Genomic DNA, 115,343 nt, shown 5'->3' with positions numbered 1-115,343 from the left:
TCCGGCTGCCGGACCGGGCCGGGAGGGGGGACCAGCGGGGACGGTGGAGGATGTGGTCCGCGGTGGACGTGGCCAGGAGGCGGGCGGGGTGGCCGAGGAGGGCGTGGCGGGTGATCTTGCCCGAGGCGGTACGGGGGATGCGGTCGACCGCGTGGAACTCGTGCGGGGCCTTGAAGTACGAGAGGTGGGTCCGGCAGGCGGCGAGGAGCTCGGCGGGGGCGGGCAGGCCGCCGGGGCCGGGGACGAGGAAGGCCACCGGGACTTCGCCGAGGACGGTGTCCGGCTTTCCGGTGACGGCGGCGTCCGCGACGCCGGGCACGGCGCGCAGGACGTCCTCGACCTCGGTGGGGTGGATGTTCTCGCCGCCGCGGATGATGAGTTCCTTCAGACGGCCGCTGATGGTGAAGTGGCCCGACGGGGCGCGGCGGGCCAGGTCGCCGGTCCGGTACCAGCCGCCGGTGAGGACTTCGGCGGTGGCCTCGGGCCGGTTGTGGTAACCGGCCATCACGTTGGGGCCCTTGACCCAGATCTCGCCCTCGGCGCCCGGTGCGCTGTCCCGTCCGGTGTCGGGGTCGACGAGTCGTACGTCGAGGCCGGGGACGGCCAGGCCGCAGGAACCCTCGACGCGGGGGCCGGTGGCGGTGTTCATGGTGATGGCGCCGCAGGCCTCGGTGCTGCCGTAGAGGTTGAGCAGCGGTACGCCGTACGCGGTTTCGAAGGCCGTCTGGAGGGCGGCGGTCGTGATGGCGCCGGCGACCAGGCAGGTGCGCAGGCCGGTGCCGTTGAGGGACTGTCCGTCGGCGGCGTCGACGAGGTGCTGGTAGAGGGCGGGGACGCCGGCGAGGAAGGTGGCGGACTCCTCGCGTACGGCGGCCGCGACGTCCTCGGCCGAGAAGCCGTCGAGGATGCGGGCGGTGGCGCCGACCGCGGTCACGCCGACGACGCACGCGATGTGGGAGAAGCTGTGGAAGAGCGGGAGCGGCCAGACGACCCGGGCCTCGGCGGAGAGTCCCGCGATCGGCGCGTACGAGGCGGCGACGGACCACAGGGCGCTGCGCTGGGTGGACAGCACGCCCTTGGGTCTGCCGGTGGTTCCGGAGGTGTACAGCTGCCAGGTGATGTCGTCCAGGCCGAGGGAGTCCCGGGCAGGGGCGACGGGTTCGGTGGTGGCGAGCGTCTCGTAGCAGACGGTGCCGGGTCCAACGGCACCGTCCGGAAGGCCGGTGTCCGGGACTACGACGAGGACGGGTTCCCGGTCTCCGGCGCTCCGGGCACGCCGGGCGCGCCGGACCTGGGCGACGTGTGCGGGGTCGGTGATGACGGCGCGGGCGCCGCTGTCGGCGAGGATGTGCGCGAGCTCGGTGTCGGCGGAGTGCGGGTTGACGGGGACGCCCACGGCCGCGGCGCGGATCGCCGCGAGATAGCTCTCGACGGTCTCGACGCGGTTGCCGAGCAGGATCACGACGCGGTCCCCGGGTTCCAGCCCGAGAGCCGCCAGATGTCCGGCGATCCGGCCGGTGCGCTGCTCCAGGCCGGCGTACGTGACGGCCCTGCGCGCGTCGCGGAATGCCGTTTTCCCGCCGGACCGTTCGGCGTGCCCCTGGAGAATTTCAGGGAATGGGCGGATCAGCTCGGCACGCAGCATGTCACCATATCCGTCTCTCGATTCGGCCCCTCTTGGCCCTCGTACACCGAGCGGCGGACTCCGGCCCGGAGTGTTGCGGACAGTGTGATCCGCCCGGATTCGGGGCTGAACCCCTGTCACCCCCTGTGCGGCCCCTGCGGGTGCAGTCCGAGGACATCGATGCGCAGGTCCGCGGGGAATCCGGCGTCCGGTCCGCCCACCCTGCGGGCGAACTCGGTGAGGGCGGCGAGCTGTCGTGGACCGAAATCGAAGTCGAGTCCGTTCAGGTAATAGTCCTTCAGCGTCTCCGAGGTGAACGTCTCCCATTCGGCGGCCTGTTCGCAGATCAGGTCGATCTCCTGGAGGGAGAGATCCCGCGCGACCCTGAGGTCTTCGTGGACGCGGTGGACCATTTCGGGTTCGCGGGCCAGGAATTCCCGTCGGACGGCCATGACGGCGAACACGAAGGGCAGTCCCGTCCAGTCCCGCCACATGCCGCCGAGGTCGTGCACCTGCAGGCCGAGCCGGGGAGCCTCGTACAGGGCGGCGCGCAGCGCGACATCGCCGATGAGCACGCCGGCCTGGGCGTCGCGCATCATCACGCCGAGGTCGGGCTCGGTGACCTCGTACCGGGGGTTCACCCCGATCTGCTCGCCGAGCAGCAGCTGGGCGAGGCGGACGGAGGTGCGGCTGGCCGAGCCGAGGGCGACCTTCGCGCCGTCGAGTTCGTCGAGCGGCACCTTGCTGAAGATCAGGCAGGACTGGACGTCGCCGTCGCTGCCGATCGCGATGTCCGGCAGGACGACCAGGTCCTCGGCGTGCTTGAGGTACTCGAAGACACTGATCGGGCCCATGTCCAGCCGGCCCTCGGCCAGGGCGGCGCTGAGGATCTCGGGGCTCGCCCTGGTGACGTCGAGGTCGAGCAGGCTGCCGGTCTTCGCGAGGCCCCAGTACAGGGGCAGGCAGTTCAGGAACGAGATGTGGCCGACACGGGGGCGACTCCGCTTGAACGCCGCCGCCCGCCCGAATTCACCGAACTCCATTCCGGTGAATGTTCCATCCGTGTACTCCAGTGATCCGGAGATCTGCGAAGGTTCTATTTCCGTCGTCTGTGCGCTCAAGGTCATCAACGCTTCCGATTGCTCGAATTATGAATCCTTGACCGTGGCCGACAGGCTGCCGGAACTTATTTTTGGCGCAATTATCGGCCGCCGCCAAAGAGCTGTGATCGCAGCCACCGTAGCGCGGCCCGCAGAGCGAACTCCGGCTTCCGATGTGGCACCAAGTGTCCTTGCAGCAAGTGTCCTTTAACGGTAGGGGTGACACCCCTACCGATAAGGGTTGCCCACGTTTCGGGGCGCTCGTAGCCTGCTCGAAAAGCACTTGGCATTCGCTCACGACATCTCGACAACGAATGGAGACTTATGTCTTCCCATACGGAGGTGGCAAGCATCGTCGACCCGGTCTTGCACCTGGACGATGCGGAGAAAGCCGAACTCACCGCCCTGGCCGAGGACCTGTCCGGTACGGCTCCCCACCTGATCGACGACCCCCACTGGATCGCCGCCGCCCGTTCACTGTCGAGCGAGCTGCCGCCCAGGCTGCGGGCCCGGCTGCGGCAGTTCACCTGGGACCCGGGGACCGACGCGATGCTGCTGCTGCGCAACCTGCCGCAGCACGCGCCCGGCGGGACGCCGGCCACGCCGTCCGTCGCCGGCTCGGTGCAGCGCACCGTCACGGTGCCGGCTGCGGCCCTCGCCCTCATCGGCATGGCACTGGGCGAGGTGGTCGCCTTCGACAAGGAGAAGTCCGGCGCCCTGGTGCAGGACGTGGTCCCGGTGCCCGGCATGGAGAGCTTCCAGGGCAACGCGGGCTCCACCAAGCTGAACATGCACACGGAGAACGCCTTCCACCCGCTGCGCCCGGACTTCGTCGGCCTGATGTGCGTACGCAACGACCACGCGAACGTGGCGAAGCTGCGGATAGCGTCGGTCCGCCGCATCGTGCCGCTGCTCCCGGAGCCGGTCCGGGCGATTCTGCACGAGCCGCGCTTCACGATCGCCGCGCCGGCGTCGTTCGCCATGCCGCCCGGCAGCGAGGAGCCGCGCGGCATCCTGACCGGCAGCGGCGACGACCCGGATCTGACGGTCGACTTCAGCAGCACGACGGCGCTGGACGACACCGCGGCCGACGCGCTGCTCCTGCTGGAGAAGGCGGTCGATCACAGCTACCAGGAACTCCTGCTGGCGCCGGGCGACCTCGCACTGGTCGACAACCGGATGGCGTTGCACGGCCGGAACGCGTTCCAGCCGCGCTACGACGGCGCTGACCGCTGGCTCCAGCGGATTTTCGTACACATCGACCACCGGAGGTCGCGCGCGTCGCGGCCGGACGGCGGCCAGGTGCTGCAGAGCGCCGCGCCCGACCCGCTGAACACCCCGACCAGCTGAACACTCCGGACCCGCTGAACGCCAAGGAGAGGTAGCACACCATGCCCATCGGGGCGGACCCCACCATCTACAGTCGGCCGGTCTCCCCCATGGAGGCCTGGTTCCTGGTCTATCCGGACTCGGTGCCCGGTGTCATGCATCTGTTCGTGCAGGGCACCGGGCTCGTCAGCCGGCCCGAGCTGGCCGCCGCCGTCGAGCGGGCGGCGCTCTCCTGCCCCGGCACCCGGCTCACCCGCACGGGCATGACCTGGACGGACAGCGGTGCGGCACCGGCCGTGCGGGAGCTGCCCGAGGGCAGCCTGGACCCGGCCGCCGACGCACCGGACCTGCACCGCCCGCTGATGGGCGACGGCGGTCCCACCTGTGAGGTGCTGCTGTCGGGGCACCCCGGTGGTACGCACATCGTCTTCCGTGCCTTCCACGGCGCGCTCGACGGCAAGGGCCTGATGTTCTGGGCCGAAGAGGTGTTCCGGGCGCTGCGCGGCGAGCCGCTGTTCGGGGCGCCGGACGCGGTGAGCGAGGCGCAGCTGCTCGACCGGCTCGACGCGGCGGGCGTGAAGTCCTCCCCCGGTATCCAGGCGGATCTGGACTGGCCGTCCGCGCTGGGCCGCCGGGCCACCGGCGGCGAGAACCGGGGCTTCTTCTGGCGCCGTCGCACCATCGACGGTTCGCACCCCGGTGCGGTCGCCAAGGTGGCGCTCGCCATCGCACGGGCCCGCGGTGTGCGGACCGGGCGTTTCATGGTTCCGGTGGACCTGCGCCGGTACGCGCCCGAGCTGCGCTCGACGGGCAACCTCACCCACAATCCGCTGTTCGAGGTGGACGCCGACGCGGGGTGGGAGGAGGCGCATGAGCGGATGCTGACACTGCTGGCCGAGGGGCACGACCTGGCGGCCCGCGCCGACACCGTCATGACGACCGTGCCGCTGGACATCCTGCGCCGTCAGATCTCCGAACTCGACGCGTACTCGGCCGCACAGAACAAGTACTCCGCCCTCGCGACGCTCTCCAGCATGGGGAAGATCAGCCCGGACGCGCTGAGCACCTCCGCGTTCCGGGCCACCGATGTGTTCGCCCTGCCGAACTCCGGTCCGGTCGGTCCGCCGGAGGTCGACCTGCTGGAGTTCGACGGCCGTACGGAGATCACCATCGGCTGGCACGACGGTCCCGGTACCGCCCAGCGGGCGGAGGCGCTTCTCGACGCGATCGAGGAGGAGTTGTCGCCCGCTCACCGTAGGGAGTGGGCGGGCAACGCCCCGGCCCTGCCGCTGACCCGGACCGGGACGGTGGTGGAGCAGTTCGAGACGCAGGCGGCCCGCACCCCGGACGCCATCGCGCTGAACGGGCCGGAGGGGCCGGTCAGTTACGCGGAGCTGAGCCGCAAGGCGGACGCCATCGCGGCGGAGCTGCGGGACCGGGGGCTGGGCCGCGGTTCGGTCGTGGGGCTGGCGGCGGGGCGGACCGTCGCGGCGATGGCGGGCATCTGGGGCGTCCTGAAGGCCGGAGCGGCGTATCTGCCGCTGGACCCGGCCCATCCCGACCAGCGCCTGTCCGGTCTGCTGCGGGACGCCCGAGCGAGCGTCTGCCTGGTCGACCGGGCGCTCGCCAAGCGCGACCTGGTGCCGGTGGGCTGCGAGGCCGCGGTCCTGGAGGATCTCGCCGACCGCGGGGGCCGCCCGGCCGCCGGCGACGACGTACGGCCCGGCGATCTCGCGTACATCATCTACACGTCCGGTTCGACGGGCCGCCCCAAGGGTGTGGAGATCGAGCACGCCGAGCTGACGGTGTTCGCCGACTGGGCGATCCGCACCTACGGCGTGGACGACACGACCTGCTACCCGCTCTTCACCTCGCTGGCGTTCGACCTGTCCAACACGGCGCTGTTCCTGCCGCTGCTGGCCGGTGGTTCCATCACCCTGGTCCCGGACGACCTCGACCATGTGGTGCTGCGGGAGATGCTGACCTCCTCGGGGGCCAACGCGCTCAAGCTCACCCCGACCCACCTCGACCTGATCAGCCGGCTGGGGCTGCGCCCCACGGGCTTCCGTGCGGTCGTCGCGGGGGGCGAGCTGCTGCGCGGCTCGGTCGCCGCGCGGGCCCAGGAGATCTTCGGCCCGCAGTGCCGGATCTTCAACGAGTACGGTCCGACGGAGACGACGATCGGCTGCATGTCCCGGGAGTTCGACCCGGCGCGCGATGCCGAGCTGCCGTCGGTCCCGATCGGCCTGCCGACCCCCGGCACCCACATCCATCTGCTGGACGCGCGCGGCTGCTTCGTGGAGCCGGGCGAGGTCGGCGAGATGTTCCTGGCCGGGGACCAGCTCGCCCGCGGCTACCGGGGCCGCCCGGATCTGAACGCGGAGCGTTTCCTGCGCCTCGCCGACGGCACCCGTGTCTACCGCAGCGGTGACCTGGCCCGGCTGCTGCCCTCCGGCGAGCTGGAGTCGGCGGGCCGTACCGACGAGCAGGTCAAGGTGCACGGCCACCGGGTGGAGCCGGCGGAGATCGCCCACACCCTGGAGGAGCACCCGGCGGTGGCCAGTGCCTTCGTCGCGGGCCTGCCGCGCCCGGGGACGACCGACAAGGCGCTGTACGCGTGGGTCGTGCTCGACGGGGAGGTGCCGACCGACGCGCTCGCCGCGTACGTGGCCGAGCGGCTGCCGCGCTACATGGTCCCCGGCACGACACTGGTCATCCCGGAGCTGCCGCTCACGCCGAACGGCAAGGTCGACGTCTCCGCGCTGCCCACACCGTTCGAGACGTCCGGGGAACCGCCGGCGGCATCGGCGGAGACGGCCGGGGAGCGTGCGGGCGTCGAGGCGGCCGTGGCGGAGATCTGGTCCGACACGCTGGGCCTGCCCGCGGCCCGGCTGGGCCAGGAGCCGGACTTCCACGCGCTGGGCGGCGACTCGGTGACCCTGCTGACGATGCTGGCGCGGGTGGCCTCGCAACTGGTGCCCCCGGAGCGGGAGAAGGAGTTCATGTCCCACCTGGCACGCTTCATCGCCCGCCCGACCCTCCGGCACGTCGCGGAGGTCGCGGAGAGCCTGCGCTGACGCACGCCCGGGGCGGGCGAGCACGGGGCCGAGACGCTTCGGTCCGAACGCCGCGTCGAGGCGGCAGTCAGCATGCCTGCTGCGGGAAGAGCGCCACGACCAGGAGGGCCACTACCGCCACCAGCCCGGTCACGTACCAGTCTGTCCTGCGTCGGGGCCGGGCCGGTGAGTACGTACGCCAGCCTTTCGGCTGCCCGGAGCGCTCCCGCAGCCGCCGCTCCACCTCACGGGCGCGCGCCGACGGCTCCACAGGAGCCCCGGCCGCACCCGTCACCGATTCACGGAGGAACCGCTCCCACTCCTCTTCGGACACGGACGACCCGTCCTGCCCCCGGCCCCGCTCACACCGCACTCCCGTTCTCGCTCGATTGCTCGATGCCCAAGGGCTCGATGGCTCGATCGCTCGACCCTCTGACCAGTTGACCGTGCAAACGGTCCATCGAAAGCCGCCCGTATGATCGCACGAGCAAGCCCCCGGCCTGCCGGGGCGATGGGTGAAGCGTCAGATCGCCCGCGCCGTCCGCTGGTTCGGGCGTGGGCGTGGCATTTGACGACAGAACCTGGGCCCGCCTCTACCTCGCCGGACAACGAACCGACGTACTCTTCGCGATACTCCGCGACGGCACCTTCTGCGGCCCCCACCCCGCCCCCGGCAACCCCCCGCATGCAGCGGGGAAGAGCTCCATGCCTCATGGGCCGCTTCAGTCGGTTCCCTCGGGGCGGACCGCCTGACGCCAGATCGTGGCGTCGAAAGTGAGGTAGGAGCTGGCGGCGTTGGGGTCGGGCAGCGCACGGATCTCGATGAGTCCGACATTGGCCTTGTTGACAACGCAGAGTTGGGTTCCCGGTGTCAGCTCGGCGACCTCGAGCCGACTGGCATAGCGGGTGTCGGAGGTGCAGACGTCCAGCGAGCCCTTCTGGCCCGGATCCAGCCGTACCACTGTGCCTCCGGTCGAGTTGATCTCGCCGTCCCCGAGGGCGAAGAAGTTGAAGTCTCCCTCCCCTTCACGGGGTTTGACGGGATCCAGGGAGAAAGACAGGTAGTACCGGATGGTCATGTGGATGTTCTTCGTATGTATCGGTTCGACGGGGCCCGCCGGAGATGCGGCGTCGGTCGGCTCCGCTACCGACCCACCGCTCGCGGGCAGAGGCGGCGCGGTAACGGTGACAGTGACGGCCGGCCGGGCAACCCTGGCGGTGGGAGAGTTCACGACCGTGGGCAGGCCGAAGAATCCCAGCAGGAGTCCGAGAACCGCGGCCACTGCGGAAATCAGCGCCGCCCATTCGGAAATGCGGCGACTCGGCGGCCCCGGTCGCGGATCCCCGCCGGGCCCGCCGGGATCGGGAGACGGTGTCGGCGGGCGGCCCGGGGGAAGAGGGGCCGCGGGCGGCACTCCGGATCCCGACGGGGTCGGGGACGGTTCGCTCATCGACTGCTCCCTCTGCTTCATGACGAATATGCGCGCAATACCCGGGCGGGCTCGTTGCGTTCGCAGGAATGATGAGGCCATCCAATCGCATGTCCCATGAAGGCGTAGGCGTTCTGCCGCCACAACCAGAAGTACCGGCCTTCGCCCTCGTTGAGTCCAGGTGCCGGCCGCCGTGCGGTGGGTCAGGCGGGCGGTGAAGGGCAGACCGTCCGGGCCCGGCTGCCGGGGGGCTGTCCTGCCTTCCATGCCTCGGTGAACAGCTCTTCCTCCGTGGCAACAGACAGCTGAAGCGGACCCTCTTCCTCCGCGTTCACCGCCACCGGTGTCCGCCCCGCCCACTGCCGCCCCACCGGCATCACCAACTCGCCGGCCTCGGGCCGTTGGCCCGTTCGGCCAAGTAGGTGCTCAGCTTCGTGGCGCCCTTTGACGCCTACGGTGTTGCCGTGAACCCTGCCGCGACCTGGATGATGCTCACCGCGCGGCGGGGGTGCTCACCGAAATGGCGCTCTTGAAATCGGTGAGCGTGGCGCGCCCTATGCGTGTGCTACGCGTCGATGGCCGTGTGCCCGAGCCCGCACAGGTGCTGCACCCGCTCACTGGCTGGTCCGGCCGGCGCAGCGGCCCGCAGCGGACGCGGACCGTGCTGGACCGGAGCCGGGAGCGGGCCACCAGGCCCGCGGCCCGGCCCGACCGTCCTTGGCCGTGCCGGACGCCTCGCGGCAGGCGGGATCGTCAGGGACCGTCTACAGGCCCCGGTCGTTCAGCCACTCCTGGATGCGCTTGGCGACGTCCTCCGAATGGTCGCCCAGCATGGTGAAGTGGTCGCCGGGGACATCGACCACGTCGTGTTCGTACGGCCACTGGGCGCGCCAGTCGGCGTCCTCGGGGATGGTGCCGAGCGGGTCGGCGGCGCGGACCAGGAGGGTGGGTACGTCGAGCGGCTGGGCCTTCCAGTCGAAGAAGAACTGGAGGTACGCCGCCCACGCCGTGGTCCGGTAGTCGTCCATCGGCGTGTACGCGCTGTCCCGTTCGACCATTCCGTCGAGCATCTGCGGGATCCAGTTGACGAGCACCTCGCTGTCGACGGGGTAGCTGTCCATGAGGACCACGGCGTCGGGGGCGCGGCCCTGCCTGGCCAGTTCCAGCGAGAGGACGTTGGCGACCATGGCGCCGCCGGAATGCCCGGTGAGGACGAACGGGCGGTCGCCGACGGTCCGCAGGACCGTGTCCGCGTGGGTCCGCAGCAGTGTGTCGCGGCTCGCGGGCAGGTCCTGGCCGGCCCCGAACCCGGGGTGCGGGAGGGCATAGACGTCCCGCACCCCGCGGAAGCCCGCCGCCAGGCGTGCGTACTCGTGGGCGCCGGACAGCATCGACATGGTGCAGCAGCTGATCAGCGCCGGGCGCTCCCGCTCCCCGTCGGACCGGCCCAGCGGGACCGCGCGGTGCGGTGTCTCCAGGCTCGCGTGGTCCTCGTAGGTCGGGCGGAAGGAGGCCAGGTTGATCAGCAGTTCCGTGTATTCCACGGGCCTGCCGATGTCCCGGCTGTGCCGGAAGAGCTGTCCGAGCAGGCCGTTGGCACCGGTCTGCGGAGTCTCGTCCGCGTCCTCGCCGCCCTCGGCCCCGGCCTCGGCGCCGAGCAGCCGCTCGGCCAGGTGGCGGGAGAGCCGGACCGGGGTGGCGTGGTCGAACAGCAGGGTCGGCGACAGGGTGACGCCGAGGACCTGCTGGAGGTTGTTGCGCATCCTGAGCGCGGTCAGGGAGTCGAAGCCCTGCTCCAGGAAGTTGGTGTCCTTCTCGATGGCCTCGGCCGAGTCGTGGCCCAGGACGGCGGCGGCGTGCTGCGTCACCAGACCGACGAGCAGCCAGTGCCTTTCGGCGGCCGGTGCGTCCCTCAGCCGCGCGGCGAACTCCCCGCTCGCCCGGGACACTTCTTCCTCGTCGAGCGCATCGGCCGGCTCGCCCGAGGGCGCGGGGGCCGAGAAGAAGGTGCCGGGCGCGGGCGGGGCCGGCCAGTAGTGGGTGCGCTGGAAGGCGTAGGTGGGGAGGGCGACGCGGGTGGCGCCGGTGTTCGCGAAGACGGCCGTCCAGTCGACGGTCGTGCCGTGGCAGTGGGCCTCGGCCAGCGAGGTCAGGAACCGGTCATGGCCGCCTTCCTGGCGGCGCAGGGTGCCGAGGACCGCGGCATCGGCGCCGACGTTCTCGACGGTGCCCTGGAGGCCGATCGCGAGGACCGGGTGGGGGCTGACCTCGATGAACACGGAGTGCCCGTCGGCCAGGGCGGCCCGGGTGGCCTGCTCGAACTCGACGGTCTCGCGGAGGTTGTCGTACCAGTACCCCGAGCCCATCTCCGTACCGCTCAGGACGGCTCCGGTGAGGGACGAGTACAGGGCCACATCGCCCGCGCCGGGCTCAACACCCGCCAGAAGTCGGGCGAGTTCGGTCTCGATCTCCTCGACGTGGGCGGAGTGGGAGGCGTAGTCCACATCAATCTTGCGGGCGCGGATCTCGTTGGTCCGGCAGTCGGTGACCAGCTCGTCCAGGGCCTCCGGGTCGCCGGAGACGACGACGGAGGAGGGCCCGTTGACGGCGGCGATGGAGATACGGCCGTCCCAGAGCGCGATCTTCTGCCGCACCCACGCTGCGGGCTGGGCCACCGACACCATGCCGCCCCGGCCCGCGAGCGCGATGATCGCCCGGCTGCGCAGCGCCACCACCTTCGCCGCGTCGCCCAGCGACAGAATGCCCGCGACCGCCGCAGCCGCGATCTCGCCCTGCGAGTGACCGATCACGGCGGCCGGCTCGACACCGTACGAACGCCATACCTCGGCGAGGGACACCATCACGGCCCAGAGCACGGGCTGGACCACATCCACCCGGTCCAGGCCGGGCGTGCCCTCCGTACCGCGTACGACATCGAGCAACGACCAGTCGGTGTACGGCTCAAGCGCCGCCGCGCACTCGGCCATCCGTGCCGCGAACGCGGGTGAGGCGTCCAGCAGCCCCACTGCCATGCCGACCCACTGCGCCCCCTGCCCCGGGAACACGAAGACCGGGCGGGATCCCCGGCCGGCCACGCCGGACACGGCCGCGGCTGCCGGTGTGCCCTCGGCGAGGGACTTCAGTGCGGCGAGGAAGTCCGCGCGTTCACCGGCGACCACGGCCGCCCGGTGGTTGAAGGCCGTGCGGGTCAGGGCGAGGGAGTAGCCGATGTCCGTGAGGGAGGTCCCGGTGTCCTCACGTACGCGGTCGAGCAGGCGCTCGGCCTGGGCGCGCAGAGCCTGCTCGGTCTTGGCCGACAGCACCCAGGGGACGACGGCGAGGCCGTCCTCGGCGGTTGCCTTCTCCGGCTCCGGCGTCGCCGGGTCCTCCTCCGGCGCCTGCTCCACGATGAGGTGGACGTTCGTACCGCTCATGCCGAACGAGGAGACGCCCGCTCGGCGTGCCCGGCCGGTCTCGGGCCACGGCTGCTGCTCACTGAGCAGCCGGACCGCGCCCGCCGACCACTTGACGTGGGTCGAGGGCTCGTCGGCGTGCAGCGTGCGCGGCAGTACGCCGTTACGGATGGCCATGACCATCTTGATGACGCCCGCGACACCGGCGGTGGCCTGCGGGTGGCCCATGTTGGACTTCAGGGAGCCCAGCCACAGCGGCCGGTCCTCGGGGCGGCCCTGCCCGTAGGTGGCGAGCAGTGCCTGCGCCTCGATCGGGTCGCCCAGGGTGGTGCCGGTGCCGTGCGCCTCGACGACGTCCACATCGGCCGTGGTGAGGCGGGCGTCGGCGAGGGCCTGCCGGATGACCCGGCGCTGCGCCGGGCCGCTGGGGGCCGTGAGGCCGTTGCTCGCGCCGTCCTGGTTGACGGCGGAGCCGCGGATGACGGCCAGTACCTCGTGCCCGTTGCGGCGGGCTTCCGAGAGCCGCTCCAGGAGCAGCATGCCGGTGCCCTCGGCCCAGCCGGTGCCGTCCGCGTCGTCGGAGAAGGCCTTGCAGCGGCCGTCGGCGGCCAGCCCGCCCTGCTTGCTGAACTCGGCGAAGACGCCGGGAGTGGCGATGACGGCGGCGCCGCCCGCGACGGCGAGCGTGCATTCGCCCTTGCGCAGCGACTGGACGGCCAGGTGGAGCGCCACGGACGACGACGAGCACGCCGTGTCCACGGTGACGGCGGGGCCCTCCAGGCCGAAGGCGTAGGAGATGCGGCCGGAGAGCACACCGCCCGCGGTGCCGGTGAGCAGGTACGACTCGCTCCCCTGCGCGTCGCCGTACATGGTCGCGCTGTACCCGGAGGCCGAGCAGCCGACGAAGACGCCGGTGGGTGTCCCCTTCAGCGCGGTCGGGTCGAAGCCGCCGCGTTCGAGGGCCTCCCAGGTGGCCTCCAGCAGGAGCCGCTGCTGCGGGTCCATGGCCAGGGCCTCGTGCGGGCTGATCCCGAACGGTGCCGGGTCGAAGCACGGGGCGTCGTGGACGAAGCCGCCCTCCAACGAGAGCGGTGCGTCCGCCGGTTCGTCGGGGCCGCGCAGCCACGCCGGGTCCCAGCCCCGGTCGGTGGGCACGGCCGAGACGGCGTCCCTGCCGTCGAGCACGAGCTGCCACAGCGCCTCCGGGGAGTCGGCGCCGCCGGGCAGCCGGCAGCTCATCCCGACGATGGCGATGGGCTCGGTCGACGCGTCGGCCAACCGCTGGTTCTGCAGTTTCAGCCGCTCGTTGTCCACGAGGGCGGAGCGGAGCGCCTCGACGATCTGGTCGGCACCTGAATCCATCAGCTGTTCCCCCTGTACGTTCGCGCCCTCATGCGCTCTTCGTCTCCATTGCCATGCGGATCAGCTCCTGGACGTCCATGGCCTTGATCTCGTCGCTGCGATCGGTGCGATCACCGTCGACGCGGTCGCCGTCGGCCAGTTCGGCGGCCGGGATGCCGTCCGGGTCGTCCGTCGCGACGGCCGTCTCCGGCAGCAGTTCGTGGCGGATGCGCTCGGCGAGCGTCTCGGGCGACGGCTCGTCGAAGACGATCGTCGAGTCGAGGTCGAGCCCGGTCGCCTCGTTGAGGCGGTTGCGCAGTTCGATGCCCATCACCGAGTCGAATCCGAGGTCGCGGAAGGCCCGGTCCGGTTCGATCGCATGCGCGGACGCGTAGCCGAGCACCTGGGCGGCCTCGGCCCGCACCAGCTCCTGAAGGATGCGCCGCTGTTCGTCGGCGGGTGCGGGGACCAGCCGCGCGTGCAGGGCCGCGGAGGCTTCCTGTGCCCCCTCCGGAGCCTGGTCGGTGTCCGCCGTGGCCCGGCCGCCGGGTCGCGGATCGTACAGCTCGCTCAGCAGCCGGCTGGGGCGCAGGGCGGTGAACGAGGGCGCGAACTTCTCCCAGGCCACGTCGGCCACGGTGACGCACGCCTCATTCAGGGCGAGTGCCCGGCCCATGGCCGCGATGGCGGTGTCCGGATCCATCAGGGTCAGGCCCCGGCGCTCCAGTTGTTCCACGGCCTCGCCCTGGGCGAGGCCGCCGCCGGCCCAGGGGCCCCAGGCGAGAGAGGTGGCGGCCCGGCCACGGGCGCGGCGTTCCTCGGCGAGTCCGTCGAGGTAGGCGTTGGCCGCGGCGTAGCCGCCCTGCCAGCCGCTGCCCCAGGTGGCCGAGATGGAGGAGAAGAGGACGAACGCGTCCAGCTCGGCGTCCGCGAAGACGGCGTCGAGGTTGGCCGCGCCGGTCACCTTGGCGTCCAGGACCCCGGCCAGTTCCTCCGGGGTGATGGCGGCGAGGGCGGTGGCCTGTCCGACTCCCGCGGTGTGGACCACGGAGCGGACCGGTGTGCCCTCGGCCTCCAGCGAGCGGGCCAGCTCGGTGAGTGCGGTCCGGTCGGTCGCGTCGCAGGCGACGACGGTGGCGCGGGCACCCAACTCCTCTATCTGCGCGCACAGTTCGGCGGCGCCCGGGGCGTCCTTGCCGCGCCGGCCGGTGAGGACGACGCGGTCGGCGCCGCCTGCGGCGGCCCAGCGGGCCACCCTGGCACCGAGTCCGCCGGTACCGCCGGTGATCAGCACGGTGCCGCGTACGGTCCAGCCGGCGTCGGGGCCGGTCCGGCCGCGCACGACGCGGCGTACGAAGGCCCCTTCGGCGCGGACCGCGGCCTGGTCCTCGCCGTCGGAACCGGCGAGGAGGGCGGCGGCGCGGTCCCAGGCGGCGGGGTCGAGGGTCTCGGGCAGGTCGATCAGACCGCCCCAGCACTTCGGGTGCTCCAGGGCGACCACCCGGCCCAGGCCCCAGACCTGGGTCTGGGCGGGGCTGCGCAGCGGGTCGGCCGGTCCCGTGGAGACGGCTCCTCGGGTGAAGGCCCACAGCGGCGCCTGGACACCGGCCTCGCCGAGCCGCTGGACGAGGGCGAGCGTGTCGGCCAGGCCGGGGGCCACGCCCCGGTCGAGGGCCGTGTCGTCGAGCCCCAGCAGGGAGAGGACGCCGACGGCGTCGGTGTGCGCGGAGAAGTCGGTGGCACCGGCCTCCAGCCGGACGACCTCGGCGCCGGCCGACTTCAGGCCCTGTTCCGCCCACTCGGCGAGCTCGGTGGTGGCGAGGGACGCGGGGACGGCCAGCAGCCAGCGGCCGGAGAGCGCGGTGCCGGACGTGGGGGCGGCGAAGGGCTGCCAGACCGCCTCGTAGCGCCAGTTGTCCACGATGTCCTGTCGGCGCCGTCGGTGGCGCCAGGTGGACAGGGCGGGGAGGGCGTCCTTGAGCGGGACGTCACCGGTCAGGCCGATTCCGGCCAGGAGGGCCGAGAGGTCGCCGGAGTCGATGGCTTCCCACAGGGCCGTGTCGACCGCGTGCTCGGCGGGCGCGGCGGCCGGAGCGGGCAGCACCGGCTGCTCGGGGGCCTGCGGCCAGTACCGCTGGCGGTCGAAGGCGTAGGTGGGCAGGTCGACGCGCCGGGCACCGGTTCCGGCGTAGAAGCGGCTCCAGTCCAGGGCCGCGCCGTGCACATGGGCGTCGGCGAGCGCGCCGATGACACTGCGCGGCTCGTCGAGAGCCTTGCGCAGGGCGGGGATCAGCACCTTCTTACGGGGTTCGACGAGGCAGTCCTGGCCTATCGCGGCGAGCGCGCCACCGGGGCCGAGTTCCAGGTACGTCGTGACGCCCTGGGACTCCAGGTGGCGCATGCCGTCGAGGAAGCGGACGGCCTGGCGGACGTGGTCCACCCAGTAGTCGGCCGACAGCAGTTCCTCGCCCGCGAGTTCACCGGTGAGGTTGGAGACGATGGGGATCTGTGGGGCGTGGAAGGTCAGGCCCTCGGCGACCGCCCTGAACTCGGCCAGCATCGGTTCCATGCGCGGTGAGTGGAAGGCGTGACTGACGCGCAGGCGCTTCGTCTTGGCGAAGCCGGACGCGATGGCCAGTACGGCGTCCTCGCCGCCCGAGACGACCACGGAATTCGGGCCGTTGATCGCGGCGATCGAAACGTCCTCCGTGAGGAGCGGCAGGATCTCGGCCTCGGCGGCCTGGACCGCGACCATGGCACCGCCGGTGGGCAGTGCCTGCATCAGCCGGCCCCGGGCGGCGACCAGTGCCGCCGCGTCCTCCAGGGACCAGACGCCCGCCGCATGTGCGGCGGCCAGCTCACCGATCGAGTGGCCGAGGAGGTAGTCCGGGGTCACACCCCAGTGCTCCAGCAGCCGGAACAACGCGACCTCGATCGCGAACAGGCCCGCCTGGGTGTAGACGGTCTGGTCGATCAACTCCGACCCACCGAACACCACCTCCCTCACCGGCCGATCGAGATGACGGTCCAGCTCCGCACACACCGCGTCGAACGCGTCCGCGAACACCGGATACGCCTCGTACAGCTCACGCCCCATCCCCGACCGCTGCGAACCCTGACCCGAGAACAGGAACGCCGAACGACCGGCAGCCGCCTGGCCCTTCACCACTCCCGCGGCCGTCGCTCCGGCGGCCAGGACCTCCAGGCCGCGCAGGAGTTCGGCGCGGTCCGCCGCCACCACGGCGGCGCGGCGCTCCAGTTGGGCCCGGTGCGTGGCCAGCGAGTGGCCGATGTCGACGAGCGAGGATCCGCCGTCCTCACGGATCCGGGCGAGAAGCCGCTCGGCCTGACCGGCCAGGGCCTGGTCCGACCTGGCCGACAGCACCAACGGGACCAGCGGTGGCAGCGCCCCGGACGTCGGGTCCGGATCGGCGGCCTGCTCCGGCCCGGCCGGTGCCTGCGCGAGGATGACGTGCGCGTTGGTGCCGCTGATGCCGAAGGAGGAGACGGCGGAGCGACGCGGACGGTCGCCCGTCTCGGGCCAGTCCCGGTTCCCGGTGAGCAGCTCGACCGCGCCGGCCTCCCAGTCCACCTGGGTGGAGGGCTGGTCGACGTGCAGGGTCTTCGGGAGTACGCCGTGGCGCATGGCCATGACCATCTTGATGACGCCCGCGACACCGGCCGCGGCCTGGGTGTGACCGATGTTCGACTTGATCGAGCCGAGCAGCAGGGGTTCCCCGCCCTCGGCGCGCTCACGGCCGTACGTGGCGAGCAGCGCCTGTGCCTCGATCGGGTCGCCCAGCGTCGTCCCCGTACCGTGTGCCTCGACCGCGTCGACCTCGCCGCCGGACAGCCCGGCGTTGGCCAGGGCCTGGCGGATGACACGCTGCTGGGACGGGCCGTTGGGGGCGGTCAGGCCGTTGGAGGCGCCGTCCTGGTTGACGGCGGAACCGGCTACGACGGCGAGGACCTGGTGGCCGTTACGACGGGCGGTGGACAGTCGCTCGACGAGCAGGACGCCCACGCCCTCGCCCCAGCCGGTGCCGTCGGCGGAGTCCGCGAAGGCCTTCACCCGTCCGTCGGCGGCGAGTACGCCCTGCTGGCTGAACTCCAGGAACACGCCCGGGGTGGACATGACGGTGACGCCGCCCGCGACGGCGAGTTCGCATTCGCCGGTCCGCAGTGCCTGGACGGCCCAGTGCAGCGCGACGAGTGAGGAGGAACAGGCCGTGTCGACGGAGACCGCGGGGCCCTCGAAACCAAGGGTGTAGGCGATGCGTCCGGAGAGCACGCTGGCGGAGCTGCCGGTGGCCACGTAGCCCTGGACGCCCTCGGTGGAGCCGATCAGCAGGTTGGCGTAGTCCTGGCCGTTGGTGCCGACGAACACGCCGGTACGGCTGCCCTTGAGCGAGGTCGGGTCGATGCCGGCGCGTTCGAAGGCGTCCCAGGCGGTCTCCAGCAGAAGCCGCTGCTGCGGGTCCATGGCGAGGGCCTCGCGCGGCGAGATCCCGAAGAAGGCGGGGTCGAACTCGCTGATGGCATCGATGAATCCGCCTTCGCGGACGTGCGAGGCGCCGGGCTTGTTCGGGTCGGCGTCGTAGTACTGCTCCAGGCTCCAGCCGCGGTCGCCGGGGAGCGGCGAGATCGCGTCGGTGCCTGCGGCGAGCAGGTCCCACAGCTGCTCGGGCGAGCTCACACCGGCCGGGAAGCGGCAGCCCATGCCCACGATCACCACGGGGTCGTCGGCGTCGGCCGGGAGGGCCGGGGCGGCGACGGTCCCGGCGGCGGCGCTTGCGGTGGGCGCCAGTTCCGCGTGCAGGAAGGCGGCCAGTTCGTTGGGGGTCGGGTAGTCGAAGACCAGGGTGGCCGGCAGACGGAGCCCCGTGGTGGCGGCGAGCAGGTTGCGCAGTTCGACGGCGGTCAGGGAGTCGAAGCCGAGCTCCCGGAACGCCTTGCCCGGTTGCACGTCGTCGTCGGACCTGTGACCGAGTACCGCGGCGGCCTGGCCGCGCACCAGGTCCAGCAGCATCCGGGTGCCGTCGGCTGGCGAGAGTTCGGCCAGCCGGGCGGCGAGGACACCGGTGCCGCCGGTGTCGGCGGCGGGGGCGGCCGGGGTGGTGAACGCGGCGGCGGCGCGGCGTACGTCGTCGATGTCACCGATGAGCGCGGCCCGGCCGGTGGCCAGCCGGCCCGGCGCGAGCACGGCCCAGTCGACGTCGGCGATGGCGGCACAGGCCTCGCCTGCCGCGACGGACTTGACCATGACGGCGACCGCGACCTCGGGGTCCATGGCGGGCATGCCGCCGCGCTCCATGCGCTGGGCGATGAGCGGGTCGGTGGCGAGGCCACCGCCGCCCCAGGCACCCCAGGCGATGGAGGTGGCCGGGAGGCCGAGGGAGACGCGGTGGTGGGCGAGTGCGTCGAGCAGTGCGTTGGCGGAGGCGTAGTTGGCCTGGCCCGCGTTGCCGAACGTCCCGGCCAGCGAGGAGAACAGGACGAACGCGTCGAGGTCGAGGTCCTGGGTCAGCTCGTGCAGGTGGGCCGCGGCGGTCGCCTTGGAATCGAGAACCTGCGCGAAGCGGGCGGGGCTCATCGAGGGCAGGACGCCGTCGTCGAGCACACCCGCCGTGTGGACGACGGCGGTCAGCGGGTACTCGGCGGGAATCCGTGCGAGTACGGAGACCAGCGCGTCGCGGTCGGCGACGTCGCAGGCCGCGATGGTGACCGAGGTGCCCAACGCGGTGAGTTCGTCGCGCAGTTCGGCCGCGCCGGGGGCGTCGAGGCCGCGGCGGCTGGTCAGTACGAGGTGTTCGGCGCCGTTACGGGCCAGCCAGCGGGCGACGTGCCCGCCGAGGGCCCCGGTGCCGCCGGTGATCAGGACGGTGCCGCGCGGCGACCACTCGTCCGCTTCGGCGGCGAGCGGTGCGCGGGTCAGACGGCGGGCCAGCACGCCTGCGGTGCGTACGGCGAACGCGTCCTCGGTGCCGTCGCGTCCGGCGAGGAGCCCCACCAGCCGGTCGGCGGCACGCTCGTCCACGACGACGGGCAGGTCGACCAGGCCGCCCCAGGTGGCGGGCTGCTCGATGGCCGCGACCTGGCCGAGCCCCCAGACGGCGGCACAGGCGGGGTTGAGCAGAGGGTCGGCGCCGCTGGTGGCCACCGCGCCGTGCGTGGCGCACCACAGAGGTGCCTCGACTCCGGCGTCGTTCAGTGCCTGGACGAGGGTGAGCTCGGCGGCCAGCCCCGCGGGCACGCCCGGGTGATCGTCGTGCGTGCCGACGGCCAGGGAGAGCAGGGAGAGCACACCGGCCAGGTTCCAGTCGCCCGCGAGCAGGCCGGCGAGCTCCTCGCGGTCGGGAGCGCCGCCGGAGACGGTGATGCGGGCGGTCTGGGCGCCGTGCCGGGCCAGGCCCGCGGCGACGGTCTCGACGATCAGGGTGTCGTCGGCGGAGAGGTTCGCGGGTACGGCGATCAGCCAACGGCCCGTCAGCGAGGCTTCGAGGGCGCTCGGGAGTGGCTTCCAGGTGATCTGGTAACGCCAGGAACCGGAGGCCGAACGCTCGCGGCGGTGGCGGCGCCAGGCAGCCAGGACGGGCAGCACGGTTTCGAGCGAGGCCGCGGTGGGCTCGTCGACACGTCCGAGGGTCTGGGCGAGCGCGTCCAGGTCCTGGTGCTCGATGGCCTCCCAGAAGGCGGCGTCGTCCGGGTCGATGGCCTCGACAAGTGCCGCGGCGGGCGAGTCCGGCCAGTAGTGGGTGCGTTGGAAGGCGTAAGTGGGGAGGGCGACGCGCTGGGCGCCGGTGTCGGCGAAGACGGTTGTCCAGTCGACGGTGGTGCCGTGGACGTGGGCCTCGGTGAGGGAGGTCAGGAAGCGGTCGAGTCCGCCTTCGTCGCGGCGCAGGGTGCCGAGGACCGCTGCGTCGGTGGCGGTGTCCTCGATGGTGCCCTGGAGACCGAGGGAGAGGACCGGGTGGGGGCTGACCTCGATGAAGACGGTGTGGCCGTCGGCAAGGGCAGTACGGGTGGCCTGCTCGAACTCGACGGTCTCGCGGAGGTTGTTGTACCAGTACCCGGAACCCATCTCCGTACCGTTGAGCAATCCACCGGTGAGGGAGGAGTACAGGGGCACATCGCCTGCGCTCGGCGCAATGCCCGCGAGCAGCTTCGCCAGCTCCGCCTCGATCTCCTCCACGTGGGCGGAGTGCGAGGCGTAGTCCACATCCACCTTGCGCGCGCGGATCTCGTGGGCCCGGCAGTCGATGACCAGCTCGTCCAGGGCCTCCGGATCGCCCGAAACGACCACGGACGAAGGCCCGTTGACGGCGGCGATGGAGATCCGACCGTCCCAGGCCGCAATCTTCTCCCGCACCCACACGGCGGGCTGCGCCACCGACACCATGCCACCACGACCCGCAAGCGCGACGATCGCCTGACTGCGCAGGGCCACCACCTCCGCCGCATCCCCCAGCGACAGAATGCCCGCCACAGCGGCTGCCGCGATCTCACCCTGCGAGTGACCGATCACCGCAGCCGGCTCGACACCGTACGAACGCCACACCTCCGCCAGGGACACCATCACGGCCCACAACACCGGCTGAACCACATCCACCCGGTCCAGACCCGGCGCGCCACGCACGACGTCCAGCAACGACCAGTCGACGTACGGCTCCAGCGCAGCCGCACACTCCGCCATCCGCGCCGCGAACACCGGCGAGGACTCCAGCAAACCCACCGCCATCCCGGCCCACTGCGCCCCCTGCCCCGGGAACACGAACACCGGACGCACCTCGGCATCCGCCGCAACCCCACGCACCACACCCGGAACCGGCCCACCAGAAGCAATCGCCTCCAGCGCGGCAACGAACTCCGCACGCTCACCGGCCACCACACCGGCCCGATACTCGAAACGGGACCGGGTCAACGCCAACGAATAACCCAGATCGACCACCGAAACCCCGGCATCACCACGGACCCGCGCCAGCAGACGACCCGCCTGATCCGCCAGAGCCTGCGGCGACTTCGCCGACAGCACCCACGGGACAGCCGGCAACCCGACCACCGGGCGCACGTCTCCCGCAGCCTCCGGGGCCTCCGGGGCCTGTTCCAGGATCACGTGGGCGTTCGTCCCGCTGACGCCGAACGCCGAGACGCCCGCCCGGCGCGGGGCGCCGGTCTCGGGCCAGTCGCGGCGCTCGTCCAGAAGCCGTACGTCGCCCTCGGACCAGTCCACGTGGGTCGAGGGCCTGTCGATGTGCAGGGTCTGCGGCAGGACGCCGTTCTGCAGGGCCAGGACCATCTTCATGACCCCGGCGACGCCCGCGGCGGCCTGGGTGTGGCCGATGTTGGACTTCAGCGAGCCGAGCCACAGCGGGCGGTCCTCGGGCCGGTTCTGGCCGTAGGTGGCCAGCAGGGCCTGGGCCTCGATCGGGTCGCCCAGCGTCGTGCCCGTGCCGTGCGCCTCGATCACGTCGATGTCGTCGGTCGCCATACCGGCGTTGTCGAGGGCCTTGAGGATGACGCGCTTCTGCGACGGTCCGTTGGGGGCGGTGAGGCCGTTGGAGGCGCCGTCCTGGTTGACCGCGGAGCCCCGTACGACGGCGAGGACCTTGTGGCCGTTGCGCTGGGCGTCCGAGAGCCGCTCCACGAGGAGCATGCCGACGCCCTCGGAGAAGCCGGTGCCGTCGGCGGCATCCGCGAAGGCCTTGCAGCGGCCGTTCGTGGCGAGGCCGCGCTGGCGGCTGAAGTCGATGAACATGCCCGGGGTCGCCATGAGGGTCACCCCGCCGGCCAGGGCCATGGAGCATTCGCCGTTGCGCAGCGACTGGGCGGCCAGGTGCAGGGCGACCAGCGACGACGAGCAGGCCGTGTCGACGGTCACCGCGGGGCCTTCCAGGCCCATCGTGTACGAGATGCGGCCGGAGACGACGGCCGCCGCGCTGCCGGTGCCGAGGTAGCCCTCCAGGCCCGCCTGGTTGCCGACGAGGAGGAGCGGGTAGTCCTGGCCGTTCGTTCCGGCGAACACGCCGACCTGGCTGCCCCGCACGGTCTCGGGGTCGATGCCCGCGTGCTCGAAGGCCTCCCAGGAGGTCTCCAGCAGGAGCCGCTGCTGCGGGTCCATCGCGAGGGCCTCGCGGGGCGAGATCCCGAAGAACCCCGGGTCGAACTCGGCGACTCCTTCGAGGAACCCTCCGTCGGCGACGTAGGAGGTCCCCGACTGGTCGGAGTCGGTGTCGATGATCGACCCGAGGTCCCAGCCCCGGTCGGTCGGGAAGGGCGCCATGGCGTCGGTGCCGTCGAACACGAGCCGCCACAGATCCGCGGGGGTGCGTACACCCCCGGGGAACCTGCAGCTCATGCCGACGATCGCGATCGGCTCCGTGTCACGGGCCTCCCGCTCGCGCAGGCGCTCCTGCGCCGCGTCGAGATCGGTGCTGACCCGCTTGAGGAAGTAGCGGAGCTTTTCTTCGTTCGCCACCCTGACGTCCTTTCTTGACGTGTCCTTGCCGCGCTGGGCAGCGGTTACGAAATGCCGAACTTCTTGCCGAGCAGTTGGAACATCTCGTCGTCCGAGGCGGAGTCGATCTCCGCCGCTGCCGAGGCCGGCACGTCACCGCGCGGTTCCTCCTGCCAGCTGGCGACAAGCGCCTTCATGCGCAGGAGGACGCGGGTACGGCCGACGTTGTCGGCACCGACTGTCGCCATCGCGGCCTCGATCCGGTCGAGTTCCTCAAGGGCGGCGGTCGCCGCGGCCTCACCGTCCTGGAGTAGCTGTTCGCGCATGAACGCGGCCAGAGTCTTGGACGTGGGGTAGTCGAATGCCGTGGTGACCGGCAGTTTCAGACCGGTGCGCAGGGACAGCCTGTTGCGCAGTTCCACTGCGGTGACCGAGTCGAATCCCATCTCGCGGAAGGCCTTCTTGACCGGCACGGCCTCGTTCCCGGAGAAGCCGAGGACCGCGGACACGCACTCGCGGATCAGCTCGACGAGGGCGTTCTCCTGCTCCTGCTCGGTCAGGCCGGCCAGGCGCTGGACGAGTTCGGAGGGCTCGGCTCCGCTGCCCGCCTCGGCCATGGCCCGTGCGATGTCCCGGACCTCGGGGACGTCCTCCAGCAGGGGGCTGCTGCGGATCGCGGTGAAGGCGGTGTAGAAGCGTTCCCAGTCGATGTCGGCGATGAGCAGGCTGCTCTCGTTCTGCTCCAGCGCCTGCTGGAGGGCGCCGGTGGCGAGGTCGGGCCGCATCTCACGCAGACCGTGGCGGTTGAGCGTGTCGCCGAAGTCTCCGTCGGCCATGCCGCCGCCGCCCCAGGCGCCCCAGGCGACGGAGGTGGCGGGCAGCCCCTGTCCGCGGCGGTGCAGGGCGAGTGCGTCGAGTACGGCGTTGCCGGGGGCGTAGTTGCCCTGGCCGGGGGTTCCGACGGTGCCGCCGAAGGAGGAGAACAGGACGAACGCCTTGAGGTCCAGGTCCCTGGTCAGCTCGTGGAGATTGACCGCCGCACGGGCCTTGGCGTGCAGGGCCCGGTCGATCTGGTCCAGGCTCAGCGAGTCGATGACGCTGTCGTCGAGGACCGCGGCGGTGTGCACGACCGCGGTGAGCGGCTGGTGTGCGGGCAGGGAGCCGAGCAGGGCGGCCAGGGCGTCCCGGTCGCCGGTGTCGCAGGCGGCGATGGTCACCTGGGCGCCGAGGCCGGTGAGTTCGGCGTGCAGCTCGTCGGCGCCGGGGGCGTCGGCGCCGCGGCGGCTGACGAGCAGCAGGTGCTCGGCGCCGCTGCCGGCCAGCCAGCAGGCGACCTGGCCGCCGAGGGCGCCGGTGCCGCCGGTGATCAGTACGGTGCCCTGGGTGCGCCAGGAGCTGTCGCCGGTGGCCGCCTTGAGGGGGAGGCGGCGCAGGCGGCGGACGAAGGTGCCGGCCGGGCGGACGGCGAGCTGGTCCTCGGGGCCCGAGTCGCCGAGGGCCCCGGCGAAGAGCGCGGTGGTGCGCTCGTCGAAGGTGGCCGGCAGGTCGATCAGGCCGCCCCAGCGGTCGGGGTGTTCGAGCGCGGCGACGCGGCCCAGACCCCAGACGGCGGCCTGGTACGGGGCGTCGAGCAGGTCGGCGATGTTGACCGAGACGGCGCCGCGGGTGGCGGTCCACAGGGGGGCGCGGACCCCGGCCCGGCCCAGTGCCTGGAGCAGGGTGACGGAGGCGGCGTAACCGCGCGGGACGGCCGGGCCGTCGGGGTGCGGGGTGCCGTCGAGGGCCAGCAGGGACAGGACGCCGGTGGGGGGCGAGAGGTGCTCCGGCGCGAGGGTGGCTTCGATCCGGTCGGCCAGCGACTCGGGGTCGGTGGTCCCGGTCTCGTCGACGACCAGGACGACCGGTTCGGCGCCCTGGGCCGTGAGGGCGTTCAGGACGTCGGCGGTGTACGGGTCGTCGGCGAGGCTCGCGGGGACGGGGACCAGCCAGGTGCCGGCGAGGCGGCCGGCCGAGGGCTGGGAGTGGACGCGCCAGGAGACTTCGTAGCGCCAGTCGTCCGTGGCGGACTTGTCGCGCAGCCGCTTCCGCCAGGAGGACAGCAGCGGAACCAGCGTGCCGAGGGTCTGCTCGGCGTCGTCGCCGTCCACCCGGAGCGTCTCGGCGAGGCCCTGGAGGTCGGACCGTTCGACGGCCTCCCAGAAGGCGGTGTCGGTGGCGTCGGCCTCGTTCGCGGCGGCGCCCGCGAGGAGCGGGGCGATCTCGTCGGCGATCCAGTAGCGGGCGCCCTGGAAGGCGTAGGTGGGCAGGGCCACGCGCCGGGCGCCGGTGCCCTCGAAGACCGCCTCCCAGTCGACGGCCGCGCCGTGGACGTGGGCCTCGGCCAGGGAGGCCAGGAACCGGTCGAGGCCGCCTTCGTCGCGGCGCAGGGTGCCGAGGGTCGCCGCTTCGGCTTCGGCGTCGTCGATGGTGCCCTGGAGGCCGATCGCGAGGACGGAGTGGGGGCTGACCTCGATGAAGACGCTGTGCCCGTCGGCGAGGGCGGCGCGGGTGGCCTGCTCGAACTCGACGGTCTCGCGGAGGTTGTTGTACCAGTAGCCAGCACCCATCTCCGTACCGTCGAGCAGGGCGCCGGTGAGGGACGAGTACAGGGTCGTACCGCCGGTCTGCGGGGCGATACCCGCGAGGAGCTTCGCCAGCTCGGCCTCGATCTCCTCGACGTGCGCGGAGTGCGAGGCGTAGTCCACATCGACCTTGCGGGCCCGGACCTTGTCGTTCCGGCAGTCGGCCAGCAGCTCGTCCAGGGCCTCCGGATCACCGGAGACGACGACGGACGAAGGCCCGTTGACGGCGGCGATGGAGATCCGGCCGTCCCAGGCCGCGACCTTCTCCCGCGCCCAGAAAGCCGCCTGGGCCACCGACACCATGCCACCACGACCCGCAAGCGCGACGATCGCCCGGCTGCGCAGGGCCACCACCTTCGCCGCATCCCCCAGCGACAGAATGCCCGCCACAGCGGCTGCCGCGATCTCGCCCTGCGAGTGACCGATCACCGCAGCCGGCTCGACACCGTAGGACCGCCACACCTCCGCGAGGGACACCATCACGGCCCACAACACCGGCTGGACGACATCCACCCGGTCGAAGCCGGGTGCGCCCGAGACGCCGCGGACCACGTCGAGCAGCGACCAGTCGACGTGCGGCTCCAGCGCGGCGGCGCACTCGGTCATCCGCGCCGCGAACACCGGCGAGGACTCCAGCAGTCCGACGGCCATGCCCGCCCACTGGGCGCCCTGGCCGGGGAAGACGAACACCGGCTTGGTGGCGCGCGCGGCGGATCCGGTGGCCACGCCGGAGGCGGGCTCACCGGCGGCGACGGTCTCCAGCGCGGTGACGAACTCCTCCCGCGTGCCGCCCACGATCGCGGCCCGGTGTTCGAAGCGGGACCGGGTCAGCGCGAGGGAGTAGCCGATGTCCGTGGGGGACGTCTCCGGGTCCTCGCGGATCTGCGCCAGCAGCTTCGCCGCCTGGTCGCGCAGCGCCGTCCGGGACTTGGCGGAGAGGATCCAGGGGACGGCCGGCAGTCGGGTGGGCGGGCTCTGGACCGGGTCGGCAGCCTGCTCGGGAGCGGGCGGGGCCTGCTCGATGATGACGTGGGAGTTGGTGCCGCTGACGCCGAACGAGGAGACGCCGGCGCGGCGCGGGGCGCCGGTCTCGGGCCACGGGGTGGGTTCGGAGACGAGGGCGAGCTCGCCCGCGTTCCAGTCGACGTGCTCCGAGGGCGTGTCGATGTGGAGCGTGGGCGGCAGCACGCCGTGCCGCATCGCCATGACGGTCTTGATCAGCCCGGCGGCGCCCGCGGCGGCCTGCGTGTGGCCGATGTTCGACTTCACCGAGCCGAGCATCAGGGGGCGGCCCTCGGGGCGGCTCTTGCCGTACGCGGCGAGCAGCGCCTGTGCCTCGATGGGGTCGCCCAGGGTGGTGCCGGTGCCGTGTGCCTCGACGAGGTCGATCTGCGCGGGCGAGAGGCCCGCGTCGTCGAGGGCCGCGCGGATGACGCGGGCCTGGGCGGGGCCGTTGGGGGCGGTGAGGCCGTTGGAGGCGCCGTCCTGGTTGATGCCGGAGCCGCGGATGACGGCCAGCACCTGGCGTCCGGCGGCCTGGGCGTCGGAGAGCCGCTCAACGAGGAACATGCCGATGCCCTCGCCCCAGCCGGTGCCGTCGGCCTCGGCGGAGAACGCCTTGCAGCGACCGCTGGTGGACAGGCCGCGCTGGCGGCTGAACTCGGTGAACGCTCCGGCGTTGGCCATGATGGTCACACCGCCGACGAGGGCCATGGAGCACTCGTTCTTGCGCAGCGACTGGGCGGCCATGTGCAGGGCGACCAGCGACGACGAGCAGGCGGTGTCGACGGTGACGGCCGGGCCGTTGAGGCCGAAGGTGTAGGCGACGCGGCCGGAGGCCACGCTGATGGTGGTGCCGATGCCGAGGTAGAGCTCGGTGCCCTCCGGCGGGTTCTCGATGGAGGCGCCGTAGCCCTGGAAGCTGGTGCCGATGAACACACCGGTCTTGGTGGAGCGGAGCGAGGCCATGTCGATTCCGGCCCGCTCGACGACCTCCCAGGCGGTCTCCAGGACGATGCGCTGCTGCGGGTCCATCGCGAGGGCCTCGCGGGGCGAGATCCCGAAGAACTCGGCGTCGAACTTGGGTACGTCGTAGACGAATCCGCCTTCGAGCGAATACGACTGGTCGGGCTCGTTGGGGTCCTTGAAGAAGAGGCCCTCGAAGTCCCAGCCACGGTCCTCGGGGAAGGCGGACAGGGCGTCGGTGCCGGAGTGGACGACCTGCCACAGGTCCTCGGGGGAACGGACGTTGCCGGGGAAGCGGCAGCTCATGGCCGTGATGGCGATGGGCTCGTGGTCCTTGGCCTCGGCGGCCTGGAGTTTGCCGCGGGTCTCCTGGAGGTCCGCCGTAACCCGCTTGAGGAAGTAGCGAAGCTTCTGCTCGTCGGTCTTCGATTCGTCAGTCATGGTGGGGTCGCTCCTCGAAGCGGGTCTGGGTCGGTGAGGTCCGGCGGTGTCGGCTGGCCCTGGTCATGAGATGCCGAACTCCCGGCCGAGGAGGTCGAAGATCTCGTCGTCGCTGGCCTCGTCGAGACCACCCGCGGTGTCCTCGCCCGCGGCGGTGTGCGCGGGGGCCCACTGTGCGAGCAGGCCCTTGAGCCGGTCGGTGATCTGGGTACGGGCGTCCGCGTCCCCGATGCCCGCCAGGAGTGCCGCGAGCCGGTCGACCTCGACGAGGACGGGGGTGGCGGCGTTGCCGGCGGTGTCGGGGATCACCTCGCCGCGCACATGGGCGGCGAGTTCCACGGGGGTCGGGTAGTCGAAGACGAGCGTGGCGGGCAGCCGCAGCCCGGTCACGGTGTTCAGCCGGTTGCGCAGGTCGATGGCGATGAGGGAGTCGAAGCCCAGCTTCTTGAACGCCCCCTGCGGGTCGATGGCGTCGGGGGTGGCGTGGCCGAGTACGGCGGCGGCGTGGGTACGGATCAGGTCGAGGACGACCCGGTCGCGCTCCTCCTCGGACAGGCCCGCCAGCCGCTGCGCGAGCGGGACGACCGGCGCGCCGCCCGTGTCGCCCGCCCGCTTGACCTGGGCGCGGACGAGCTTGCGCATGATCGGCGGGAGGCCGCCCGTGGCGGCGCGGGCCCGCAGGGCCGCGAAGTCCAGCCGGATGGGCAGGACCAGTGCGTCGGCCTGCGCGGTGGCCCGGTCGAAGAGGTCGAGGCCCTGCTCGTTGCTGAGGCCGGTGACACCGGCGCCGCTCATGCGGCGTACGTCGGCGTCGCCGAGGTGCCCGGTCATGCTGCTCGCCTGGGCCCAGAAGCCCCAGGCGAGAGCGGTGGCGGGCAGGCCGTGGGCGCGGCGGTGCTGGGCGAGCGCGTCGAGGAAGGCGTTGCCCGCCGCGTAGTTGCCCTGTCCGGAGCTGCCGAGGGTTCCGGCGGCGGAGGAGAAGAGCACGAACGCGGCGAGGTTCCGGTCCTTGGTGAGCTCGTGGAGGTGGACGGCCGCGTCGATCTTGGGCCGCTGCACGACGGCCAGTCGCTCGGGGGTGAGGGAGGTGATGACCCCGTCGTCGAGGGTGCCCGCCGTGTGGACGACCGCGGTCAGCGGGTGCGCGTCGGGGACGGCGTCGAGTACGTGGGCGAGGGCGTCGCGGTCGGCGACGTCGCAGGCCACGATCGTCGCCTCGGCCCCGGCGGCGGCCAGTTCCTCGACGAGTTCGGCCGCGCCGGGGGCGTCGCCGCCCCGCCGGCTGAGCAGCAGGAGCCTTCGTACGCCCTTCTCGGCCGCCAGGTGGCGGGCGAGGTGGCCGCCGAGGACTCCGTTGCCGCCGGTGATCAGGACGGTGCCCTCGGGGTCGAGGGCGAGGGCGGCGTCCTCGTCGGGGGCCGGGGCCCGGTCCAGGCGCGGTGCGAGCACGACGCCGTCACGCAGGGCGAGTTGGGTCTCGGCGAGGGACAGGGCGTCGGGGAGCGCGGTCCAGGAGGCGTCGCCGCCGTCGGTGTCGACGAGGGTGAAGCGGTCCGGGTGCTCGGACTGGGCGGACCTGACCAGACCCCACACGGGGGCGGCGGCCAGGTCGGTGACGTCCTCGTCGGGCACGGCGGCCAGGGCCCCGGTGGTGGCGAGGACGAGCCGGGTGTCCGCGAAGCGCTCGTCGCCGATCCACTGCTGGAGCAGTTCGAGGGCGCCGAGCCCGGTGGCGTGTGCCGCCTCGGCGAGCGAGCCGGCGGTGGTGCCGCGGAGGTCGGCGACCACGAAGTCCGGCACCGGGGTGCCGGCGTCGACGGCGGTGGCGAGCGCGGCCAGGTCGGCGTACTCGCCGGGGCGGTGGCCCGCCACGGTGAACGGGGCCGGGTCGGCACCGAGGAAGGCCCAGGTGCCGGCCGGGGCCGGTGCGGTGACCGGTACGGGGGTCCAGTCGAGGGTGAACAGGGCGTCGTTGCCGCTGTCCTGGCCGGCGGCCTTGAGCTGCTCGGGCTCGACGGGCCGCATGGCGAGCTCGCCGATGGTGATGACCGGGGCGCCGGTGGCGTCGGCGATCTGGAAGCCGATGCCGTTGGCGCCGACGGGCAGCAGACGGGCCCGCAGGACCGAGGCGCCGGTGGCGTGCACGGTCACCCCGCGCCAGGCGAAGGGCAGGCGCGGCTTGCCCGCGTCCTCGCCCTGGCCGGTGCCGGGCTTGAAGTCGCCGACGCCCATGGACTGCAGGGCGGCGTCGAGGAGGCCGGGGTGGAGGCCGTAGTCGGCGGCCTCGGCCCGACCGTCCTGCGGGAGGGCGAGATCGGCGTAGATGTCCTCGCCGAGCTGCCAGGCGCGGACGATGCCCCGGAACATCGGGCCGTAGTCGAAGCCGGTCAGGAGCGCCTGCTCGTAGAAGCCCTCCATGGGCAGCTCGGTGGCACCGGCGGGCGGCCAGGCCGCGAAGTCGTACGCGGGTACGGCAGCGGCTTCGGCGGTGGCCAGGACGCCGGTGGCGTGCCGGAGCCACGGCGTCTCGAATCCGGTGTCGGCGGCGGCTTCGGCGGGCCGGGAGTGGACGGTGAGGGTGCGGCGGCCGGTCTCGTCCGGGGCGCCGACGGTGACCTGGAGCTGGCGGGCGCCGCCCTCGGGAAGCACCAGTGGTGCCTCGATGGTGAGTTCCTCGACGGTGTCGCATCCGGTCCGGTGGGCGGCGTGGGTCGCCATCTCGACGAAGCCGGTGCCCGGCACGATGACCGTGCCCATCACGACGTGCTCGGCCATCCACGGGTGGCTCCCGGTGGAGAAACGGCCCGTGAACACGTACCCGTCGGAGTCGGCGAGCGGCACGGCGGCGCCGAGCATGGGGTGCTCGGTGACGCCGAGACCGACGGAGGCGAGGTCTCCGGCGCCGTCGCCCGGCATGGGCAGCCAGTACCGCTCGTGCTGGAAGGCGTAGGTGGGCAGGGCGACGCGGGTGGCGCCGGTGCCGAAGACGGCCGTCCAGTCGATGTCGAGACCGTGGCAGTGCGCCTCGGAGAGAGAGGTCAGCAGGCGCTGCGCCTCGTCCTCGTCACGGCGCAGGGTGCCGAGGGTCACGGCGTCGGTCTCGGTGTCCTCGATGGTGCCCTGGAGACCGATCGTGAGGACCGGGTGGGGGCTGACCTCGATGAAGACGGAGTGACCGTCGCCGAGAGCGGTACGGGTGGCCTGCTCGAACTCGACGGTCTCGCGGAGGTTGTTGTACCAGTACCCGGCGCCCATCTCCGTACCGTCGAGCAAACCGCCCGTGAGCGAGGAGTACAGGGCAGTGTCACCGGCCTGCGGAGCGATACCGGCCAGGAGCCGGGCCAACTCGCCCTCGATCTCCTCCACATGAGCGGAGTGCGAGGCGTAGTCCACGTCGATCCTGCGGGCGCGGACGTCATTGGCCCGGCAGTCGGTGACCAGCTCGTCCAGGGCCTCCGGGTCGCCCGAAACGACCACGGACGAAGGACCGTTGACTGCGGCGATGGAGATCCGCCCGTCCCAGGCCGTGATCTTCTCCCGCACCCGGGCGGCGGGCTGGGCGACGGAGACCATGCCGCCACGGCCCGCGAGCGCGATGATCGCCTGGCTGCGCAGGGCGACGACCTTGGCCGCGTCGCCCAGCGAGAGGATCCCCGCGACCGCCGCAGCGGCGATCTCGCCCTGCGAGTGACCGATGACCGCCGCCGGACGGACCCCGAACGACCGCCACACCTCCGCCAAGGACACCATCACGGCCCAGAGCACGGGCTGGACGACGTCCACCCGGTCGAGTCCCGGCGCACCGTCGACGCCGCGCACGACGTCCAGCAGCGACCACTCCACGTACGGCTCCAACGCAGCCGCACACTCCGCCATCCGCGCCGCAAACACCGGCGAGGACTCCAGCAAACCCACCGCCATCCCGAACCACTGCGCACCCTGCCCCGGGAACACGAACACCGGACGGGCCGACGGCTGGGTCTGTGCGCAGACCGTGCCCGGCGCGGCCAGGCCGGCCGCGAAGGACTCCAGGCCGCGCAGCAGTTCGGCGCGGTCGCGCGTCACCAGGGCGGCTCGGTGGTCGAAGTGGGCGCGGGTGGCCGCCAGCGACCAGGCGATGTCCGCGAGGGCGGGCTCGGGGTGGTCGGTGAGGTGCTGGAGCAGGCTCTCCGCCTGGGCCTGGCGGGCCTGCTCGCTCTTCGCGGAGAGGACGAACGGGATGGCGGGGGTGTTGAGCTGCGGGCCCTCGGTGAGGACGGGTGTCTCGTCCGCCGGGCCGGTCTCGGGCGCCTGCTCCAGGATGATGTGGGCGTTGGTGCCCGAGACGCCGAAGGAGGACACGGCGCCTCGGCGTGGCTGCCCGGTCTCCGGCCAGTCCTGCTCCGTGGTGAGGAGTTCGACGGCGCCCGCGGTCCAGTCGACGTGCGTGGACGGCTCGTCGATGTGGAGGCTCTTGGGCAGGATCCCGTTCCGGATCGCCATGACCATCTTGATGATCCCGGAGACTCCGGCGGCGGCCTGGGTGTGGCCGATGTTCGACTTGACGGAGCCGAGGCGCAGCGCGCGTCCTTCGGCGCGGTCCTGGCCGTAGGTGGCGAGCAGGGCCTGGGCCTCGATCGGGTCGCCCAGCTTGGTGCCGGTGCCGTGGGCCTCGACGGCGTCGACGTCGGCGGTGGTGAGACGGGCGTTGGCGAGGGCCTGGCGGATGACCCGCTGCTGGGAGGGGCCGTTGGGGGCGGTGATGCCGTTGGAGGCGCCGTCCTGGTTGATGGCGGAGCCGCGTACGACGGCGAGGACTTCGTGGCCGTTGCGGCGGGCGTCGGAGAGCCGTTCGACGAGGAGGACGCCGACGCCTTCGGACCAGCCGGTGCCGTCTGCCGTTTCGGAGAAGGCCTTGCAGCGGCCGTCGGAGGCGAAGCCGCCCTGTCCGCTGAGGCCGGCGAAGGCCGCCGGGGTGGCCATCACCATCACGCCGCCGGCGAGGGCCATGGAGCACTCGCCCTGGCGCAGCGCCTGGGTGGCGAGGTGCAGGGCGACCAGCGAGGACGAGCAGGCGGTGTCGACGGTGACCGCGGGGCCCTCGAAGCCGAAGGCGTACGAGACGCGGCCGGAGACGACGCTGGCGGTGGTGCCGGTGAGGAGGTAGCCCTCGTTGCCCTCGGAGGCGTTGAGCAGTGCGGAGTAGTCCTGGCCGCTGGAGCCGGCGAAGACGCCGACGCTGGTCCCCTTGACGGTGGCCGGGTCGATCCCGGCCCGTTCGAAGGCTTCCCAGGAGGTTTCGAGGAGGAGTCGCTGCTGCGGGTCCATGGTGGTGGCCTCGCGCGGCGAGATGCCGAAGAAGGCCGGGTCGAAGCCCGCGGGGTCGGCGACGAAGCCGCCGCGCAGTTCGAAGGGGCCGCCGTCCGGGCCGGTTTCGGCGCCGGGCAGTCCGTTGATCTTCCAGCCGCGGTCGGCCGGTACGGGGCCCATGGCGTCGACACCGTCGCGGACCAGCCGCCACAGGTCCTCGGGCGAGCGGACGTCGCCGGGCAGGCGGCAGCTCATGCCGATGATGGCGATCGGGTCGTCGTCCCCGGCGGTGGCGGCGGCGAATTCGGCGACGGCGGCGGGGCTGCCGAGGAGTTCGGCGCACAGGTGGTCGGCGAGGACGGCCGGGGTCGGGTAGTCGAAGACGAGGGTGGCGGGCAGCCGCAGTTCGGTGGCCAGGCTCAGCCGGTTGCGCATCTCGACGGCCGTGAGCGAGTCGAAGCCGAGGTCGCTGAACGCCCGCTGGGCCTGGATCTCGTTCGCGGAGCGGTAGCCGAGGACAGCAGCGGCGGCGTCGCGTACGACGTCCAGGACGAAGGCCGTACGGTCCGGCTCGGGCAGTTCCACGAGCTGCCGCACGAGCGAGGAGACCACGGCGGCACCGGCGGTGGCGGCGGCCGGGCGGGCGGCGGCCCGGATCAGGCCGCGCAGGATCGGCGGCACCGCCTCGGGGCTGTCGGCCCGCGACGGCAGGTTGATGTGTGCGGGGATGACCATCGCTTCGGGGCGGGCGGTCGCCGCGTCGAACAGGGCGAGTCCGTCCTCGGAGGCGATGGCGGTGACACCGGAGCTGTTGATGCGCTGGAGGTGGGACTCGTCGAGGTTGGCGGCGAGTCCGCTGCGCTCGGCCCACAGGCCCCAGGCGAGGGAGACGGCGGGCAGACCGCGCTGCCGGCGCCACTGGGCCAGCTGGTCGAGGAAGAGGTTGGCGGCCGCGTAGTTGCCCTGTCCGGGGCCGCCGAAGGTGGCGGCGAGGGAGGAGAACAGGACGAAGGAGGTGAGGTTCAGGTCCTGGGTGAGTTCATGCAGGTGGACGGCGGCGTCGGCCTTGGGGGTGAGGACGCCGTCGACGCGCTCGGGCGTCAGGGCGGTGAGGATTCCGTCGTCGGAAAGGCCGGCGGCGTGCAGGACGGCCGTGAGCGGGTGCGCGGCCGGGATGGCGCCGAGGGTCCTTTCCAGGCTGTCGCGGTCCCCGGCGTCGCAGGCGGCGAAGGTGACGTCGGCGCCCAGTTCTTCGAGACGGGCGGTCAGCTCGGCGGCGCCGGGCGCGTCGGCACCGCGGCGGCTGAGCAGCAGCAGGTGGCGGGCGTCGTGGGCGCGTACGAGATGCTCGGCGAGGAGGGTGCCGATGGCGCCGGTGGCGCCGGTGATCAGGACGGTGCCCTCGGGGTCGAGCAGCGGGCGGCGGGTTTCCGGGTCGTCGGCGCGGGGGGCGCGGGCGAGCCGGGGTGCGTACAACTCGCCCTCACGGACGGCGAGTTGTGGTTCCCCGGCGGCGATGGCCTGGGGCAGCGCCCGGCGTGAGGGCTGTGTCCCGTCGAGGTCGACGAGGACGAAGCGTCCCGGGTTCTCGTTCTGCGCGGAGCGGATCAGGCCCCAGGCGGCGGACTGGGCGAGGTCGTCGAGGTCCTCGTCCGCGGTGGCGGCGACGGCCCCGCGGGTCACGAGGACCAGCCGGGACCGCTCGAACCGCTCATCGGCCAGGAGTGCCTGGGCGAGTCCCAGTGCGCGGTGCGCTGCGGCGTGGGCGCCGGTGGCGAGCGGGGTTCCGGGGCGGGTGTGCAGCGGCGCGACGATGGTGCCGGGCAGCGGCATTCCCTCGTCGACGGCCGCGCCGAGGGCGTCGAGGCTGTCGAAGCGGGCGGCGGCGGGGAGCTTGAGGGTGTTGTCGCCGAGGAGCACCCAGTCGTCGGTGTCGTGGGCGGCGGTGGCCGGTACTCCGGTCCAGTCGACGCGGAACAGGGAGTCGTTGCGGCCGCCCCGGCCGTTGCCGAGTTGTTCGGCGGAGACGGGCCGGAACATGAGTTCCCCGACGGTGGCGACGGGCGTGCCGGTCTCGTCGGCGAGCCGGACGGTGACGCCGTCGCTGCCCGCGGTACGGGCGAGCCGGACGCGCACCGCGCAGGCGCCGGCGGCGTGCAGGGTGACGCCGTTCCAGGAGAACGGCAGGCGGCCCCGGCCCTCGCCCATGCCGCCGTCGAAGTCGTTGAGGGCGTTGAGGTGCATGGCCATGTCGAGCAGGGCCGGGTGCAGGCCGAAGGAGCGGGCCTCGGCGGCGATGTCCTCGGGGAGGCGGACCTCGGCGAAGAGTTCCTCGCCGCGGCGCCAGGCGGTGTGCAGGCCCTGGAAGGCGTGCCCGTAGTCGTAGCTCTGCGCGCAGAGGTTCTCGTAGAAGCCGTCGAGCGGCAGGGCGGTGGCGCCGGGCGGGGGCCAGGCGGTGAGGTCGTCGTCGGCCGCCTCGGCAGGGCCGGCCGGGGCGAGGATGCCGCTGGCGTGGCGGGTCCACGGCTCGTCGGTGTCGGCGGTGGCCGGGCGGGAGTGCATGGTCACGTCGCGCAGGCCCTGGGCGTCGGCGGGGCCGACGGAGACCTGGAGGGCCACGCCGCCCTGTTCGGGCAGGACGAGGGGGGCTTCCAGGTTGAGTTCACGGACCTGGCCGCAGCCGACCTCGTCGCCCGCGGTGATCGCGAGCTCGACGAACGCGGTGCCGGGCAGCAGCGTCGTACCGAGGACGACGTGGTCGGCGAGCCACGGGTGGGTCTGCGGGGACAGGCAGCCGGTGAAGAGCATGCCGTCGCCGTCGGCGAGGCTGACGGCGGCGCCGAGCAGCGGGTGGCCGGCGGAGCGCTGGCCGATGGCGGAGATGTCGCCGGTCCAGCCGGTGGGCAGCTTGGGCCAGTAGCGCTCGTGCTGGAAGGCGTACGTGGGCAGGGTGATGGTGCGGGCGCCGCTGCCGGCGTAGAAGGCCGCCCAGTCGACGTGGGCGCCGCGGACGTGGAGCTCGGCGACGGCGGTGGTCAGCGCGTCGGTCTCCGGGCGGTCCTTGCGCAGGGCGGGTACGAAGGCGGCGGTGGTGGCCTCGACGGTGTCGTTGCCGAGGGCGGCGAGCGTTCCGCCGGCGCCGAGTTCGAGGTACGTGGTGACGCCGAGGCCGTCGAGGGTGCGCAGCCCGTCGGCGAAGCGGACGGCCTCGCGGACGTGGCGGACCCAGTACTCCGGGGTGCGCAGCTCTTCGGCGGGGACGATGTCGCCGGTGAGGTTGGAGACGATCGGCAGCCGGGGTTCGTCGAACGTGAGGGTTCCGGCGACCTTGGCGAAGTCGTCGAGCATGCCGTCCATGTGCGGGGAGTGGAAGGCGTGGCTGACACGGAGGCGCTTGGTCTTCTCGAAGCGGGCCGCGACGGCCAGCACGGCGTCCTCGTCGCCGGATACGACGACGGAGTCGGGGCCGTTGACAGCGGCGAGGGAGACACGTTCGGTCAGGAACGGCAGGATGTCGGCCTCGGTGGCCTGGACCGCGACCATGGCGCCGCCGGCCGGGAGGGCTTGCATGAGGCGGCCCCGGGCGGCGACCAGTGCCGCCGCGTCCTCCAGGGACCAGACGCCCGCGACGTGGGCGGCGGTCAGCTCGCCGATGGAGTGGCCGAGCAGGTAGTCGGGGGTGACGCCCCAATGGGTGACGAGGCGGAACAGCGCGACTTCGAGGGCGAAGAGACCGGCCTGCGTGTGGACGGTCTGGTCCAGCAGCTCGGAGCCGCCGAAGACGATGTCCTTGACCGGCTCGTCGAGGTGCTTGTCGAGTTCGGCGCAGACGGCGTCGAAGGCGTCGGCGAACACCGGCTGCAATGCGTACAGTTCGCGGCCCATGGCGGCGCGCTGCGAGCCCTGGCCGGAGAACAGGAAGGCCAGTTGGCCGTTTTCGAGGGCGGTGCCGGTGAGTACGCCGGGGGCGGCGGTGCCGTCGGCGACGGAGCGCAGCCCGGCGAGGAGTTCCTCGCGGTCCTTGCCGAGGACGGCGACGCGGTGGTCGAGGGCGGAGCGGGTGACAGCGGTCGACCAGGCGATGTCCAGTGCCCCGGCGGCGGGGTCGGCCGCGAGCCGGTCGATGAGCCGGGCGGCCTGGGCGGCCACGGCCGCTTCGGTGCGGCCGGAGAGCAGCCAGGCGAGGCCGGTGGGCGCGGTGGCGGCGGGGGCTTCCTCGGGGGCGGGCGTCTGCTCGGGGGCGGGCGCCTCCTCGATGATGGTGTGCGCGTTGGTGCCGCTGATGCCGAACGAGGAGACACCGAAGCGGCGCGGCTCGTCCGTCCCGGGCCACTCCCGGGCCTCGGTGAGCAGCTCGACGTTGCCCGCGCTCCAGTCGACGTGCGAGGACGGCTCGTTCACGTGCAGCGTCTGCGGCAGGACCCCGTGGCGCAGGGCCATGACCATCTTGATGATTCCGGCGACACCGGCGGCGGCCTGGGTGTGGCCGAGGTTGGACTTCAGCGAGCCGAGCCACAGCGGCTTGTCCTCGGCGCGGTCCTGGCCGTACGTGTTGATCAGTGCCTGGGCCTCGATCGGGTCGCCGAGGCGGGTGCCGGTGCCGTGCGCCTCGACGGCGTCGACCTGTCCGGCGGACAGTCCGGCGCTGGCGAGGGCCTGGCGGATGACCCGCTGCTGGGAGGGGCCGTTGGGCGCGGTGAGCCCGTTGGAGGCGCCGTCCTGGTTGACGGCGGAGCCGCGGATGACGGCGAGCACCTCGTGGCCGTTGCGGCGGGCGTCGGACAGCCGCTCCAGCAGGACCAGGCCGACGCCCTCGGACCAGCCGGTGCCGTCGGCGGAATCGGCGAAGGCCTTGCACCGGCCGTCGGAGGCGAGACCGCGCTGGCGGCTGAACTCGATGAACATGCCGGGCGCGGACATGACCGTCACACCACCCGCGACGGCGAGCGTGCACTCGCGCTGGCGCAGGGACTGGGCGGCCAGGTGGATGGAGACGAGCGCCGAGGAGCAGGCGGTGTCGACCGAGACCGCGGGGCCTTCGAGCCCGAAGGTGTAGGCGATACGGCCGGAGACCACGCTGCCGGAGGTCCCGGTGAGGTAATAGCCCTCGATGCCCTCGGTGAACTGGAGCATCGTGGAGTAGTCCTCGCCGGACGCGCCGGCGAACACACCGACCTGGCGGCCGCGCATCGAGGACGGGGCCATGCCCGCACGCTCGAACAGCTCCCAGGTGCTCTCCAGCAGGAGCCGCTGCTGCGGGTCCATCGCCAGCGCCTCACGCGGGCTGATGTCGAACAGCGCCGGGTCGAAGTCGCCCACTCCGCCGAGGAAGCCGCCCGAACTCGCGTACGACGAACCGCGCTTGTCGGGGTCCGCGTCGTACAGCTTCTCCAGGTCCCAGCCCCGGTCCTCGGGGAACGCGGATATCGCGTCCCTCCCCTCGGACACCAGCTTCCACAGGTCCTCCGGCGATCCCACCCCTCCGGGGAACCGGCAGCTCATCGAAACGATGGCGACCGGCTCGTGCTCACCCGCCTCCAGCTCGCGCACGCGCTGCCGGGTCTGGTGGAGATCGGCGGTCATCCGCTTCAGGTAATCCAGGACCTTCTTGTCATCCGCCATGGCCCGCCAACCCCTCCAAGAATTCCGCACACTCGACGAACACGCTTTTCAGACCTCTCCGAACTCGTTGTCGATAAAGGCCAGTACTTCTTCGGCACTCGCCGCATCCAGCTGGTCCACCACGCTGTCGCCCGCCTCGACGGGTGCCTGTCCCCCGTCCAGCCGGGCCACCAGGGCCCGCAGGCGCGAGGTGACCCGCTGAAGGGCTCCCTCGTCGCCGTCGAGGACGGACAGGCCCGACTCCAGCCGGTCCAGCTCCGACAGCACCGCCGTTTCCGGCGTCTCCTGCGCGCCCCCCAGCTCGCCGCGCAGGAATTCCGCCAGCGCGGTGGGCGTCGGGTGGTCGAACACCAGGGTGACGGGGAGTCTTAGACCCGTCCTCGCGCTCAGCTGGTTCCGCAGGTTGACGGCGGTGAGCGACTCGAATCCGAGGTCCCGGAACGGCCGTTTGGCGCCGATCGGCTCCGCCGTTTCGTAGCCCAGCACCACGGCCGCCTCGGTCCGTACCAGTTCCAGCAGCTTCCGTGCCGCCTCCGCGTCCGACAGCCCGGCGAGCGAGGCCGTGAAGGCGGCGGAACCGCCCTCCGTCTCCCCGGCGGCGGAGTCCGTGACGTACTTCCGCACCTCCGGGACGTCCCCCAGCCAGGCCGCCGGACGGGCGGCGAGGAAAGCGGTAAGGAAGGAGGTCCAGTCCACATCGGCGACCAGCACGGCCGCCGTGTCGCGAGCCCCGGCGCCGGCCGCGACGCGGCCCAGCGCTGTCAGGGCCGCCCCGGTCGGCAGCACGGGCAGGCCGCGACCGCGCATGCGGTCGGCGAAGCCGGGGTCGCCGTGTGCCGTACCGCCCTCGGCCCAGGGGCCCCACGCGATCGACGTACCCGCCAGCCCCAGTGCCCGGCGGTGACCCGCCAGGGCGTCGAGGTGGGCGTTGGCCGCTGCGTAACTGCCCTGGCCGATGCCGCCGACGGTGCCGGCGAACGCGGAGAACAGGACGAAGGCGTCCAGGTCACGGTTCTCGGTGAGCTCGTGCAGATGAACGGCGCCGGTCACCTTCGCGCGCAGCGCGTCCGCGACCCCGTCCGGGGTCAGGCCGTCGATGAGACCGTCGACCGCGGCGTCGGCGGCGTGCAGCACCGCCGTGACGGGCGTACCGGCGGCGTCGAGGCCGTCGAACAGGTCACGCAGGGCGTCGCGGTCGGCGACATCGCAGGCCGCGATGGTGACCGAGGCGCCCAACGCGGTGAGCTCGTCGCGCAGTTCGGTCGCGCCGGGGGCATCGGGCCTGCGGCGGCCGGTCAGTACGAGGTGTTCGGCGCCGTTACGGGCCAGCCAGCGGGCGACGTGCCCGCCGAGGGCCCCGGTGCCGCCGGTGACGAGCACCGTCCCGCCGGGCTGCCAGCCGCCGGTGGACCGGGCGTCTGCCTCGCTGGTGGCGCTGTCGAGGCGGGTACGGACGAGACGTCGTACGAACACACCCTGCTCGCGCAGTGCGAGCTGGTCCTCGGCCTTGTCGCCTGCGGCCAGGATTCCGCACAGGCGGGCGGTGACCCGCTCGTCGAGCTCGGCCGGGAGGTCGACCAGACCGCCCCAGCGCTGCGGCAGTTCGAGCCCGGCGACCCGGCCCAGGCCCCAGACGGCCGCCTGCGCCGGACTGACGAGGCGATCGGCCCCACCGACCGAGACGGCACCCCGGGTCAGGCACCACAGGGGCGCCTGGACACCTGCGTCGCCCAGGGCCTGGAGGAGCACGACCGTACCCAGCAGACCCAGCGACTCCGTGGCCGCGGCGGCCTCGGCCGTCTCCGCGAGCGCCAGCAGCGAGACGACTCCGTCGATTCCCTCGGGTTCCAGACCGGCGAGGGTGGCGGCGAGCGCCGATCGCTCGGCCACCGCGACCCGGCTGACGTCGGCACCGTGTTCGGCCAGCGCGGCGGCGAGAGCGTCGACGAGCTTGTCATCGACGGAGAAGCTCTCCGGCACGGCCAGTAGCCAGCGCCCCGGCAGAAGCGGAGTGCCGCTGCTCGCGGACTCGGCCGGCTTCCAGGTGGTGCGGTAGGTCCAGTTGTCCGACGCGGACTGCTCGCGCTGCTGCTGCCGCCAGCTGAACAGGGTCGGCAGAGCCGCCCTCAGCGGCTCGGTGTCGGCACCGCCCAGCGCCTGCGACAGCGCGTCCAGGTCCTCGTGCTCGACCGCCTCCCAGAAGCGGGCGTCGATGGCGGCCGTCCCGGCCATGGCCGATTCGGCGGACAGCTCGGGCCAGTAGTGGGTGCGTTGGAAGGCGTAGGTGGGGAGGGTGGTGCGGGTGGCGCCGGTGTGGGTGAAGACGGTTGTCCAGTCGATGGTGGTGCCGTGGACGTGGGCTTCGGTGAGGGAGGTCAGGATGCGGTCGAGGCCGCCTTCGTCGCGGCGCAGGGTGCCGAGGACCGTTGCGTCGGTGGCGGTGTCCTCGATGGTGCCCTGGAGACCGAGGGAGAGAACGGGGTGGGGGCTGACCTCGATGAAGACGGTGTGGCCGTCGGCAAGGGCGGTGCGGGTGGCCTGCTCGAACTCGACGGTCTCGCGGAGGTTGTTGTACCAGTACCCGGAACCCATCTCCGTACCGTCGAGGAGGGCGCCGGTGAGGGAGGAGTACAGGGTCACATCGCCTGCGCTCGGCGCAATGCCCGCGAGCAGCTTCGCCAGCTCCGCCTCGATCTCCTCCACGTGGGCGGAGTGCGAGGCGTAGTCCACGTCCACCTTGCGGGCGCGGATCTCGTGGGCCTGGCAGTCGGTGACCAGCTCGTCCAGGGCCTCCGGGTCTCCGGAGACGACGACGGACGAAGGCCCGTTGACGGCGGCGATGGAGATCCGGCCGTCCCAGGCCGTGATCTTCTTCCGCACCCGGGCGGCGGGCTGGGCGACGGAGACCATGCCGCCTCGGCCCGCGAGGGCGGTGATGGCCTGGCTGCGCAGGGCGACGACCTTGGCCGCGTCGCCCAGCGAGAGGATGCCCGCGACGGCGGCTGCGGCGATCTCGCCCTGCGAGTGACCGATGACGGCGGCCGGTTCGACACCGTAGGACCGCCACACCTCCGCGAGGGACACCATCACGGCCCACAACACCGGCTGGACGACGTCGACGCGGTCCAGGCCGGGGGCGCCGTCCACGCCGCGTGCGACGTCGATCAGCGACCAGTCGACGTACGGCTCCAGCGCAGCCGCACACTCCGCCATTCGCGCCGCGAACACCGGCGAGGAGTCCAGCAGGCCCACCGCCATCCCGGCCCACTGCGCCCCCTGGCCGGGGAAGATGAATACGGGGCGGGGTGAGGGTTGGGTTTCGGCGGTGGTGGTGTTGGTTGCTGCGCGGCCGTGGGTGAGGTTTTCGAGGGCGGTGAGGAAGTCGTTGTGGTGGGTGGCTACGACGGCTGCGCGGTGGTCGAAGTGGGAGCGGGTGAGGGCGAGTGAGTAGCCGATGTCGGTGAGAGAGGTGTCGGTGTCCTCGCGTATGCGGTCGAGGAGTTTCCCGGCCTGGGCCCGCAGCGCGGCCTCCGACTTGCCCGACAGGACCCACGGCACCGCCACCGGAGACACGACGGGCGCCTGCTGCTGCTCCGCCTTTGCACCCTCGGGCGCCTGCTCGATGATCACGTGGGCGTTGGTGCCGCTGAGCCCGAAGGAAGAGACACCGGCCCGGCGAGGGGCGCCGGTCTCGGGCCACGGCGTGTGCTCCGTGAGGAGTTCGATCTCGCCCTGGGTCCAGTCGACGTGGGTGGAGGGTGTGTCGATGTGGAGGGTCTGCGGGAGGACGCCGTTGCGCATGGCCAGGACCATCTTCATGACGCCGGCGACGCCTGCGGCGGCCTGGGTGTGGCCGATGTTCGACTTGATGGAGCCGAGCAGGAGCGGTTTGTCCTGGGGCCGTTCGCGGCCGTAGGTGGCGAGCAGGGCCTGGGCCTCGATCGGGTCGCCCAGCTTGGTGCCGGTGCCGTGTGCCTCGACCACGTCGACATCGGCGGTGGTCAGTCCGGCGTTGGCCAGGGCCTGGCGGATCACCCGCTGCTGCGAGGGACCGTTCGGAGCCGTCAGGCCGTTCGAGGCACCGTCCTGGTTGACCGCGGAACCACGCACCACGGCCAGCACCTCATGCCCCAGACGCCGCGCCTCCGACAACCGCTCCAGAAGCAGTACGCCCGCGCCCTCGCCCCAGCCGGTGCCGTCGGCGGCGTCCGCGAAGGCCTTGCACCGGCCGTCGGGCGCCAGGCCATGCTGCTTGTCGAAGTCGGCGAACGTTCCGGGGGTGGCCATGATGTTGACGCCACCGGCCAGGGCCATCGTGCACTCGCCGTTGCGCAGTGCGTGGGTGGCCAGGTGCAGGGCGACCAGTGAGGACGAGCAGGCGGTGTCGACGGTGACGGCCGGTCCTTCGAGGCCGAACGTGTACGAGATACGGCCGGAGGCGACGCTGCCGGAGGTACCGCTGGCGACATAACCCTCGCCGCCCGCAGGGACCTTGGCCAGCAAGGTGACGTAGTCCTGTGTGTTGACGCCGACGAACACTCCGGCGGGGGTGCCCTTGAGGCTGCGCGGGTTGATGCCCGCGTTCTCGAAGGTCTCCCAGGAGGTTTCGAGGAGGAGTCGCTGCTGGGGGTCCATGGCGATGGCCTCGCGCGGCGAGATCCCGAAGAAGGCCGGATCGAAGTCCCCGGCGTCCTGGACGAATCCGCCCTGGAGGACGGGAGCCGCGGCCCGCTCGTCTTCGGAGACCGGCGGGGCCATCAGGTCCCACTGGCGGTCGAGCGGTACGCCGCCGATGGCGTCGCGGCCGTCGGTGAGGAGCTGCCACAGGTCCTGCGGTGAGCGGACCCCGCCCGGGAACCGGCAGCTCATACCAATGATGGCGATCGGATCGTCGGCGTCGGCGGTCGCGGTGACCGCAGTGCCGGTCGTGGCCGCGCCCGCGTCGAGTCCCAGCAGTTCGGAGCGCAGGTGGTCGGCGAGGTTCTCGGGGGTCGGGTAGTCGAAGACCAGGGTCGACGGGAGGCGGAGGCCGGTGGCGGTGTTGAGTCGGTTGCGGATTTCAACGGCGGTGAGGGAGTCGAAGCCGAGTTCGCGGAAGGCTTTGCCGGTGTGGACGGTGTCGGCGGAGGCGTGTCCGAGTACGGCAGCGACGTGGGTGCGGACGAGGTCCAGCAGGGTGCGCTGGGCCTGTTCGGCGGGCAGGGCGGCGAGCTGCTGGGCGAACGAGGACGCCTCGACGGCCTTCCCCGCACCCCGGGCCTTCCTGGCCGGGGCCTTGACCAGGCCCTGGAGCAGCGGAAGCACGCCCGTGCCCTCGGTGTCCGCCTGCTTACGGATGGCCGCCAGGTCCAGGCGGGTGCCGACCAGCAGGGCGTGTCCGCCCGCGGTGGCCGCGTCCAGCAGGGAGAGGCCGAGAGCGCTCGGCAGCGGCTGCATGCCGGCTCGGGTCATGCGGGCGATCTCGGCGTCACCGAGGTGCGCCGTCATGCCGCTGCGCTCTTCCCACATGCCCCAGGCCACGGCCGTGGCGGGCAGGCCCCGGGCCTGCCGGTACTGGGCCAGCACATCGAGGAACACGTTCGCCGCGGCGTAGTTGCCCTGCCCCGGACCACCGAAGATGCCTGCGGTGGACGAGAACATGGCGAACTCGGCGAGTTCGTGGCGGTCAAGGGTGAGTTCGTGGAGGTTCCAGGCGGCGTCGGCCTTGGGGCGCAGGACCGTGTCGATCCGGTCGGCGCCCAGTTCGGAGATCACTCCGTCGTCCAGGACTCCGGCGGTGTGGACGATTCCGGTGAGGGGGTGTGCGGCGGGGACGGTGGCCAGTGCGGCGGCCAGTGCGTCGCGGTCGGATGCGTCGCAGGCCACCAGGGACACCCGGGCGCCGGCCGCTTCCAGCTCCGCGACCAGCTCGGCCGCGCCCGGGGCGTCGGTGCCCCGGCGGCTGAGGAGCAGGAGGCTGCGTACGCCGCGCACGGTGACCAGGTGGCGGGCGACCAGGCCGCCCAGGGTGCCCGTGGCACCCGTGACCAGGTACGTACCCGCAGGATCGGGGGTACGTGGCATCGTCACGACGACCTTGCCCACGTGACGGGCCTGGCTCATGTACCGCAACGCTTCCGGAGCCTGACGGATGTCCCACGCCCGCACCGGCGGCAGGCTCAGCACACCCTCCCGGAACAGCCCCAGCAACTCCAGCAACATCCCCTGGAGCCGGTCCAACCCCGCATCCAGCAACTCGAAGGAGCGGTAGTCGACCCCGGGGTGCGTTTCGGCGACCTGCTCGGGGTGGCGTACGTCGGTCTTGCCCATCTCCAGGAACCGGCCGCCGCGCGGCAGCAGACCGAGCGAGGCGTCGACGAACTCCCCGGCCAGGGAGTTCAGTACGACATCCACCCCCCGCCCACCCGTTTCCGCGGCGAACGCCTCCGCGAAGTCGAGGGTCCGGGAGGAGGCGATCCGCTCGGCGGGGATACCCATCGCGGCCAGCACCGGCCACTTCGCCTCACTCGCCGTGCCGTACACCTCGGCACCCAGATGCCGGGCCAGCTGCACCGCCGCCGTACCCACACCCCCGGACGCCGCATGCACCAGCACCGACTCACCCGGCCGCACATCGGCCAACTCGACCAACCCGTAGTAAGCGGTCAGGAACACCGCCGGCACGGCGGCAGCCTGCGCGTACGACCAGTCGTCGGGGATCGGGGCGAGCATGCGGTGTTCGGTGACCGCGCTGGGGCCGAACGAGCCGGAGAACAGACCCATCACCCGGTCGCCCGGACGCAACCCCGATACTCCCGGGCCCACCTCGGCGACCACACCCGCACCCTCGGCACCCATCGGCACCTCAGGACCCGGATACATCCCCAGAGCGTTTAGCACATCACGGAAATTGACCCCGGCCGCCCGCACATCAACGCGCACCTGCCCCTCGGCCAAGCCCTCACCCCGGACCAGCCCGGACCGCTCCACCGGCAACAACGCCAGATTCTCCAGCGTCCCCTTGCCCGTACTCTGCAACGACCACTCCGCCACACCCGACGGAACCACCAACCCACCACCAACCGCCGCCCGCACCAACCGAGGCACGAACAACCGACCCTCACGCACCACAACCTGCGGCTCACCCAACCCAGCCACACCAACCAGACCGGCCAGATCCTCAGTGGTGCCGACGTCGACCAGGACAATCCGACCCGGGTTCTCGGACTGCGCCGACCGGACAAGGCCCCAGACGGGCCCCCGGTCGAGGTCACCGCCCATGGCGCCCACGGACACCGCGCCCCGGGTCACCACGACCAGGCGCGCATCCGTGTCACGCTCCGCAGCCAGCCACTCCTGAAGCCGGGTCAGTGCGTGGGTGACGTGTTCGCGCACGTCCGTGCCCGCACCGTCCAGGACGAGAACGGCCGGCTCGACAGCACCGTCCGGCACCTGGGCCGGGGCGGTCGTCGGGACCCATTCGAGGCGGAAGAGAGAGTCCGCACCCTCGGCGGACGCGGCACCGTCCAACTGCTGTGCGGACACCGGCCGAAGCACCAGCGAGCCGACACGGCCCACGGGTGCGCCCGTGCCGTCGGCGAGATCCAGCGAGACCTTGCCGCCGTCGCCCACGGTCATCCGTACCCGCAGGACCGGCGATCCGACGGCGAACAGCTCGACGTCCGTCCAGGCGAACGGCAGGCCCGGACCCTCCATGCCGGTCAGACCACCACTGAGGCCGATCGCGTGCAGGGCGGAGTCCAGCAGCGCCGGGTGCAGGCCGAACCGGCCCGCCTGCTCGCCCGCCTCGCCCGTCAGCTCGACCTCGGCGAACAGTTCTCCGTCACGGCGCCACACGGCCCGCAGCCCCTGGAACGCCGGACCGTAGCCGTAGCCGAGCTCACCGAGGAATTCGTACATGCCGTCCACGGAGACGGCCTCCGCCTCGCGCGGCGGCCACTCGACAAGTCCAGCAGCGGACTCTCCGGCCCGCTCGGAGCCTTCGGCGACGACACCGGAGGCGTGCAGAATCCAGTTCTCGTCGCCGTCTGCGGCAGAGCTCGAACGAACGGTGACCGGCCGACGGCCGTCGGCCTCGGCCGCACCGACGACGATCTGCAGGATGCGGGCGCCACGCTCGGCCAGCACCAACGGGGCCTGCAGGGTCAGTTCCTCCAGCACTCCGCAGCCGACCCGGTCCCCCGCGTGCAGCGCGAGCTCGACAAAGGCGGTGCCGGGCAGCAGCACCGAGCCCAGGACCGCGTGATCGGCAAGCCACGGGTGCGACTCCAGCGAGAGACGGCTGGTGAAGAGGGAGACGTCCTCGCCCGCGAGTGCGACCGAGCCCACCAGCAGCGGGTGCTCGGACGTGCTCAGGCCGACACTGGTCAGATCACCGGTGCGGTTGAAGTTCTTGGGCCAGTAGTGCTCGTGCTGGAAGGCGTAGGTGGGCAGGTCGGTGCGCTGGGCGCCGGTGTTGGCGTAGTAGGCGGCCCAGTCGACGGGGGCGCCGTGCGTGTGCAGCTCCGCCACGGCGGTGGTCAGCGCGTCGGTCTCGGTACGGTCCTTGCGCAGGGCGGGGAGGAAGGCGGCGTCGTCGGTGACGCAGTCCTGGCCCATGGCGGAGAGGACACCGCCGGGGCCGAGCTCCAGGTACGTGGTGACACCCTGGGTTTCGAGGTGGCGTACGCCGTCGAGGAAGCGGACGGCCTGGCGGACATGGTCCACCCAGTAGCCAGCGGTGAGCAGCTCCTCGCCGGCGATCTGGCCGGTGAGGTTGGAGACGATGGGGAGCTTCGGTGCGTGGAAGGTCAGGTTCTCGGCGATGGCCTTGAACTCGGCCAGCATGGGTTCCATGCGCGGCGAGTGGAAGGCGTGACTGACCCGCAGCCGCTTCGTCTTGGCGAAGCCGGACGCGATGGCGAGTACGGCGTCCTCGTCGCCGGAGATGACCACGGAGTCCGGGCCGTTGAGCGCGGCGATCGAGACGCTTTCGGTGAGCAGCGGCAGGGCGTCAGCTTCGGTGGCCTGGATGGCGACCATCGCGCCACCGGTGGGCAGTGCCTGCATCAGCCGGCCCCGCGCCGCGACCAACGCCGCGGCGTCCTCCAGTGACCAGACGCCCGCCACGTGTGCGGCGGCCAGCTCACCGATCGAGTGGCCCAGGAGATAGTCCGGGGTCACACCCCAGTGCTCCAGCAGCCGGAACAGCGCAACCTCGACGGCGAACAGACCCGACTGCGTGTAGACGGTCTGGTCGATCAACTCCGACCCACCGAACACCACCTCCCTCACCGGCCGGTCGAGATGCCGGTCGAGTTCCGCGCACACCGCGTCGAATGCGTCCGCGAACACCGGGTACGCCTCGTACAGCTCCCGGCCCATCCCGGACCGCTGCGACCCCTGACCCGAGAACAGGAACGCCGAACGACCGGCGCCCACCACGCCCCGGACCGTGCCGTCCGCGATTGCCTCCAGTTGGCGCAGGACGTGCTCGCCGTCGCCGGCCACGACGGCCGCCCGGCGGTCGAAAGCGGTGCGCGTCAGGGCGAGCGAGTAGCCGATGTCGAGCGGCGAAAGGGCGGCGTTCTCCCGTACCAGCGTCAGCAGACGTTCGGCCTGGCCGGCGAGGGAGCTCTCCGACTTGGCCGACAGGATCCACGGCACCGTCGGCAGAAGGGAGTTCGCCGTGTCGGCCGACTCGGGCTCGGGCTGCGGCTCCTCCAGAATGACGTGGGTGTTGGTGCCGCTCACACCGAACGACGAGACCGCGGCACGGCGCAGCCGCTCGGCCGAGGCCGGCCAGTCCCGGGCCTCGGTCAACAGCTCGACCGCGCCCGCCTGCCAGTCCACCTTCGTGGAGGGCTGGTCGACGTGCAGGGTCTTCGGGAGTACGCCGTGGCGCATGGCCATGACCATCTTGATGACGCCCGCGACACCGGCCGCGGCCTGGGTGTGACCGAGGTTCGACTTGACCGAGCCGAGCCAGAGCGGTCCGTTGTCGGCGCGCTCCTGGCCGTACGTGTTGATCAGTGCCTGGGCCTCGATCGGGTCGCCGAGCCGGGTGCCGGTGCCGTGGGCCTCGACGGCGTCGATGTCGGCGGCGTTCAGGCCGGAGCCGGCGAGCGCCTGGCGGATGACTCGCTGCTGGGAGGGGCCGTTGGGGGCGGTGAGGCCGTTGGACGCACCGTCCTGGTTGATCGCCGAGCCGCGGACGATCGCGAGGACCTCATGGCCGTTGCGGCGGGCGTCCGAGAGCCGCTCGACGAGCAGGACCCCGACACCCTCACCCCAGCCGGTGCCGTCCGCCGCGTCCGCGAAGGACTTGCAGCGGCCGTCGGAGGCAAGGCCCTGCTGGCGGCTGAACTCGGTGAACGACATCGGCGTCGACATGACGGTCACACCGCCCGCGAGCGCCAGGTCGCACTCGCCCTTGCGCAGGGCCTGGGCCGCCAGGTGCAGGGCGACCAGCGAGGAGGAGCAGCCGGTGTCGATGGTCGCCGCCGGGCCTTCCAGGCCCAGGGTGTAGGAGATACGGCCCGACAGTACGCTGGCCGCGTTGCTGGTGAGAGTGGTGTCGGCGGCCTCGGCGGAGGCCATCAGGAGTGGCGCGTAATCCTGGCCGTTGGTACCGGCGTAGACACCGGTCAGGCTGCCGCGCAGCGTTTCGGGGTCGATGCCGGCCCGCTCGAAGGCCTCCCAGGAGGCTTCGAGGAGCAGTCGCTGCTGCGGGTCCATCGCGAGCGCCTCGCGCGGCGAGATCCCGAAGAAGCCCGGGTCGAAGTGGCCGGCGTCGACGACGAATCCGCCTTCGTCGACGTACGAGGTGCCGGGGCGGCCGTCGGGGTCGTACACGACGTCCATGTCCCAGCCACGGTTCGCCGGGAAGGTGCTCATGGTGTCGGTACCGGAGGACACGATCTGCCACAGGTCCTCGGGGCTCGCGACGCCGCCGGGGAACCGGCAGCTCATGCCGACGATGGCGATCTGCTCGTCGTCCTCGGACCAGGCCGCGCGGACGACGGTCGGGGCGGCGCTCTCGATGCCGAGGAGTTCGGTGCGCAGCAGCTCGGCGATCCGGGTGGCGTTGGGGTGGTCGAAGACAAGGGTGGTGGGCAGCTTGAGGCCGGTGGCTTCGGTGAGCCGGTTGCGCAGTTCGACGGCGGTCAGCGAGTCGAAGCCGAGTTCCTTGAAGGCGCGGCCGGGCTGGACCGCGTCCGTGCTCCGGTGACCGAGGACGGACGCGGCCTCGCCGCGTACGAGGTCGAGGAGCTGCTGCTCCTGTTCGGCGGCGGGGAGTCCGCGGAGCCGGGTGCGCAGTGCCGAGCCGTCCTGGTCGGTGCCGTGTCCGGCCTCGTCCTTGGCGGCGAGGGCGCGCGCTGCCTCGGGGATGTCGGCGATGAGCGGGCGCGGCCGGGACAGGGCGTAGACGGGGGCGAAGCGCTCCCAGTCCATGTCGGCGATGCTCACGCAGGTTTCGTCGTGCTCGACGGACTGGCGCAGGGCCGCGATGGCGAGGCCGGTGGGCATGGCGGCGAGACCGCGGCGGGCGAGCTGCTCGCCGGCGTCGCCGCCGGACATGCCGCCGCCGTCCCAGGCACCCCAGGCTATGGAGGTGGCGGTCAGGCCACGGGCGCGGCGGCGGAGGGCGAGGCCGTCGAGATAGGCGTTGGAGGCGGCGTAGGCGGCGTGGCCGCCGCTGCCCCAGACACCGGAGTTGGAGGAGAAGAGGACGAAGGCGTCGAGCGATCCGTCGTCGAAGATGCCGTCGAGGTGGGCGGCGCCGAGGGTCTTGGCGGCCAGGACCTCGTGCAGCTGAGCGGCATCGAGGGTGAGGAGTTCGCCGGTGCGGTCGACCCCTGCGGCGTGCAGGACGGCGGTGATCGTCTCGCCCGCCGCGCGGAGCCCGTCCACCAGGGCTCGCAGGCTGTCGTGGTCGGCGACGTCGCAGGCCGCGATGGTGACCGTGGCGCCCAACGCGGTGAGTTCGTCGCGCAGTTCGGGCGCGCCGGGGGCGTCGAGGCCGCGGCGGCTGGTCAGCACGAGGTGCTCGGCGCCGGTCTCGGCCAGTTGGCGGGCGACGTGCGAGGCGATGGCACCGGTGCCGCCCGTGATCAGTATGGTGCCGCGCGGGGTCCAGTCGCGGGTGCCGGGGCGGCTGCCGAGGGGGGCACGGGTCAGCCGGCAGGCGTGCGCGCCTGATTCGCGGAGGGCGATCTGGTCCTCGTCGCCGCCCGCGATCAGGCCGGCGAGGCGGGAGACGCCGCGGTCGTCCAGGTCTGCGGGCAGGTCGACGAGTCCGCCCCAGCCCTCGGGAAGTTCGAGTCCGGCGACCCGGCCCAGCCCCCAGACGGCGCTCTGCACGGGGTCGACCTGGCGGTCGGAGGTGCCGACGGAGACCGCACCCCGGGTGACGGTCCACAACGGCGCGGTCGCCCCGGCGTCGGCCAGGGCGCGGATGAGTGCGACCGTGCCCGCCAGGCCGGCGGTCACGCCCGGGTGTCCCGGGTGCGGCGCGGTGTCCAGCGCCAGGAGGGAGAGGAAGCCCTCGGCGTCCGAGAGGTCCTCGGTGTCGGCGAGTTCGGCGAGGGTCGTGAGGACGGCCTCGGCACCGTGCCGGGTCAGGGCGGCGGTGAGGGTCTGGGCCAGGGTGGTCCCGGCGCCGTCCGGGTTCTCCGGTACGACGAGCAGCCAGCGCCCGGACAGGGTGGCGTCGAGGGGTGTGGCGACGGGCTTCCAGGTGACGCGGTAACGCCAGGAGTCGATGGTGGAGTTCTCACGGCGCTGACGGCGCCAGCTGACGAGCGCGGGGAGGGCTGCGCGCAGCGGCTCGGCGTCGGCGGGGTCCAGGGCACCGGCGAGGGCTTCGAGGTTGCCCTGTTCGACGGCCTCCCAGAAGGCGGCGTCGTCCGGGGCAGCCGTCTCGGCGAGCACGACGGCCGGGGACTCGGGCCAGTAGCGGGTGCGTTGGAAGGCGTAGGTGGGGAGGGCGACGCGCTGGGCGCCGGTGTCGGCGAAGACGGTTGTCCAGTCGACGGTGGTGCCGTGGACGTGGGCCTCGGTGAGGGAGGTCAGGAAGCGGTCGAGTCCGCCTTCGTCGCGGCGCAGGGTGCCGAGGACCGCTGCGTCGGTGGCGGTGTCCTCGATGGTGCCCTGGAGACCGAGGGAGAGAACGGGGTGGGGGCTGACCTCGATGAAGACGGTGTGGCCGTCGGCAAGGGCAGTACGGGTGGCCTGCTCGAACTCGACGGTCTCGCGGAGGTTGTTGTACCAGTACCCGGAACCCATCTCCGTACCGTCGAGGAGGGCGCCGGTGAGGGAGGAGTACAGGGTCACGCCGCCGGTCTGCGGGGCGATACCCGCGAGGAGCCGGGCGAGCTCGGTCTCGATCTCCTCCACGTGGGCGGAGTGCGAGGCGTAGTCCACGTCCACCTTGCGGGCGCGGATCTCGTGGGCCCGGCAGTCGGTGACCAGCTCGTCCAGGGCCTCCGGATCACCGGAGACGACGACGGACGAAGGCCCGTTGACGGCGGCGATGGAGATCCGGCCGTCCCAGGCCGCAATCTTCTCCCGCACCCACGCGGCGGGCTGCGCCACCGACACCATGCCACCACGACCCGCAAGCGCGACGATCGCCTGACTGCGCAGGGCCACCACCTTCGCCGCATCCCCCAGCGACAGAATGCCCGCCACAGCGGCTGCCGCGATCTCACCCTGCGAGTGACCGATCACCGCAGCCGGCTCGACACCGTACGAACGCCACACCTCCGCGAGGGACACCATCACGGCCCACAACACCGGCTGGACCACATCCACCCGGTCCAGACCCGGGGCGCCACGCACGACGTCCAGCAACGACCAGTCGACGTACGGCTCCAGCGCAGCCGCGCACTCCGCCATCCGCGCCGCGAACACCGGCGAGGACTCCAGCAAACCCACCGCCATCCCGGCCCACTGCGCCCCCTGCCCCGGGAACACGAACACCGGACGCACCTCGGCATCCGCCGCAACCCCACGCACCACACCCGGAACCGGACCACCAGAAGCAATCGCCTCCAGCGCGGCAACGAACTCCGCACGCTCACCGGCCACCACACCGGCCCGATACTCGAAACGGGACCGGGTCAACGCCAACGAATACCCCAGATCGACCACCGAAACCCCGGCATCACCACGGACCCGCGCCAGCAGACGACCCGCCTGATCCGCCAGAGCCTGCGGCGACTTCGCCGACAGCACCCACGGGACAGCCGACAACCCGACCACCGGGCGCACGTCTCCCGCAGCCTCCGGGGCCTCCGGGGCGGGCTCCTGCTCCAGGATCACGTGGGCGTTCGTCCCGCTGATGCCGAAGGAGGAGACACCGGCCACGCGCGGGGCGCCGGTCTCGGGCCACTCCCTGTGCTCGGTAACAAGCTCGACGGCGCCTGCGGTCCAGTCGACGTGCGTGGAGGGTTCGTCGATGTGAAGGCTCTTGGGCAGCACACCGTGCCGCATGGCCATGACCATCTTCATCACGCCCGCGACGCCGGCGGCGGCCTGGGTGTGGCCGATGTTCGACTTCACCGAGCCGAGCAGCAGCGGCCGGCCGGCCGGCCGCTCCTGGCCGTAGGTGGCCAGCAGGGCCTGGGCCTCGATCGGGTCACCCAGCGAGGTGCCGGTGCCGTGCGCCTCGACGACGTCGACCTGGTCGGCCGAGACCTTCGCGTTGGCCAGGGCCTGGCGGATGACGCGCTGCTGGGCCGGGCCGTTGGGGGCCGTCAGACCGTTCGAGGCGCCGTCCTGGTTGATGGCGGAGCCTCGGATGACCGCGAGCACGTCGTGGCCGTTGCGGCGGGCGTCCGAAAGCCGCTCCAGCAGGAGCATGCCGACACCCTCGGCCATGCCCATGCCGTCGGCGGAGTCTGCGAAGGCCTTGCAGCGGCCGTCGCGCGCCAGACCCTGCTGACGGCTGAACTCCATGAGTCCGGCCGGGCTCGGCGTGATCGAGGCGCCGCCCGCCAGGGCCATGGCGCACTCGCCGTTGCGCAGCGCCTGGGCGGCCAGGTGCAGGGCGACGAGGGAGGAGGAGCACGCGGTGTCGAGCGTGACGGCCGGGCCTTCGAGGCCGAGAGTGTACGAGATGCGGCCGGACAGCACGGATGTGACGGTGCCGGTGAGGATGTAGCCCTCGGAGCCCGCGGCCCCGCTCAGGTCGCCCCCGTAACCCTGGCCCGCCGCGCCGACGAACACGCCCGTGGCGCTGCCGCCGACGGTCGTCGGGTCGATACCGGCCCGCTCCAGCGCTTCCCAGGAGGTCTCCAGCAGCAGGCGCTGCTGCGGGTCCATGGCCAGGGCCTCGCGCGGCGAGATGCCGAAGAAGGCCGGGTCGAACTCGCCCGCGTCGTGCAGGAAGCCGCCTTCGAGGGCGTAGATCTTGCCCGTGGCGGAGGGGTCTGGGTCGTACAGGTCCTCGATGTTCCAGCCGCGGTCGGCCGGCAGACCGGAGATGGCGTCGCCGCCCGAGGACACGAGGTCCCACAGGTCCTCGGGCGTGTTGACAGCCCCCGGGTAGCGGCAGCTCATGGAGACGATCGCTACCGGCTCCGCCTCCTGGGACTCGACGTTGCGCAGGTGCTGGCGGGTCTGCTGCAGCTCCGCAACCACACGGGTCAGGTATTCCCGCAGCTTCTCTTCATCCGCCATCGAAACGTCGCTCCCGTCGGGTTCTAACTAAAAATGAGTGCGTGCTGCCGGGGTCGGAGGGTGAGGTCCGGTGCGATCCGGTGTGGACCGGTGTCATCCGGTGTCATCCGGTGTGGTGGTCAGGAGAGCCCGAGGTCCCTGTCGATCAGATCGAACAGCTCGTCGTTAGTGGCAGATTCGAGTCCCGCCACAGCGCCGTCCCGGTCGGCCGCCGATTCGTCGGCGCGTCGGTCGTGGCTGAGCTTCGAGAGCAGGGCTTCGAGCCGCATGACCACCCTGACCCGGCCGATGTCATCGCTGTCGCGGGCAGCGAGTGCCTGCTCCAGGCGATCGAGCTCCTCCACCGCCGGAAGGACCTGTTCCGCGGCGGCCGGCAGGATCTCGGCCTTGAGGAGGGCCGCGAGCACGACCGGCGTCGGGTGGTCGAAGACCATGGTCGCCGGAAGCTTGAGACCGGTGGCCGCGCCGAGCCGGTTGCGCAGTTCGACGGCGGTCAGCGAGTCGAACCCGAGGTCCTGGAAGGCCCGGCGGGCCTCGATGTCCTGGGCCGACGCGTGGCCCAGGACCCCGGCGGTGTGTTCCCGTACCAGGTCCAGAACCAGCTGGTCCTGCTCGGCCTCGGGCAGCTCGGCGAGCTTGGCCCGCAGAGCGGGAGCCGAGCCCGACGCCTCGGAGGCCGCTGCTCCCTGCTGCTCGTTGACCTTCTTGACCTGCGGGATCTCCCCGATGAGGGGACGGTCGCCGCTCATGGTGAAGACCGGTGCGAACCGCTCCCAGTCCATGTCGGCGAGGACCACCGCGGCGTCCTCGTGATCGAGGGCCTCCTGCAGGGCGACCATGGCGAGCTCGGGCCGCAGCGCCAGCACACCGTGCCTGCTCAGCGCGCCCTCGCCCCGGCTGTCGTCGGCGCCCGCGGCCATTCCGCCTTCGGCCCAGGGCCCCCAGGCCACGGCCGTGGCGGGCACCCCGCGGGCCCGGCTCTGCTGGGCGAGGGCGTCGAGATAGGCGTTGGCGGCGGCGTACACGCCGTGATCGCCCACGCCCCAGACACCGGCGACGGAGGTGAAGTAGACCACCGCGTCGAGCCCGGCCGGGTCGAGGAGTTCGTCGAAGTGACGGGCTCCGGACACCTTGCCGTTCGCGACGTAGGCAGCCGCTTCCGGGCCACATTCGGTCAGCGGAGCCAGGAGGCCGACACCCGCGGCGTGCAGGACCGTACGGACGTGGTGCCCGTCCGCCGCGAGTCCGTCCAGCAGCGCCTTGACGGAATCCCGGTCGGCCACATCGCAGGCCGCGACAGTGACCTTGGTGCCCGTGAGCTCCAGCTCGGCCTTCAACTCCCGTGCACCAGCTGCCTTTTCACCGCTCCGGCTGGTCAGGACGATGTGCTCGGCGTGGTTCGCAGCAAGCCAGCGGGCGACGTGCGCGCCGATGGCTCCGGTGCCGCCGGTGACGATCACGGTGTCGGTGGGACGCCACTGACGGCGCGCCTTCGCACCCGAGGTGGAGGCGGGGACGAGGCGTCGGGTGAAGACCCCGGAGGCCCGCACGGCCACCTGGTCCTCGACCCCGTCGCGCGGCGGGCCGGCGGCGGCCGTACGCTGCGCCAGCACGGAGGCCATCCGGTCGAGGGCACCCGCGTCGGGTGTCTCGGGCAGGTCGACGAGTCCGCCCCAGAACGCGGCGTGTTCGAGAGCCGCGACCCGGCCGAGACCCCACATCTGGGCCTGGACGGGCCGTGCGGGCCCATCGGACTCGCTCACCGCGACCGCGGTCCGGGTGACGGACCACAGCGGCGCGGTCAGCTCCGCCTCGGCCATCGCCTTGACCAGGGCAAGGGCCTCGGTGAGACCGGTCGGCAGCACCTCGTACGCGCTGTGCGGGCGCTCGTCCATGGCGAGCAGGGACAGCACACCGCCGAGCTGCTGCCCGGTCGCCGCAGTGCGAAGACGAGCGGCGAGGTCCGGCTCGTCGGCGGGCCGCAGGAGTTCGACCGCTGCACCGTGACCGCTGAGCGCGTCGGCGCAGGCCCGCACCAGCTCCTCGTCGGCGCCCGCAGCCGGGACGACGAGCAGCCAGGTGCCGGTGAGCGTGGGCACGGTCAGCTCGGTGAGCGGTCGCCACACGACCTTGTAGCGCCAGGAGTCGGCGGCCGAACGCTCACGGCTCTCCTGGTGCCAGGTGGAGAGCAGGGGCAGTACGTCGCCGAGCGCGGAGACCCGGGCGTCGTCGCCGCCGAGGTCGAGCGTCTCGCTGAGCGCGGTCAGGTCCTCCTGGTCGACGGCCTGCCAGAAGGCTGCGTCGATCGCATTGACATCGGTGCTGCCGCCGGTGCTCTGCTGCCCTTCCGGACTGCCGAAGGACACCTCGGGCCAGTAGTGCTTGTGCTGGAATGCGTAGGTGGGCAGGTCGGTGTGCTGGGCGCCGGTGTTGGCGTAGTACGTCGTCCAGTCGATGCGGGTGCCTCGGACGTGGAGTTCGGCGAGGGCGGTGGTCAGGGCCTCGGGTTCGGCGCGGTCCTTGCGCAGGGCGGGGAGGAAGGCGGAGGCGTCGTCGGTGACGCAGTCCTGGCCCATGGCGGAGAGGACGCCGCCTGGGCCGAGCTCCAGGTAGGTGGTGACGCCCTGGGTTTCGAGGTGGCGTACGCCGTCGAGGAAGCGGACGGCCTGGCGGACGTGATCCACCCAGTAGTCGGCGGTCAGTAGCTCTTCCCCGGCGACCTGGCCGGTGAGATTGGAGATGATGGGCAGCTTCGGCGCGTGGAAGGCCAGACCTTCAGCGACTGTCTTGAACTCGGTGAGCATGGGTTCCATGCGCGGCGAGTGGAAGGCGTGGCTGACGCGCAGCCGCTTCGTCTTGGCGAAGCCTGATGCGATGGCGAGTACGGCGTCTTCGTCGCCGGAGATGACCACGGAGTGCGGGCCGTTCAGCGCGGCGATCGAAACGCTTTCGGTGAGCAGCGGCAGGACGTCAGCTTCGGTGGCCTGGATGGCGACCATCGCCCCACCGGTCGGAAGGGCCTGCATCAGCCGGCCCCGCGCCGCGACCAGCGCCGCCGCGTCCTCCAACGACCAGACACCCGCCACATGCGCGGCAGCCAGCTCACCGATCGAATGGCCCAGCAGATAGTCCGGGGTCACACCCCAGTGCTCCAGCAGTCGGAAGAGGGAAACCTCGATCGCGAACAGGCCCGCCTGGGTGTACACGGTCTGGTCGATCAGCTCCGACCCACCGAACACCACCTCCCTCACCGGCCGGTCGAGATGACGGTCCAGCTCCGCACACACCGCGTCGAAGGCATCGGCGAACACCGGGTACGCCTCGTACAGTTCACGGCCCATCCCGGACCGCTGCGACCCCTGACCCGAGAACAGGAAGGCGGTCTCACCGCCCAGGGCGGTGCCCCTGACCAGTCCGTTCACCGTGTTTTCGCGAGCGAGGCCGCTCAGGGCGGCGATGAGTGCGGCGCGGTCGCGGCCCTGGACGACGGCCCGGTGCGCGAGCGCCGCACGGGTGGTCGCCAGGGAGTAGCCCGTGTCGAGCAGATCGGGTTCGGCGGCGCCGGCCGCGTAGGCACGCAGCCGCTCCGCCTGGGCCCGGAGCGCTTCCTCCGTCACGCCGGACACGGGCCAGGACACCAGCGATCCATCGGCCGTGTCCGCACGGACGACCGCCGGTGCCGGGTCCTCGGCCGGGGGCTCCTCCAGAATCACGTGGGCGTTGGTGCCGCTGATGCCGAAGGAGGAGACGGCGGCGCGGCGGGGGTGTTGGCGTTGGTCCCAGGTGCGGGGTTCGGTGAGGAGTTCGACGGCTCCGGTGGTCCAGTCGACGTGGGTGGAGGGCTGGTCGACGTGGAGGGTGCGGGGCATGACGCCGTGCCGCATCGACGTGATCATCTTGATGATCCCGGCGACGCCGGCGGCGGCCTGGGTGTGACCGATGTTCGACTTCACCGAGCCCAGCCACAACGGCCGACCCTCCGGCCGCTCCTGCCCGTACGTGGCCAACAGGGCCTGCGCCTCGATCGGGTCGCCCAGAGTGGTGCCGGTGCCGTGGGCCTCGACGACGTCGACGTCGCCGCCGGTCAGGCCCGCACTGTCCAGGGCCTGGCGGATGACCCGCTGCTGCGCCGGGCCGTTGGGGGCGGTCAGGCCGTTGGACGCACCGTCCTGGTTGATCGCCGAGCCGCGGACGACCGCCAGGACCGGGTGTCCCTTCGCGCGGGCGTCGGACAGCCGCTCGACGAGGAGCATGCCCACGCCCTCGCCCCAGCCGGTGCCGTCCGCGGCCTCCGCGAACGCCTTGACCCGGCCGTCGCCCGCGAGCCCGCCCTGCCGGGAGAACTCGATGAACGCACCCGGCGTCGACATGACCGTCACACCGCCCGCCAACGCCATCTCGCACTCACCCGACCGCAACGCCTGCACCGCCAGGTGCAACGCGACCAGCGAAGCCGAACACGCCGTGTCCACCGTCACCGCCGGCCCCTCCAGACCGAACGTGTACGAGATACGACCCGACACCACACTCGCCGCATTGCTGGTCATCGAGAGGCTGTCGGCATCGGTGACACCGAGCAGGAGGGTGGCGTAGTCCTGACCGTTCGTGCCGGTGAACACGCCCGTACGGCTGCCACGGACCGACGCCGGGTCGATCCCGGACCGCTCGAACGCCTCCCACGACGTTTCGAGCAGCAATCGCTGCTGCGGGTCCATGCCGAGGGCTTCACGCGGCGAGATCCCGAAGAGGGCGGGGTCGAAGTACCCGGCCTCGTAGAGGAATCCGCCCTGATCCGTGTACGAGGTGTTGGGCGTGCCGCGCTCCGGGTCGTAGAGCCGCTCCACGTCCCAGCCACGGTCGACGGGGAAGCCGCCGACGGCGTCGCGGCCCTCGGCCACCAGGTCCCACAGCTGCTCGGGGTTGTTCACGCCGCCGGGGAAACGGCAGCTCATCCCGACGACGGCGATCAGGTCGTCGTCGGCTCCGGCCGCGGCGTCGCGGGCCGTGCCGTGAGTGGCCGTGGAGTGGTCGTCGCCGAGGAGGCTGGTACGCAGGTGGTGCGCGAGGGCCTCGGGCGACGGATGGTCGAACGCGAGGGTCGCCGACAGCGCCAGTCCGGTCGCGGCCTTCAGGCGATTGCGCAGCTCGACCACTGTGAGGGAGTCGAAGCCGAGGTCCTGGAACACCCGGCCCGGCTGCACGGCCTCGGCGGTTGCGTGACCGAGGACGGCGGCGGCCTCGCCACGTACCAGCTTGAGGAGGGTCTGGTGCTGTTCGGCCGCGGAGAGGGCCCGCAGGCGGCCGAGGAACGCGGAACTGTTCTCGTCCTCGCCGTCCCGGGCCCGTTCGACCGCGGCCAGCAGGCTACGGACCTCCGGGATCTCGGAGATCAGCGGCTGCGGACGGGCAGCGGTGAAGCGGGGAGTGAACCGGTCCCAGTCGATGTCGGCCATCGCCACGCAGGGCTCGTCGCCGGCCGCCGCGCGCTGCAGGGCGAGCACGGCCAGGTCCGGATCCATGAGGGGCAGGCCGCGCTTGCTCATCAGCTCGCCGGCCTCACCGTCGGCCATACCGCCACCGCCCCAGGCACCCCAGGCGATGGAGGTGGCGGTCAGGCCGCGCGAGCGGCGCTGCTGGGCGAGCGCGTCGAGGTGGGCGTTGGCGGCGGCGTAGGCACCCTGGCCGGCGCTGCCCCAGACACCGGCACTGGAGGAGAAGAGGACGAACGCGTCCAGCGCGGTGTCCTCGATTTCCTCGGTGAAGTACGCGTCGAGGAGGGCCGCGCCGCGGACCTTCGCCCCCAGAACCGCATCGATCTCGGGTGGGGTGAGTTCGGTGACGGCGCGGGTGGGACCGATGCCCGCGGTGTGCAGAACGGCGGTGACCGTGTCGCCCGCCTCGCGCAGTCCGTCGAGGAGCCGGTGCAGGGCCGTGCGGTCGGCGACGTCGCAGGCCGCGATGGTCACCCGTACGCCCGTGGCGGTGAGTTCGTCGCGCAGTTCCTCGGCGCCGGGGGCGTCGGGGCCACGGCGGCTGGTGAGGACGAGGTGCTCGGCGCCGTTGCCGGACAGCCAGCGGGCGATCCGTCCGCCGAGGGCTCCGGTGCCGCCGGTGACGAGAACGGTCCCCCGCGGGGTCCAGGCCGGTGCCGGCTCGCTGAACGGTGCCCGCACCAGCCGGCGTACGAAGACCCCGGATCCGCGGACGGCCAGCTGATCCTCGTCGTCGGTGGCCGCCAGCACCGCGCAGAGGCGAGCGGCGGCGCGGTCGTCAAGCTCCGCCGGGAGATCGACGAGACCGCCCCAGCGCTGCGGGAGTTCGAGGCCGACGACCCGGCCGAGGCCCCAGACGGCGGCCTGTTCGGGGCTGGTGATCCGGTCGGCCGCCCCGACGGAGACGGCTCCCCGTGTCAGGCACCACAGCGGCGCCCGTACGTCTGCGTCGGCCAGCGCCTGGACGAGAACGGCCGTACCGTGCAGGTCCACGAGCGAGACCACGCCGTCGGCCAGTACACCGGCGAGGGTCCCGGCGAGCGAGGACCGGTCGGTCAGGACGACACGCGTGACGTCGGCGCCGTGCGCGACGAGCGCGGCGGCGACGGCTTCCGCGTGCGGGGCCTCAGCGGTCTCCTCCGGAACGACCAGGAGCCAGTGGCCCGACAGTGCGGGGCTGGTGGTCGGGACGGGCTTCCAGGTGATCCTGTACTGCCAGTCGTCGAGCGTCGCGTGACTGCGCCGCTCGCGCCGCCACTCGGAGAGCAGCGGAAGCACGTTCGCCAGCGAGGCCTGGGTGGTGTCGTCGCCATCGGCGATGTCGAGCGTGTCGAGCAGCTGAGCAACGTCCGCCCGCTCGACGGCCGCCCAGAAACTCTCGTCGACCGGGTCGGCGGCGGCCTTGGCCTCGGCGGGGGTGGCTGCTGGCTCGGGCCAGTAGTGCTGGTGCTGGAAGGCGTAGGTGGGCAGGTCGGTGCGCTGGGCGCCGGTGTTCGCGTAGTACGTCGTCCAGTCGACGGAGACGCCATGCGCATGCAGCTCCGCCACAGCGGTGACCAGCGCTTCGGCCTCGGCACGGCTCTTGCGCAGGGCCGGTACGAAGTTGGCCTCGTCCGTCACGCAGGACTGGCCCATCGCGGACAACACGCCGCCGGGGCCGAGCTCCAGGTACGTCGTGACGCCCTGGGACTCCAACTGGTGGATGCCGTCGAGGAAGCGGACCGCCCGGCGGACGTGGTCCACCCAGTAGTCGGCCGTCAGAAGCTCCTCACCAGCAATTTCGCCGGTCAGGTTGGAGACGATCGGGATCTGCGGTGTGTGGAACGTCAGGTTCTCCGCCACTGCCTTGAACTCGGCCAGCATCGGTTCCATGCGCGGCGAGTGGAACGCGTGGCTGACCCGCAGCCGCTTCGTCTTCCCGAAGCCCGACGCGATGGCGAGTACGGAGTCCTCATCACCCGAAATCACCACGGAATCCGGGCCGTTCAGAGCGGCGATGGAGACGCCGTCGGTGAGCAGCGGCAGGACTTCCGCCTCGGTGGCCTGGATGGCGACCATGGCTCCGCCGATGGGCAGCGCCTGCATCAGACGACCCCGCGCGGCGACCAACGCGGCAGCGTCCTCCAGGGACCAGACGCCCGCGATGTGCGCGGCGGCCAGTTCACCGATGGAGTGGCCCAGGAGGTAGTCCGGGGTCACGCCCCAGTGCTCCAGCAGCCGGAACAGCGCAACCTCGATCGCGAACAGCCCCGCCTGGGTGTAAACGGTCTGGTCGATCAGCTCCGACCCACGGAACACAACACCCTTCACCGGCCGGTCGAGGTGCCGGTCCAGCTCCGCGCACACCGCATCAAAGGCATCGGCGAACACCGGGTACGCCTCGTACAGCTCACGGCCCATCCCGGCCCGCTGCGACCCCTGACCCGAGAACAGGAACGCCGAACGACCGGCGCCCACCACACCCCGCACCACACCGGGCACCGGCTGTCCCTCGGCGAGCGCCCGCAGCAGCGCCTCATGGTCCTCACCGACCACCACCGCACGGTGCTCGAAGACACTGCGCGAAGACACCAACGACCAGCCGACATCCAGCGGCGAAGCACCGGCCACCAGACCGAGCAACCGCTGCGCCTGACCGGCCAACGCCTCCTCCGACTTGGCAGAAAGCAGCCACGGCACCACCGGCAGCACGGCCTCCGGCGCCTCCACAGACGCCGGCTCTTCCTGAGCCTGCTCCAGGATCACGTGCGCATTCGTCCCGCTGATCCCGAACGACGACACACCCGCCCGACGCGGACGACCACCCACCTCCGGCCACTCCCGCGCCTCCGCCAACAGCTCCACCGCACCCGCCGACCAGTCGACGTGCGTGGACGGCTCGGCAACGTGCAAAGTGGGCGGCATGGTGCCGTGGCGCATGGCCATGACCATCTTGATGATGCCCGCAACACCGGCAGCAGCCTGCGTATGACCGAGGTTGGACTTCACCGAACCGAGCCACAGGGGCCGGTCATCAGAACGCCCCTGGCCGTACGTGGCCAGCAGCGCCTGAGCCTCGATCGGGTCACCCAGCGAGGTGCCGGTGCCGTGTGCCTCGACGATGTCGACCTGGTCGGCCGAGACCTTCGCGTTGGCGAGGGCCTGGCGAATGACGCGCTGCTGGGACGGTCCGTTGGGAGCGGTCAGACCGTTGGACGCACCGTCCTGGTTCACGGCCGAACCCGACACCACCGCCAACACCTGGTGGCCCTTGCGCCGTGCCTCGGAAAGCCGCTCGACCAGCAGCACGCCGACGCCCTCGCCCCAGCCCGTACCGTCCGCATCGTCCGAGAAGGACTTGCAGCGCCCGTTGAAGGCGAGGCCGCCCTGGCGGCTGAACTCGGCGAACGTCGTCGGCGTCGACATGACGGTCACACCGCCGGCCAGCGCCATGTCGCACTCGCCCGTGCGCAGCGCCTGGATCGCCCAGTGCAGCGCGACCAGCGACGAGGAGCAGGCGGTGTCCACGGTGACGGCCGGGCCTTCGAGTCCCAGCGCGTACGCGACACGGCCCGAGACCACGCTGCCCGCATTGCCGGTGCCGAGGTACCCCTCGGTGTCATCGGCACCCGACAGACGGGTGACGTAGTCGTGGTACATCAGTCCGGCGAAGACGCCGGTACGGCTGCCGCGCACGGTCGCCGGGTCGATCCCTGCCCGCTCCAGCGCCTCCCAGGACGCCTCCAGCAGCAGCCGCTGCTGCGGGTCCATCGCCAGGGCCTCGCGCGGCGAGATCCCGAAGAAGTCCGCGTCGAAGCCCGGGGCGTCGTAGAGGAACCCGCCCTCCAGCGTCAGCGACCTGCCGTCCTCGTCGTACCGGGGGCCATCGCCATACAGGCTGTCCAGGTCCCAGCCGCGGTCGGTGGGGAAGGCGGAGATGCCGTCGGTGCCGGTGGCGACGAGGTTCCAGAGGTCTTCGGGGGAGTTGATGTTGCCGGGGTAGCGGCAGGCCATGCCGACGATGGCGATGGGTTCGTCGTCGCCGACGGTGGTCGTGGCGATCGTGGTCGTGGTGGTGGTTTCGCCGGAGAGTTCGTCGGCGAGGTGGTCGGCGAGCTGTCCGGCGGAGGGGTAGTCGAAGACGAGGGTGGCGGGCAGGCGCAGGCCGGTGACGGTGTTGAGGCGGTTGCGGAGTTCGACGGCGGTGAGGGAGTCGAAGCCCAGCTCGGTGAAGGCACGTTCGGCCGGGACGGCGTCGTCGGAGGCGTGGCCGAGCACGGCCGCGACCTCGCCGCGCACGGTGTCCAGGATCAGCCGGGTGCGCTCGTCGGTGCCGAGGGCCAGCAGGCGTTGCACGAACGCGGAGGACTGACCACTGCCGGCCCGCGCCGCACGACGATGCGTCGTACGGATCAGACCACGCAACAGGTGCGGAACAACAGGCGCCTTGCGCAGTACACCGAGGTCCAGCCGGACCGGGGCAAGGACTGCCTCATCCACCCCGAGGGCCTGGTCGAAGAGCGCCAGCCCCTCTTCGACCGACAGCGGAGGGATGCCGCCACGCCGCATGCGTGCGATGTCGGCCGCGTCGAGGCGGCCTGCCATGCCTCCTTCCGCCCAGGGGCCCCAGGCGAGGGAGGTGGCGGGCAGCCCCTGGGAGTGGCGTACGGCGGCCAACGCGTCGAGGAAGGCGTTCGCGGCGGCGTAGTTGGCCTGGCCCGCGGAGCCCAGGACACCGGCAGCCGACGAGAACATCACGAAGAACGACAGATCCAGACCGGCCGTCAGCTCGTGGAGGTACCAGGCCGCATCGGCCTTCGGACGCAGAACCCCCGCGACCCGCTCCGGGGTCAGTGATTCCAGTACACCGTCGTCCACGACACCGGCGGCATGCACCACACCCGCCAGACCACCCTCCTCCCCGGCGATCCGGGAGACCACAGCCTCCAGCGCGTCCCGGTCCGTGACATCGCACGCCACCCACCGAACCGACGCCCCCAGCTCCTCCAGCTCCGCGACCAGCCCCGTCCCCGGCCGCCGCGACACCAGAACCAGATCCCGCACACCCCGCACCGTCACCAGATGACGGGCCACCAACCCACCCAGCGCACCACCCGCACCCGTGACCAGAACCGCACCCGCAACCCCCACAGCCCCCGCCGCAGCCGCCGCGTCCATGTCGGCCGGCACCGAAACCCGGGCCAGCCGGGGCACCAGCACCTCACCCCCACGAACCACCACCTGCGGCTCACCCAACGCAACCAGCGCACCAAACCCCCCGAACCCACCCTCCACATCGACATCCACATCGACGTCGACGTCGGCAAGGACGATCCGGTCCGGATGCTCGGACTGCGCCGAACGCACCAGCCCCCACACCGCAGCCGCACCGAGATCCGAGACCTCACCCACCGCACCACGCGTCACCACCACCAGGCGGCCGGCCGAATCGTCGGTCAGCCAGCGCTGAAGCCGGGCGAGCACATCGGCAACACGGCCGTGGACGTCCCCGACCACGCCGGCATCGGCATCCGCGTCGGGGCCAGGGACCACCAGAACGTCGAACTCCCCCGCCGGGTCGGCGGTCGGGGTGTTCGGAGCCGGAACCCAGTCCAGCCGGAACAACGAGTCGGATCCCTCGCGCGGCGAAGCCCCGTCGATCTGTTCGGCCGTCACCGGCCGCAGGACGAGCGCGTCGACGCGCCCGACGGGGGCTCCGGTGCCGTCGGCGAGGTCCAGCGCCACCGCGCCGCCCCGGCCTTCCGAGATCCGGACGCGCAGGACGGGCGAGCCGACGGCGGTCAGATTGACGCCGGTCCAGGCGAACGGCAGCCCCGGACCATCGAGACCGGCCAGGCCACCGCTCACCCCGATGGCGTGCAGGGCGGAGTCGAGCAGCGCCGGGTGCAGGCCGAACCGGCCCGCCTCGTCCCAGAGGCCCTGGTCGAGTGCGACCTCGGCGAACACCTCGTCCCGACGCCGCCACACCGCGCGCAGGCCCTGGAAGACGGGACCGTAACCGAACCCGGCGCCGGCCATCTCCTCGTACAGGCCGCCGGTCTCGACGACCACCGCATCACGCGGCGGCCACTCGGTGAGCGTGACGGCGGGGTGCACAACGGCCTCGGCAGCGACGACACCGGAGGCGTGCAGGGTCCAGGTCTCGTCCTCGACACTGCCGGCCGGGCTGGAGTGGACGGCGACCGGACGTCGGCCGTCCCCGCCCTCGGCACCCACGACGACCTGGAGGATCACGGCCCCCCGCTCGGGCAGGACCAACGGAGCCTGGATGGTCAGCTCGTCGAGCACCGCGCAGCCGGCGCGCTCACCGGCATGCAGCGCAAGCTCGACGAAGGCAGTACCGGGCAGCAGCACCGAGCCGAAGACCGCGTGATCGGACAGCCACGGGTGCGACTCCAGCGACAACCGGCTCGTGAACAGCGAGACATCCTCGCCCGCGAGCGCGACCGAGCCCACGAGCAGCGGGTGCTCGGACGAACTCAGACCGGCGCTGGTCGGATCACCTGCCGGGACGGAGTTCTTGGGCCAGTAGTGCTGGTGCTGGAAGGCGTAGGTGGGCAGGTCGACGTACTGGGCGCCAGTGTTCGCGTAGTACGCGGCCCAGTCGACGGAGGCGCCGTGCGCATGCAGCTCCGCGACAGCGGTGACGAGCGCCTCGGCCTCGGCACGGTTCTTGCGCAGGGCCGGTACGAAGTTGGCCTCGTCCGTCACGCAGGACTGGCCCATCGCGGACAACACGCCGCCGGGGCCGAGCTCCAGGTACGTCGTGACGCCCTGGGACTCCAACTGGTGGATGCCGTCGAGGAAGCGGACCGCCCGGCGGACGTGGTCCACCCAGTAGTCGGCCGTCAGCAGCTCCTCACCAGCAATTTCGCCGGTCAGGTTGGAGACGATCGGGATCTGCGGTGTGTGGAACGTCAGGTTCTCCGCCACTGCCTTGAACTCGGCCAGCATCGGTTCCATGCGCGGCGAGTGGAACGCGTGGCTGACCCGCAGCCGCTTCGTCTTCCCGAAGCCCGACGCGATGGCGAGTACGGAGTCCTCATCACCCGAAATCACCACGGAATCCGGGCCGTTCAGAGCGGCGATGGAGACGCCGTCGGTGAGCAGCGGCAGGACTTCCGCCTCGGTGGCCTGGATGGCGACCATGGCTCCGCCGATGGGCAGCGCCTGCATCAGACGACCCCGCGCGGCGACCAACGCGGCAGCGTCCTCCAGCGACCACACCCCCGCGACATGCGCGGCAGCCAGCTCACCGATCGAGTGCCCCAGGAGGTAGTCCGGGGTCACGCCCCAGTGCTCCAGCAGCCTGAACAGCGCAACCTCGATTGCGAACAGCCCCGCCTGGGTGTAAACGGTCTGGTCGATCAGCTCCGACCCACCGAACACAACACCCTTCACCGACTCGTCCAGATGCCGGTCGAGTTCCGCGCACACCGCGTCGAAAGCGTCCGCGAACACCGGGAACGCCTCGTACAGCTCACGCCCCATCCCCGACCGCTGCGAACCCTGACCCGAGAACAGGAACGCCGAACGGCCACCGCCCACGACACCCCGCACCGTGCCGTCCGCGATCGTCTCCAGGCCGCGGACGAAGTCCTCGTGCGTGCTGCCGACCACCGCCGCGCGGTGCTCGAAGCACGCCCGTGTCAAGGCGAGCGAGTAGCCGATGTCCAGCGGCGACGCCTGACCCACCCGGGCCAGCAGCCGTTCCGCCTGAGCGGCCAGCGCCTCCTCCGACTTGGCGGAGAGCAGCCACGGCACCACCGGCAGCACGGCCCCGACAACCGGCTCCTCGACCGGCTCCTCCTGCTCCTGCTCCAGGATCACGTGCGCATTCGTACCGCTCACGCCGAAGGAGGAGACAGCGGCACGACGCGGCCGCTCCCCCGTCTCGGGCCACTCCCGGGCGTCGGTCAGCAGCTCCACATCACCCGCCTCCCAGTCCACCTGGGAGGTCGGACGGTCGGCATGAAGGGTTCGGGGCATGACGCCGTGGCGCATGGCCATGACCATCTTGATGATGCCCGCGACACCGGCCGCCGCCTGCGTGTGGCCGATGTTCGACTTCAGCGAGCCGAGCCACAGCGGCCGGCCTTCCACTCGCTCCTGGCCGTACGTGTTGATCAGCGCCTGCGCCTCGATCGGGTCGCCCAGGGTGGTGCCCGTGCCGTGTGCCTCGACGACGTCGATGTCGGCGGCGGAGACGCGCGCGTTGGCCAGGGCCTGGCGGATCACCCGCTGCTGCGACGGCCCGTTGGGAGCGGTCAGGCCGCTGCTGGCGCCGTCCTGGTTGACGGCCGAGCCGCGGATGACGGCCAGGATCCGGTGGCCGTTGCGGCGGGCGTCCGAGAGCTTCTCGACGAGGAGCATGCCGACGCCCTCGGACCAGCCGGTGCCGTCCGCGTCGTCCGAGAAGGACTTGCAGCGACCGTCGAAGGAGAGGCCGTCCTGGCGGCTGAAGTCGACGAAGGTGCCCGGCGTCGACATGACGGTCACACCGCCCGCCAGAGCCATGGAGCACTCGCCCGAGCGCAGCGCCTGGATCGCCATGTGCAGGGCGACCAGCGACGACGAGCAGGCCGTGTCGACCGTCACCGCCGGGCCCTCCAGGCCCAGGGTGTAGGCGATGCGGCCGGTCACGACACTGCCGGAGGTGCCGGTGCCCAGGTACCCCTCGACGCCCTCGGGGAGGGACTGCATGAGCGTCAGGTAGTCGTGGTACATCAGGCCGGCGAAGACGCCCGTACGGCTGCCCTTGACCGTGGCCGGGTCGATGCCCGCACGCTCGAACACCTCCCAGGAGGCTTCGAGGAGCAGCCGCTGCTGGGGGTCCATCGCCAGGGCCTCGCGCGGCGAGATCCCGAAGAACGCCGGATCGAATTCGGTGGCCCCGGCCAGGAAGCCACCGGCCCACGCGTTGGACGTGCCCGCCTCGTCGACGCCGAACAGCCGCTCGACGTCCCATTCCCGGTCGGTCGGGAACTCGGAGATGCCGTCGCCGCCGTCCTCGACGAGCCGCCACAGATCCTCGGGAGAGCCGATGCCTCCCGGGTAGCGGCAGCTCATTCCGACGATGGCGATGGGCTCGCGGTCGCGGTCCTCGAATTCACGCAGTCGGGTACGGGCCTCCCGCAGATCCGCCGTGGCGCGCTTGAGGTACTCGAGGAACTTCTCCTCGTTCGACATGACGTGGCACTCCTTGAGAGCGAGGCGGGATCGGCGCGGGGGGGGCGCGGAAGTCCCCGCGCCGGTGGACGCGGGGACGAACACGAGAGTCAGGACAGTCCCAGCTCGCCGTCGAGAAGGTCGAAGAGCTCGTCCGCGGTCGCGGATTCCAGGTCGGTCGTGTCGTCCTGGCCGTCGCCGGCCGCGGGCCGGCTGTCGGTCCAGGCCGACAGCAGACCGCGCAGACGTTCCGTGACCTGGGAACGGTCGTCGTCGTCCGCGGGGACGACGGCCAGCGAGGCTTCGATTCGGTCCAGTTCGCTGAGCAGCGCGAGGGCGGACACCTTGCTCTGCGAGGCGAGTTCCTCGGAGAGGTGGCGGGCCAGCGCCTCCGGCGACGGGTGGTCGAAGATCAGCGTGGCCGCCAGTTTGAGGCCGGTGACCTGGTTGATCCGGTTGCGGAGTTCGACGGCCGTGAGGGAGTCGAATCCGATCTCCAGGAAGCCCCTGCCCACCTCGACCACGGCGGTCGAGGAGTGGCCGAGCACGGTAACAATCGCCTCGCGGACCACGTCGAGCACGGCGCGGTAGCGCTCGTCGTCGGTGTGCCGGGACAGCTGCTCCTTGAGGGACGCCGCCGATTCGGCACCGGGCCGGCCGGCCGCGGCCTGCGGGCGGGTGGCCGTACGGAAGTACGGGCGCAGCAGTGGCGGCAGCATGTCGGCGCGTACCTGCGACTCGTTCGGTGTCAGCCGGGTGAGGAGCAGGTGCGGCTCGGTGGCGCGGGCGGCGGCGTCGAAGAGAGCGAGGCCCTGCGCGGCGGAGAGGGGGGCCATGCCTGCCCGGCTCATGCGGGCGATGTCGCCCGCGCCGAGCTCCCCGAGCATGCCGCCCTCGCCCCAGGGCCCCCAGGCCAGCGAGGTGGCGGGCAGGCCCTGGGTCCGGCGTACGGCGGCCAGGGCGTCCAGGAAGGCGTTGGCCGCCGCGTAGTTGGCCTGGCCGGGGCCGCCGAAGGTACCGGCGGCGGAGGAGTACAGGGCGAAGAAGGACAGGTCGAGGAGGTGGGCGGTGAGTTCGTGCAGGTGCCAGCCCGCGTCGGCCTTGGGCCGCAGTACGTCCGCGATCCGCTCGGGGTTGAGGGATTCGAGGACGCCGTCGTCGACGACACCTGCCGCGTGCACGACACCGGCCAGGCCGCCGTCCTGCGCGGCGATCACGTCGATGACCGCTGCGAGCGCGGCGCGGTCGCCCGCGTCGCAGGTCACCCAGCGGGCGGTGGCACCGAGGTTTTCGAGTTCTGCGATGAGTTCGGGGCCGTCGGGGCCGCCGTCGGGGCGGCGGGCGGCCAGTACGAGATTCCGTGCGCCCCACGTCTCGACGAGGTGGCGGGCCACCAGGCCGCCGAGGCCGCCGCTCGCACCGGTGACAAGTACCGCGCCGTCGACGGCCGGGAGAGGCTGCGCGTCCGGGACCGTGACCCGTGTCAGGCGCGGTACGTGCACCTCGCCGGCCCGGACCGCGGCCTGTTGCTCGCCGAGGGCGGCGAGGAAGTCGTAGCCCTCGATGGAGCCGTCGGTGTCGACCAGGCCGATCCGGTGCGGGTGTTCGGACTGGGCGGAGCGCACCAGGCCCCATACGGCGGCTGCGGCCAGGTCCGAGACCTCGGAGCCCCCTGCGGCCACCGCGCCGCGGGTCACGACGACCAGGCGGGCCCGGTCGTCGTGGTCGGCGCCCAGCCAGTCCTGCAGCTGGTTCAGGACGTCGGACACCCGCTCGTGCACGCCGGACACCACGTCGATGCCGGATTCGGCGCCGAGCGCGGGCACTTCGAGGACCGTAACGGCGTCGGCTTCGTCGGCGGAAGCGGAAGCGGGGGCTCCGGCCTGCGGGGCGCCTGCGGGCGTCCATTCCAGGCGGAAGAGCGGGTCGGAGCCGCCCTGGGAGGGAGGCGCCAGCTGTCCGGCGCTCAGCGGCCGCATGACGAGGGAGTCGATCCGCGCCACCGGCGAGCCGACGGCATCGGCGAGATCGAGCGACACGGCTCCGGTGTCGGCAGTGGTGATACGGACCCTCAGCACCGGCGAGCCGACCGCGTACACGCTCACGCCGGTCCAGGCGAAGGGCAGTTGACCTCCCTCGGCAAGCGAACCGCCACTGACTCCGATGGCGTGCAGGGCGGAGTCGAGCAGCGCCGGGTGCAGTCCGAAGCGGCCCGCCTCGTCCCACACGTCCTCGGGCAGCGCGACCTCGGCGAACACCTCGTCCTCGCCACGCCACACCGCCCGCAGGCCCTGGAAGACAGGCCCGTAGCCGTAGCCGATCCCGTTCATGAAGTCGTACACGCCATCGACCGATACCGGTTCCGCGTCCTGCGGCGGCCACTCCGTCAGGGCCAGACCGGCCTGGCCGGCGGTGTCGGTCACGAGTACGCCGCTCGCGTGCCGCGTCCAGCGGGCCGCGGCCTCCCGGGCCGGACGGGAGTGGATCTCCAACGGGCGCCGGCCGTCTTCGGCAGGTCCGGCCCACAGTTGAAGAACGACGGCGTCCGCGGTGCCCAGGACGAGCGGGGCGGCAATGGTCAGTTCCTCGACCCGGTCGCAGCCCGCCTCGGCCGCGGCATGGGCGGCGAGATCGACGAACGCGGCACCGGGCAGCAGCACCGTGCCCATGACCGCGTGGTCGGCGAGCCAGGGGTGGGTGTCGAGGCCGATCCGGCCGCTGAGCAGCAGACCGTCCGATCCGGCGACGTTCACGGAAGCGTCGAGGAAGGGGTGCTCCGTGGGTCCCATACCCATCTGGCTGAGGTCGCCGAGTGCGGGTCCGGCGGAGCGCAGCCAGTAGTGCTCGTGCTGGAAGGCGTAGGTGGGCAGGTCGGTGCGCCGGGCGCCGGAGTTCGCGTAGTAGGCGGCCCAGTCGACGGGGGCGCCGTGCGTGTGCAGCTCCGCCACGGCGGTGGTCAGCGCTTCGGTCTCGGTACGGTCCTTGCGCAGGGCCGGTACGAAACCGGCCTCGTCGCCGGTCACACAGTCCTGGCCCATCGCGGAGAGGACGCCGCCGGGGCCGAGCTCCAGGTACGTCGTGACGCCCTGGGCTTCCAGGTGGCGTACGCCGTCGAGGAAGCGGACCGCCTGGCGGACATGATCCACCCAGTAGTCGGCCGACAGCAGCTCCTCACCGGCGAGTTCACCGGTGAGGTTGGAGACGATCGAGAGCTTCGGTGCGCGGAAGGTCAGGTTCTCCGCCACGGCCTTGAACTCGGCCAGGATGGGTTCCATGCGCGGCGAGTGGAAGGCGTGACTGACCCGCAGCCGCTTCGTCTTCTCGAAGCCCGACGCGATCGTCAGTACGGCGTCTTCGTCGCCGGAGATGACCACGGAGTCCGGGCCGTTCAGCGCGGCGATCGAGACGCTTTCGGTGAGCAGCGGCAGGATGTCTGCTTCGGTGGCCTGGATGGCGACCATCGCGCCACCGGTCGGGAGTGCCTGCATCAGCCGGCCCCGCGCGGCAACCAGCGCCGCCGCGTCCTCCAGTGACCAGACACCCGCCACGTGCGCGGCGGCCAGCTCACCGATGGAGTGGCCCAGGAGGTAGTCCGGGGTCACGCCCCAGTGCTCCAGCAGCCGGAAGAGGGCCACCTCGATCGCGAACAGGCCCGCCTGGGTGTAGACGGTCTGGTCGATCAGCTCCGACCCGCCGAACACCACCTCCTTCACCGGCCGGTCGAGATGACGGTCCAGCTCCGCACACACCGCGTCGAAGGCATCCGCGAACACCGGGTACGCCTCGTACAGCTCCCGGCCCATCCCGGACCGCTGCGAACCCTGACCCGAGAACAGGAACGCCGAACGACCGGCGCCCACCACACCCCGCACCACACCTGGGGCCGGTATGCCTGCGGCAATCGCCTTCAGAGCGGTGAGGAACTCCTCCCGTTCGCCGGCGACTACAGCGGCCCGGTGCTCCAGATGTGCGCGGCCCGTGGCCAACGACCATGCGGTGTCCAGCGGTGCCGGATCGGCGGCCGTCTGCCCGCTCACGTACTCCGCGAGCAGCGCGGCCTGTGCCCGCAGGGCGTTCTCCCCGCGGCCGGACAGAACCCATGGGACGGTGGCCGGAGCCGGTCGGCCGGGGGCCTCCTCGCTTGTGGTGCCGCGGCCTGCGGCGGGCGGTTCCTCAAGGATGGTGTGGGCGTTGGTGCCGCTGACTCCGAAGGAGGACACTCCCGCGCGGCGCGGGTGATCACCTGCCTCCGGCCAGTCTCGGGCCTCGGTGAGCAGTTCCACCGCGCCCGCCGACCAGTCCACCTCCGTGGACGGCGTATCGACGTGGAGGGTCCGGGGCAGCACCTCGTGGCGCATCGCCATGACCATCTTGATGATGCTCGCGACACCGGCGGCGGCCTGCGTGTGGCCGATGTTCGACTTCAGGGAGCCCAGCCACAGCGGGTGCCCCGCCGGGCGGTCCTGGCCGTAGGTGGCCAGCAGGGCCTGTGCCTCGATCGGGTCGCCCAGGGTCGTGCCCGTGCCGTGCGCCTCGACGACGCACACGTCGGCGGCCGAGATCCCGGCCTGGGCGAGGGCCTGGCGGATGACGCGCTGCTGCGCCGGGCCGTTGGGGGCGGTCAGGCCGTTGGACGCGCCGTCCTGGTTGATCGCCGATCCCCGTACGACCGCGAGAACGTCGTGGCCGTTGCGCACGGCGTCCGAGAGCCGCTCGACGAGCAGGACCCCGACACCCTCGCCCCAGCCGGTGCCGTCCGCCGCGTCCGCGAACGCCTTGACGCGGCCGTCGCCCGCGAGTCCACCTTGTCGGCTGAACTCGGCGAAGACGGTACCGGTCGCCATCACGGCGACACCGCCGACGAGGGCGGCCGAGCATTCGCCGCTGCGCAGAGCCTGGACGGCCATGTGCAGGGCGACCAGTGAGGACGAGCAGGCCGTGTCGACCGTCACCGCCGGGCCCTCCAGGCCCAGAGTGTAGGAGACCCGGCCGGAGAGCACGGCGGTGGCCGTGCCGGTCATGAGGTAGCCCTCGGTGCCCTCGGGGGTCCGGGTGACATCGCTGCCGTATCCCTGCGAGGAGGCGCCGATGTACACACCCGTGCGGCTGCCCCGCATCGACGAGGGGTCGATTCCGGACCGTTCGAGGGCCTCCCAGGACGCCTCCAGCAGCAGCCGCTGCTGCGGGTCCATGGCCAGGGCCTCACGCGGGTTGATGCCGAAGAACCCGGCGTCGAAGTCGCCCGCACCGGCGAGCCAGCCGCCCGCGGCCACCGGCCGGTCGGCCGCGTCGCTGCCCGGCCAGCCACGGTCGGCGGGGATGTCGCCCACGGTGTCGATGCCTTGGGCGACCACGCGCCAGAGGTCCTCCGGCGAGTTCGCCCCGCCCGGGAAGCGGCAGCTCATGCCGACGATGACGACCGGGTCCTCGTCCGCTCCGGCTCCCGTCATGGACAGCGCCGCCGACGATTCGGCGGGCAGGTCTTCGGCCGGCTCGTCGAGGACGAGGGTGAGGAGGTGACCGGCGAGCTCCGCGACGGTGGGGTGGTCGAACACGAGAGTGGCGGGCAGCCGCAGGCCGCTGGCGGTGTTCAGGCGGTTGCGTACGTCCACGGCGGTCAGCGAGTCGAAGCCGAGTTCACGGAAGGGCCGCGAGGTGTCGAGCGCACCGGCATCGGCGTATCCGAGGACTGCGGCGGCCTCGCCGCGCACCAGTTCCACCATCCGGTTGCGCTGCTCGGCCGGGGTCAGCCCGGCAAGCCGGCGCTGGAGAGCGGAGGTGACGCCCGATTCGGCGCCGTCTGCCTCCGCCTCGGCCGCGTCGAGGATCTCCCGTACCTCGGGGAGGTCTTCGAGCAGCGGGCTGCGGCGCGCCACGGTGAAGGAGGGGACGAAGCGGTCCCAGCGGATGTCGGCGACGGTCAGGGTGGTCTCGCCGTGCTCGACGGCCTGGCGCATCGCGTTGATCGTCAGGTCGGGGTCCATGACCGGCAGACCGCGGCGGCTGAGCAGTTGCTCGGCCTCGCCCTTTGCCATACCGGCGCCGCCCCAGGCGCCCCAGGAGACGGCGGTGGCGGTCCGGCCGCGGGCGCGGCGGTACGCGGCGAAGGCGTCGAGGTAGGTGTTGGCCGCGGCGTAGGCGCCCTGGCCGCCGCTTCCCCAGATGCCGGAGATCGACGAGAAGACGACGAAGGCGTCGAGCGGGTCGTCGCCGAGTGCGTGGTCCAGGTTGCGTGCGCCGGCCGCCTTGGCGGTGATGACATCGGCGAACGTGGGGTGGTCGGTGTCCTCGATGGAGCTGAGCTGGCTCACACCCGCCGTGTGGATGACCGCGGTGACGGGGTCTCCCTGACTGCGCAGACCGGCGACGAGGTTCTCGACGGCGGTGCGGTCGCTCACGTCGCAGGCGGCGATCGTGGCACGGACGCCCTTGGCGGTCAGTTCGGCTTCGAGCTCGGCGGCGCCGGGTGCGGCGGGGCCCCGCCGGCTGGTCAGGACCAGGTGTTCGGCGCCCTGGTCCGCGAGCCACCGGGCGATGAACGTACCGAGGGCCCCCGTGCCACCGGTGATCAGGATGGTGCCCCGGGGGCTCCAGGACTGCACGGGCTCGCCGAACGGGGCGCGGACGAGGCGGCGGGCGAAGACGCCGGAGGCGCGGACGGCGACCTGGTCCTCGTCGCCGGTGGTGCCCAGGATTCCGGCGATCCGTGCGAGGGCGCGGTCGTCGAGGGTGGCGGGCAGGTCGATCTGACCGCCCCACCAGCCCGGGTGTTCCAGACCGACCACACGGCCGAAGCCCGTGACGGTCGCCTGCGCCGGGTCGGCCGGCGGGTCCGACTTGCCGACGGCCACGGCACCGCGTGTGAGGGTCCACAGCGGAGCCGGACCGGCGGCCTCGATCAGGAATTTGACCAGGTCGACGGTGGCGATGAGGCCGTTGGGCAGCGCCGTGAACTCGGCGTGCGGGGTCTCGTCCAGACCGACGAGGGAGATGATCCCGTCGGTGTCCGGCAGACCGGCGTCGGCAAGACCTCGGAGCGTCGTACGAACGATCTCGGCGCCCTGCCGGGCCAGGCCCGCGGCGAGGGTGTCCGCGAGCTCGGCGTCGTTGTCGGCCGGGTTCTCGGGTACGACGAGCAGCCAGCGGCCGGTGAGAGCGGCCTCGGTGGTCGAGGCGACGGGCTTCCAGGTGACGCGGTAGCGCCAGGAATCGATGGTCGAGCGCTCCTGACGACTGCGCCGCCAGGAGGTGAGTGCGGGGAGAGCCGCACGCAGGGGCTCGGTGTCGGCGCCGTCCAGGGCAGTGGCCAGGGCTTCGAGGTTGCCCTGCTCGATGGCCTGCCAGAAGCGTGCCTCGTCCGGGTCGGCGGTCTGCGCGGCCGCGATGGCGGATCCGGGCTGGAACTCGGGCCAGTAGCGGGTGCGTTGGAAGGCGTAGGTGGGCAGGGCGACGCGGGTGGCGCCGGTGCCGAAGACGGCCGTCCAGTCGATGTCGAGACCGTGGCAGTGCGCCTCGGAGAGAGAGGTCAGCAGGCGCTGCGCCTCGTCCTCGTCACGGCGCAGGGTGCCGAGGGTCACGGCATCCGTGCCGGTGTCCTCGATGGTGCCCTGGAGACCGAGGGAGAGGACCGGGTGGGGGCTGACCTCGATGAAGATGCTGTGCCCGTCGGCGAGGGCGGCGCGGGTGGCCTGCTCGAACTCGACGGTCTCGCGGAGGTTGTTGTACCAGTACCCGGAGCCCATCTCCGTACCGTCGAGGAGGGCGCCGGTGAGGGACGAGTACAGGGCCGTGTCACCGGCCTGCGGAGCGATACCCGCGAGCAGTCGCGCCAGCTCCGCCTCGATCTCCTCCACGTGCGCGGAGTGCGAGGCGTAGTCCACATCGATCCTGCGGGCGCGGATGTCATTGGCCCGGCAGTCGACAACCAGCTCGCCCAAGGCTTCCGGATCACCCGAAACGACCACGGACGAAGGCCCGTTGACGGCGGCGATGGAGATCCGGCCGTCCCAGGCCGCGATCCTCTCCCGCACCCACACGGCGGGCTGGGCCACCGACACCATGCCACCACGACCCGCAAGCGCGATGATCGCCCGGCTCCGCAGAGCCACCACCTTCGCCGCATCGCCCAACGACAGGACGCCCGCCACAGCGGCTGCCGCGATCTCGCCCTGCGAGTGACCGACAACCGCCGCCGGACGAACCCCGAACGACCGCCACACCTCCGCCAGCGACACCATCACAGCCCACAACACCGGCTGAACGACATCCACCCGATCCAGACCCGGAGCGCCCTCCGCACCACGGACAACATCCAGCAACGACCAGTCGACATACGGCTCCAACGCAGCCGCACACTCCGCCATCCGCGCCGCAAACACCGGCGAGGACTCCAGCAAACCCACCGCCATCCCGAACCACTGCGCACCCTGCCCCGGGAACACGAACACCGGACGGGAACTGCGCCCGGCGGTCCCGCTCACCACGTCGGCGGAGGGTGTTCCTTCGGCGAGTGACTCCAGGGCGGCGAGGAAGTCCGCACGCGCGCCGGCCACCACGGCCGCCCGGTGGCTGAAGGCCGTCCGAGTCCGGGCGAGGGAGTGGCCGATGTCCGCGAGCGGGACGTCGGCGTGGTCGCGAAGGTGTGCGTGGAGGCGCTCGGCCTGGGCGGCCAGAGCCTGTTGAGTCTTGGCCGACAGCACCCAGGGTACGGCGGCGGTGCGCACGGCCGGAGCCTTGAGCGGTTCGTCCGAGGCTTCGTCCGTTGCTTCGGGCTTCGTTTCGTCCGTCGTACCGTCCCCCGGCTCGGCAACGGCTTCCGGGGCCTGCTCGACGAGGATGTGCGCGTTGGTGCCGCTCATGCCGAACGAGGAGACTCCGGCGCGGCGCGGCGCACCTGTTGCGGGCCAGGCGCGGGCCTCCGTGAGCAGTTCTACGGCGCCGGCGGACCAGTCGACGTGCGGCGAGGGCTCGTCGGCGTGGAGGGTCTGCGGCAGGACGCCGTGCCGCATGGCCATCACCATCTTGATGACTCCGCCGACACCGGCGGCGCCCTGGGTGTGGCCGATGTTCGACTTCAGCGAGCCGAGCCACAGCGGGCGGTCCTCGGGCCGGTTCTGGCCGTAGGTGGCCAGCAGCGCCTCGGCCTCGATCGGGTCGCCCAGTCTCGTACCCGTGCCGTGCGCCTCGACGGCGTCGACATCGGCCGTGGTCAAGCGGGCATTGGCGAGGGCGTCGAGGATGACGCGCTGCTGGGAGGGGCCGTTGGGGGCCGTCAGGCCGTTGGAGGCACCGTCCTGGTTGACGGCGGAGCCGCGTACGACCGCGAGGACGTCGTGGCCGTTGCGACGGGCGTCGGAGAGCCGCTCCAGCAGGAGGATGCCGACGCCTTCGCTCCAGCCGGTGCCGTCCGCGGCGGCGGAGAACGCCTTGCAGCGGGCGTCGGCGGCCAGGCCGCCCTGCTCGCTGAAGCCGCCGAAGGCGCTGGGCGTCGACATGATGGTCGCGCCGCCCGCAAGGGCGAGCGTGCATTCGCCGTTGCGCAGGGCCTGGGCGGCGAGGTGGATGTTCACGAGGGAGGTCGAGCAGGCCGTGTCGACGGACACGGCAGGGCCTTCGAGGCCGAGCGTGTAGGCGATGCGGCCGGAGACGACACTCGCCGCCGTGCCGGTGAGGATGTAGCCCTCGGTGCCCGCGGGGGGCGGGGCCAGCAGGTGGGAGTAGTCCTGGCCGGTGGTTCCGGTGAACACTCCGGTGCGACTGCCCGCGAGGGAGTCGGGGGTGATCCCGGCGGTCTCCAGGGCCTCCCAGGCGCACTCCAGCAGCAGCCGCTGCTGGGGGTCCATGGCGAGGGCCTCGCGCGGCGAGATGCCGAAGAACGCCGGGTCGAAGTCGGTGGCGTCGTAGATGAAGCCGCCTTCCTCGCGGAAGGAGGCGCCCTCCTGGGGGCCGGAATCGGTGTCGCCGCGGCTCCAGCCCCGGTCCTCGGGGAAGTCCGACACCGCGTCGACGCCGGATTCCACCAGCTGCCACAGCTGGTCGGGGGTCCGTACACCGCCCGGATACCGGCAGCTCATGGAGACGACGGCAATCGGCTCGCTGTCGCGGGCCTCCACCTCCCGCAGGCGCTGACGTGTCTGGTGCAGGTCCGCCGCAACCAGCTTCAGGTAATCCCGAAGCGTCTCTTCGTTCGCCATTCATCCCCACCCTGGGCAGCAGCCAGCGCATCGCGTCTTTGGGAGTTTTTTCTCCGTATCGAGGGAAAACGCGAAGGGATTCAGGACGACATCAGGACCGACCCGATCTCAAGTCCGCATTATTCTCCTCAATACAACTCTTGACGCGAAGCTATTCCAGCCGGTGAGTGGCCTTCAACCCCTGAAGAGATCCGAGACCCCCCTATGAAGGCGGTCCGGATCGTTTCCCGAGTTTTTCTCTAGCGGGTTCCCGGGTTCCCGGGTTCCCGGGTTCCCGGGTTCATGTCCAGGCTGGGGCCGGAGTGCGGCGGGAGGCCGCGATCTCGGCGACCAGCTGGGCCAGTTCCAGGGACTGTTCGCGGTTGAGGCGCGGATCGCAGGCGGATTCGTAACGGGTGGCCAGGTCGTCGTGGCCGATTCCGGTAAGACCGCCGACGCACTCGGTGACGTCCTCGCCGGTCATCTCCAGATGGATTCCGCCGGGGTGGGTGCCGAGGGCGTGGTGGACGTCGAAGAATCCGGTGATCTCGTCGAGGACGGCGTCGAAGCCCCGGGTCTTGTGGCCGGAGGGTGCGGTGTACGTGTTGCCATGCATGGGGTCGGTGACCCAGCCCACGCGCGCACCGGAGGCGGCGACCTTTTCCACCAGGAGGGGCAGGTTCTCGCGTACGACCGTGGCCCCCATGCGCACGACGAAGGTGAGCCGGCCGGGCTCCTGGTCGGGGTCGAGCCGCTCGATCAGTGCCAGCAGTTCGTCGGGCTCGGCCGTCGGCCCGACCTTCACCGCCACCGGGTTGCGGATCCCGGCCAGGTAGGCGATGTGGGCTCCGTCGGGGTCGCGGGTGCGCTCGCCGGCCCAGAGCAGGTGACCGGATCCGGCGTACGGGCGGCGCGAGTACGGGTCGATGCGGGTCAGCGGCGTCTCGTAGTCGAGCAGCAACGCCTCGTGGGAGACGAACAGTTCCTCGGGTACGTGCCCCCGGGTCGTCGTGGGGCTGCCGCCGACCAGGGCACGGGCGAGGTTCAGGGTCGCCGCGGCGGCCTCGTGGGCACGCAGCATCCGGTGCGGGTCCGGGGTGCGGGCCGCCGCGGTGAACTCCTGTCCATTGACGGACTCGCCCCGGTACGAGGGGAGGGTGACTCCGTCGCGTACCTCGACGGCACTGGACCGGGGCTTGGCGTACTGCCCGGCCATCCGGGCGAGCACGACGACGGGCAGGGCGGTGCGGCCGGACAGCGCCGAAGCCATCCGGGAGAGGGTGTCGAGCCGGTTCTCGATGATGGACAGGGAGGTGTCGAGCGTTTCCGCACAGTCTCCGCCCTGGAGCAGCAGGGCCCGGCCTTCGGCCACCGCGGCCAGCCGGTGCTTGAGCAGGTCGCTCTCGCGCGGCATGACGAGCGGAAGGCTCGCCGCCAGGCGGTGCTTGACCGTGCGGAGCGCTTCGATGTCGGGCCAGCCGGGCTGCTGAGCGGCGGGGAGCTGGACATCGGGTCGCCGGACAACGGGTCGCTGAGCAACGGGTCTCTGGGCAACGGGGTGACGGACTGGGGAGGTATGCATCAGGCGGCCTCGTCATGTCGCAGGGAAGTCGCGTACGCCGGAGGGACCAGCAGGCACAGTGAGCGTCCTGCCGCGCGGATGAAAATCACCACACATTTGATCCAGGTGCCCTCGAATTCCGGTCGACGATTAATGGAATGGCTGCTCCGATGCCGCTCCGGTACTGCGTCGGTACTGCACCGATGCGGATTAGGGGACTGTCATGGACCCGTTGTTAGGGGTTGTCGGCCGCCCGCGCAGCCGCATAGCTTCCACCATTGAGGGCGATCATGGGTGCTTTTGATGACGCCGCCTGTCGGCCGCCGTGTCCGTAATCCATCGGCATCGATCCGGACAAAGCGTGATCGCCATGAGCGGACGAAGAGCGACGGTTCCTAAGAGGGCGGGAATTTTCCATGACGAGCGAAGAGAAACTGCTTGATCACCTGAAGTGGATGACCGCTGAGCTGCGCCAGGCGAAACAACGCCTGCGCGCAGTGGATTCGGGCGAGCAGGAGCCGATCGCGATCGTCGGAATGAGCTGCCGCTACCCGGGCGGGGTCGACTCCCCCGAGGCTCTGTGGCAGCTGGTGGCCTCGGGCACCGATGCCGTGGCGGCGTTCCCGCAGGACCGCGGCTGGGACCTGGGGGCGCTGACCGCCGCCGACCCGGACGGTCCGGGGGTCTCGATCAGCGCCGAGGGCGGTTTCCTGTACGGCGCCACGGAGTTCGACGCCGGGTTCTTCGGTATCTCCCCGCGCGAGGCGCTCGCGATGGACCCGCAGCAGCGGTTGATCCTTGAGTCCTCCTGGGAGCTCTTCGAGCGGGCCGGGATCGAGCCGGAGTCACTGCGCGGCAGCCGTACCGGCGTGTTCGTCGGCACGAACGGCCAGGACTACCCGACTCTCCTGCCGAACAGCGCCGAGAACGTCGAGGGCTATCTCGTCGTCGGCGGTTCGGCCAGTGTCATCTCCGGGCGCATCTCGTACACCCTCGGCCTCGAAGGACCGGCCGCGACGGTGGACACGGCCTGCTCGTCCTCCCTGGTGGCCCTGCACTGGGCGTGCCAGGCGCTGCGTGAGCAGGAGTGCTCGCTGGCCGCCGCGGGCGGTGTGGCGCTGATGTCGACGCCGGGCACCTTCCAGGAGTTCAGCCGTCAGCGTGCGATGGCCGCCGACGGCCGGTGCAAGGCGTTCGCGGACTCCGCGGACGGCACCGGCTGGGGCGAGGGCGTCGGCATGCTGCTGCTGGAGCGGCTCTCGGACGCGCAGCGCAACGGCCACAAGATCCTTGCCGTCGTACGGGGCTCCGCGGTCAACCAGGACGGCGCGAGCAGCGGCCTGACCGTCCCGAACGGCCCTGCTCAGCAACGGGTTATCCGGCAGGCGCTCGCCAACGCCGGACTGGGCGCGGGCGATGTGGACGTGGTCGAGGCGCACGGCACGGGTACGAAGCTCGGTGACCCGATCGAGGCGCAGGCCCTGCTCGCCACCTACGGCCAGGACCGCCCGGCGGGGCACCCGCTGTGGCTGGGCTCCCTGAAGTCCAACATCGGCCACACGCAGGCGGCGGCCGGTGTCGGCGGCATCATCAAGATGGTCATGGCCATGCGGCACGGGGTGCTGCCGCGAACCCTGCACGTCGACCGGCCTTCCACGCACGTCGACTGGTCGGCCGGCGCGGTGGAGCTGCTCACCGAGGAGCAGGCCTGGGACGCCCCGGGCCGTCCGCGTCGAGCCGGCGTCTCCTCGTTCGGCATGAGCGGCACCAACGCCCACGCCATCATCGAGGCTCCCCCGACCGACCCCTCCGACGCGCCTGCCGGGCCGTCCGCCGCCAAGCCGTCCGCCGCCGGGCCGTCCGCCGAGCGCGACGGTACGGCCGCCGGCCCGATGCCGTGGCTCATCTCCGGGCGCTCGCCGCAGGCTCTGCTGGACCAGGCGGACCGCCTGCGTACGCATGTACTCGACGCCCCGACGGCACCCGCCCTCGCCGACATCGGTCTCTCGCTGGCGCGGACGCGTACCGCGTTCGACCACCGGGCGGTCGTGATCGCCGACAGCACGTCGGACATGACGGACCGGCTGCAGGCCCTGGCCGGGGGCTCCCTGGACGGGGGCTCCGCGCCCGCCGGCACGGCCCGCGGCACGGTCGGCGGGTACGCCAAGCCGGTGTTCGTGTTCCCGGGGCAGGGTGCGCAGTGGTTCGGGATGGCGGTGGGTTTGCTGGAGTCCTCGCCGGTGTTTGCGGCGCGGATGGCGGAGTGTGCGGCTGCGTTGGAGCCGTATGTCGACTGGTCGTTGCTGGATGTTGTCCGTGGTGCGGAGGGCGCTCCGGGTCTGGATCGGGTGGATGTCGTTCAGCCGGTGTTGTGGGCTGTGATGGTGTCGCTGGCGGAGGTGTGGCGGTCGTTCGGGGTTCGTCCGGCGGCGGTTGTCGGTCACTCGCAGGGCGAGATCGCGGCTGCCGCTGTGGCGGGCGTCCTGTCGTTGGGCGATGCGGCGAAGGTGGTGGCTCTGCGGAGCCGGGCGATCATCGCGCTTGCGGGTCGTGGTGGCATGGTGTCGGTGGCCCAGCCCGCCGTGTGGGTGCGGGAGAGGATCGCGGCCTGGGACGGCCGGATCTCCATCGCCGCCGTCAACGGGCCTTCGTCCGTGGTCGTTTCGGGTGATCCGGAGGCCCTGGGCGAGCTGGTTGTCGACTGCCGGGCCAATGACATCCGCGCCCGCAGGATCGATGTGGACTACGCCTCGCACTCCGCGCACGTGGAGGAGATCGAGGCGGAGCTGGCGCGACTGCTCGCGGGTATCGCTCCGCAGGCCGGTGACACGGCCCTGTACTCGTCCCTCACCGGCGCCCTCCTCGACGGTACGGAGATGGGCGCCGGGTACTGGTACAACAACCTCCGCGAGACCGTCGAGTTCGAACAGGCCACCCGCGCCGCCCTCACCGACGGGCACAGCATCTTCATCGAGGTCAGCCCCCACCCGGTCCTCTCCCTCGGCCTCCAGGGCACCATCGAGGACGCCGACACCGACGCCGTAGCCCTCGGCACCCTCCGCCGCGACGAAGGCGGACTCGACCGGATGCTTCAGTCCGCCGCCGAGCTCTGGGTGCTCGGTGTGGACGTGGACTGGGGCACCCTCTTCGAGGGCACCGGTGCCCGTACCGTCGACCTGCCGACGTACGCCTTCCAGCGCGAGCGGTACTGGCCGCGCGCGGCCGAGTTCACCGGCGATGTCGCCTCGGTGGGCCTGGAGGGCGCGGAGCATCCGCTCCTGGGTGCCGTGCTGGACCTGCCGGGCCCGGGTGGTGTGGTGCTGACCGGCCGACTGGCGGTCCGTACGCACGGCTGGCTCGGCGATCACGTGGTCGACGGGCGAGTGCTGGTGCCGGGCACGGCTCTGGTCGAGATGGCGGTCCGGGCCGGGGACCAGGTCGGTCACGGCACCGTGTCCGAACTCGTCCTGGAATCCCCGCTGGTGCTGCCGGAGAGCGGCGCGGTCGTCGTCCGGGTGGTCGTCGGCGCGGAGGGCGAGGACGGCGTCGGATCCGGCGCGCGCCCGCTGACGGTGTACGGGCAGGCCGAGGGCGCGGAGGCATGGATCCGCCACGCGGCCGGCGTGCTGACCGCAGCTGTCGGGGGCGGCACGGAGCAGCCGACGGACGCGTCCTGGGCCGCTGTGTGGCCACCGCGCGACGCCGAAGCGGTGGACGTCTCCGACTTCTACGCGGAGCCGGCGGCGACGGGCTACGGCTACGGCTACGGCCCGGCGTTCCAGGGCCTGCGGGCGGTGTGGCGGCGTGCGGGCGAGGTGTTCGCGGAGGTCGCTCTGGACGAGGAGACGGTCGGCCAGGCGGGCCGGTTCGGCCTGCATCCGGCGCTGCTCGACTCCGCCCTGCACGCGGTGGGTGCGGGCGAGCTGTTCCCGGGCGAGGCCGGGCTGCAACTGCCGTTCGCCTGGGAGGGTGTGGAGCTGTACGCGGCGGGCGCCTCGGCGCTGCGGGTGCGGCTGGCATCGGCGGGGGGCCAGGCCGTCTCGGTCGAGGCTGCCGACGGTGCCGGTGCCCTGGTCGCCGCGGTCCGGTCCCTGGCCTTCCGGCCCGTGAGCGCGGACCAGCTGCGGGCGGCGGAGAACCAGGCGGCGGCCGAGTCGCTGTTCCGCCTGGAATGGGTCCCGGCCGCGGGCGCTCCGGCGATCGACCAGAACACGGATTGCGGGTTGCGGATCCTGACGGTCCCCAGTGCACAGAACGGTGCGCCGGTCCTCCCGGGCCTGCGCGAACGGATCGTCCACGTACTGGCCCGGCTTCAGGAGTGGCTGGCGGCGGAGAGCGAGACGGATGCCCGCCTGGTCGTGGTGACCCGGGGCGCGGTGGCCGTGGCGGGTGGCGAGATCCAGGACATGGGAGCGGGCTCCGTGTGGGGTCTGGTGCGTTCCGCCCAGACGGAGAACCCGGGTCGGATTGTCCTGGTCGACGTCGATGCCGATGTCGACGCCTGCGAGGGTCTGGTTGGTGTGGCTGGGTTGGGTGAGCCGCAGGTTGTGGTGCGTGAGGGTCGGTTGTTCGTGCCTCGGTTGGTGCGGGCGGCGGTTGGTGGTGGGTTGGTGGTTCCGTCGGGTGTGGCGGAGTGGTCGTTGCAGAGTATGGGCAAGGGGACGCTGGAGAATCTGGCGTTGTTGCCGGTGGAGCGGTCCGGGCTGGTCCGGGGTGAGGGCTTGGCCGAGGGGCAGGTGCGGGTCGATGTACGGGCGGCCGGGGTCAATTTCCGTGATGTGCTGAACGCTCTGGGGATGTATCCGGGTCCTGAGGTGCCGATGGGTGCCGAGGGTGCGGGTGTGGTCGCCGAGGTGGGTCCGGGAGTATCGGGGTTGCGTCCGGGCGACCGGGTGATGGGTCTCTTCTCCGGCTCGTTCGGCCCCAGCGCGGTCACCGAACACCGCATGCTCGCCCCGATCCCCGACGACTGGTCGTACGTCCAGGCGTCCACGGTCCCCTCCGTCTATCTGACCGCCTACTACGGACTGGTGGACCTCGCACAGGTGCGGCCGGGTGAGTCGGTGCTGGTGCATGCGGCGTCCGGGGGTGTGGGTACGGCGGCGGTGCAGCTGGCCCGGCATCTGGGTGCCGAGGTGTACGGCACGGCGAGTGAGGCGAAGTGGCCGGTGCTGGCCGCGATGGGTATCCCCGCCGAGCGGATCGCCTCCTCCCGGACCCTCGACTTCGCGGAGGCGTTCGCTGCGGAGACGGGTGGGCGGGGGGTGGATGTCGTACTGAACTCCCTGGCTGGGGAGTTCGTCGACGCCTCGCTCGGTCTGCTGCCGCGCGGCGGCCGGTTCCTGGAGATGGGCAAGACCGACATCCGGGATGCGGCGGCGGTGGCACAGAGCCACGAAGGCGTGCGGTACCAGGCTTTCGAGTTGCTGGATGCGGGGTTGGACCGGCTTCAGGGGATGTTGCTGGAGTTGCTGGGGCTGTTCCGGGAGGGTGTGCTGAGCCTGCCGCCGGTGCGGGCGTGGGACATCCGTCAGGCTCCGGAAGCGTTGCGGTACATGAGCCAGGCCCGTCACGTGGGCAAGGTCGTCGTGACGATGCCACGTACCCCCGATCCTGCGGGTACGTACCTGGTCACGGGTGCCACGGGCACCCTGGGCGGCCTGGTCGCCCGCCACCTGGTCACCGCGCGCGGCGTACGCAGCCTCCTGCTCCTCAGCCGCCGGGGCGCCGACGCCCCGGGCGCGGCCGAGCTGGTCGCGGAGCTGGAAGCGGCCGGCGCCCGGGTGTCCCTGGTGGCCTGCGACGCATCCGACCGCGACGCACTGGCCGCCGCACTGGCCACCGTCCCCGCCGCACACCCCCTCACCGGAATCGTCCACACCGCCGGAGTCCTGGACGATGGAGTGATCTCCGAACTGGACGCCGACCGGATCGACACGGTCCTGCGCCCCAAGGCCGACGCCGCCTGGAACCTCCACGAACTCACCCTCCACCACCACGAACTCGCCGAGTTCATCCTCTTCTCCGGAGGGGCGGGCACGTTCGGTGGTCCGGGGCAGGGCAACTACGCCGCGGCGAACGTGTTCCTCGATGTGCTGGCCCAGTACCGGCAGGCCCGGGGCCTGCCCGCCACAGCCGTGGCCTGGGGCATGTGGGAAGAGCGCAGCGGCATGACGGCGCACCTCGGTGACGCCGAGATCGCCCGCATGACCCGGACCGGCATGCAACCGCTGCCCACCGACCACGGCCTCGCCCTGCTGGACGCGGCCACCACCACGGGGCACGCGCTGCTCGTCGCCGCGCGCCTGGACCTGGCCGCCATGCGCCGGCACGGCGAAACCTCGGGTACGGGCGTACCGCCGCTGTTCCAGGCACTGGTACGGGCTCCCGCGCGCCGCTCCCTCGGTGCGGGGAAGGCCGTCGAGGCGTCCTCGCTCGCCCAGCAGCTCGCCGCCCTGCCCGCCGAACAGGCCCAGCACACCCTGCTGGACCTCGTCCGCACCCACGTCGCCGCCGTACTCGGACACGCCTCCGCCGACACCGTCCACACCGGCAAAGCCTTCCGCGAACTCGGCTTCGACTCCCTCACCGCCGTCGAAATCCGCAACCGACTCAACACCGCCACCGGCCTCCGCCTGCCGACGACCCTGGTCTTCGACTACCCGACCCCAGCCGTCCTCGCCGACCACCTGTACTCCGAACTGGTCGGCTCCGGACCCGGCGCGACCCCGGCCGGCGCTGCGGCAGTGCCTGGCACGGGTACGGCGGACGACCCGATCGCCATCATCGGCATGGGCTGCCGGTTCCCGGGCGGGGTCCGCTCACCGCAGGACCTGTGGCAGCTCCTCACCGACGGCCGCGACGCCATCGGCGGCGTACCGCTCGACCGCGAATGGGACCTGGACGTGTTCCGGCACACGGAGGGCGACAGCCAGGGCACCTCGTACGTGGGCGAGGGCGGCTTCCTGCGCGACGCCGGACAGTTCGATCCGGCCTTCTTCGGGATCTCGCCGCGCGAGGCCTTGGCCATGGACCCCCAGCAGCGACTCCTCCTCGAAACCTCCTGGGAGACCTTCGAGAACGCGGGCATCAACCCGGTCGACGTACGCAGAACCCGTACCGGGGTGTACGCGGGCGCAGCTGCCTCGGGATACGGCGGCGCGACCCGGAGCCGGCCGAACGGCTTCGAGGGCCATCTGCTGACCGGCACCGCAGGCAGCGTCGTCTCGGGCCGCATCTCGTACGCCCTGGGCCTGGAAGGCCCCGCGATGACCGTGGATACGGCGTGCTCGTCGTCGCTGGTCGCCCTGCACATGGCCGTCCAGGGACTGCGCAACGGTGAGTGCACGATGGCCCTCGCGGCCGGAGTGATGGTGATGGGAACGCCCACGTCCTTCGTGGAGTTCAGCCGGCAACAGGCGCTGGCCACGGACGGCCGGTGCAAGGCGTTCGCGGAGGCCGCGGACGGCTTCGGGCTGGCCGAAGGGGTCGGCGTGCTGCTTCTGGAGCGGTTGTCGGAGGCGCGGCGTCTGGGGCATGAGGTGCTGGCCGTGGTGCGTGGTTCGGCGGTCAACCAGGACGGTGCCTCGAACGGTCTGACGGCTCCGAACGGTCCCTCGCAGCAGCGGGTGATCCGCCAGGCCCTGGCCAACGCCGGACTGACCACCGCCGATGTGGACGTGGTCGAGGCACACGGCACGGGCACGAAGCTCGGCGACCCGATCGAGGCCCAGGCCCTGCTCGCCACCTACGGCCGCGAACGGCCCCAGGACAAACCGCTCCTGCTCGGCTCCATCAAGTCGAACATCGGCCACACCCAGGCCGCCGCCGGCGTCGCCGGCGTCATGAAGATGGTCCTGGCCATGCGCAACGGCGTCCTCCCGCAGACCCTCCACATCGACACACCCTCCACCCACGTCGACTGGACCCAGGGCGAGATCGAACTCCTCACGGAGCACACGCCGTGGCCCGAGACCGGCGCCCCTCGCCGGGCCGGAGTGTCCTCGTTCGGCATGAGCGGGACGAACGCCCACCTGATCCTGGAAGAGGCCCCGCGCACCGAGTCCGCGACGCCGTCCGTCGCGTCTCCGGTGGCGGTGCCGTGGGTCCTGTCGGGCAAGTCGGAGGCCGCGCTGCGGGCCCAGGCCGGGAAACTCCTCGACCGCATACGCGAGGACACCGACACCTCCCTCACCGACATCGGCTACTCACTCGCCCTCACCCGCTCCCACTTCGACCACCGCGCAGCCGTCGTAGCCACCCACCACAACGACTTCCTCACCGCCCTCGAAAACCTCACCCACGGCCGCGCAGCAACCAACACCACCACCGCCCAAACCCAACCCTCACCCCGCCCCGTATTCATCTTCCCCGGCCAGGGCGCCCAATGGGCCGGGATGGCGGTGGGCCTGCTGGACTCCTCGCCGGTGTTCGCGGCGCGGATGGCCGAATGCGCGGCTGCGCTGGAGCCGTACGTCGACTGGTCGCTGATCGACGTCGCACGCGGCGTGGACGGCGCCCCCGGCCTGGACCGCGTCGACGTCGTCCAGCCCGTCCTGTGGGCCGTGATGGTCTCCCTCGCCGAGGTGTGGCGGTCCTACGGCGTCGAACCGGCCGCCGTCATCGGTCACTCGCAGGGCGAGATCGCCGCAGCCGCTGTGGCGGGCATTCTGTCGCTGGGGGATGCGGCGAAGGTGGTGGCCCTGCGCAGTCAGGCGATCGTCGCGCTTGCGGGTCGTGGTGGCATGGTGTCGGTGGCGCAGCCCGCCGCTTGGGTGCGGGAGAAGATCGCGGCCTGGGACGGCCGGATCTCCATCGCCGCCGTCAACGGGCCTTCGTCCGTGGTCGTTTCGGGCGACCCGGAGGCCCTGGACGAGCTGGTCACCGACTGCCGGGCCCACGAGATCCGCGCCCGCAAGGTGGACGTGGACTACGCCTCGCACTCCGCCCACGTGGAGGAGATCGAGACCGAGCTCGCCCGGCTCCTCGCGGGCATCACCCCGCAGACCGGCGGCGTGACCCTGTACTCCTCCCTCACCGGCGCCCTCCTCGACGGTACGGAGATGGGTTCCGGGTACTGGTACAACAACCTCCGCGAGACCGTCGAGTTCGAACAGGCCACCCGCACCGCCCTCGCCGACGGCCACACCGTCTTCATCGAGGTCAGCCCCCACCCCGTCCTCTCCCTCGGCCTCCAGGGCACCATCGAGGACACCGCCACCGACGCCGCAGTCCTCGGCACCCTGCGCCGCGACGAAGGCGGCCTCGACCGCATCCTGACCTCCCTCACCGAAGCCCACGTCCACGGCACCACCATCGACTGGACAACCGTCTTCACCCACACCGGCGCCACCCGCACCACCCTCCCCACCTACGCCTTCCAACGCACCCACTACTGGCTCAAGGACGAGCCCGAGGCCCCCGCCGCCACCTCCGTACCGGCCGAACAGTCCACCGCGGAGGCGGAGTTCTGGAAGGCCATCGAGGATGGTGACGCCGAGGCGCTCGCTCGGCAGCTGGACGGTGTCGACGCCGGACCGCTGAGTGCCGTACTGCCGGCGCTGGCCACCTGGCGGCGGACCGCCACCGCCCTCGCCACCCTGGACACGTGGCGGTACCGGATCACCTGGAAGCCGTTGGTGTCCTCGGGTGTCCCCGGCGCCCTTTCCGGCGCGTGGCTGCTGATCGTGCCCGAGGCGCTGGCCGACAGTGCGCTGGTGGCCGGCTGCACACGGCAGCTGGCCGAACGAGGCGCCCGGGTGGTGCCGTTGGTGCTCACCGAGCACCAGAGCGACCGGGCGGGCATCGCCAAGGCACTCACGGCGCTCGGCGACACGGACGCGTCCACTTCCGCTTCCACTTCCGCGTCCATGTCCACTTCCGCGCCCGCGTCCGCGTCCGCCTACACCGGTGCGCTGTCGCTGCTGGCACTGGACGAGAGGGCCGGCACGGCTCTGGGGACGGAGCTCCCGGCCGCGACCACCCACACGCTCGCGCTCGTGCAGGCTCTCGACGACACCGCCGTGCGAGCACCGCTGTGGTGCCTCACCAGTGGCGGCGTCCAGATTGGACGGACCGGTTACAGCGATCCGGCAAGCAGTCCGGCGCAGGCACAGCTGTGGGGCATGGGCCAGGCCATAGCCCTTGAGGCGCCGGGAAGTTGGGGCGGTCTCATCGACCTGCCCGACGCGGCGGCGGAAGGGGGCGACGCATTGGTGGCGGAGCGGATGTGTGCCGTGCTGTCCGGTGGTTACGGGGCCGAGGACCAGGTCGCGGTGCGCGGCGAGGGCGTCTTCGCCCGCAGGATCGGCCGGGCGTCGCTGGGCGAGGGCGTACGCCGTTTCGAGCCCCGTGGCTCCGCCCTGGTCACCGGCGGCACCGGCGCCGTCGGCGGGCATGTCGCCCGCTGGCTGGCCGCCGAGGGTGCCGAACACATCGTGTTGACGAGCCGCCGGGGTCCGGACAGTCCGGGAGCGGCCGAGCTGGTGGAGGAGCTGGCTCTGGCCGGTGCCTCCGCGACGGTCGTGGCCTGTGACGTGGCCGACCGGGACCAGGTCGACGCGCTCGTCGAGCGGCTGCGGGTGGAGGGCCGCCCGGTGGGCAGCGTCTTCCACACGGCGGGCGTGGACGACACGGCTGCCGTGCAGGACACGGACGCGGACGCCTATGCGACCGTCCTGTCCGGCAAGGTCAACGGCGCCCTCCACCTCGACGAGGCACTGGGTGATTCCGTGGACGCCTTCGTCCTCTTCTCGTCGATCTCCGGGGTGTGGGGCAATGCCCGGCACTCGGCGTACGCGGCGGCGAACGCGTCCCTGGACGCGCTGGCCCACCGGCGCCGGTCGCAGGGCCGGTCCGCGACCTCCGTCTCCTGGGGCTGGTGGCAGGGCGACGGGCTGGCCGGTGGCGCCGGTGTCGGGGGAGCGCTCAGCGGCCTCGGCCTGACGGCGATGGCACCGGAACTCGCGGTGTCCGCGATGCGGCAGGCCGTCGAGCACGGGGAGACGGCGGTCGTCGTCGCCGACATCGACTGGCGGGACTTCGCCCCGGCGTTCACCGGGCTGCGCCCGAGCGCGCTGATCGGTGATCTGCCGGAGGTGCGCGGTGCGGTGCGTGCGGAGGACGGCGCGGAGGCGGACGGCAGTCAGGACACCGCGCAGGACGCGGCGACCGCGCTCCGTGCCGAACTGGCCGAACTTCCCGGGCCCGAGCAGGAGTACACGCTGCTCGAACTGGTACGGGATCACGCGGCGGCGGTGCTCGGCCTGGCGGGGCCCTCCGACGTCCGGCCCGACAAGCCCTTCCGGACCCTCGGCTTCGACTCGCTGACCGCGGTGGACCTGAGGAACCGGATCACCCGGTCCACGGGTCTGCGGCTGCCCGCCGCGCTGGTCTTCGACCACCCGACCCCTGTGGTACTCGCCGCTTTCCTGCGGACGAAGTTCGACCTGCCGGTGGCAACCGGCGCCGCGGAGCCGGTGCCTGTTCCGGTGCCCGTTCCGGCAACAGCTCCGGCCCCGGCCGTGGCGGCAGACGACTCGATTGACGACATGGACGCCGAACGCCTGATCCAGCTGGCTCTGGGAGACAACGGCTCATGATGACGTGCGAAATGTGGAGTGCATGATGGCTACTTCGGCGGACAAGGTTCTCGAGGCTCTGCGGGCGTCGGTCAAGGAGACCGAGCGGCTGCGGAAGGAGAACGCCCGGATCACCGAGGCGGCCCGGGAGCCCATTGCGATCATCGGTATGAGCTGCCGGTACCCCGGCGGTGTAGCGAGCCCCGAGGACTTGTGGCGGCTGGTGGACGAGGGCCGCGACGCGGTGGGCCCCTTCCCGGCCGACCGGGGGTGGGACATCGACGCCCTGTACGCGACGAGCCCTGCGGGCTCGGGTGCGTACGAGGGGGGCTTCGTCCCCGATGCCGCCGAGTTCGACGCCGGGTTCTTCGGGATCTCGCCGCGTGAGGCGCTCGCCATGGACCCGCAGCAGCGGCTGCTGCTGGAGGCCGCCTGGGAGGCGGTCGAGCGGGCCGGAGTGGCTCCGTCGGCGCTGCGCGGCACCCGTACCGGTGTGTTCGCCGGTGCGGCGGTCTCCGGGTACGAGAACAAGCTGCAGAACGCGTCCGAGGACGTCGAGGGCTACTTCCTGACCGGTACGGCGGGCAGCGTGGTCTCCGGCCGCATCGCCTACACCCTCGGGCTGGAGGGCCCGGCGGTCACGGTCGACACGGCCTGCTCGTCGTCGCTGGTCGCACTCCACATGGCCGTCCAGGCACTGCGGTCCGGCGAGTGCGAGCTCGCGCTCGCCGGTGGTGTCGCCGTGATGGCGGTGCCGGAGGCGTACGCCGAGTTCAGCAAGCAGGGCGGGCTCGCCGTCGACGGACGCTGCAAGTCCTTCGCCGCGGCCGCCGACGGAACGGGCTGGGCCGAGGGCGTCGGTGTGCTGCTCGTCGAGCGGCTCTCGGACGCGGTGCGCAACGGGCATCAGGTACTGGCCGTCGTGCGCGGTACGGGGGTCAACCAGGACGGTGCCTCCAATGGGCTGACCGCCCCGAACGGCACGGCCCAGCAGCGGGTCATCCGCCAGGCCCTGGCCAACGCGGACCTGGCGTCGGCGGAGGTCGACGCGGTCGAGGCGCACGGCACGGGCACCGTGCTGGGCGACCCGATCGAGGCGCAGGCCCTGGTGGACACGTACGGGCAGGAGCGCTCGGCGGGACGGCCGCTGTGGCTCGGCTCGATGAAGTCCAACATGGGTCACGCGCAGGCCGCTTCGGGTGTGGCCGGTGTGATCAAGATGGTCATGGCGATGCGTCATGGTGTGCTGCCGCAGACGCTGCACGTCGACGAGCCGACCCCGCACGTCGACTGGGCGGCGGGCGAGGTGGAGCTGCTCACCGAGGCGCGTGCCTGGCCGGAGACCGGCCGGCCGCGCCGGGCCGCCGTGTCGTCCTTCGGTGTGAGCGGCACCAACGCGCACATCATCGTCGAGCAGGCGCCCGAACCGGTGTCCGCCCCGGATGGTGCGGATGCGGGTCCGGGTCCGGCAGGCTCGTCGGTCCCCGTGCACCCGTGGCTCGTGTCCGGTGCGTCCGCGCAGGGTCTCGCGGCCCAGGCGGAGCGGCTGCTGACGCATCTCACGGCAGACGGTGCCGGGAACGCGGAGCAGGACCGGCGCGACGGAACGGGCAGCGTCCTCGACCTGGGCTTCTCGCTGGCCACCGGCCGGTCGGCGCTGGAGCACCGGGCCGCCGTGCTGGGCGAGGACCGGAAAACGCTGCTGGACGGCCTGCGGGCGCTGGCCCGGGGCGAGAACGCGCCAGGCACGGTGCGCGGTCTGGCGGTGCCGGGCCGGCTCGGCCTGATGTTCTCCGGACAGGGTTCGCAGCGACCCGGCATGGGCCGGGGCCTGTACGAGGCGTACCCGGTGTACGCCGAGGCCTTCGACGCGGTGTGCGCCGAGCTCGACCGGGGTCTGGCGGGGCATGTCGAACTGCCCGTGCGCGAGGTCGTGTTCTCGGAGCCGGGCAGCGTTGAGGCGGCGCTGCTCGATGCCACGGTGTACACGCAGGCGGGTCTGTTCGCTGTCGAAGTGGCGCTGTTCCGCCTGGTCAGCTCCTGGGGTGTCACCCCCGATCACCTGCTCGGGCACTCGGTCGGCGAGATCACGGCCGCCCATGTGGCGGGTGTGCTCACGCTTGAGGACGCGTGTGCGCTGGTCGCCGCCCGCGGCCGGCTCATGCAGGCGCTGCCCGCGGGCGGCGCGATGGTGTCCGTGCAGGCCACCGAGGAAGAGGTGGCCGGGCTTCTCGACGGTCGTGCGGATGTGTCGGTCGCCGCGGTCAACGGGCCGCGCGCCGTGGTGATCTCGGGTGCCGAGGAAGCCGTGCTGGAGATCGCCGCCACCCTCGGCGAGCAGGGCCGAAAGACGCGGCGGTTGCAGGTCAGCCATGCCTTCCACTCCCCGCTCATGGAGCCCATGCTCGACGAGTTCCGCCGGGTCGCGGAGAGCCTGACGTTCCACCCGCCCCGGCTGTCGGTCGTCTCCAACGTGACCGGCCGCATGCTGCGTTCGCAGGAGGTCCGCGACCCGGGGTACTGGGTGCGCCACGTCCGCGAGGCCGTCCGCTTCGCCGACGGCGTGCGGACGCTCGCCGACCAGGGCGTCACCGCGTTCCTCGAACTCGGACCGGGCGGCGTACTGACCGCCATGGGCCAGGCCAGTGTCGCCGACGTGGAGACGGCGGAGGGCGCGGGGAGCGCCGGGAGCACGGGGAGCGCCGACTCCGTCGCCTTCGTGGCCGCCCTGCGCAAGGACCGGCCCGAGCCCCACGCGATCACCGCCTCGCTCGCCGCGCTGCATGTCCGGGGCACGGCCGTGGACTGGGCGGCCTTCTACGCCGGAACGGGCGGCCGCCGGGTGGACCTCCCGACGTACGCCTTCCAGCGGCAGCGATTCTGGCCGACTCCGAGCGCCGCTCAGGACGCGGCCGAGGTACTGGCCACCTTCCGTAACGAGGCCCGTTTCTGGGAAGCGGTGGAACGCGAGGACCTCACCGCCCTCGCCGACGCCATGCGCCCCGTGGACGTCGACCCGCTGGCCGCCGCGCTGCCCGCGCTGGCCGCGTGGCGTCGCCGCAACCGCGATCTCGACATCGTCGACGGGCTGCGCCACCGCATCGACTGGAAGCCGGCCGCCACGGCTGCCACGGCCGGCCCGGCTTCTCCGGTGGGCGACTGGCTGGTCCTGACGCCCACCCGGACTGCGTACGCGGCACTCGCCGACCGGGTGGCGCAGGCGCTCCGGGACCGGGGCGCCTCGGTCACCTCTCTCGACGTCGACCCCCAGGGCCTGGACCGCGCGTCGCTCGCGGACCTCCTGGCCGGGCACGTGGCGGGCAGGCAGGCAGGCGTGCTCTCGCTGCTGGCACTCGCCGCGGACGACTCCGACAGCTTCGAAGGCTCCGACAATTCCGGCGGCTCCAACGGCTCGGACGACGCGTTCGCGATCGGCTCCGTCCCCGCCGGTACCCGTGCGACCGTGCTCCTCGCCCAGGCGCTCGGTGACGCCGGTCTCGACGCCCCGCTGTGGATCGCCACCCACGGCGCGGTCACCATCGGCCGCTCCGAGTCCCTCCACCAGCCCGCGCAGGCGCCCCTTTGGGGCCTCGGCCGGGTCATCGGGCTGGAACACGGCGAGCGCTGGGGCGGTCTGATCGACCTGCCCGCCGAGCTCGACGAGCGCGCCGCCGAGCGGCTGTGCGCGGCCCTCGCCGACGGCACCGAGGACCAGATCGCACTGCGGTCCTCCGGCCTGTTCGTACGCCGTCTCGCCCACGACCCGCGCAGCACCACCCCGGCAGGGCGCCCCGCGTTCGTCCCGCGCGGCACGGCGCTGATCACCGGCGGTACGGGCGCCCTGGGCGCACACACCGCCCGCTGGCTCGCCGCGAACGGCGCCGAGCGGATCATCCTGACCAGCAGGCGTGGCCCCGAGGCCCCCGGCGCGGCCGAACTGGTCGCCGAACTCGGCACGCTGGGCGCCCCGGCGACCGTCGTCGCCTGCGACGTGTCCGACCGGGAGTCCCTGGCGGCGCTGCTGGAGTCCGTACGGACGGACGGTGGCCCGGCCCTGCGCTCGGTGTTCCACACGGCCGGCATCGCCAGCGACACCCCGCTGACCGACATCGACCTCGGCACGTTCGGGGACGAGATACGGGCGAAGGCGGCCGGCGCCGCCTACCTGGACGACCTGCTCCGCGACCAGGACGACGCGATCGATGCGTTCGTCCTGTTCTCCTCCATCTCCAGCGTCTGGGGCAGCCGCGGCCAGGGCGCGTACGCCACCGGCAACACCTATCTCGACGCGCTCGCCCAGCGGCGCCGCGAACGCGGCGCCGCCGCGACCTCCGTCTCCTGGGGTGCGTGGGGCGGTGGCGGTCTCGCCGACGGCCGCGAGGGCGAGCGGCTGGCGCGACGCGGCATCCGCACCATGTCCCCCGAGCACGCCATCGGCGCGCTCAAGCACGCCCTCGACCACGACGACACCCATGTGGCCGTCGCCGATGTCGACTGGGACCGCTTCCTTCCGGCGTTCACCGCGACCCGCCCGCGACCGCTGCTCGGCGACCTTCCGGAAGCCCTCGCCCTGGCCGCCGGGGAATCCGCGGACCTCGCGTCCGGCGGTGAGGCGCACGACAGCCGGTCCCGGCTGCGCGACCGGCTGGCCGGGCTCTCCCCGGCCGACCGTACGGCGCTGCTCATGGAACTCGTACAGACCGAGGCGGCCGCAGTACTCGGCCACGGCACCGTCGACGAGATCCGCCCCGACCGCGCCTTCCGTGACCTGGGTTTCGACTCCCTCACCGCGGTCGACCTGCGCAACCGGCTGGTGCAGGAGACCGGCGTACGGCTGCCCAGCACCCTGGTGTTCGACCACCCCAACCCGACCGCGCTGGCCCGTTTCATCGAGTCCGAACTCCTCGTGACGGGCACGGTCCCCGGCGGGGACGCGGCGGCCGTGGCAGGGGCGGGCGACGACGACGAGCCGATCGCGATCGTCGGCATGGCCTGCCGTTTCCCGGGCGGCGTGGCCGGCCCGGAGGACCTGTGGCGGCTCGTCGCCTCCGGCGGCGACGGCATCAGCTCCTTCCCCACCAACCGCGGCTGGGACCTCGACGCGCTCTACGACCCGGACCCCGAGGCACACGGCACCTCGTACGTGCGCGACGGCGGCTTCCTGCACGACGCCCCCGGCTTCGACGCGGACTTCTTCGGGATCTCGCCGCGCGAGGCCCTGGCGATGGACCCGCAGCAGCGGCTGATGCTCGAAGCGTCCTGGGAGGTCTTCGAGCGGGCCGGCATTGACGCCGGATCCGTACGGGGCCACCGCATCGGTGTCTTCGCCGGTGCCTCCGCCTCCGGTTACGGCGCCGACCTCGGCCGCACCGCCGAAGGCACCGGCACCGAGGGCCACCTGCTCACCGGCATGGCCACCAGTGTGCTCTCCGGCCGCGTGTCCTACATCCTGGGCCTGGAGGGCCCGGCAGTGACGGTCGACACCGCGTGCTCGTCCTCGCTGGTCGCCCTGCACCTCGCGGCCCAGTCGCTGCGCTCGGGCGAGTGCACGATGGCCGTGGCCGGAGGTGTCGCCCTGATGGCGACCCCGACGGGATTCGTGGAGTTCAGCCGCCAGCGCGGCCTGGCCACCGACGGCCGCTGCAAGTCCTTCTCCGACGACGCGGACGGCACCGGCTGGTCCGAGGGCGTCGGCGTACTGCTCGTCGAGCGGCTCTCCGAGGCGCGCCGCAACGGCCACCAGGTGCTCGCGGTCATCCGGGGCTCCGCCGTGAACCAGGACGGCGCGTCCAACGGCCTGACCGCCCCGAACGGCCCGTCCCAGCAGCGCGTCATCCGCCAGGCCCTGGCCAACTCCGGCCTGGACACGGCCGATGTGGACACCGTGGAGGCGCACGGCACGGGTACGAAGCTGGGTGACCCGATCGAGGCCCAGGCGCTGCTGGCCACGTACGGCCAGGACCGCCCGGAGGACCGGCCCCTGTGGCTCGGCTCGATCAAGTCGAACATCGGCCACGCGGCTGCCGCTTCCGGCGTCGGCGGCGTGATCAAGATGGTCATGGCCATGCGTCACGGCGTGCTGCCGCAGACTCTGCACATCGATGCGCCTTCCTCGAAGGTCGACTGGTCGGCGGGTGCGGTGGAGTTGCTGGCGGAGGCACGGGAGTGGCCGGAGGTGGGCGGCCGTCCGCGTCGGGCGGGTGTGTCGTCGTTCGGGATCAGTGGGACGAATGCGCACGTGATCCTGGAGCAGGCCCAGGAGGAGCCGGTCGGGCCTTCGGTTGTCGGGTCGGTGCTGCCGGTGGTGCCGTGGGTGCTGTCGGCCAAGTCGGAGCAGGCGCTGGCCGGTCAGGCGGAGCGGCTGCTCGGTCTGGTGGATGGTGCGTCGCCGCTGGATGTGGGCTGGTCGCTGGCTTCGACGCGTACGGCGTTCGAGCACCGTGCGGTGGTGGTCGGTGAGGACCGTGGGGCGCTGCTGCGTGCGGTGGCCGAGGGGCGGTCTGTCGCGGGTGTGGTGCGCGGGTCGGTCCAGGGTGGCCGTTCGGCGTTCCTGTTCTCGGGTCAGGGTTCGCAGCGGTCCGGGATGGGCCGGGAGCTGTACGAGGCGTACCCGGTGTTCGCGGATGCCTTTGATGCGGTGTGTGCGGAGCTGGACCGGCATCTCGACCGGCCGGTGAAGGCGGTGGTGTTCGGCGGGTCGGAGCTGATCGACCAGACCGTCTACACGCAGGCTGGCCTGTTCGCGGTCGAGGTGGCCCTCTTCCGGCTGCTGGAGCACTGGGGCGTGACCCCGGACTACCTCCTGGGCCACTCGATCGGTGAGCTGGCCGCCGCGCATGTGGCGGGTGTCTGGTCGTTGGAGGATGCGGCGGCGCTGGTCGCTGCCCGGGGCCGTCTGATGCAGGCCCTGCCCACCGGTGGGGCGATGGTCGCCATCCAGGCGACGGAGGCCGACGTCCTCCCGCTGCTGGTCGACGGTGTCTCCATCGCCGCGCTGAACGGCCCGGACTCCGTGGTGATCTCGGGTGACGAGGACGCCGTACTGACGATCGCCTCGGGCTTCGAGAAGACGAAGCGGCTTCGCGTCAGTCACGCCTTCCACTCGCCGCGCATGGAACCCATGCTGGCCGAATTCAAGGTCATCGCCGAGAGCCTGACCTTCCATGCACCGAAGCTTCCGATCGTCTCCAACCTCACCGGTGAACTCGCCGGTGAGGAGCTGCTGTCGGCCGATTACTGGGTGGATCACGTCCGCCAGGCCGTCCGCTTCCTCGACGGCATGCGTCATGTGGAGGCCCAGGGCGTCACCACGTACCTCGAACTCGGACCCGGCGGCGTCCTCTCCGCCATGGGCCAGTCCTGCGTGACCCGCGACGAGGCCGGTTTCGTACCCGCCCTGCGGAAGAACCGCACCGAGCCCGAGGCACTCACCTCCGCCCTCGCCGAACTCCACGTCCGAGGCGAGGCCGTCGACTGGACGACGTACTACGCCAACACCGGAGCCCAGCGCACCGACCTGCCCACCTACGCCTTCCAGCACCAGCACTACTGGCCCGAGGTCGTGCCGGGGCTGAACGGTGATGTCACCGGATTCGGTCTGCACAACGCCGAGCACCCGCTGCTGGGTGCCGAGGTGCTCCTCGCCGACGGCGACGGACTCGTACTGACGAGCCGACTGTCGCTGGACTCGCACCCATGGCTCGCCGACCACGCCATCTTCGGCTCCGTTCTGCTGCCCGGCACCGCCTTCGTCGAGATCGCACTCCACGCAGGGGAGCGCATCGGCTGCGGGGCCCTGGAAGAGCTCACCCTCCAGGCTCCGCTGGTCCTGCCCGAGCGCGGCGCCATGATGCTTCAGGTCGTCGTGGGCACGGCGGACGCGGACGGCCGGCGCCAGGTCACCGTCCATTCGGCCCCCGCCGGTACCGAGGACGAGACCTGGACGCTGCACGCCTCCGGTGTCGTCGCTGCCGAAACGCTCGTTCCGGGCGCGGAGCTGGCCGAATGGCCGCCGCGTGACGCCGAGGCGGTGCCGGTCGACGGCATGTACGACTCCATGACCGAGATCGGTTACGGCTACGGCCCCGTTTTCCAGGGGCTGCGGGCCGTGTGGCGGCGTGGCGGAGAGCTGTTCGCCGAGGTCGCCCTGCCGGAGGAAACCGTCGAGCAGGCGGCCCGTTTCGGTCTGCACCCGGCGCTGCTCGATTCCGCCCTGCATGCCATCGGTGTGGGCGGTGGCCTGGCCGGGCTGGAGGGCCCGGGGCTGCCGTTCGCCTGGACGGGCGTGAACCTGTTCGCGGTGGGATCCCCCGTCCTGCGGGCCCGGATCACCGCCAACGACGGCACGGTTTCGCTCGATCTGGCCGATGAAACCGGTTCGCCGGTGGGACGGATCGGTTCCCTGGTCCTGCGCCCGGTCACCGCGCAGCAGTTGGACGGCGCCGCGCACAGCGACAGCTCCGACTCCCTCTTCCGGCTGGAGTGGGTCCCGGTACCGACCGGCGCCGCTCAGGCCGCGCAGGACACCGCGGAGTTCGATGTTCTGGTCGTGCCGGCCACCGAGGCGGACGCCGACGTCGTTTCCGGCGTGCACGCGGCCGTCGTCGACGTGCTGGCGCAGGTGCAGGAGTGGCTTGCCGCCGACCGGGACGCAAGCACGCGTCTGGTGGTGGTGACGTGTGGTGCGGTGGGTGAGGTTTCGGATCTTGGTGCGGCTGCGGTGTGGGGGTTGGTGCGTTCGGCGCAGTCGGAGCATCCGGACCGGATTGTTCTGGTCGATGTGGAGGGTGACCCCGCAGAGGTTGGAGAGGTTGGGGAGTTCGAGGGGTTCGGGGGGCTCGGGGGGTTTGGTGCGCTGATTGCGTTGGGTGAGCCGCAGGTGGCGGTTCGTGGCGGTGAGGTGTTTGTGCCCCGGTTGGCGCGGGTGGCTGTGCGGGCCGACGGGGCGGGGAGTGCGGTAGGGGTTGCGGGTGCGGTTCTGGTCACGGGTGCGGGTGGCGCGCTGGGTGCGTTGGTGGCCCGTCATCTGGTGACGGTGCGGGGTGTGCGGGATCTGGTTCTGGTGTCGCGGCGGCCGGGGACGGGGCTGGTCGCGGAGCTGGAGGAGCTGGGGGCGTCGGTTCGGTGGGTGGCGTGCGATGTCACGGACCGGGACGCGCTGGAGGCCGTGGTCTCCCGGATCGCCGGGGAGGAGGGTGGTCTGGCGGGTGTGGTGCATGCTGCCGGTGTCGTGGACGACGGTGTACTGGAATCACTGACTCCGCAGCGGGTCACGAGTGTCCTGCGGCCGAAGGCCGATGCGGCCTGGTATCTCCATGAGCTCACGGCCAGTCTGGATCTGTCGTTCTTCGTGATGTTCTCGTCGGCTGCCGGTGTCCTGGGCTCCGCGGGCCAGGCCAACTACGCCGCCGCGAACGCCTTCCTCGACGCGTTGGCCGCCGTACGCCACTCCCAGGGGCTGCCCGCGACCTCCCTCGCCTGGGGCCCCTGGGCCGACAGCGGAATGCTCCGGCTCGACGCTGCCGACATCGAGAAGATGAGTCGCGGCGGCATCGCGCCGTTCACGCACACGCAGGGTCTGGAGCTCTTCGACGCGTCGTTCCACGTGGACGAACCCGTCCTCGCTCCGGTCCGCCTGAACCTGGCGGCCTTCCGCAAGGCGCCCGTCGTCCCGTCCCTGTTGCGTGGTCTGATCCGTACGACGCATCGTCGTGCGGCGCGGGCCGGCAGTGGTCAGTCCTCCGCATTCGTGCAGCGTCTGCTGGCCCTCGGCACCGACGAGCGCACCCGGCTGATCCTGGACACCGTACGGAGTGAAGTCGCAGCCGTACTCGGACACGCCTCCGACGACGCGGTGCCCGCCGAGCGGGCCTTCACCGAGCTGGGCTTCGACTCCCTCACCGCCGTCGAACTCCGCAACCGCCTCAACACCGTCACCGGCCTGCGCCTGCCCGCCACCCTCGTCTTCGACTACCCCTCCGCCGGACAGCTCGCCGACCACCTCGCCGACGAACTCTCCGGCGAAACCACCACCACTACCACGATCGCCACGACCACCGTCGGCGACGACGAACCCATCGCCATCGTCGGCATGGCCTGCCGCTACCCCGGCAACATCACCTCCCCCGAAGACCTCTGGAACCTCGTCGCCACCGGCACCGACGGCATCTCCGCCTTCCCCACCGACCGCGGCTGGGACCTGGAGCGACTCCTCGATACGGACCCCGACCAGCAGGAACTCTCCCTGGAGGGCGGTTTCCTGCACAACGCTGGGCTCTTCGATCCGGCGTTCTTCGGTATCTCGCCGCGCGAGGCCCTGGCGATGGACCCCCAGCAGCGGCTGCTGCTGGAGGCATCCTGGGAAGCCATGGAACAGGCCGGTATCGACCCGGCGACCGTACGCGGCAGCCGTACCGGCGTCTTCGCCGGACTGATGTACCACGACTACGCCATGTCCCCGAACTCCGTGCCCGAGGGCGTGGAGGCGTTCCTGGGCATCGGGAACACCGGCAGCGTCGTGACCGGCCGCATCGCCTACACCCTGGGCTTGGAGGGCCCGGCGGTCACCGTCGACACGGCCTGCTCGTCCTCCCTGGTCGCCCTGCACCTGGCGGCCCAGGCACTGCGCTCGGGCGAGTGCGAGATGGCGCTGGCCGGCGGTGTGACCGTGATGGCCACGCCCACCGCGTTCCTCGACTTCCAGCGCCAGGGCGGTCTCGCCGCCGACGGTCGCTGCAAGTCCTTCTCCGACGACGCGGACGGCACCGGCTGGTCCGAGGGCGTCGGCATGCTCCTCGTCGAGCGACTCTCCGACGCCCAGCGCAAGGGCCACCAGGTCCTGGCGGTCGTACGCGGTGTGGCAGTCAATCAGGACGGTGCGTCCAACGGCCTGACCGCCCCGAACGGACCGTCCCAGCAGCGCGTCATTCGCCAGGCCCTCGCCAACGCGAAGGTCTCGGCCGACCAGGTCGACATCGTCGAGGCACACGGCACGGGCACGACTCTGGGCGACCCGATCGAGGCCCAGGCCCTGCTGGCCACCTACGGCCAGGACCGCCCGGAGGACCGGCCCCTGTGGCTCGGCTCGCTGAAGTCCAACCTCGGCCACACCCAGGCCGCCGCCGGCGTCGCGGGCATCATCAAGATGATCATGGCCATGCGCCACGGCATCATGCCGCAGACGCTGAACGTCGGCCGCCCGTCCACGAAGGTGGACTGGGAATCGGGTGCGATCGAGCTGCTCACCGAGGCCCGCGAGTGGCCGCAGCAGGGCAACCGTCCGCGCCGGGCCGCTGTCTCCTCCTTCGGCGTGAGCGGTACCAACGCGCATGTGATCATCGAGCAGCCGCAGGCCACGCCCGAGCGGGCCGAGAACGTCGTCGCCGCGCTGCCGGCGGTGCCGTGGGTGCTGTCCGCCAAGTCGGAGCAGGCGCTGGCCGCTCAGGCGGAGCGGCTGCTGGCCCGGATCGGCAAGGACGCCGGGACGTCCCCGCTCGACGTGGCCTGGTCGCTGGCGGCGACGCGTTCGCGCTTCGAGCACCGGGCCGCGGTGGTGGCCGGTGACCGCGAAGGGCTCCTGCGGGGGCTCGCGGTCCTGGCCTCCGGCGGTACGGCAGCAGGTGTGGTGCGGGGTGCTGTCCAGGGTGGCCGTTCGGCGTTCTTGTTCTCGGGTCAGGGTTCGCAGCGGTCCGGGATGGGCCGTGAGCTGTACGAGGCGTACCCGGTGTTCGCGGATGCCTTTGATGCGGTGTGCGCGGAGCTGGACCGGCACCTCGACCGGCCGGTGAAGGAGGTGGTGTTCGGTGGGTCGGAGTTGATCGACCAGACCGTCTACACCCAGGCGGGCCTGTTCGCGATCGAGGTGGCCCTCTTCCGGCTGCTGGAGCACTGGGGCGTGACCCCGGACTACCTCCTGGGCCACTCGATCGGTGAGCTGGCCGCCGCGCACGTGGCGGGTGTCTGGTCACTGGAGGACGCGGCGGCACTGGTCGCCGCGCGGGGCCGTCTGATGCAGGCACTCCCGACCGGTGGGGCGATGGTCGCCATCCAGGCGACGGAGGCCGACGTCCTCCCGCTGCTGGTCGACGGTGTCTCCATCGCCGCGCTGAACGGCCCGGACTCCGTGGTGATCTCGGGTGACGAGGAGGCCGTACTGACGATCGCCTCGGGCTTCGAGAAGACGAAGCGGCTTCGCGTCAGTCACGCCTTCCACTCGCCACGCATGGAACCCATGCTCGCCGAGTTCAAGACGGTCGCCGAGGGTCTGACCTTCCACGCGCCGAAGTTCCCGATCATCTCCAATCTCACCGGCCAGGTCGCCGGGGAAGAGCTACTGACCGCCGACTACTGGGTGGATCACGTCCGCCAGGCCGTCCGCTTCCTCGACGGCATGCGCCACCTGGAGTCCCAAGGCGTCACCACCTACCTGGAACTCGGACCCGGCGGCGTCCTCTCCGCCATGGGCCAGAGCTGCGTCACCGACGACGCCGCCTTCCTCCCCGCCCTGCGCAAGGACCGCACCGAACCCGACGCCCTCACCACCGCCCTCGCCGAACTCCACGTCCGAGGCGAGGCCGTCGACTGGACGACGTACTACGCCAACACCGGAGCCCAGCGCGTCGACCTGCCCACCTACGCCTTCGACCACCAGCACTACTGGCTGCTCTCGGGTGCCAGGGCAGGGGACCCGACAGGGTTCGGCATGAGTGCTGCGGAACACCCGCTGTTGGGTGCCGAGGTGCTCCTCGCCGACGGCGACGGACTCGTACTGACGAACCGGTTGTCGCTGGACTCGTACCCGTGGCTCGCCGACCATGCCGTCTTCGGCTCCGTCCTGCTGCCCGGCACCGCCTTCGTCGAGCTTGCGCTGCATGCCGGTGAGCGCGTCGACTGTGGCGTGCTGGACGAGCTGACCATCCAGGCTCCGCTGGTCTTCCCCGAGAGCGGCGCGGTCGTTCTCCAGGTCGTCGTGGGCGCCGCGGAAGCCGACAACCGGCGCTCCGTCACCATCCACTCCAGCACCGAGACCAACACCTGGACCCTGCACGCCACAGGCTCCGTCTCCACCGAAACCGCCGTCCCGGGCACCCCCCTCACCGAGTGGCCGCCGCGCGATGCGACGGTGATCGAGACCGACGGCCTGTACGAGAACATGGCCACCGCCGGATTCGGCTACGGCCCCGTCTTCCAGGGCCTGCGCGCCGCATGGCGACGCGACAACGAAGTGTTCGCCGAAGTCGCCCTCGACCAGGACCTCTGGGACGAAGCAAGCCGCTTCGGCCTCCACCCCGCACTCCTCGACTCCGCCCTCCACGCCATCGCAGTCAGCGGCGGACCCACCGGACTCGAAGGCCCCGGCCTCCCCTTCGCCTGGACCGGCGTCAACCTCACCGCCATCGGCTCCCCCGTCCTGCGCGTACGCATCACCCACAGCCAGAACGCCACCGTCACCCTCGACCTCGCCGACGGCACCGGAACCCCCGTCGGACACATCGACGCACTCACCCTGCGACCGGTAACAGCCGAACAGATCGACGGAGCTTCGCCGCGTGAGGGCTCCGACTCGCTGTTCCAGCTGGAATGGGTCCCGGCCCCGACAACCCCTACCACCGACCCGGCAGAAAAGCTCGACATTCTCGAAGTCCCCGGCCCCGGCCTCGACATCCACGCCGGCGCCGATGTGGTCACGGACGTCCACGCCCGTGTCACCGACACGCTCACCCGGCTCCAGACCTGGCTCGACGAGGACCACCCCGACAACACCCACCTCATCGTCCTCACCCACGGCGCAACCACCGCCAACAACACCCCCATCACCGACCTCGCCGCCGCCACCACATGGGGCCTCATCCGCTCCGCCCAAGCCGAACACCCCGACCGCATCACCCTCATCGACACCCCCACCAACACCCCCACACCCGACCACCACACCCTCACCACCCTCACCACCCTCGGCGAACCCCAACTCGCCCACACCACCCACACCACCCACATCCCCCGACTCACCCGAACCCCCACACCCACACCCACACCCACCCAACCCACCCCACTCGACACAAACGGCACCATCCTCATCACCGGAGCCAGCGGCGCCCTCGGCACCCTCATCGCCCGCCACCTCGTCCAAACACACGGCGCACGCAACCTCGTACTCGCCGCCCGCCGCCCCAACGGCGGCCCCAACGGCCCCCAACTCATCACCGAACTCAACAACCTCGGCGCCACCGCCCACTGGGTCACCTGCGACACCACCGACCGCAACGCCCTCACCACCCTCATCAACAACATCACCCACACCAACAAACTCACCGGCATCATCCACACCGCCGGCACCCTCGACGACGGCACACTCCAAACCCTCACCCCCCAACGACTCAGCACCGTCCTCCGCCCCAAAGTCGACGCCGCCTGGCACCTCCACGAACTCACCACCCACCTCGACCTCTCCTTCTTCGTCCTCTTCTCCTCGGCTGCCGGAGTCCTGGGTTCCGCGGGCCAGGCCAACTACGCGGCCGGAAACGCCTTCCTCGACGCGCTCGCCGAGCACCGCCGCGCCCAGGGACTGCCCGCCACCTCCCTCGCCTGGGGCCCCTGGGCCGAAGGCGGCATGGCAGGCCGCCTCGACGCAGCCGACATCGCACGCATGAAGCGTGCGGGTGTGCCGCCGCTGTCGGCCGAGGAGGGCCTGGAGCTCTTCGACGCCGCCCTGCGTGCGGACTCGGCGACGCTCGTGCCGGTCCATCTCGACCTGTCCGTCGTCCGCAAGTCGGCGGCGCAGGGCGCGGAGGTCCCGTACCTGCTGCGCGGCCTGGTGCGGGCGCCGCAGCGGCGCGCGGTGGCACAGGACGGTGCTGCGGCGGGCGGCTTGGCCGGCCGGCTGGCGGGCCACTCGGCCGAAGAGCGTCTCCAGCTGGTGCTGGATGTCGTACGGAACGAGGTCGCGGCCGTACTCGGACACGCGTCCGGCGACGCGGTCCCCTCCCAGCGCGCTTTCACCGAGCTGGGCTTCGACTCCCTCACCGCCGTCGAACTCCGCAACCGCCTCGGCAAGGTCACCGGCCTGCGCCTGCCCGCCACCCTCGTCTTCGACTACCCCTCCGCCACCGTCCTCGCCGACTTCCTGATCACCGAGCTGGTCGGTGAGGGCGGTGCGCAGGGCGCGGGCGCGATCGTGGCCACGGCGGCCGGGGCCGACGATCCGATCGCGATCGTCGGCATGAGCTGCCGCTACCCCGGCGGCGTGACCGGCCCCGAGGACCTGTGGCGCCTGGTCGCCGACGGTGGCGACGGCATCGCGCCCTTCCCGACCGACCGCGGCTGGGACCTCGCGCGGCTGTACGCGGATGCCGTGGCCGACGACGCGGAGGGCCGTTCGCTCACGCTCGAAGGCGGTTTCCTGCACGACGCGGGGATGTTCGACGCCGGGTTCTTCGGGATCTCGCCGCGCGAGGCCCTGGCGATGGACCCGCAGCAGCGACTGCTGCTGGAGGCATCCTGGGAAGCCCTGGAGCGGGCCGGGATCGACCCGGACACGCTCCGGGGCAGCCGGACCGGTGTCTTCGCAGGGCTGATGTACCACGACTACGGCTCGGGGGCGGAGTCGATTCCCGCCGGGGTCGACGCCTTCCTGGGGCTGGGCACGTCCGGAAGCGTGCTCTCGGGCCGTGTCGCGTACGCGCTGGGCCTGGAAGGTCCGGCCGTCACCATCGACACCGCCTGCTCCTCCTCCCTCGTCGCGCTGCACTGGGCGATCCAGGCGCTGCGCACGGGCGAGTGCGAGATGGCGCTCGCGGGTGGTGTGACCGTCATGTCGACGCCGACGACGTTCGCCGAGTTCAGCCGCCAGCGTGGCCTCGCCTCCGACGGGCGCTGCAAGTCCTTCTCGGACGATGCGGACGGTACGGGCTGGGGCGAGGGCGTCGGCGTGCTGCTGGTCGAGCGGCTTTCCGAGGCACGGCGCAAGGGCCACCAGGTCCTGGCGGTCGTCGCCGGTTCAGCCGTGAACCAGGACGGTGCGTCCAACGGCCTGACCGCCCCGAACGGACCGTCCCAGCAGCGCGTCATCCGCCAGGCCCTCGCCAACGCGAAGGTCTCGGCCGACCAGGTCGACATCGTCGAGGCACACGGCACCGGCACCTCGCTGGGCGACCCGATCGAGGCTCAGGCGCTGCTCGCCACGTACGGCCAGGAGCGCGCCGAGGACCGGCCCCTGTGGCTCGGCTCGGTCAAGTCCAACCTCGGTCACACCCAGGCCGCCGCCGGTGTCGCGGGCATCATCAAGATGGTCATGGCCATGCGCCACGGCACCATGCCGCAGACACTGCATGTCGACGAGCCGTCCACACATGTCGACTGGTCGGCGGGCGCGGTGGAACTCCTCACCGAGAGCCGCGCATGGCCCGAGACGGGCGACCGTCCGCGCCGGGCCGCCGTCTCCTCGTTCGGCATCAGCGGCACCAATGCCCACATCATCCTGGAACAGCCGCAGGAAGAACCGACTCCGGCCGAGGAGCCGGCAGTCGTGCTGCCGGCGGTGCCGTGGGTGCTTTCGGCCAAGTCGGAGCAGGCTCTGGCAGGTCAGGCCGCGCGGCTGCTGGCGCAGTTGCGGGCGGACTCCGGTCCGGCGCCCCTCGACATCGGCCACGCCCTTTCGCTGACGCGCTCCCGGTTCGAGCACCGGGTCGTGATCGTGGCGGCCGAGCACGCGGACTTCCTGACCGCGCTGGAGACGATCGCGACGGCGGAATCCTCGGCAGGCCGGGTGTTCGTGTTCCCCGACCGGGACACGCAGGACGCCGAGCTGGTCGCCCTCGCGGAGGCCCATGTCGCGGGCGAGCCCGTGGACTGGGCGGCCGTGTTCGCCGGTACGGGGGCACGTCCGGTGGATCTGCCGACGTACGCGTTCGAGCACGAGCGCTTCTGGCTGGCGTCGACGCTGGGCAGCAGCAGCCGTACGAGCCTGTCGTCGGCCGGTCTCGTTGCTGCCGAGCACCCGCTGCTGGCCGGTTCGGTCGGCGTCGCGGGCGAAGACGTCTCGCTGTTCACCAGCCGGTTGTCGCTGGACTCGCACCCGTGGCTCGCCGACCACGCCGTCTTCGGCTCCGTCCTGCTGCCCGGCACCGCCTTCGTCGAGCTCGCACTCCACGCAGGCCACCATGTCGACTGCGATGTGCTGGACGAGCTGACCATCCAGGCTCCGCTGGTCTTCCCCGAGAGCGGCGCGGTCGATCTCCAGGTCGTCGTGGGCGCCGCGGAAGCCGACAACCGGCGCTCCGTCACCATCCACTCCAGCACCGAGACCAACACCTGGACCCTGCACGCCACAGGCTCCGTCTCCACCGAACCCGCCGTCCCGGGCACCCCCCTCACCGAGTGGCCGCCGCGCGATGCGACGGTGATCGAGACCGACGGCCTGTACGAGAACATGGCCACCGCCGGATTCGGCTACGGCCCCGTCTTCCAGGGCCTGCGCGCCGCATGGCGACGCGACAACGAAGTGTTCGCCGAAGTCGCCCTCGACCAGGACCTCTGGGACGAAGCAAGCCGCTTCGGCCTCCACCCCGCACTCCTCGACTCCGCCCTCCACGCCATCGCAGTCAGCGGCGGACCCACCGGACTCGAAGGCCCCGGCCTCCCCTTCGCCTGGACCGGCGTCAACCTCACCGCCATCGGCTCCCCCGTCCTGCGCGTACGCATCACCCACAGCCAGAACGCCACCGTCACCCTCGACCTCGCCGACGGCACCGGAACCCCCGTCGGACACATCGACGCACTCACCCTGCGACCGGTAACAGCCGAACAGATCGACGGAGCCGCACCCCACGCGCACTCCGACTCGCTGTTCCAGCTGGAATGGGTCCCGGCCCCGACAACCCCTACCACCGACCCGGCAGAAAAGCTCGACATTCTCGAAGTCCCCGGCCCCGGCCCCGGCCTCGACATCCACGCCGGCGCCGATGTGGTCACGGACGTCCACGCCCGTGTCACCGACACGCTCACCCGCCTCCAGACCTGGCTCGACGAGGACCACCCCGACAACACCCACCTCATCGTCCTCACCCACGGCGCAACCACCGCCAACAACACCCCCATCACCGACCTCGCCGCCGCCACCACATGGGGCCTCATCCGCTCCGCCCAAGCCGAACACCCCGACCGCATCACCCTCATCGACACCCCCACCAACACCCCCACACCCGACCACCACACCCTCACCACCCTCACCACCCTCGGCGAACCCCAACTCGCCCACACCACCCACACCACCCACATCCCCCGACTCACCCGAACCCCCACACCCACACCCACACCAACCCAACCCACACCACTCGACACAAACGGCACCATCCTCATCACCGGAGCCAGCGGCGCCCTCGGCACCCTCATCGCCCGCCACCTCGTCCAAACACACGGCGCACGCAACCTCGTACTCGCCGCCCGCCGCCCCAACGGCGGCCCCAACGGCCCCCAACTCATCACCGAACTCAACAACCTCGGCGCCACCGCCCACTGGGTCACCTGCGACACCACCGACCGCAACGCCCTCACCACCCTCATCAACAACATCACCCACACCAACAAACTCACCGGCATCATCCACACCGCCGGCACCCTCGACGACGGCACACTCCAAACCCTCACCCCCCAACGACTCAACACCGTCCTCCGCCCCAAAGTCGACGCCGCCTGGCACCTCCACGAACTCACCACCCACCTCGACCTCTCCTTCTTCGTCCTCTTCTCCTCCGCCTCGGGCACCTTCGGCGGGCCCGGCCAGGCCAACTACGCCGCAGGCAACGCCTTCCTCGACGCACTCGCCGAGCACCGCCGCGCCCAGGGACTGCCCGCCACCTCCCTCGCCTGGGGCCCCTGGGCCGAAGGCGGCATGGCAGGCCGCCTCGACGCAGCCGATGCGAAGCGGATGAGCCGAAGCGGAATCACGCCCTTCTCGCCCGAAGAGGGTCTGGAACTCTTCGACGCCGCCCTGCGTGCGGACTCGGCGACGCTCGTGCCGGTCCATCTCGACCTCGAAGCGTTCCGCTCGGCGCCGGTCGTCCCGTATCTGCTGCGCGGCCTGGTCCGCACGACGAACCGGCGGACCGCACGCGCGGGTGCCGGGCAGTCCGCCGGCTTCGTCCAGCAACTGCTGGCCGCCGGTGAGCAGGACCGGATCCGGCTGGTGCTGGATGTCGTACGGAACGAGGTCGCGGCCGTACTCGGACACGCGTCCGGCGACGCGGTCCCCGCCGACCGCGCCTTCACCGAGCTGGGCTTCGACTCCCTCACCGCCGTCGAACTCCGCAACCGCCTCGGCAAGGTCACCGGCCTGCGCCTGCCCGCCACCCTCGTCTTCGACTACCCCTCCGCCACCGTCCTCGCCGAGCACATCGCCATGGAGAGCACGGGCGGCGTGCGGGAACAGCAGGGAGCGGGCTCGGCGCCGGCCGCCGTCGACCACGACGACCCGGTCGTCATCGTCGGCATGAGCTGCCGCTACCCCGGTGGCGTGGCCGGCCCCGAGGACCTGTGGCGGCTGGTGGGTTCCGGCGGCGACGCCATCTCCCCGCTGCCGACGGACCGCGGCTGGGACGTCGGGCGTCTCTTCGAGCAGGGCGACGACCGCACCGGTACGTCGTACGCGACGGAGGGCGGCTTCCTGCACACGGCGGCCGAGTTCGACCCTGCCTTCTTCGGGATCTCGCCGCGCGAGGCCCTGGCGATGGACCCGCAGCAGCGCCTGCTGCTGGAGGCATCCTGGGAGGCCATCGAGTACGCGGGCATCGACCCGACTGCTCTGCGGGGCAGCCAGACGGGCGTGTACGCCGGTCTGATGTACCACGACTACGTCTCGCAGCTGGTCGAGGTCCCGGAGGGTGTCGAGGGCTTCCTCACCACCGGGTCCGCAGGCAGCGTGGTCTCGGGCCGCGTCTCGTACACCCTGGGCCTGGAGGGCCCGGCGGTCACCGTCGACACGGCCTGCTCGTCCTCCCTGGTCGCCCTGCACCTGGCGGCCCAGGCACTGCGCTCGGGCGAGTGCGAGATGGCGCTGGCCGGCGGCGCGACCGTGATGGCCACGCCCGGCAGCTTCATCGAGTTCAGCAAGCAGCGGGGCCTGGCCCCCAACGGTCGGGTGAAGGCCTTCGCGGACTCCGCCGACGGCACCGCCTGGTCCGAGGGTGTGGGCGTGCTCCTGCTGGAGCGGCTGTCCGACGCCCGTCGCAAGGGTCACCGCGTCCTCGCGGTGGTCCGCGGCTCCGCCGTGAACCAGGACGGCGCCTCCAACGGCCTGACCGCCCCGAGCGGCCCCTCGCAGCAGCGGGTGATCCGGCGGGCGCTGGCCAGTGCGGGCCTGTCCGCCGGACAGATCGACGTGGTCGAGGCGCACGGTACCGGAACGAAGCTGGGCGACCCGATCGAGGCCCAGGCCCTGCTCGCCACGTACGGCCAGGAGCGGCCGGCGGACAAGCCGCTGCTTCTGGGGTCGGTCAAGTCGAACATCGGTCACACGCAGGCCGCGGCCGGTGTCGCGGGCATCATCAAGATGGTCATGGCGATGCGCCACGGCGTACTCCCGCAGACGCTCAACGTCGACGAGCCGTCCACGCAGGTGGACTGGTCGGCGGGGGCGGTGGAACTCCTCACCGAGCCGGTCGCCTGGCCGACGGGTGATGAGCCGCGTCGCGCCGGTGTGTCGTCGTTCGGCATCAGCGGTACGAACGCACACGTGATCGTGGAGGAGTCGCCCGACGGGTACGACCAGGGCGGCCTCCTGTCCCAGCCGGCCCGGACGGCGCCGGAGGCAGCCGCCGGGCGGACCGCGTTCCTGTTCTCGGGCCAGGGCGCGCAGCGCGTCGGCATGGGACGCGAACTGTACGAGGCATTCCCGGTGTTCGCCGGGGCGTTCGACGCGGTGTGCACGGAGCTCGACAAGCACCTGGACCGCCCGGTGAAGGAGGTCGTCTTCGGCGACTCCGAGCTGCTGGACCGGACGGTGTTCACGCAGGCGGGCCTGTTCGCCGTCGAGGTTGCGCTGTTCCGGCTGGTCGAGCACTGGGGCATTACGCCCGACTACCTGCTCGGCCACTCCATCGGCGAACTGTCCGCCGCACACGTGGCGGGTGTCTGGTCGCTGGAGGACGCGGCGGCACTGGTCGCCGCCCGGGGCCGCCTGATGCAGGCACTCCCGGCCGGCGGCGCGATGGTCGCACTCAAGGCGGCGGAGGCGGACGTCCTGCCGCTGCTGACCGAGGGTGTCTCGATCGCGGCCGTCAACGGTCCGTCGTCGGTCGTCGTCTCGGGCGATGAGGACGCGGTACTGGCGGTGGCCGCCCGGTTCGAGCGGTCGGCGCGACTGCGGGTCAGCCATGCCTTCCACTCGCCGCGCATGGAGCCCATGCTGGCCGAGTTCAAGGCCGTGGCGGAGAACCTGACCTTCCACGCACCGCAGATCCCGATCGTCTCCAACCTCAGCGGTGAACTCGCCGGTGAGGAACTGCTGACCGCCGACTACTGGGTGGACCACGTCCGCCAGACCGTCCGCTTCCTCGACGGCATGCACGCACTGCGCGAGCTGGGCGTCGAGCAGTTCGTGGAGCTCGGCCCGGACAGTGTGCTCACCGCTCTGGGCCGGGCATGCCTCGGCGAGAGCACGGCACTGACGGTGTCGGTACTCCGCAAGAACGGCCCGGCCCTGGAGCAGCTGACCGCCGCCGTGGCGGCGCTGCGGAAGCGTGCGGTCGGAAGTGGGACGGACCTCGCGATCCGGGAACTGAACGAGGCGGCTGCCTCGGTGCTGCCGGTGGTGCCGTGGGTGCTGTCGGCCAGGTCGGAGCGGGCGCTGGCCGGTCAGGCGGAGCGGCTGCTCGGTCTGGTGGGCGATGTGTCGCCGCTGGATGTGGGCTGGTCGTTGGCTTCGACGCGTACGGCGTTCGAGCACCGTGCGGTGGTGGTGGGTGAGGACCGTGGGGCGCTGCTGCGTGCGGTGGCCGAGGGGCGGTCTGTCGCGGGTGTGGTGCGCGGGTCGGTCCAGGGTGGCCGTTCGGCGTTCCTGTTCTCGGGTCAGGGTTCGCAGCGGTCCGGGATGGGCCGGGAGCTGTACGAGGCGTACCCGGTGTTCGCGGACGCGTTCGACGCGGTGAGTGCGGAGCTGGACCGGCATCTGGACCAGTCGGTCAAGGAGATTGTCTTCGACGGGTCGGAGTTGATCGACCAGACCGTCTACACCCAGGCGGGCCTGTTCGCGATCGAGGTCGCGTTGTTCCGGCTGCTGGAGCACTGGGGCGTGACCCCGGACTATCTGCTCGGTCACTCGATCGGTGAGCTGGCCGCCGCGCACGTGGCGGGCGTGTGGTCCCTGGAGGATGCGGCGGCGCTGGTCGCGGCCCGGGGCCGGCTGATGCAGGCACTCCCGACCGGTGGAGCGATGGTCGCCATCCAGGCCACCGAAGCAGACGTCCTCCCGCTGCTGGTCGACGGTGTCTCCATCGCCGCGCTCAACGGCCCGGACTCCGTGGTCATCTCCGGCGACGAGGACGCCGTACTGACGATCGCGTCGAGCTTCGCGAAGACGAAGCGGCTCCGCGTCAGTCACGCCTTCCACTCGCCGCGCATGGAACCCATGCTGGCCGAATTCAAGGTCATCGCCGAGAGCCTGACCTTCCATGCACCGAAGCTTCCGATCGTCTCCAACCTCACCGGTGAACTCGCCGGTGAGGAGCTGCTGTCGGCCGACTACTGGGTGGACCACGTCCGCCAGGCCGTCCGCTTCCTCGACGGCATGCGCCACCTGGAAACCCAGGGCGTCACGACGTACCTGGAGCTCGGCCCCGGCGGGGTGTTGTCCGCGATGGGCCAGTCCTGCGTTACCGACGACGCTGCCTTCGTACCGGCCTTGAGGAAGAACCGCACCGAGCCCGACGCCCTCACCACGGCCCTCGCCGAACTCCACGTCCGAGGCAAGGCCGTCGACTGGGCCGCGTACTACGCGAACACCGGTGCCCGGCGCACCGATTTGCCCACCTACGCC

General features: G+C 71.9%; 15 protein-coding genes and 1 pseudogene (2 of these 16 cut by a window edge). 4 read left to right on the top strand and 12 right to left on the bottom strand.

Features of this window, described 5'->3' with window-relative positions; translation table 11 throughout:
- Together ACFV8T_RS00820 and ACFV8T_RS00815 are read right to left on the bottom strand one after the other, a co-directional pair.
- Positions 1-1,645, bottom strand: partial view of an SDR family NAD(P)-dependent oxidoreductase gene (locus tag ACFV8T_RS00820; RefSeq protein ID WP_385323037.1) — the start only. The gene continues 6,941 nt to the left of window position 1, outside the view; 1,645 of the gene's 8,586 nt are visible here — the first part of the coding sequence; its start codon is at positions 1,643-1,645; the stop codon falls past the left edge of the window.
- 116 nt (positions 1,646-1,761) lie between these two features.
- Positions 1,762-2,667, bottom strand: a complete 906-nt coding sequence (locus tag ACFV8T_RS00815) for a menaquinone biosynthetic enzyme MqnA/MqnD family protein (RefSeq protein WP_385323035.1) — start codon at positions 2,665-2,667, stop codon at positions 1,762-1,764.
- A 399-nt stretch (positions 2,668-3,066) separates the two neighbouring features.
- Here ACFV8T_RS00815 and ACFV8T_RS00810 point away from each other — a divergent pair, with 399 nt between their 5' ends.
- Positions 3,067-4,074 carry a TauD/TfdA family dioxygenase gene (locus tag ACFV8T_RS00810; RefSeq protein ID WP_385323034.1) on the top strand — a complete coding sequence of 336 codons (1,008 nt, stop codon included), beginning with the start codon at positions 3,067-3,069 and terminating at the stop codon, positions 4,072-4,074.
- Between the two features lie 41 nt (positions 4,075-4,115).
- Complete coding sequence (locus ACFV8T_RS00805) at positions 4,116-7,130, top strand: amino acid adenylation domain-containing protein (RefSeq protein ID WP_385323032.1); 3,015 nt, start codon at positions 4,116-4,118, stop codon at positions 7,128-7,130.
- Positions 7,131-7,206: 76 nt separating this feature from the next.
- On the opposite strand, the pseudogene ACFV8T_RS00800 reads toward ACFV8T_RS00805, so the two are convergent.
- From ACFV8T_RS00800 to ACFV8T_RS00755, 10 genes and pseudogenes are all read right to left on the bottom strand, one after another.
- A pseudogene (locus ACFV8T_RS00800) lies at positions 7,207-7,443 on the bottom strand (hypothetical protein); the annotation flags it as partial.
- Between the two features lie 388 nt (positions 7,444-7,831).
- The gene (locus ACFV8T_RS00795) at positions 7,832-8,188 is read right to left on the bottom strand and encodes a ferrous iron transport protein A (protein ID WP_385323030.1); all 357 of its coding nucleotides are present in this window, start codon (positions 8,186-8,188) and stop codon (positions 7,832-7,834) included.
- Positions 8,189-9,303: 1,115 nt separating this feature from the next.
- Positions 9,304-13,314: a type I polyketide synthase gene (locus tag ACFV8T_RS00790; RefSeq protein ID WP_385323029.1), complete on the bottom strand. Its 4,011-nt coding sequence runs from the start codon at positions 13,312-13,314 to the stop codon at positions 9,304-9,306.
- Between the two features lie 28 nt (positions 13,315-13,342).
- Positions 13,343-22,768 (bottom strand): type I polyketide synthase, encoded by a 9,426-nt coding sequence (locus ACFV8T_RS00785; protein WP_385323027.1) that lies wholly within the window; start codon positions 22,766-22,768, stop codon positions 13,343-13,345.
- Between the two features lie 44 nt (positions 22,769-22,812).
- Positions 22,813-27,774 carry a type I polyketide synthase gene (locus ACFV8T_RS00780; protein WP_385323025.1) on the bottom strand — a complete coding sequence of 1,654 codons (4,962 nt, stop codon included), beginning with the start codon at positions 27,772-27,774 and terminating at the stop codon, positions 22,813-22,815.
- Positions 27,775-27,837: 63 nt separating this feature from the next.
- Positions 27,838-38,715: an SDR family NAD(P)-dependent oxidoreductase gene (locus ACFV8T_RS00775; RefSeq protein WP_385323023.1), complete on the bottom strand. Its 10,878-nt coding sequence runs from the start codon at positions 38,713-38,715 to the stop codon at positions 27,838-27,840.
- An 18-nt stretch (positions 38,716-38,733) separates the two neighbouring features.
- Positions 38,734-54,348: a type I polyketide synthase gene (locus tag ACFV8T_RS00770; protein ID WP_385323021.1), complete on the bottom strand. Its 15,615-nt coding sequence runs from the start codon at positions 54,346-54,348 to the stop codon at positions 38,734-38,736.
- Positions 54,349-54,467: 119 nt separating this feature from the next.
- On the bottom strand, positions 54,468-69,029 hold the full coding sequence (locus tag ACFV8T_RS00765; RefSeq protein ID WP_385323020.1) for a type I polyketide synthase: 14,562 nt from the start codon (positions 69,027-69,029) through the stop codon (positions 54,468-54,470).
- An 89-nt stretch (positions 69,030-69,118) separates the two neighbouring features.
- Positions 69,119-79,201 (bottom strand): type I polyketide synthase, encoded by a 10,083-nt coding sequence (locus ACFV8T_RS00760; protein ID WP_385323019.1) that lies wholly within the window; start codon positions 79,199-79,201, stop codon positions 69,119-69,121.
- A gap of 280 nt (positions 79,202-79,481) precedes the next feature.
- Entirely contained in the window at positions 79,482-80,762 is a 1,281-nt protein-coding gene (locus ACFV8T_RS00755; RefSeq protein WP_385323017.1) for a 3-deoxy-7-phosphoheptulonate synthase, read from the bottom strand.
- Positions 80,763-81,175: 413 nt separating this feature from the next.
- Here ACFV8T_RS00755 and ACFV8T_RS00750 point away from each other — a divergent pair, with 413 nt between their 5' ends.
- Together ACFV8T_RS00750 and ACFV8T_RS00745 are read left to right on the top strand one after the other, a co-directional pair.
- The gene (locus ACFV8T_RS00750) at positions 81,176-92,341 is read left to right on the top strand and encodes a type I polyketide synthase (protein WP_385323620.1); all 11,166 of its coding nucleotides are present in this window, start codon (positions 81,176-81,178) and stop codon (positions 92,339-92,341) included.
- Between the two features lie 25 nt (positions 92,342-92,366).
- A protein-coding gene (locus tag ACFV8T_RS00745; protein WP_385323617.1) for a type I polyketide synthase crosses the window boundary here: on the top strand, positions 92,367-115,343 show its 5' portion. The gene runs 6,726 nt beyond the window's last position; 22,977 of the gene's 29,703 nt are visible here — the first part of the coding sequence; its start codon is at positions 92,367-92,369; its stop codon lies beyond the right edge, outside the window.

It is taken from the genome of Streptomyces sp. NPDC059832, assembly GCF_042731715.1.
GTDB lineage: Bacteria > Actinomycetota > Actinomycetes > Streptomycetales > Streptomycetaceae > Streptomyces.
Note: the sequence above shows the minus strand (reverse complement) of the source record. Positions and strands in the feature narration are given on the sequence as shown.

Excerpts from the sequence above, each read along its gene's own strand:
- ACFV8T_RS00815 (WP_385323035.1), bottom strand. The coding sequence starts at position 2,667 with ATGGAGTTCGGTGAATTCGGGCGGGCGGCGGCGTTCAAGCGGAGTCGC.
- ACFV8T_RS00805 (WP_385323032.1), top strand. The coding sequence starts at position 4,116 with ATGCCCATCGGGGCGGACCCCACCATCTACAGTCGGCCGGTCTCCCCC.
- ACFV8T_RS00795 (WP_385323030.1), bottom strand. The coding sequence starts at position 8,188 with ATGACCATCCGGTACTACCTGTCTTTCTCCCTGGATCCCGTCAAACCC.
- ACFV8T_RS00790 (WP_385323029.1), bottom strand. The coding sequence starts at position 13,314 with ATGGATTCAGGTGCCGACCAGATCGTCGAGGCGCTCCGCTCCGCCCTC.
- ACFV8T_RS00780 (WP_385323025.1), bottom strand. The coding sequence starts at position 27,774 with ATGACTGACGAATCGAAGACCGACGAGCAGAAGCTTCGCTACTTCCTC.
- ACFV8T_RS00770 (WP_385323021.1), bottom strand. The coding sequence starts at position 54,348 with ATGGCGGATGAAGAGAAGCTGCGGGAATACCTGACCCGTGTGGTTGCG.
- ACFV8T_RS00765 (WP_385323020.1), bottom strand. The coding sequence starts at position 69,029 with ATGTCGAACGAGGAGAAGTTCCTCGAGTACCTCAAGCGCGCCACGGCG.
- ACFV8T_RS00760 (WP_385323019.1), bottom strand. The coding sequence starts at position 79,201 with ATGGCGAACGAAGAGACGCTTCGGGATTACCTGAAGCTGGTTGCGGCG.
- ACFV8T_RS00755 (WP_385323017.1), bottom strand. The coding sequence starts at position 80,762 with ATGCATACCTCCCCAGTCCGTCACCCCGTTGCCCAGAGACCCGTTGCT.